The following is a 115,343-nucleotide window of genomic DNA, read 5'->3' on the forward strand; positions in this document are numbered from 1 at the left end:
GCGTGACCTTGTCGACGGCGGCGCGTGAGCTGGCGGCCGCGCAGGACGCCGGCGCGGCGCCGTCCGGCACCGATCCGGCCACGTCGATCACGAACTCGCTCGTGTACAAGCTGGGCTTCAGCCTGTCCGCCAAGGTCATCCAGGCCGCGGACGAACGCCTGGGCACGCTGATCGACATCAAGGCATGAAGGCATCGGCTACCCGGCGTCCGGTACGCCTGAGAAATAGAGGGCGATATGGCATCATCGCCTGTCTTCTTTACCGATTGCCAGCATGCCGATTACCCACCTGATTTCCGACTGCGACGGCGTCCTGATCGACAGCGAAGCCGTCGCCCTGCAAGCCCTTGCCGATTTTCTCGTGCCGCTCACCGGCGAGCGCAAGCGCCTGATCGAACTGATCCGCCCACGCCTGGGCCTGAAGCTGGAAGCCCTGGTGCTGGGCATCTGCGCCGAGTTGCGCCTGCCGGAACCCACCGTGCCGGACCTGGCCGTGATGCGCGGCGTGGTCGAGGGCGAATGCGATCGCAAGGCGCAGGCGGTGCCCGGCGTGCGCGCCGCGCTGGAGGCGATTCCCCTGCCCAAGGCGGTGGCCAGCAACAGCCGCCTGATGCGGGTGCAGGGCCTGCTGGAACGTACGGGACTGATTTCGCTGTTTGCCGGCGGCCTGTACACGGCCGACATCGCCGGCCGGCCGAAACCCGACCCGGCCGTCTATCTGACGGCTGCCGCCGGGATGGGGGCGGCGGCCGGCAACTGCGTCGTCATCGAAGACAGCGTGACGGGCGTGCACGCGGCCGTGGCGGCCGGTTGCGTCGTGCTGGGGTTTGCGGGTGGACCGCACAGCCCGGCCGGGCAGGCGGAGCGGCTGGTGCAAGCCGGGGCGAGGTTGACGTTCGGGGCAATGGCGGAATTACCGGGGTTGGTGGCAGGGTTGCGGGCCCGCGCCTGAAACCCGCAGTGACAGGTACCTGCGGAGCCTGTCACCCGCAGCGCCGCATGCATCAGCCCCGAATCAGCCCCCCATCCCCATCCGTTCCCCCGGCGACACCCCCTCCAGCAAGCCATCGATCGTGTGCTCCTGCACGATCGGGTCGAGCGTATCGACCACGCGGCAAGTGAGGTGCCGGCGCACCTGCTCCGGCAGGCTGTCGTAGTACGGCCGCGTCAGCTGCAGGTCGTGCTTGTCGGCGTTGCGGGCGTCCGGCGCGTCCACGCCCAGCACGAATACGGGGCGCGACTTGTTCGAGCGGTTGGCCGTGCCGCGGTGGATCGTCAGCGCCGAGCGGGCCGAGATGTCGCCCATCTGGGCCAGCTTGCGCTGCGCCAGCGCTTCGTAGCGGGGCCACAGCTCGCGCGCCGGGAACATGGGGTCGCCACCGGCCAGCGTGTCCCATTGGGTGCCGGGCGCGATCTCGAACGGGCCCATCTCCTCCGTCACGTCCACCGTCGTGATATTGAACGCCAGCGAGTTCAGGCGGCGGCCCGTCAGGGTCGCCTCCGGCGCCGGGAAATCGCGGTGCCAGGGCTGGTGCAGCGCGCCGGGCCCGGGCACGTCGAAGCCAGCCTCGACGATCCGATAGTCGGGCCCGAGAACGGCCTCGCAGACGGCCACCACCCAGGGGTGCGTGATGATATCGACGAAGCCGCGCAGCCGCTCCGGGTGGATCTCCACATAAAAGCGGTTCGGCCCGCGCGGCAGCGCCCCGCCCGGCTGGGCCAGTGCCTGGCGGAACAGCACGTCGATGTCCTCGCCCAGCTGCGTTACCCATTCGCGTGTAAAGGCGCCCTTGCAAGCGATGAAGCCATCGCCGTACAGGCCGCGCATGATCGCGGCCACGTCGTATTGCGCCGGCGCGCTAGAGTCGTTCATTTGCTCCTCCTGTCGATGCTGACCGCGGACCATTGTAGTCAATCCGCCGCGCGCGGGCGGCACGGCTGGAACGCGCGGCACTGTGTGCGGTCACGAACAGCGGCGCGCGCACGGTGCTCGTACGATGTCCTGAACAGCAAACAAGGCGATACAAGGACAGCGTTATGGCCACCGGCAAAGACATCAACGACGAAAACAGGACCACCGAACAGCAGGGCAACGGCCAGAGCATGGGCGTGCTGGCCGAGGGCCAGCTGGAAGGCAATTCCGTCACGCCGACGGGCAACCCCGGCATCCGCCACTGGCAGGCCAGCTTCATCGGCGACACGACCCTGGACGAACGCGGCAACGTCTTCTTCGCCGCCGTCGAGATGACGCGCATGCCGATGCTGGTGACGGACCCGAACCGGCCGGACAATCCCATCGTCTTCGCCAACAACGCCTTCTACGACCTGACCCTGTACCGCGAGCAGGACATCCTCGGCCGCAACTGCCGCCTGCTGCAGGGTCCCGACACGGACCCGCGCACGATCGACGAGGTGCGCAACGCCATTCGCGAGCACCGCGCCGTCGCCGTCGACCTGCTGAACTACAAGGCCGACGGCACGCCGTTCTGGAACGCCCTGTTCATCGGGCCCATCTTCGACAAGCAGGGCAAGCTGCTGTATTTCTTCGCTTCGCAGATGGACATCACCCAGCGCCGCGTCTACGAGCACTCCTACCTGCAGGCACAGAAGATGGAAGCCATCGGCCAGCTGACAGCGGGCCTGGCACACGACTTCAACAACCTGCTGCAGGTCATCAACGGCAACCTGGAACTGGCCCAGCGCCTGCTGGCCAATCCCCAGCAGGCGCGCGACGCCATCGGCCGCGCCCAGAAGGCGGCGATGAAGGGCGGCGCGCTGACGCAGCAGTTGCTGACCTTCGCCCGCAAGCAGCGGCTCGAGCCACGGCGCATCAACCTGAACGCGCTGGTGGTGGACTTCAGCGAGATGCTGGTGCGCACCCTGGGCGAACACGTGCAGCTGCACCTGGACCTGCGCCCCGGCCTGCCGCCCTGCCAGCTCGACCCGACCCACCTGGAGATGGCGCTGCTGAACGTGCTGATCAACGCGCGCGACGCCATGCCGCGCGGCGGTACCGTCACGGTCGGCACCTCCCTGCTGTCCGAACCGGAGCACCGCCAGCGTCTCGGCCTGCCGCCCGGACGCTATGTCGTGCTGTGCGTGATCGACGAGGGCGAAGGCATGCCGCCGGAGGTGCTGCGGCGCGCCACCGAGCCCTTCTTCACCACCAAGGGCCCGGGCACGGGCCTCGGCCTGGCGATGGTGCACGGCTTCGTGCAGCAGTCGCACGGCCGCCTGGAACTGTCCAGCGAAACCGGCCACGGCACCACCGTGCGCCTGGTCTTCCCCGTGGCCGACCAGCGCGAGGAACGCAACGGCGCCGGCGCGACGCCGACGCCCCAGATGGAGCAGCCGGGCAAGGGAACGGTGCTGGTGGTCGAGGACAACGACGACGTGCGCGAGCTGGGCCAAACGATGCTGGAAGCGAACGGCTATCGCGTGCGCGCCGTGGCCAGCGGCGAACAGGCCCTGCGCCTGCTGGAGGAAGAGAACGGCATCAGCCTGTTGTTTACGGACGTGATCATGCCGGGCGGGATGAATGGCCTGGAGCTGGCCGAGCAGGTGCGCAAGCGCTGGCCGAAGCTGCCGATCCTGCTGACGACGGGATATATGGAACAGCTGCCGGGCAAGGGCGGCGACGCCCTGCCCGTGCTGGCCAAGCCGTACAACATGACCGACCTGCTGGACAAGATTGCCGCGACGCTGAACGGCCAGGCCGCGCGGCCGCACCCGGCCACGGTGTAGCCGCTACCAGCCGATGGTCGGCTTGACGGCGAGGCCGTCGCCATCGAGCTTCCAGAGAGGCTTGCCGGTAAATGGCGGGCGCGGCGCGCGCAGGATGTAGTCGAAGCAGCGGTGGCGGTCCAGCAACCCCACGTCGCGCCCCAGCATCGCCAGGATGCGCATGCGCGCGCAGCCTGGAATCGTCCGCAACGCACGGGCCAGCTGGAACCCGTCCAGGTACTGCAGGTCCATGCCCAGCACGGCCACGGACGGGAAGAATGTCCGCGCCTTGTCCAGCGCGGACACGCCGTCGAACGCGAGCCGCACGGTGAAGCCGGACGTGACGAACACGCGCGCCAGCGCCTCCGCCGCCGCGCGGTCGCCGCAGGCAACCAGGATGCGGTCGCCTGGCCTGAAGGGGGTAATCAGCGTGGCAGTCATCATCGTCTCCAGCCTGTCGGACAGCCGGGTCGCCGCGTTGCTGTGGCGAAAATTTCGTCCCTCGCGCGTGCCGCCGACAGATTCATATGCGCTCCATTCTGCGCTATCCTGTAATTTCCACCAAGGGGGCCAAGATGCGCGACACTGTCAGCTTACCATTGCGCGACCGGGATCAGGCGGCTCATTTGCTGGCCGACAGGCTGGACGCGTGGCGCGGCCGCAACCCGCTGGTGCTGGCGATTCCGCGCGGCGCCGTACCGATGGGCCGCATCATCGCGGACCGCCTCGATGCTCAGCTCGACGTGGTGCTTGTTCGCAAGATCCCGTCCGCCATCGACCCGGAACTGGCCGTCGGCGCGGTGGACGAACACGGCAACCGCGAGCTCGCCCCATGGTTCCCCCGGGCCCGCACCAGCATGGACTGGGTCGAACAGCAGACGGCCGGGCAGCTCGCGTTGATGCGCCAGCGCCGCGCCGCCTACGGCCCGGCCGCGCCGGTCGCGGGCCGTTGCGTCATCGTCGTCGATGATGGCCTGGCGACCGGGTCCACGATGGCCTCGGCCCTGCGCGCGTTGCGCGCGCAGCGGCCGGAGCGGCTGGTCGCCGCGGTGCCGGTCGCCTCGCGCGAGGCGCTGGAGCTGATCGCGCCGCTGTGCGACGAAACCGTGTGCCTGGCGGTCCCGCCCGACTTCACGGCGGTAAGCCGCTGCTACGAGGCGTTCCCGCAAGTGGAGGACGCCGCCGCGATCGCGCTGCTGCGCCGGCCCTAGGCCAGCGCCGTGTCCAGCACCATCATCAGGATGAAGCCGAACACGACGGCGCACGAAGCACTGGTCGCATTGCCGTTGCGGTGCGATTCGGGCACCACGTCGTGCGCGATGACGAACAGCATGGCGCCGGCCGCCAGCGCCAGCCCCCATGGCAGCAGGCCGCGCGCGTATTCGATCAGCACGGCGCCGCTGACGGCGGCGACCGGCTCGATCAAGCCCGAGGCCACGCCCAGCGCGCATGAGAACAGCCGGCCATAGCCGACCGTGCGCAACGCCAGCGCCACTACCAGCCCTTCCGGCACGTCCTGGATCGAGATACCGGTGGCCAGGCTGTGCGCCTTGGCCGCGTCCACGCCGGCATACGCCACGCCGATGGCCAGGCCCTCCGGCAGGTTGTGGATCGCCACGGCGGCCACGAACAGCCAGGCGCGCTTGAGCGAATCGCTGCGCGCCGCGTCCACCCCTTCCAGCAGCGTTTCCTGGCGCGCCACCCGGTCCAGCAGCAGCACCAGGCCCATGCCGAGCAGGATGCCGCCCGCCACCGTCAGGCTGGCCTCGAACGGCCCCGCCCCGGCGCCCTTGCTGGCGGCGATCGCCGGCATGACGAGCGAAAAGGCCGTGGCCGCCAGCATCACGCCGGCGCCAAAGCCCAGGAAACCGTCATAGGTGCGCTGCGAGAATTTCTGCGACAACAACACGGGCAAGGTGCCCAAGGCGGTGGCCAGTGCCGCCATGGCGCCTCCCATCAGGGCGCCATGGACGCGGCCGTCGAAAGCCTGCACTTCGCCCACGATATCGTCCAGCAACGCCAGCGCGCCGGCCAGGCAGATCGCCGCGCCCAGGGCCAGGCGCAGGTTGTGCGGGAACGCGCGGGCACTCTGCATGGTCAACCTTTCGTATAGTCGCCGTCACCGCCCGGAGCGGTCTTCGGGCCGCCGCTGGCCGAGGCCGAATCGATCTGGCCCGGGTCGCTCATCATGCCGAGTTCCGCGCCCGTCAGCGGGTCGACGGTCGGATTCGACTGGGTACGCAGCCCCATCTGGTTGAGCACCTCGGCGTCCTTGGCCGGCAGCTCGACCGACGATTCGCCGCCGCCGCCATCCACGTCCATCTGCTGGTCGCGGTCGGACACCACGTTCCACTTGCTGCCGCTGTTCCACGAGCCGTTGATTTCCGGACCACCCTGGGACATGTTGAAGTATACGCTGGCGAACTCCGGCCGGCCAGCCAGCTTGCCCGGCGGGAAGTTCGGCTGGATCGAATACAGCGCCTTCTCGAACGATTTCTGGTGGGCGATCTCGCGCGTCATCAGGAAGCCCAGCGCTTCCTTGACGCCCGGGTCGTCGGTCAGGTTGATCAGCCGTTCGTAGACGATCTTGGCACGGGCCTCGGCCGCGATGTTCGAGCGCAGGTCGGCGGTCGGCTCGGAGATGCTGTCGATATAGGCGGCCGTCCACGGCACGCCGGCCGAGTTGGTCAGCGGCGCGCCGGCGCCGTACAGCACCTGGGTGATGTGGCTGTCGTTGCCCGCGCCCGTGATCTTGCGATACAGCTCGCCCTCCTCGTCCACGCCTTCGGCCAGCGCGCCCTTGGCGCCCTTGTTCAGCATCACGACGATGTTGCCGATCACTTCCAGGTGGGACAGCTCTTCGGTAGCGATATCAAAGAGCATGTCCTTGCGGCCCGGATCGTCCTCGGCGACGGCCTGGGTGAAGTAGCGCATGGCCGCGGCCAGCTCGCCCTGGGGGCCGCCGAACTGCTCCAGCATCAGGTTGGCGAGACCGGGGTTGGGGCCGCTGACCCGCACCGTGTATTGCAGTCGCTTGTTGTGTGCAAACATTCGTGATTCCTCCTGTCGATTGGCGTTGAAGAGGCGCAGTGCCGCACCGGCGGCGGGCCGGTGCGCGCTGGGCACGTGCAACGAATGATGGCCCGGACAGTCAAGCGCAGCTATAGGAATGCTCCGTAGGAGCCTGTAGGACATCTTCAGGCAGGATTGAAACAATTATCGGCGTCAACTCAAGACGCCGGGTGCTGGAGCCAATCTGCCATGGAGCGCGCCGCGGCGGCGCGCCATTGCGAGAGAAGGAAGACGGCAGGCCTTGACGGCCCGCCGGTTCACGGCCGCTTGGCCAGCAGCCGCACGATCTTGTCGGCCAGCAGATCCATGTCGACCGGCTTGGTGATGTGGTCGGAGAAGCCGGCGGCCAGCGCCGCCTGCACGTCCTTTTCTCGCCCCAATCCGCTGGCGGCGATCGCCGGCAACGTCGCCAGGGCCGGCATCGCCCGCACCGCGCGCAGGAATGCGAAGCCGTCCATGCCCGGCATGGACAGGTCGGAGATGACGAGGTCGAAGGTCTGCTCGCGCAACAGGGCCAGGCCGTCGACGGCGCGGATGGCGACATCGACCGTGGCGCCCTCCAGCTCCAGCAGGGTACGGAATACGTAGGCGGAGTCTTCCATGTCGTCCACCAGCAGGATGCGCCGCCCCGTGACGGCGGCGGCCAGCGAGGCGGCCTGTGGCCGCACCGGCAAGCCGGCCTGCTGCGCCAATGGCAGCCACAGCGAAAAACGGCTGCCCTGGCCGAGCCCGGGCGACGTCGCTTCCACGCGGCCGCCATGCAGCTCGACGATCTGCCGCACCAGCGCCAGCCCGATGCCCAGGCCGGCCTTGTTGCGCACGGCCTTGGCGCCGCCCTGGCGGAACATCTGGAACACCTGCGGCAGGAACTCGGCCGCAATGCCGGCGCCCGTATCGCTGACGTCGAGGCGGGCATGGCCATCGTCCTCGCCCAGCACGACCGTCACGATGCCGCCGGCCGGGGTGAACTTGAACGCGTTGCTGAGCAGGTTCAGCACGACCTGTTCGATGCGCACCGGATCGGCGCGCACGATCAGCGGATTGTCGTACGGCTGGAAGCGCACGTCCAGCGACTCGACCATCGGATCGGCGGCCACCACGTCCATCAGCTTGGCGGCGATGTCGCCCAGGTCCACGTCATGGCAGTTCAGCGACAGCTTGCCGGTCGACAGGCGCGACATGTCGAGCAGGTCGTCGATGATCTTGGCCTGGCTGGCCACCGCGTTGCGGATCACGGCCGTGGCGCGCACGGCCGCAGGCGCCTCGCGCACGGCCGGCAGGCGCGACATCAGCTCGGCGTTGATGTAGATGAGGTTGAGCGGATGGCGCAGCTCGTGCGACATCACGGCCAGGAATTCGTCCTTCAGCGCGCTGTCCATCTCGGCCTGCGAGCGGCCGGCCTGTTCGCTCGACAGTGCCGCCTCGCGCTGCGTATCGATCTGCACCCGGCTGGTCTGGTCGCGCGCGATCTTGGCGTAGCCATGCAGCTCGCCGTCGCGCAGCGGCGTCGTCACCCCCACGCAGAAGAAGCGGGTGCCGTCCTTGCGCATGTGCCAGCGCTCGTCCTCGGCGCGGCCTTCGGCGAGGGCGCGGGCGCGCTCCTCGGCGGGCACGCCGGCGGCGCGGTCTTCCGGCGTGAAGATGAAGTCCAGCTCGCGCCCCGTCACCTCTTCCTCGGTGTAGCCGAAATTGCGCTCGGCCCCCTTGTTCCAGCCCGTCACGCGGCCTTCCAGGTCGACCGTGATGATGGCGTAGTCGTAGGTGCTCTCGGCTACCAGGCGCATCCACTCCTCCCCCTTGCGCAGCTTGGCTTCGGCCTCGCGCCGGCCGCTGATGTCGAAGAACGTCATCACGGCGCCCTCGATCTTGTCCTCGGTGGTGCGGTAAGGCAGCAGGCGCACGATGTAGTAGCGGCCGTCGTTGCTGCGCACTTCGCGCTCGACCAGGCGCAGCGTGTCGAACGTCGTCGCCACGTCCTCGGCCAGCGCGTCGTAGTCGAGCCGGTGCGTGATGTCCAGCAGCGAACGGCCGATATCGGTCGGGATGATCGAGAACACGTCCGCCGCGCGCGGCGTGAAGCGCTTGATGCGCAGCGCCCGGTCGACGAAGATCGTGGCGATGTTGGTCGACGCGATCAGGTTGTTCAGGTCGTCGTTGGCCTTGCCCGTCTCCTCGACCTTGACCTTCAGCTCGTAGTTGACGGTGATCAGTTCCTCGTTGACGGACTGCAGCTCCTCCTTGCTGGTTTCCAGCTCCTCGGTGGCCGAGCGCAGCTCCTCGTTGATCGCCTGCAGTTCCTCGTTGGAGGCACGCAGTTCCTCGGTCGACACCTCGGCATGCTCGATGGTCTCCTGCAGCTTCTCCTTGCTGCGCTGCAGTTCCTGCTCCAGCTGGTGCAGCACCAGGTCCTTGTGGCCCGCCTGCACTTCCGGCGAGGCGCCGTTCATGGACTGCTCGGTTTCCTCGAACACCACCAGCGCGAAGTCCGCGTTGGCTGCCTCGTCGCTGAACGGGCGCACGATGATGTTGACGAACGAGGTGCCGTGCTCGCGCCGCGTCAGCACGCGCTGGCCCTCGACGCTGTTGCCCGACTGCAGGGCCTGGTACAAGGCACTGCGCAGTTCCAGCCGCAGGTCCGGCAGCACCAGGTGCAGGATGCTGCGCGACGGCTCGCCGCCCACGTGGCGCAGGAAGCGCCCGGCCGCCTCGGACATGTGCACGATGTTCGAATCGCGGTCGACCACCACGGAGGGCGGCGCGAACTTGGTCAGCGCGCGCTGGTGCACGTCGGCATACGAGAAGGGCCGGCGCACGGTGCCGCCGGCGTTGCCCAGCTCGGGTAGCCGGCCCGGCGGCGGCGACGCCAGCGCCGGCACGTAACGGGTCGCGCGCGACAGCGGGCGGGCGCGGTAGATGCGGTTCTTCTTGTCGAACGGGACGAAGAATTCGGCCGCCGCGTCGGCCGACTCGGACGAGCCCAGGAACAGGAAGCCCTCCGGTTTCAGCGCCGAATGGAACATCTCCATCACGCGCAGCTGGACGTCGCGGTTCAGGTAGATCAGCAGGTTGCGGCAGGAGATCAGGTCCAGCTTGGAGAACGGCGGGTCGCGCAGCAGGTTGTGCGCGGCGAACAGGATGCGGTCGCGCACACTCTTGCGGATGCGATAGCGCTCGTCTTCCTTGGAAAAGAACTGGCGCAGCCGCACGGCCGGCACGTCCATCATGATGGCCGACGGGTACACGCCGGCCCGCGCCACGGCGATGGCCTGCTCGTCGATATCGGAAGCGAATACCTGGATGTCGGGCGGCTTCGGCAGCCGCGAGGCTTCGTCGACCAGCAACATCGCCAGCGAATACGCCTCCTGGCCGGTGGCGCAGGCGGCGACCCAGGCCCGCACCTGCTCGCCGGGCACGCGGCCCTGGAACAGCGCCGGAATGACTTCGCGCTCCAGCGCCTCGAACGCATCGCGGTCGCGGAAGAAATTGGTCACGCCGATCAGCATGTCCTTCAGCAGCGCCTTGAACTCGGCCGGCTCGCGCTCCAGCACCTCGGCATAGGCCGGCAGCGACGGCACGCCCTTGACCTGCATGCGCCGCTCGATCCGGCGCAGCACGGTGGCGCGCTTATAATGGCGGAAGTCGTGGCCGGTGTTGGCACACAACATCTTGATGATGCGGCGCAGGGCCGTCTCGCTGGCGGCGCGCTCGCTGTCGCTGTCGCTGTCGGTATCGGCCGCCACGCCGCCGTCGCCATCCTCCGCCGGCGGCAGGTGGATCACGCGCGCGTTGTCCCACAGCTCGACCAGCTTTTGCGGGATGTCGGCGGCGGGCAGCACGAAGTCCACCGCGCCGCTGGCGATCGCCGCTTCCGGCATGCCGTCGTGTTCGGCGTCGTCCGGCGCCTGCGCGAACGTCAGGCCGCCCTGCTCCTTGATGCGGCCCAGGCCCACCGAGCCATCCGAACCGGTGCCCGACAGGACGACGGCCAGCGCCTTCTCGCGGTGCACGTCCGCCAGCGTGCGGAAGAAGATGTCGATGGCGACGTGCTGGCCGCGCGGCCGCGCCAGTTCCGACACGTCCAGGTGGCCGTCGTCCATCGACAGGTGCAGGTTCGGCGCGATCACGTAGACGTGGTCGGGCTCGATGGCCACCCGCTGCGTCACCTGGAGCACGGGCATGCGCGTCGCGCGCTGCAGCACCTGGTCGACGGTGCTCTCGTGGCGCGGCGACAGGTGCAGCACCACGACGAACGCCATGCCGCTGTGCGACGGCATGTGCTCGAACAGGCGCAGCAGGGCCGGCAGGCCACCGGCCGAAGCACCCAGGCCTACGACGGGGAACGCCAGCGTGCTGGGCACGGACTCCGGTTCGTTGGCCGGCCGTGCTTGTTCCATACTGCTGAGCGTCATGGTCGTCTTCTTATAATGGGTCGTAGCCGTGCAGTCTACCCGATGGCAGCTCACAAGTTAAGCGCGTTCTCCCTGCGCGCGCCCGGCCGCCCCGCTTGCAAGGCGCAAGCGGGGCGGGGTGCGGCTATTGACACCCCGGGCACGGCTCGGCACACTCTGCCGGCACGCCAGCCGGCGCCCCCCCACCCGACACAGGAGATCCGAATGGTTCGCGACGAACAGACGCTTGCCCTGCTGACCGAAAGCATCCGCCGTTTCGTGCGCGAAGTCCTGGTGCCGGCCGAGACGCAGGTGGCCGAGAGCGACGAAATCCCGCCCGCCATCGTTGCGCAGATGCGCGAGCTGGGGCTGTTTGGCCTGTCGATTCCCGAGGAGTACGGCGGCCTGGCGCTGACGATGGAAGAGGAAGTGCGGGTGGCGTTCGAGCTGGCCTGGACGTCGCCGGCGTTCCGCTCGCTGATCGGCACCAACAACGGCATCGGCGCGCAGGGCATCGTCATCGACGGCACCGAAGAGCAGAAGCAGCGCTGGCTGCCGCGGCTGGCGTCGGGCGACATCATCGGCGCGTTCGCGCTGACCGAGCCGGAAGCGGGTTCGGACGCCGCCTCGCTGCGCACCACGGCCGTGCGCGACGGCGATCACTACGTCATCAACGGTACCAAGCGCTACATCACCAACGCGCCGGAAGCGTCGATCTTTACCGTCATGGCGCGCACCGATGCCACGCGCACGGGCGCCGGCGCGATCTCCGCTTTTGTCGTCGAACGCGGCACCCATGGCCTGTCGCTCGGCAAGACCGACCGCAAGATGGGCCAGCGCGGCGCCCACACCTGTGACGTCATCTTCGAGAACTGCCGCGTACCGGCCGCCAACCTGATCGGCGGGGTCGAGGGGGTCGGCTTCAAGACGGCGATGAAGGTGCTCGACAAAGGCCGCCTGCACATCGCCGCCGTCTGCGTGGGCGCGGCCGAACGCATGCTGCACGACGCGCTCATCTACGCCATGGAACGGCGCCAGTTCTGCCAGCCGATCGCCGAATTCCAGCTGGTGCAGGCGATGCTGGCGGACAGCCGCACCGAACTCTATGCGGCCAAATGCATGGTGCTGGACGCGGCGCGCCGGCGCGACGCGGGCCTGGACGTCTCGACCGAAGCCTCGTGCTGCAAGCTGTTCGCCGCCGAGATGTGCGGCCGCGTGGCCGACCGCAGCGTGCAGATCCACGGCGGCGCCGGCTATATCGCCGATTACGCGGCCGAGCGCTTCTACCGCGACGTGCGCCTGTTCCGCATCTACGAGGGCACGTCGCAGATCCAGCAGCTCGTGATCGCCCGCAACATGATGCGGGAGCGCCGTGGCTGACCTCGACATTCCCGCCCTGCTGGCCGCGCTGCCGCCGCGCCTGGCCGGCATCGTCCAGGCCCATGCCGCCGCCAGGCCGGCCGCGCCGGCGCTGCGCGACCCGCATGCCGGCACCGTCGATTACGCCGCGCTGTGGCAGGGCATCCAGGACTGCGCCACGCAACTGCGTGCGCTGGGCGTGCGGCCGGGCGACCGCGTCATGGCCGTCGGCGAGAACTGCGCCAACCTCGTCACCCTGATCTTCGCCGCCGGCCTGCTGGATGCCTGGATCGTCAACGTCAACGCCCGCTTGTCGCCGCGCGAGGTCGACGCGCTGCAGGCCCACAGCGGCGCGCGCCTCGTGTTCTACACGGCCGAGGTTTCGCCGGACGCACGCGCGCATGGCAAACGGCATGGCGCCACCGATGCGGCCGGGCCGTTCGGCCCCTGGCTGGTCGGGCCGCTGAACCAGGACTGCGTGCCGGAGCCCGTGCACGCGGACGGCGCCGCGCAGCCGGCCGCGCTGGTCTACACGACCGGCACGACGGGCCAGCCGAAAGGCGTGCTGCTGTCGCACCGCGGCCTGGCGTACGTGGCCGCCGTGTCGAGCCGCCTGCGCGGATTGACGCCGGCCGACCGCGCCTATGGGGCGCTGCCCACCTCGCACGTGTATGGCCTGGCCTCTGTCATGCTCGGCACCCTGTACGCGGGCGCCTGCCTGGTGCTGGCGCCGCGCTTCACGGCGCCCGGGCTGCTGCAGGCGCTGGACGAGGAACGCCTGACCATCCTGCAGGGCGTGCCGGCCATGTTCGCGCGGCTGCTGGAACTGACCGGCGACGCGGCGCCGTTGCCGAATCGCCTGCGCTTCGCCTACGCGGGCGGTTCGCCGCTGACGCCGAGCCTGAAGGCGGCGGCCGAACGGCTGCTGGGCGTGGCGCTGCACAACGGCTACGGCATGACGGAAAGCGGGCCGACGATCAGCCAGACCGACCTGGCCGCGCCGCGCGCCGACACGTCGGTCGGCCGGCCGATTCCCGGGGTCGAGTTGCGCGTCGTGGAGGGCGCCGGCGCCGACGTGGCGCCGGGCCAGCCGGGCCAGCTGTGGGTGCGCGGTCCCGGCCTGATGCTGGGCTACTACCGCGACCCGGCCCAGACGGCGGCCGCGTTGCGCCCCGGCGGCTGGCTCGATACGGGCGACATGGGCCGGCAGGACGCGGATGGGTCGCTGTTCATCGTCGGCCGCAGCAAGGAGCTGATCATCCGTTCCGGCTTCAACGTCTATCCGCTGGAAGTGGAGACGGTGCTGAACGCGCACCCGGCCGTGGCGCAATCGGCCGTGGTGGGGCGCGCCTGCGCCGACGGCAACGAGGAAGTGATCGCCTATGTGGAACCGGACGCCCGGGCCGAAGGTGCGGACCTGGCGCGGGTGCTGGCGGCGTATGCGGCGCAGGCGCTGGCGCCGTACAAGTGCCCGTCCCGCATCATCGTGATGGAAGCCTTGCCGGCAGCGGCGACCGGGAAGATACTGAAGGGGCGCCTGGCGCAGATGGCGGCGCAGTTGGGGTCTGTCCCCATAGGGGAGCGCAGCAGGGGTTTCGAGGGAGCATAGCTCCTTCGCCTGCGCAGCGGTGTCGGCCTGCAAGCCGGCATCATGACCCCGAAGTTCGACGCGCTGGTACGCAAGCAAACTTCGGGGACAGTCCCCAGCCTCGCCAGCCAACACTATAAAAAGGAGACGACATGCACACGTTGAAACGAACCGCCCTGCTGGCCACGCTGCTGCTGGCGACCCTGGCCGCCCGCGCCGCCGAATTCACGGTGGGCGCCGAGCTGCCCCTGACCGGCTCCCTGGCGCGCGTCGGCGCCGGCATGCACGAGGGCGTGATGGTGGCGGCCGAAGTGTTCAATCGAACGAACGGCAAGCACAAGATCAAGATCGTCACGGTCGACGACGAATCCGCGCCGGCCAAGGCGATCGCCGCCGTCGAGAAGCTGGCCGGCCTGGGCGCCGTCGCCATCACGGGCGGCTACGGCTCGAACAATATCGCGCCTGCTTCCGGCACGGCCGACAAGCTGGGGCTCGTCTACATCACCTCGGGCGGCGTGGACGACAGCCTGGTCGCGGCCGGGCACCGCAATTTCTTTCGCATCAATAACACGGCCGGCTACGAGAAGGCCGCGCTGGGCCTGTTCGCCGACATGAAGGTGAAAGCCGTGTCGATCGTGTATTCGACCAAGGACGCCACCTCCGACCTGGCCACCTCGGTGCAGAAGGCGCTGGCCGCGCGGGGCGTCAAGGTCACGGCCCACCCGTTCGACCCCGCCATCACCGACTTCAAGCCGATCGTCAACAAGATCCGCCTGCAGGACCGGCCCGATGCCGTGTTCATGGTCGGCTACGAGAACGACTATGTGGGCATCCTGCGCGCGGCGCGGGTATTGAAACCGCAGGTCAAGGCTATGGTGGGCGTGTGGTCGCTGGCCACGCCGAAGATGGCCGGCGAGTTCCCCGACCTGATGCCGAACGTGTATGGCACCGCGCTGCTGCCCTACCCCGCCACGTTCGCCAGCGCCGATGGCAAGGCGTTCGCCGAGACCTACCGCCAGCTGTACAAGAAGGAGCCCGACTACCTGGGCCAGTTCGGCTACGTGCAGTCGATGCTGCTGTTCGAGGCGATCGCGCGCGCGGCCGACAAGGGCACTGTCGCCAAGGGCGGCATCGCGGAGGAACTGCGCCGCACCGACAGGGAGACCCTGATCGGTCGCGTGCAGTTCGGCGCCAACGGCGACAACATCCACTTCAGCCACCGCATGGGCCAGCACCAGGGCAAGCATATCGTCATCGTCTGGCCGCCGCAGCACGCCACCGGCAAGATGGCCTATCCGGCCGTGCCGTGGTGACGGGCCGGCGATGACGGAACTGGTCCTGCAGGCGCTGTACTCCGGCGTGCTGGCCGGCGGCGCCTATGCGCTGGTGGCGCTCGGTCTGGCGCTGGTGTTCGGCACGATGCGCATCATCAACCTGGCGCACGGCGAACTGGTACTGCTGGCCGCCTACATCGCCTACACGGTGGAAAGCCGCCTGGGCGCCTCGCCGCTGGCGGCCATACCCGTCGCGCTGCTGGTCGTGTGCGTGGCCGCCGCCGCCGTCCACTTCGTCGTGGCGCGCATTCGCGCGGACCGCGAGATCAATTCGCTGATCGCCACGTTCGGCATCGGCGTCATCCTGACCAATGCGATCCTCTTGATCTGGTCGGCCGACGTGCGCTCGACATCGTCGCCATGGCTGCAGGAAGCGGTCGTGGCGGGGCCCCTGTTCGCCATGCGCGGCGAGCTGCTGTCGTTCGGCGCCAGCCTGCTGCTGATGGGCGGCTTGTGGTGGTGGCTGGCGAAGAGCTGGCACGGCCGCGCCGTGCGCGCCGTCGCCGGCAACCGCGACGCGGCACAGCTGATGGGGGTGGCCCCAGGCCGCGCGGAACTGGTCGCGTTCCTGGTCGCCGGCATGCTGGCCGCCTGCGCCGGGGTGGCACTGTACAGCGTCGGCGTGATCCAGCCCGCGCTGGGCGCGGCACTGACGGTAAAAGCCTTCGTCATCACCGTGCTGGCCGGCGTCGGCTCGGTCCCGGGCGTGCTGCTGGGCGCCATGCTGCTGGGCGTGGCCGAGGCGCTGACGGTGACCCTGGCCAGCTCGGCGCTGCAGGAGCTGGCCGGCATGGGCTTGTTCCTGCTGGTGCTGTTCGTGCTGCCGAACGGCCTGCTGGGCGCCCGGGCGAGGCGCGGATGAGGCGCGCCATCCTGTTGCCCGTGCTGGCCGCGGCCTGGGTCGGCGTGCCGCTGCTGCTGGGGCACAGCAACTACGTCATGAGCCTGGTGGACGCGGCGCTCGTCATCGGCGGCATCGCGCTGGCCTGGGCGCTGCTGGGCAACCTGGGCGGCATGGTCAGCTTCGGCCATTCGGCCTTCGTCGGCGTGGGCGGCTATGTCTCCGCCCTGGTCACGGCGCGCGCCGGCCTGCCGGTGCCGGCCGGGCTGCTGCTGGGCGGCCTGGGCGCCATGCTGGCGGCCGTCGTCATGCTGCCGGTGCTGCGGCTGCGCGGCCCTTACTTCGCGCTGGCGATCCTGGCCTTCGCCCACATCTTCCGCATCCTTGCCACCGAATGGTCGTCCGTCACCGGTGGCGCCGCCGGCATCGCCGGCATCCCGCCGCTGCCGGTCGTGGCGGGCATCGATTTCGGCACGCGCACGGGCGCCTACTTCGTCATCCTGGCCATCGTCTGCCTGTTCGCCTGGGTGTACGCGCGCGTCGCGGCCAGCCATTACGGCCTGGCGCTGCGGGCGATGCACGACAGCGAGGACGCCACCCGCGTGCTGGGCGTGGACAGCACCCTGCTGAAAGCGGCGATGCTGCTGCTGTCGGCCTTCATGACGGGCGTGGTGGGCGCCTTCAACGCCCACTACATCGGCTTTCTGGAGCCGGACTACGCGTTCGCCGGGCTGTGGGTGACCTTGCCCATCGTCGCGGCGATCTTCGGTGGCTACCGCACCGTGGCCGGCCCGCTGCTCGGCGCCGTCGTGGTCTACCTGCTGGACCAGCTGCTGTTCAAGGAGCTGCTGCCCAGCGGCCACCAGCTGATCCTGGGTGCTCTGCTGGTGGCGATGATCCTGTTCAGCCCACGCGGCCTGCTGCCGCTGCTGGCACGGCGGCGCCATGCTTGAACTGGACCGCGTGAGCGTGCGCTTCGGCGCGCTGGCGGCCGTCGATGGCGTCAGCCTGCGCGTGGCGGCGGACGACGTGCTGGGCCTGGTCGGCCCGAATGGCGCCGGCAAGACCACGCTGTTCAACGCCATCTCCGGCCTGGTGCGCCCGGCCGCGGGCGCCATCCGGCTGGACGGCGCCGACATCGGCCGCACCCCGCTGTTCCGGCGTGCGCGTCTCGGACTGGGCCGCACTTTCCAGATCCCGCAGCCACTGCACCAGCTGACGGTGCGCGAGAACCTGGTGGTGGCGCAGCGCTTCGGCACCGGCCAGGTGGACGAGCGCCGCATCGCCGAAGTGCTCGACTTCACGGGCCTGGCCGGCAAGGCCGGGCGCGACGCGGCCACGGGCCTGGCGCTGACGGAGCTGAAAGCACTGGAGGTGGCGAAGGCGCTCGCGACGAACCCACGCCTGCTGCTGCTGGACGAAGTGCTGGCCGGCCTGGAGACGACGGCCAAGCGCCGCTTCATGGGCATGCTGCGCGACCTGCACGTCCGCTTCGGCGTGGCCATCGTCATCATCGAGCACGACATCGCGACCATCGCCAGCCTGTGCCGCCGGGTGGCCGTGCTGGACGCGGGCCGGCTGATCGCCGACGGCACGCCGGACGAGGTGTTCAACGACCCGGCCGTGCGCCGCAGCTACCTGGGCCCCGGAGGCGGCCATGCTTGAACTGCGCGACGTGCGCGCCGGCTATGGCGCCATCAACGTGTTGTGGGACGTGTCGCTGCGCTGCGCGGCCGGGCGCCTGACGACGATCGTCGGCCCGAACGGCGCCGGCAAGACCACGCTGCTGCGCGCCCTGCTGGGCCTCGTGCCCGTCAGCCAGGGCGAAATCCGGCTGGATGGCCAGCGTATCGACGGCACGCCGACCTGGCGCATGGCCGATGCCGGCGTGGCGATGGTGCCGGAGGGCCGCATGATCTTCCAGGCCATGACGGTGGAGGAAAACCTCGTCATGGGCGCCTACGCCAAGCCCCACCGCCCGCACGTGCGGGAGCGGCTGGCCGCCGCCTACGCCATGTTCCCGCGCCTGGCCGAGCGGCGCCGCCAGGCGGCCGGCTCGCTATCCGGCGGCGAGGCGCAAATGGTGGCGCTGGCGCGCGCGCTGATGGCCAACCCGCGCATCCTCGTCATCGACGAGCCTTCGCTGGGGCTGGCCCCGATCGTCGTCGCCGAGCTGTTCGAGGTGCTGGCGCGGCTCAAGGCCGAGGGACGCACCATCGTGCTGGTCGAGCAGAATACCGCGCAGGCGGTGGCGATCGCCGATCATGTGTGCCTGCTGCAGGGTGGACGCGTGGTGTTGTCGCAGCCGGCTGGGGAGGTGCGGTTGGAGGAGCTGCATGCTTTGTATTTCGGGCGGTAGGACAGGTACAGCACCAGCGCCGTCAGGATGGCCTTCACCAGCAGGATTTCGCCTTTCGCGAACGTGTCCATCGCCTGGCGCATCAGCCGGACGCGCTTCTTATGCGTGTCCTCCGGCAGCTCGCCGGCGCTCCAGGCGCAGGCGAAGCCCTGCGCGAACAGCTTGCAGAGGTCCGGCACCGTGCGGATCATGTCCATCACCATCATGCCTAGGCCTATCCAAGTGAGAATCTCGGCGCCGAGCATGCCGCTGGCCGTGGCACCCAGCACGGAGCCGCCGTTCACGTAGATGGCACATCCGTCATTGTCTCGTGAAGCAGGGGCAACACTATCGGGAGATCGATGGCGGCGACGCGCTGTCTGAGCAGCTCGGCGCAGTACCGCTGCAAGGCGTCTAGTCTGCCGATCAGACCCGAGGTTGAGTCGAAGTAAGATAAGCTTTTTCCTGTTCAATCCAGAACACATGCTCATCAATTACGTGGCGGTAATTGCTGTCCGAATGGTATTCGCTCTGGCTTGGTACAGTGTCGCTCTTCATCGATGTAGGGGCATCGTCCGGCCACCCCCACTGCGACCAAAATTCCGTCAAATCTAACAACCCGTAGACAGGATCCGAATCCAGCGATTGCAAATGTGTTTCCAACAACCAGCACCGCCAGACGCGCCTCGAATGCTCACGATTAATGTTTTCAGCGTCGCATAACCCTGAGAGAGCGGCTGAGAGCTCGCTCTTGTTGTGTATCGTCCCCTCCGCGAGCGTTACTACAACATCCAGTGCAGGATGTGTTATCGGAATTACTTCAAGCTCACCTTTGGAAAATAATGCCACGTCTATTGAATCGAGCCTCTCATCTGTACCAGGAACACCGACTACCCCCAACAGTAGCACTCCCCAGTCACACATATGAGCTGTAAGAATTTGCGAAAAAGCTTCACGTATCATGGCCTGCTGACTAGATAACGACAGCTCCGCTTATCGGTTCGCTCGGCGGATGCTTTTCATACACTTCCTCGGCGACAATTTTAACTATTTCTTGATCCTCCCACGCTTCCGTGAATGAATATTCATTAAACCTATCAAACTCGTCTTCCCCTGCCGCCTTGCAAGATTCTTGTACATAAGCTCCACCTTTCTGAGTACGGCCATGACTCAGGGCTCTTCCGTGTGGACTTGCAAAAAAGCAGCTAATCGCATTTTTAAATACGAGAGTACGCGAAAATCCTTGCCAATCTAAATAGTCAATTTCGACGGTTAGCCGCGTGACACGTAGATCTGTCACATTCGCGTCACTAAGTTGTAATTTATTAAAATCCAGCATCATAGTAGCAATCATTTGTAGTCAGGAAATTCCTCTCCGGCCAGGAATCCTTTTCCTGAGCCCAGCCTATAACCTGGTGGTTCCGGTTTGGTAATCAAACCGTTCTTGCTAGCATTGTTCCACGAGACGCCGTCTGGTTTAATTTCAACGTGAAAATGCTCACCATGATGCCGAGGATTATAGCCAGCGGAACCAGGGCTCAGCCCCTCAGGATGGCTCTCAAACCGGATTCTGGTGTTAGCATTTGGCTCCCACACTACCCTCTTCGTGCCATCCGGCGTGACACCAATTTTCTTCGGCTGCACCCCAAGCATCTCGGTAAGTTCTTCTGGCGTCGCAGGGAATGACAGCCTACCGGACTTTGCCGCGCCGCTTGCTGCCCCATCTCCATTACATGGGGCCAGCCCTAATGGGTCAACCCATCCAATCGGGTTCTGCGCGAACCGATAGGTATTCGCGCCGCCGCGAAGACCTATTGGATCGATGGAGACGAAGCGGCCTGTGTCCGGATCATAATACCGAAAGCGATTATAATGCAGTCCGGTTTCCGCATCGCAGTACTGCCCTTGGGAGCGTACTGGCTGTGCTAATGCATGATCATCGGACTGCTCAGCCGCCGCCAGCGAGCTGACTTCATCAGAGACTGCGACAACATTCCCCCATGTTCGATAGGACGCAGCCCAAATAATAGAACCAGCCGAATTCGTTAGCTCACGTGGTGTGCCATGGTGATCCAAGTGCAGATGGCGCACTTCGGCTGGTATGACGATATGTTCCGTAAGCAGAGAATCTATTCGAGCCAAGGGCACAAACTCATGCTCGCCATAGACATAAGTCCGAGCATGACTCCCCCGCTGTTCACAAAGCAACCGGTTCCCATCCCAAACAAATCGCGTAACCCCAAACGCATCCTTCTTCGCAATCCGCCGCCCGAACGGATCATAGGCATACCGCACCGTCCGCGCAGTATCGGACGAGTTCCGCGCCACGATGCTCTTGACCATCTGATGCGCGGCATTCCACTCGAAGCGCATCCGCGTATGCTTGCCGATCAGCTTCTCGACGACATTGCCATGCTCGTCGTAGTCGTAACGCTTGTCCTCGTAGACCCGGATCCGGTTGCCCTCGACGCGCCCCACGGAAGCGACAGTGGTATCGAGCAGGTTATGCGCCGGGTCGAACGCGAAGCGCTCGGTGAGGTTCGGCTGCACCGCCGACAGGATGCGCCCGATCGGATCGTAGCTGTAGCGCGTGACGCCATTGCGCTGGTCGTCGATCGACACCAGGTTGCCGACTTCGTCGTACTCGTACTTGCGCGCGATAACGGGAGCAGCGCCTTCGCCGGCAGTCGGCACGACGGCGCTCTGCGACAACAGCCGTCCCACCGGGTCGTACTGGAACTGGCTGATCAGCGCCCCCTGCGTGCGGCTGATCATCCGGTGCGCCCGATCCCGTTCGATATCGGTGATCAGTTCTCCGTCCAGGTTGATCTGGTGCAGGTGCCCCGAGCCGTAATAGAGATTGTTGAGGACGCGCCCATCGGGCAGGGTGGTCTGCACACGGTTGCCCAGCTCGTCGTAGGCGTGGCGCAGCGATGACGTCGTGCCGGAAGCTTCGGTCTGCTCCCAGGTCAGCTGGCCCAGCGCGTCGTACGCCATCGTGACGGTCGCGTCGGCATTGATCGCCTGGGTCATGCGGCCCAGCGCATCGTAGGCAAAGCGCAGCCGCAGTTGCTGGGCCTGGGCGATGCCGGTCACGCGCGAGATTTCCTTCTCGACCAGCTGGCCCAGGCCGTCGCGCACATACGTCGTGGCGATCGGCGTGTATTCGGTGCGCGGCGCGCAGCCCAGTTCTTCCTTGCCGACCAGCAGGCCGCTGCCGTCGTAGCGGTAGCGTGTCAGGCGCGCGTCGAAGCTGGTTTCCTCGGCCAGGCGATCGAACTCGTCGTAGACGAAGCGGTGGACGTCGCCGTTCTCGTTGATCAGCTGGGCGATGCGGCGCGCCGTGTCGTAGCGGTATTCCAGCACGCCGCCGCGCGCGTCGATCCGTTTTAATGGCTTGCCGTCGCGATCGAGTTCGTAGGCCGTGCGGTGGCCGGCCGGGTCGATGTGAGCGACGAGGCGGCCCAGCCGGTCGTATTCGTAACGCTCCGTGCTGCCGTCCGCGTGCGTCACTGCCTGCAGTCGGCCGAGGGCGTCGTAGGTATATGTGCTGGCGTTGCCGAGCGGGTCGAGCGCGCGCACCAGCCGGTCTTCGGCATCGTAGCTGAAATGGCTGGTGCTGCCCGAGCAGTCCGTGTACGAAATCAGCTGGCCGGCGCGGTTGTAGTCCAGCAGCTTGACGCCGCCGCGCGCGTCGGTCACCTTGACCGGCAGGCCGCGGTCGTCGTACTGGTACGCGGTGCGCTGGCCCAGCGCGTTCGTCACGCTGGTCAGGTTGCCCAGCGCGTCATAGCGCAAGGTGGTCGTGTTGCCCAGGGCATCCGTGATCAATGCCGGCTTGTCGAAACGGCCGTCGTAGACGATGCCGGTGCCCCGGTCGCCGCGTTCGACACGGATCACGCGGCTGCGCTCGTCGTAGCGGTAGCGCACCGTGCGGCCGGCCGGGTCCTTCAGCTGCAGCAGGTTGCCGTTGGCATCGAGCTTGTAGCTGGTGCCGCCGCCGGCCGCATCCAGCTTTGCGATCAGGCGCCCGCGCAGGTCGAAGCGGTATTTTTCGATGCGGCCCAGCTGGTCGGTGACCACCGTCTCGTGCGGCAGGTACTCGAACTGCCACCACTGGCCCAGGTTGGTCCAGTTGCGCAGCACCTTGCCGCTGGGGTCCTCGATGTCGTACTCATAGCGCGAAACAATGCCGTCCGGCTGGCCGTGTTCGACCAGGATGTGGTGGCGATAAGCGAACTGGCGCATCACGTCGCCGGCGCGGTTGCGCACGCGGCGCAGGTCGCCCTGTTCGTCGTATTCGTAGCGCACCAGCGTTTGCGCCGCCTGCTCCGGCGACGCGGGCAGCAGGGTGACGGACAGCAGCCGCACGTCGCCGCGCACCTGGCCGAATTCCAGCGCCAGGCTGTGGCCCGCGCTGTCCTCAATGCGGGCCGGCAGCTGGCGGGCGTCGTACTCGACGCGGATATGGTTGCTGTTGGCGTCCTGCCAGCCCGTCAGGCGGGCGATGCCGCCGCCGTGCAGGATGGCGAACTGGGTGCGCAAGCCGTCGTGGTCGGCCAGCTCGAACACCGATTCCTCGGTGCGGATCAGCGTGATCTGCTCGGACGGCGAATGGATAGCCTCGCCCACCCGCGGCAGCGAGAACGTGATCTCCCGCTCGAACGCATCCATGACGATGACTTCGTCGGCGCTGACCTGCAGCGTGTCGCCGACCGGCAGCGACCAGCCCTGGCCCAGCCAGCCGACCTTGCGCAGCGCGGAACTGTAGCTGCGCTGCCAGACGATCGGCAGCGGCGCCGGCAAGGTGAAATCGAGCTCCAGCTCACCGAGCAGCACCTTGCTGCCCGTGTTCGGATTGACGGGCTGGCGACCAGCAGGCAGGGTGGCTCGCGCTTGGCTTCACCGCGCTTGACCGGCGCAGTCTCGGCCGGTTTCGGCGCTTCCGGTTTCGCGGCCACGGTTTTCGGCGCGCCGCCCTCGGCGGCGCCCTGCGCGCTGGCGACCTTGGGCTGCAGGTTCGGGTGGTGCAGCAGCCTGTCGCGGTTCTGGCCCACCCATTCGGCGAAGCGCGGCCCGAGCCGGCTTTTCGACAGGTTCTGCACCAGCATCGAGTTCGACACCTGGCCGCGCGAGAGGTACAGCACCAGCGCCGTCAGGATCGCCTTGACCAGCAGCAGCTCGCCGCGCGCGAAGCAATCGGTGGCGCGGTACATCAGCTCGACGTGCTTGCCGTGCGCATCCTCCGGCAGTTCGCCGGCGCTCCAGGCAGTGGCAAAGCCCTCGGCGAACAGCTTGCACAGGTCCGGCACGGTACGGCTCATGTCCATCACCAGCATGCCCAGGCCCATCCAGACCAGGATCTCGGTGCCGATGGCCAGGCCTGCCTGCGCGCCCACGGCGGCACCGGGAATGGCACCGACACCGCCGGCCAACGCGCCGATGGCGCCACCGGCCGCCGCGCCCAATACCGCGCCGCCGCCCAGGTACACGGCCATCTGCTTCATCGTCTCGTGCAGCAGGTGGGTCACCATGGTGAAGTCGATGCCCTCGAACTGCTGCTTGAGCAGCGCGGCAAAGCGGGGGCGGGACCGGTCCAGCGCTTCCTGCACCGCCCGCACCGAGCGTACGCCGTCCAGCTGCAGCGCCGCATGGCCGACCGCCGCCAGCGAGGCGCCGGCCTGGTTCGACCAGCGCTCCAGGCGTTCGGCGATATCGGCGCGGGTCTGGGCGCCCAGCTCGGCATACTGGCGCTGGATCGTGTAGAGCGAGCGGGTGAACTCGAAGAAGCTGTTGCGGGAATCTGGCATGGTGTCTCTAGAGGAACTGACCAGCGGATGGCTGCAAGGCGACAGTATAGGCAATATTATCAAGAATCCATGGCCGCGCCGCCGGCGTCAGCGCGCCTGCTGGCTTTTCCAGTACTCCAGCGGCGAGCGCCCCACCAGCGCCGTGAAGCCGCGCGTCAGGTGGGCCTGGTCGAAGAAGCCCAGCTCCTGGGCCAGCAGCGCCAGGTCGACCGGCCCGGGGCGCGCCAGCCGCGCCGCCGCCTCTTGCAAGCGAAAGCGCTGGATCACCCACTTCGGCGGCACGCCGACATAGGTGCGGAACAGGCGCTGCAGCGCGCGCTCGTCCAGGCCCACCGCTTGCGCCAGCGCCGCCACGCTGACAGGACCGCGTTCGGCCTGGGCCGCCAGCACGGCACGTTCGGCCAGGGCTGCGCGCGGGTCGAGCGCCAGCGTGTGCACATGCGGCGCCAGCAGCGCCTGTGCGGCGGCGACCAGCGCGGCATCGCCGCGTATGTCCGCCACCGCGCCCTCCAGCGCGGCCGCCGTCTCGCCCATCAGCTCGCACGCGGGCAGCACCCGCCCCGTGAGCGCGGCACTGTCGCCCGCCACGAACGCCCGCGCGCCGCCCGGGCGCAGGCGCACACCCAGCACGCGGCCCTGCCCTGCCACCGTCTTGTCGAACGGTCCCAGTACCACGCCGTGCAATGCCGACTGGCCGGCCTCGAAAGCCAGGTGCACGTTCGGGTACGGCAGCACGCGCTGCGTCTGCGCCGGCTGGCCGCGCAGGTCCCATGTGACGATCCAGAAGTATTCGATGCAGTGCGCCAGCGCCGGCGTGGGCGCATGCTGGCGCAGGCTGATACGGCGGGCAGCGCCCGCGGGGTCCACCACGCCCTTCGGCGTGCTGTGCGGCTTGTCGTTTTTTTCCAATCCCTGCATCCTGGTGCTGACTAGACTGGCGCAATTATCAACGATGGAGACCGACCGATGACATCTTCCAGCGCGACAGGGACCTTCGCTATCGCCTATATCCCGGCCGGCGTGTGGGCCGGCATGGACGAAACGTGCGCCCGCATGACCTTCAGGAAGACTTACGCCGGTGCGCTCGCGGGAACGAGCGACGGCACCATGCTGACGGCCGGCGACCCGGCCACGGGCAATGCAGGCTACGTGGCCATGGAGCGCTTTACGGGGACGCTGGCGGGACGCTCCGGCAGCTTCGTGCTGCAGCACGCCGGCATGATGCGGGACCGGCACGATGCGTTGCACGTGCTCGTCACGCCGGGCTCCGGCACGGGAGAACTGGCCGGCATCGCCGGCACCATGGCGATCGCGGCGGACAGCGGCGGCAGCCGTTACACGTTCGACTTTACGCTGACGGCCTACAGCGCGTAGCCGACCACCACATAGAAATGCGGGGCGACCGGGTAGACCTGGTCGGCTTCCGCCAGCTTGCCCTGGTGCGGCTTGACGCGTCGCGCCAGGGCATCGCTTTCGTCATAGACCAAGGTGGTGCTGGCGACCGGCTGGGTCTCCCAGCGCCATTCGCGGTAGCGCCGCCCCGTCTCCGCGTCGATGGGCGCGCGCGCCGCCTCGGCCCGATAGGCTGGCGCCTTCGCCAGGAAGCGCGCCGTGTGCACGGCCTGGATCTGCGTCGCCCGCAGCGGCGTCAGGTAGACCGCCGCCAGGGCCGCCCCGGCGAGCAGGCAGCATGCCGCGGCAAGCAGCCTGCGTCCCCAGAAGTTCTTCAAGGTCAGCAAGATCAGCAGCGCCAGCGTGATACCGACCGGCACCGCCGTCGGCACCCGGTCGGCCCGGTAGAACAGCAGGCCGTCGACGACCAGCGCGGCCACGGCCAGCAGGAACGGGAACAGCAGCGGCAGCACGCGCGGCCGCCCGCCTGGGGCGCGCAGGTTGCCGGTGGCAGGGGTCGCACGGCGTTCGGTCGGCGTCGCGGCGGTCATCGGAACCTCGTCGTTGGGGGGGATGACCTATTCTAGCGGACATTGCCGCCGCGCCGCGACCGGAGCGCCAGCGCCCCTCAGCCGTGCACCAGCCGGGTGATCTCGATCAGCTGCTGGCGGTAGATTTCGGCCAGCCGGGTGACGGTTTCGTGCAGCGCCGGGTCGGCGGGACTGTAGGCCAGCTGGCCATCGCTGGTGCTCACGCAGAAGCCGCGCGCGGCCAGTTCGGCAACGATCTGCTGCGCCTGCGCGACGCCCTGCAGGTACAGCCGGCGCGCGATGGCCTCGGCGCTCCAGATCTGGTCGGGCGCCGCGTGGACGAGCAATAGTGCTTCAAGGAAGGGGACAGAGGGCAGCGTCAGGATGAAGCTGCGCAGTTCGGGGCTTAACTCCTGCATTCTTTCTTCGCTTCCGATGCCGGCGATGCACGCGAGCACGCGCGACCGGCCTGTTGTGAGGCACGGACCTGCCTCGGGTAAGGGAGCCGCGCATCGAATTTGCCCGGCCCGGTAAACCTTTATGCCGCCCGGCGCGTTGATGGGACGGCTTTCATAGCCGCAAATTATATTCCTAAAAATCTATTTGTGCCAGACGACAAGGAGCGCACTGCAACATGAGCGGCAAGGCAGGCAGGAACGGTAGGACAAGCGCGACTTGCGCGGCGGACGACGACGTGCGCGCGGGCAGCCTGGAAGTGCTGCAAAAATTGCGCGTGGTGATCCGCGCGGCACAGCGCCATTCGCTGTGGATCGAAAAGCAGTGTGGCGTCAACGGCGCCCAGTTATGGATCATGCAGGAGCTGGCCGAGGCGCCCGGACTGCGCGTGGGCCAGGTCACGGCGCTGCTGGCGATCCGGCAGGCCACCACCAGCAACCTGCTGGAAGGGCTGGTGCGCAAGGGCTTCGTCGTCAAAGCGCGCGACCCTGCTGATCAGCGTGTGGTAAAACTGTTCCTTTCCGCCGAGGGACTGGCATTGCTGGAAGCGGCGCCGAAGCCGGCGCGCGGCCTGCTGCCCGAGGCGCTGGCCAAGCTGGAGCCGGCCTACCTGACCCGGCTCAACGCGGGCCTGGGCGGGCTGTTGTCCAGTATCGAGGTCCTCGACGAAGGCTTTGGCCTGCAGCCCCTGCCCTTCAACCTGTAGCACGCAATATGGAGCAAGCATGAACGACGGCGAGCAAGACCAGCGCCGCAAGGACGGACCGGCCACCGAGCGCGAATTCAGCCGCCGCAAGGACGACACGCCGCGCTACATCGACCCGGGCGACTCGGTATTCTCCCTGTGGGGCCGCGTCATCAAGGCGCGCTACCAGCGCATCGCCGCGACGGTGACCCGGCGCGTGATGCAGCGGCCGCTGCGCATCGGCATCTCGGCCCGCATCTTCCATCCGGAGCCCGGCGCCACGGGCCTGCGCAGCAAGAACCTGCAGTACCTGGAGGAGTCGATCGCGCAGTGGGTGATGTCGCGCGACGTATTGGTGTTCATGATCCCGACCGTGAACACCGACGGCTTGCTGCACCCATCGAACATCCGCCTGCGCGACTACGCCAAGCATCTTGACGGCCTGGTGCTGCAGGGCGGCGCGGACGTGTCGCCGCAAAGCTATGCGGAGGCGCCCACGCGGCCGGAATGGAGCGGCGACCGCGCGCGCGACATGTACGAGCTGGAGTTGCTGCACGAATTCGTCGAGGCGGGCAAGCCCGTGCTGGGCATCTGCCGCGGCTGCCAGTTGATCAACGTGGCATTCGGCGGCACGCTGTACCAGGACATCGCCACCGACGTGCCGACGGCGCTGCCGCACGTGCACGACGACTACGACCGCCACCGCCACGAGATCGTGTTTCCGCCCGAGTCGTCGCTGGCCAAGCTGTTCGGCCAGCGCCTGGGCGGCGTGGTCAACTCGATCCACCACCAGGCCGTGAAGACGCTGGGCCGGGACATGCAGGTGGAGGCGCTGTCGGTGCCGGATGGCGTGGTGGAAGCGATCCGCTACCGCAAGGCGCCGTTCGTCATGGGCCTGCAGTGGCACCCGGAGTTCCACCGGGCCGGCGGCGAGGAACTGCTCGATTGCACCGGCATCCTGGACAACTTCCTGCGGGTGGCGCGCGAGACGCGCTTCTGAAATATTGCCAAAAAACGGGGACTGTCCCCGTTTTTCGGCAACTATTTACATCCGCCCGCGGAAGCGCCGCACCGCCGCGTCCACGATCCCCTCGACACTGCCGCTGGCCGCGAACTGGTCGCGCAGGTACTGGGCGTCGCTGCCCATGTGCGTTACCTGCATCAGGTGGTTCAGCGCCGCCGTGCCGCCCAGCTTTTCCGCATACGGGTCCATCTTGCGCAAGGTGGTCAGGATGTCCTCGCGCAGCGACAGGCTTTCGTAGGTCTTCGGGTGCACGACCGTGCCATCGAGGCCGAAGCGGCAGGCCTGGAAGCGGTTGTAGTTGTACACCAGGTAGTCGTCTTCCGCCGGCGGCTCCTCCTTGCGCTCGAGCAGATAGGCGCACAGCGCCTGCAGGTAGCAGGCCAGCGCGGCAGCGCGCTCCACCGTCAGCGGTGTGTCGCACACGCGCAGCTCGATGGTGCCGTATTCGGGCTTCGGCCGGATGTCCCAGTAGAAGTCCTTCATGCTCTTGATGACGCCGGTGTGCTCCATCTTGGCGAAGTAGCTGTGCTCGAACTCGTCCCACGACAACAGGAACGGCGCCCGGCCGCTCATCGGGAAGGCGAACACGGAATTGAGCCGCGCCGAATTGAACAGCGTGTCGCCGCCCTGCACGAACGGCGACGATGCCGACAGCGCGATGAAGTGCGGCAGGTAGCGCGACAGCGAGTGCAGCAGGAACAGCGCATCGTCGCCGTTGGCGCAGCCGATGTGCACGTGCTGGCCGAACACGGTGAACTGCTTGGCCAGGTAGCCGTACAGCTGCGACACCTGTTTGAAGCGGGGCTTCTCGAAGATGCGCCGCTCGACCCATTTCTGGAACGGGTGGGTGCCGCCGCCGGCGATGCCGATATTGAGCTGCTCGCCCGCGGTCACCAGCGTGTCGCGCACCTGGTGCAGCTGCGCCAGCAGCTCGCTGTGCTTGGTGTGCACATCGCTGTTAATCTCGATCATCGATTCCGTGATCTCCGGCGTCACATTGCCGGGGAACGGCTTGCGCGCCAACAGGTGCAGCAGGTCCGGGCTGGACGCCGTCAGGTCGTAGTCGGAGAAGCTGACCAGCTGCAGCTCCAGTTCCACGCCCATCGTCAGGGGCGTGCCGCCGTTGAAGGTTTCTAATGGCATGCTTTACTCCTGTGCCGTTTCGCGCGCCAGGATCAGGGCGCGCTGGGTGAAGATCGGGCCGATCACTTCCATGAACAGCGTCATCGCGGCCACCGCCGCCAGTTCGTCGACCAGCACGATGCCGGCATACTTGGTCTGCTCCAGCAGCAGCACGACGAACACGGACATCGGCGACAGCGCCACGCCCGTCAGGATGCCCTTGCGCCAGGGGATGCCGCCGACGTGGGCGAAGGCCGCCACGCTGACCGTCTTGACGAGGAAGCGCGCCAGCAGCAGCACCAGGGCCAGGCCGCCGCCGAACAGCACGTTGTTCCAGCTGAGGGTCGAGACGGCGAACACGAACAGCAGCACCGTCATCAGTTCGCCGATGGCGCCGAAGTTGCGCACCGTGCGCGTGAACGCCACGCGACGGTGGCGCGCCGTCAGGCCGAAGGCCAAGGTGGCCAGCACGGGCGACAGGTCGGCCGCGTGCGTGATGGCGACCAGGATGACCACGACCAGCGCGAAGGCGACGGTGCCGTCGCGCGCCAGGGTGCCGAGGTGGCGCAGTACGGCCGGCACCAGCATGCCGAAGATCGCGCCCAGCAGCGCGGACGCCACCAGTTCGATCAGGCTGTGCGAGATGGCCTGGGTCAGGCTGCCCGAGGTCTGGAACACCCAGAAGCCGACGATGACCTTGAACACCAGTACCGCCAGCACGCAGTTCATGGCGACCAGGTGCAGCACACGCTCGGTCACCTGGCCGGAGCTGCGCGACTCGTTGACGACCCGCAGCACGCCGGCCGGCGACGTCGACATCGCCAGGGAAGCGAGCAGCAGCGACGTCATCGGCGGCAGGCCCCACAGCTGGGCGATCAGGTAGACGACGGCAAACGTGGCGAACGTCTCGACCAGGCCGCTGACGGGCACCCAAGGGTTGATGCGCAGCCAGTGCAAGTTGACGCGATAGCCCAGTTCGAACAGGATCAGACCGAATGCGACGTTGGCCAGCAAGGTGACGGGGCTGGATCCTTCGGTGGCGAACAGGTCGGGAAACGCCTGCGCGCATAGGAAGCCGACCAGACCATACACGCTGATGCGTGGCAGTCGTGTCCAGCGGTGAATGAATTCGCCGGCCAGCCAGGCCAGCAGTACAGCGAGCGGCCAAGCTAGTTCGGCCGAGATAACCAGGAAATCTGGCATAGAGGGCTCCTCCTATTGTCGAGAAAATGCCGGGCAGGATCGGCAGGGATACATTTGCACAAATGCAAACGCCGGCAATTGTAACACCAGGCCGGATAACTCATCCGTAGTGACTTATGGTGACTTTATAGCAAGAAACGCAACGGTGTCGCACGACACCCGAAAACCCGGGACAGCCCCCCGTTTCCAGGCAATTGTCGGTTTGGTTATACAATCCGGCGGACCAATCTATAAGGACCCATCATGCTGGAACTGATCAGCGAACACGCCTGCTTCGGCGGCACGCAGCGCTTCTTCCGCCATCAATCGGCGGCCATCGGCCTGCCGATGCGCTTTTCCGTCTTCATCCCGGCGCACGCGGAAGGCGCGCGCCTGCCCGCCCTCTTCTATCTTGCGGGCCTGACCTGCACGGAAGAGACGTTCATGACCAAGGCCGGCGCGCAGCGCCACGCGGCCGAACACGGCATCGTGCTGGTCGCGCCGGACACCAGCCCGCGCGGCGCCAACGTGCCGGGCGAGGCGGACGCGTGGGACTTCGGCGTGGGCGCCGGCTTCTACCTGGATGCGACCGAGCAGCCCTGGGCCACCCACTACCGCATGGAGAGCTACCTGCACGAGCTGCGCGCCCTGGTACTGGACCACTCGCCCGTGGACGGCGCACGCATCGGCATCTTCGGCCACTCGATGGGGGGCCACGGCGCGCTGACCTTGGCACTGCGCCGGCCGGACCTGTTCCGCACCGTCTCCGCATTCGCGCCGATCGCGGCGCCGATGCGCTGCCCGTGGGGCCGCAAGGCGTTCACCGGCTACCTGGGAGCGGACGAGAGCAAATGGGCGGCGCACGACGCCAGCGCGCTGATGGCGGCAGCGCGCACGCCCTTCCCCGACGGCATCCTGATCGACCAGGGCCTGGCCGACAAGTTCCTGGCCGAGCAGTTGTATCCGGAAGCGTTCGAGGAAGCCTGCGCGCAAGCCGCGCAGCCGCTGACGTTGCGGCGGCATGCCGGGTACGACCATGGCTACTATTTCATTGCCACGTTCGTGGCGGATCACCTGGCGTGGCACGCGGCGCGGTTGTAGCCGTGGTGAGGGGCCGCGGCGTGCGGGTTTGGGGTCTGTCCCTTCGGGACCGACCCCGGTTTTAATCGCGGAACACGCATATCGAAGGATGCTTCCCGCATCGCTCCGATGCATCGCCGCCGCAGAGTAAAACCGGGGACAGTCCCCTGTGGGGACAGTCCCCAAGCCTGACGACTACAGCCGGATCTCGGTCCCAAGCACCTTCAGGAACTGGGCGATCCACTGCGGATGCGCGGGCCACGCCGGCGCCGTGACGAACTGGCCGTCCGTGACGGCAGCATCGACGGCGATGTCGGCATAGTCGGCGCCGGCCAGCTTGACTTCGGGCGAGCAGGCCGGATAGCAGGAGATATTGCGGCCGCGAATCACGTCGGCGGCGGCCAGCAGCTGGGCGCCGTGGCAGACGGCGGCAATCGGCTTGCCGGCTTGCGCGAATTCGCGCACCACTTCCAGCACGCGCGGGTTCAGGCGCAGGTATTCCGGGGCACGGCCGCCGGCGATCATCAGCGCGTCATAACGGGCCACGTCGACCTCGTCGAACGCGGCGTTCAGCGCGAAGAGGTGGCCCGGTTTTTCCGTATAGGTTTGGTCGCCTTCGAAATCGTGGATCGCCGTCTTGATCTTGTCGCCCGCCGCCTTGCCGGGGCAGACGGCGTGCACGGTATGCCCGACCGCCTGCAGCGCCTGGAACGGCACCATCGTTTCGTAGTCCTCGGCGAAGTCGCCCGTCAGGAAGAGGATGGTTTTCGCGGCCATGATCGATGCTCCTAGATTGAGGAAAAAACATCATAGCGCAAACAAAAAAGGCAGGCTTGCGCCTGCCTTCTTTCTTTTGGGAGATGCGCCCCCTTACGCCGCCGGCTTGTGCAGCACGCGACGGATCGTCTCGGCCAGGTCTTCGGCGACGAACTTGGCCACGTAGGCATCCGCGCCCACGCCCTTGACGTGGTCTTCGTTGGTCTTGCCCGACAGCGAAGAGTGGATCACGACCGGGATCTTCGAGAAGCGCGGGTCCTGCTTGACCTTGCGGGTCAGCGTGAAACCATCCATCTCCGGCATTTCCAGGTCGGTCAGGATCAGCGCGACGCGGTCTTCGATCGCGATCTTCTCGGCCTTGCAGCCCTCGGCGATGCTGTTCAGCTTGTCCCACGCTTCCTTGCCGGACTTCGTCATCACGAACGGCGCATTCATCGCCTGCAGGCCCTGCTCGATCAGGTTGCGTGCCACCACCGAATCGTCCGCCGCCAGGATGAAGCTGCCCTGCTTGAGCATCAGTTTCGGGCCGATCGATTCCGGATCGACGTCCTTGCCTTCGGCCGGCACCATGCGGCGCAGGATCGTCTCCACGTCCAGCACCTGCGCCAGGCGGGTGCCGCTGGTGTCGCCGTCCAGGCGCGCGATCGACGTCACCATGCCGGTCGCGTTGCTGCCTTCGGCCGTCAGCACCTGGCTCCAGTCCAGGCGCACGATCTCGTCCACCGACTCCACCGCGAACGCTTGCGTCGTGCGGGCGAATTCCGTCACCAGCATGATGTTCAGGCCCGTCTTCGGCGTGACGCCGACGATCGCCGGCAGGTCCATCACGGGGATGATCTGGCCACGCAGGTTGACCACGCCCAGCATGTGCGGCTGCGAGCCGGCCACCGCGGTCACGGGCGGCATCGCCACGATCTCGCGGATCTTGAAGACGTTGATGCCGTACAGTTCCGAGTGCTCGCCATTGGCGTCGGCACCCAGGCGGAACAGCAGGAGCTCGAATTTATTGGTGTTGGTAAGGTTGGTACGTTCGTCGATTTCCTGTTGTACGCTTTTCATTGCTCATCCCCGATCTCAAATCTCTGCCGCCTCATGCGGAACATTGGCCCAGTATAGGCGAGAAAAATGACGACACCGCCGTTCCTGAACTTAATGGCAAGGCTCGGCAGTGGCGGAAAACAACACCGGTAGCAAATATAAAACGATGGCGGCGAACATGACGCGCGAAAGGTGACGCGCGAATGAAAAAGACGCCCGCAGGCGTCTTTTGAATTCTGGAGCGGGAGAAGAGTCTCGAACTCTCGACCTCAACCTTGGCAAGGTTGCGCTCTACCAACTGAGCTACTCCCGCAGAAGAGGCATGATTATGACAGAACCATTTCAAAAACACCAGAGCCCGTGCGTCGGTTTTCTTGGCAACTTTCGCCCGGCAGGCGTACTGCGCCATGGAAGTGCCTGATTCCGCTCGGAATTATCGACTGGCACGGTATCTGCTCATCCGTACCGAAGGCGCGCGGGCCGGCGCGGCACCTACCTGGGAGAGCAGAACATGATCCAACATATCCTCGTCGCCGCCACGGCGGCCGCCATCCTTGCCGGCGCCAGCATGCGCCCGGCGGCGGCCAGCACGTTCGCGACCGCCGTCCTCGATATCAGCAACTTCCGCCTGCTGCACAACAACGGCGATGTCTACCGCAATACCGATTTCTCGCGCCTGACCAGCGTCAACGACGCCCAGGCTACCGCTTCGCTCAACTCCCTGTTCGCCAACTCGTCCAGTTCCGGCCCGCGGCCGGACGTGATGCGCCAGTGTGTCGGCTCCTGCCTGACGTTCGCCGAGAACAGCTTCGGCCACGGCGGCACCAACGCATTGTTCGCCCTGTCCGGCAGCTTCGGTTTCGCCGACCAGCGCTTCCAGGGTTCCGGCATCTCGATCAACGGCGCGCCGGCCGGGGCACATGCGCAGACCCGGGCGGACGTGGCCACGTTGCGGAACAACCAGTCCGCCACCGGCAATTCCTCCGTGGGCAGCTCCAACACCATGGTGTTCACGCTGAACGGCAGCGACACGATGACGGTCGCGTTCGACGCCACGCCCTACGCGATGGCCTACCTGACCCCGGGCTCGCGCCCGGTCACCAGCGCGGCCGCGCGCATGTCCTGGAACATCAACATCGTCGACCTGAGGACCAGCCTCTCGGTGTTCTCGTTCGCGCCGGCTCAGATCAACGGCCTGGCCAGCGTCAGCCGCACCGACGGCATGGCGGGCCTGTCGTCGTTCAACGAAATCGGCAAGGTCTACTCCTACAGCATGACGACGCCGCAGTTGCTGGCCGGCCGCAGTTACCAGATCACCGTGCAGCAAAGCGCGCTCGCCATGGCGCTGCAGCAGGAGGAGGTGCCGGAGCCGGGGTCGCTGTCGATCGTCGCCGCCGGCCTGGTTGGGCTCGGTCTGCTGCGGCGCCACCGGTGCGGCTGACGGAGCGTTCACAGGCCAGGCGGCGCACCGCCTATAATCCCCCTGCTCTCAACACAAAACAGCAAGGCAGGATGGATTCGATCGAAATCGTATTGGCAATGCTGCTGGCCGTCGTGGCCAGCGCCTATCTCGTGCGCGTGCTGCCGCTGGCGGTGCCGCTGCCGCTGGTGCAGATCGGCCTCGGTGCCGTCATCGCCGGCTTCACCGGCCACGGCGTGCAGATGGATCCGGCCCTGTTCTTCCTGCTGTTCCTGCCGCCGCTCTTGTTCCTGGACGGCTGGCGTATCCCGAAAGGCGGCCTGTTTCGCGACAAGGCCGTGATCCTCGAGCTGGCGCTGGGTCTCGTCATCTTCACCGTGGTCGGCGCCGGCTTCCTGATCCACTGGCTGATCCCGGCCATGCCCTTGCCGGTCGCCTTTGCGCTGGCCGCCATTGTCTCGCCCACCGACCCCGTCGCGGTATCGTCGATCGCCTCGCGCGCGCCGATCCCGAAGCGGCTGATGCACATCCTGGAAGGCGAGTCGCTGCTGAACGACGCCAGTGGCCTGGTGTGCTTCCGCTTCGCCGTGGCCGCCGCGATGACGGGCGCCTTCTCGCTGACCCAGGCGTCGCTGACGTTCGTCTGGCTGGTGGCCGGCGGCATCGGCGCCGGCGTGCTGACGGTGCTGGCCATCACGTGGCTGCAGCGCCTGCTGTTCCGCCGCTTCGGCGAGCCGGCCGGTTCGCCCATCCTCGTCAACCTCTTGATGCCGTTCGGCGCCTACCTGGCCGCGGAACACCTGCACGCTTCCGGCATCCTGGCCGCGGTGGCGGCGGGCATCACGATGAGCTACGTGGAGCTGTCCGGCCAGGTCATGGCCAATACCCGCATCCAGCGCTCGGCCGTGTGGGACACGGTGCAGTTCGCGCTGAACGGCGTCATGTTCGTGCTGCTGGGCGAACAGCTGCCGGACATCATGGAAGGCGCCCGCGTCTCGCTCGACCAGAGCGGCCACGTCAACGCCTGGTGGCTGGTGCTGTATGCGTTCGCCATCTCGTTCGGCCTGATGACGTTGCGCTTCGTCTGGGTCTGGACCGCGCTGCGCATCACCCTGTACCGCAAAACGCGGCGCGGCGAACCGGTACGCCAGCCGCCGCTGCGGCTGCTGCTGGCGATGTCGCTGGCGGGCGTGCGCGGCGCCATCACGCTGGCCGGCGTGATGACCCTGCCCCTGACCCTGTCCAACGGCGCGCCCTTCCCGGCGCGCGACCTGACGATCTTCCTGGCCAGCACCGTCATCCTGATCTCGCTGGTCGCGGCCAGCATCGGCCTGCCGCGCCTGCTGGGCGGCCTGCACTTCCCGGAGGAGCCGGCCGAGCAGCAGGAAGAGGACCTGGCCCGGCGCGAGGCCGCCAGCGCGGCCATCGCCGCCGTCGAGCGCGCCCAGATGGAGCTGATGCACAAGGGCGACGAGTGCGACATGTATCCGGAAGCGGCAGGCCGCGTCATCGCGCTGTACCAGCACCGGCTCGACACCAGCGGTGCCGGCGACGACGAGGCGGCGGCGCGCTACCGCCAGCTGGACAGGGCGGAGCGGGCGCTGCGCCTGGCGGCCCTGCAGGCTGAGCGCCGCACCATCTTCAACCTGGCGCGCCACGAGCACATCTCCGACGAGATCTCGCGCAAGCTGGTGCGCGAGATCGACCTGGTCGAAGCCCGCCACAAGAACTGATGGACCAGGCCAGCAGCCCGCCCCGCCGTCTGCGCGCCCTGCTGGCCGCCGCGTGGGTGCTGTTCTGGCTCATGATGACGACGACCGCCGTGCAGGACTACCTGCGCGACGGCGGCCACGAATTGTGGAAACCGGTGCTGTGGGAGGGCTCGTCGCTGCTGGTCGCGACCGTGCTGCTGCTGGCGCAGCGCCGCCACACGCGCCGGCACGATGCGCTGGTCGCCCAGCCGCGGCGCTGGTTCCTGGTGCAGCTGCCCTGGCTGTTCGTGTTCTGGCTGGCCTTCGTGCCGCTGGCCTTCGGCATCCGCCACGGCATCTACGCGCTGGCGGGCCAGACATACACGCACGATCCCTGGCCGCAGACCTTCTTCTACGAGGACGTGCGCATCACGGTGTTCTTCTCGCTGTTCGTGCTGGTCACGTTCGGCCTGTTGTCCTGGCAGGCCATGATCGACGCCAGGCTGCGCGCCGAACGCACCGCCAATCTGCTGCGCGAAGCCCAGCTGCGCCAGCTGACGCAGCAGATGCAGCCGCACTTCCTGTTCAACGCCCTCAACACCGTATCTGCGCTGATGCACGAGGACGTGCAGCGCGCCGACGCGCTCCTGGTACGCCTGGCCGACATGCTGCGCGCCACGCTGGAGGGCGGCCAGCGCCAGCAGGTAGCGCTGGCCGACGAACTGCGCCTGCTGCACGGCTATTGCGAGCTGATGACGGCACGGCACGAGGAGCGCGTCACGCTGGCCTGGGACGTCGCGCCCGGCCTGGACGCCTGCCCGGTGCCGTTCATGTGCCTGCAGCCGCTGCTGGAAAACGTGTTCCGCCACACGGTGGAGCGGCGCCGCGGCACGGTCCATATCACGGTGTCGGTGCGGCGCGAAGGCGCCGGGCTGGTGCTGGCCGTGGCGGACGACACCGGCCGCCTGGACGACGGTGCGAGCGAGGGCGCCGGCATCGCGTTGGCCAACCTGCGCGAACGGCTGGCCGCCCTGCATGGCGCGGCAGCCGCGCTGACCTTGACCCAGCTGGCACCGGCCGGCGTGTGCGCCAGGATCGAACTGCCATGCGCGTCCTGATCGTCGACGACGAACGGCCGGCGCGCGCCCGCTTGCGCCAGCTGCTCGCGGCGCAAGCGGGCATCGCGGCGGTCGAGGAAGCGCGCGACGGCGTCGAGGCGCTGGCCGTGGCGGCGGTGTTCCGGCCGGACGTGGTGTTCCTGGACATCCAGATGCCCGAGGTGGACGGCCTGGAGGCGGCCGCCGCGCTGGCCGCGACCTTGCCGGGGCCGGCGCCGCTGATCGTCTTCGTCACGGCCTACGACAGCTACGCGCTGGCCGCGTTCGAGGCCAGCGCCGTCGATTACCTGCTCAAGCCGTGCGACGGCGCGCGCCTGGGCCGCACGCTGGCGCGCCTGCGCCAGCGCCTGCGCGAGCGCGCGGCGGCGGCGCCCGCCGGACTGGAACAATTGCTGGTCAGCGAACGGGGCACGACCCGGATCGTGCGCGCCGCCGACATCCTGTGGCTGGAGACGGCCGACAACTACGTCGTGCTGCACACGGCCCAGGGTGCCCCGCTGCTGCGTCATACGCTGGCCGCCCTGCTCGACGAGCTGGGCCCGGCCTTCAAACGCTGCCACCGGCGCGCGGCGGTGCGGCTGGACCGCGTCGAGCGCGTGGCGGCCAACGACAAGGGCGACGGCAGCGTGCTGCTGCAGGGTGGCGCGCAGGCTCCGCTGAGCCGGCAGTACCGGGCCGGCCTGCTGGCCGCGCTCGCGCCGGCGCGTACAATGCCGCCATGAGCACCGTCATCGACCCGGCCGACATCGAATTCACCGCCATCCGCGCCCAGGGGCCGGGCGGCCAGAACGTCAACAAGGTGTCGTGCGCCGTGCACGCCCGCTTCGACATCGTCGCTTCCAGCCTGCCGGAACCGGTCAAGACGCGCCTGCTGGCCCTGCGCGACAGCCGCATCACCGATGCCGGCGTGCTGGTCATCAAGGCGCAGGCCTCGCGCAGCCTGGAACAGAACAAGGAGGACGCGCTGCGGCGGCTGCAGGCGCTGGTCGACGCCGCCGCCGACGTGCCGCCGCCGCGCCGGCCGACCCGGCCGACGCGCGCCTCGCAGCGGCGCCGGCTCGACGCCAAGGCCCGCAGCGGCCAGGTCAAGGCGCTGCGCGGCAAGGTGCTCGACTAGCCGGGCCGCCCCGCCCGGCCCCCGGCCAGCCCCAACGCGCTGGCGGCGCATGACGCGGCTGCCTATGCTGGCGCCATCGACCACCACTTTCGGGCCCTGCCGTGCCGACCACTTCCGCCTCCCGCCTGTACTTCCTCGACTGGCTGCGCATCGCCGCATTCTTCCTGCTGATCCTGTACCACACGGGCATGTACTACGTGACGTGGGACTGGCATGTGAAAAGTCCCGCTGCGAGCGACGCCATCGAGCCGCTGATGCTGCTGTCGTCGCCCTGGCGCATGTCGCTGCTGTTCCTGATCAGCGGCGCAGCCTCCGGCTTCCTGCTGGCGAAGCTGGCCAACGGCCGCTTCCTGCGCGAGCGCAGCCGGCGCCTGCTGCTGCCGCTGCTGTTCGGCATGCTGGTGATCGTGCCGCCGCAGCCCTTCTGCGAAGTCATCGAGAAACTGGGCTATGCCGGCAGCTACCCCGATTTCATGCGCCTGTACGTGACGGGCTACCACGGCTTCTGCCGCGGCGACGACTGCCTCGACCTGCCCACCTGGAACCACCTGTGGTTCGTCGCCTACCTGTGGGCCTACACGGTCTTGCTGGCACTGCTCGCGACCGTGGCGGGCGCTGCGCGCCTGGCGCGCGCCGGCGAACGCCTGGCCGCGGCGCTGACGGGCTGGCGCGCGCTCGTGCTGCCGGCCGCCTATCTGGCGCTGGCCCGGGTCGCGTTGAAACCGTATTTCGAGGAGACCCATGCGCTGGTGGACGACTGGTACAACCATGCGGTCTACCTGCCGCTGTTCCTGGCCGGTGTGCTGCTGGCGCGGCAGGCACGCTTCTGGGCCGCGCTGGAGCGGCTGCGCTGGCCCGCGCTGGCCGTCGCGGCGGCCGGCTGGGCGCTGCTGATCTGCCTGTATTCGCTACCCAATGCGGGCCAGCCCGACCTGGCGCTGCGCATCGTGGCGGCCTGTGTTCGCAGCCCGTTCCAGTGGTGCGCCATCGTGGCCCTGTGCGGCTTCGCGCGGCGCCACCTGAATGCCGACGGCGCGGCGCGGCGCTACCTGACCGAGGCGGTGTTCCCCGTGTATATCGTGCACCAGACCCTGATCGTGGGCATGGCGATGCTGCTCAAGCCGCTGCGCATCGCACCCGCGACCGAGGGCGCGATCCTGGTGGTGCTGACGTGTGCGTTCAGCTTCGCGATTTTCGAGGTGGCGCGGCGGGTGTCGGGGGTGCGGGCATTGTTTGGTGTCGGAATGCGCGAGGCTACGGGGTCTGTCCCCGCACGGGGACTGACCCCGAAGTTTGGCGAAAGCCGCCACAGCGCTTGACCACTTCGGGGTCAGTCCCGAAGGGACAGACCCCAAGCCCGCAGCGCCGCAGCCACGCCTCTTTAATTGAGCACCTTGCGGCTGCGCTTGGCCCGGTACATCTCCGCATCGGCCATCGCGAAGGCTTCCTCCAGGTCGTAGCCGGCCTTGCGCATCGCCATGCCCAGCGAGGCGCGCACGTCGGCGCCTGCCAGCGCTTCCTGCACCCGCAGCAGCATGGCCTGGGCGTCGAAGTAGTCGCATTCGACCATCAGCATGCCGAATTCGTCTTCGCCCAGGCGCGCCACCACGTCCGAGCCGCGCGTGACGCCTTCCAGCGCGCGCGCCGTGCGCATCAGCAGCGCGTCGCCCGAGGCGCTGCCCTGGGCGTCGTTGATGAACTTGAGGTCGTCCAGGTCGATCGACACCACGCAGGCCGAGTGGCCGTAGCGGCTGCAGCGCTCTTCCTCGCGCTGCAGCAGCATGTCCCAGCCACGGCGGTTGTACAGGCCGGTCAGGCCGTCGCGGGTGGCATCGGCGCCCACGCGCTCGGCCTGGCGCACGGCGTCGCCGGCGTTCAGTTCCGCGTTCAGCACGGCCCCCAGCAGGTCCGCCAGCAGGGTCACGGTATCGAGCTCCTCGCGGATCTCCTTGTCGCGCGGTTGCGGGTCCAGCCCCACCAGGGTGCCGAACAGCGAACCGTCGGTGCGGTGCAGCGGTACGCCTACGTAGGCGCCGATGCCCAGCTGGCGCGCCAGCGGCGCGTCCGCATAGGCCGCCACCTCCGCGGTGGCGGGCGCGATATTGGGGCCATGGCCCAGCACCATGCGCGAGCAGATGGTATCGGTCCAGCGGAACGCCTGGCCGGCCTTGATGCCGTAGCCGGCGTCGTCCGCGAACAGGACGATCCAGTCGTCGCCCTCCGTGCGCGTCACCATCCAGAGCTTGAAGCCCAACCGGTGGCGCAGATAGGACATCGTGGCCTGGGCCGCCGTGGCGAAATCGTTGATCATGCCTGCCTCTCCCGTCGTTACGACTATGCCTGGCAATTATGCACCCATTTGGGCGACGGACGGGGCACGGATCACGGCATGAAAGCCAGCGTGTGCTCGACAGGGCCGGGCAACAGGGGCGTGGGCGTGCCGTTGACCCAGTCCGCATGGCCGGCCAGGAAGAACGGCGACAGCGGATGACCGCTCTGGCCACCCGGCATATTGAACACGCCGCGCTCTTCCTTGCCCGGCGAGACCGTCAGGCGTTCGGACTGGCCATAGGTGCGGCCGGCCACGCGCGGCATGTGGTTGTCCCCGGGCAGCGCATCGGCCGGAGTACTCAGCCATTGGCGCAGCGCCGGCACGGCCCCGGCGATCGGATGGGCGATGGCGGCCCGGTTGCGCGCGCCCCAGGTGGCATCGCGCAGCGCCGTGCCGTCCGCCTCCAGCGCGGCCACGGTACGGTCCAGCGCCGCCAGCTGCAGCGCGCGCCAGCTCGCATACTGGCGCGGCAGCCAGCCGGCCGGCTGCTCGTCCAGCAGACGCGCCACCACCTCCGGCCAGCGCCGTTCGGCGGCCGACGCGCCGGCGCCGCCGGCCAGTTCCTGCATGCGCACATTGGCGCCGCCATACAGCAGCTCGTACAGCGACCACATGAAGCCACGCGCGAGGCGGTAGCCGGCCGAGTCGGGACTGGCGCGGCCGCTCCAGTTCTCGCGCAGCAGGCGTGCCGCCTCCGCCCGTTTCGGCTGGCCCGCCAGCGCGGCCTGGTCCAGCACGGCGAGCGCACGCTCGCGCCAGCCGGCCATGAACAGCGCGCGGTCGTCCAGCATGACGCCATAGACGGCCCGTTCGTCCGTGCGCGGCCCCAGCGCCGCCAGTGCGTCGCGCGCCTGGCGCGTGCGCGCGCCCAGGTCGAAGCCGCCGTCGCCGATCAGCGCGGCGCCCGGCCCCGCCAACTGGCGGCTGTTGGCCGTGACCAGCTGGCCGCCGGGCGGATTGATCACGCGCGGATACTCGGGTGGCGTCAGCCAGCCGCGCCAGGATGCGGCGCCGTCGGCCAGCGGGACCGTGGCGTCGCCCGCGTCGGCGCGGCGCGGCAGCGGCCCGGCGATGGTCCAGCCGATATTGCCGGCGGCATCGCCGGCCACGAAGTTCTGCGCCGGGATGCCGGCGGTGGCGGCAATCGCCAGCGCTTCGTCCAGCGTATTGGCCCCTTCCAGGCGGCGCAAATTGACGTTGACCAGCGCCGTCTCGTGGGCGATCCAGTGCACCGCGTAGGTGCGCCCGCCCGCCTCCATCAACGGTCCCAGCGAGGTGTCGCGCACCTTCAGCGTCTCGGCCGGCGCATCCTTGACCAGGATGGTTTCGGCGTGTTCGGTGATCTTCTCCCACTGGCCGTCCAGGCGGACCTGGCCGGGATGGGCGGCGTCCAGCTGCGCCGCCACCAGGTCCTGGTAGTCGCCATAGCTGTTGGTGAACGACCAGGCCACGTGGCCGTTGCTGCCGACGATGATGAACGGTGCGCCCGGCAGGCTGACACCCACGAGGCGACGGGTGCTGCCGTTGCCGTCCGGGACCTGCAACTGCGCGCGGTACCAGGTGTTGGGCAGCTTGATCCCCAGGTGCATGTCGTCCGAGACGATGGCGCCGCCGCCCTGGCTGCGGCCACCGGCCACGGCCCAGTTGTTGCTGCCGATCGAAGACATCATGTCGTCCAGCGCCAGCAGCGCCGGATCGGCCGGCGCGGCCTGCCCCCACCAGGCCGGCGCCCGTTCCGGCAGCGGCGCCTTGGCCACGGCGATGTCGGCGGCATCGAGCGGCGCATCCCAGCGGCTCGCCGTCGGCAGCAGGAACGCCAGTTGCGCCGCATCGGTGTTCTCGCGCAGCCAACCGCGCGACAGCTCGCGCGCGGTCGCATTGCCCTGCAGGTCCAGGTACATGGCGAAGATCGCCAGCAGCGTGTCATGGGCCGACCAGGCGCGCGGCTGCATGCGCAGCAGGCCGTATTCGAAAGGCCGCGTGCCCAGCGCATTCAGGCCGTCGTTGACACCGGCCGTGTAGCGCTCCAGCAGCTGGCGCTCCGGCGCCGGCAGGTTCAGGAAGGCGCTGGCGGCACGGGCGCGGAAGCGGTGCAGCCGGTTTGCGCGGTCCAGCGGCAGCGCCTTGGGGCCGAACAGTTCCGCCAGTTCGCCGGCCGCCACCCGGCGCAGCAGGTCCATCTGGAAGAAGCGGTCCTGCGCGTGCACGAAGCCGGTGGCATAGGCCACGTCCTCGCGGTGGTTGCCGGCGATCGAGGGCACGCCGCGCGCGTCGCGCGTGACGCTGACGGCGCCGTGCAGGCCAGGGACAGTGCGGCGGCCGTCCAGCAGCGGCAGGCTGCCGCGCAGGAAGTACCATGCCGTCAGGAAGACCAGCGCCAGCAGCAGCGCCAAGCCGATCACGATCCGCTTGGCCCAGCGGCGCGCGTTACCCCCGGCGTTCCCCATCCCCCATCTCCGCATTGTTGACATGCGGCGCATCTTGCCAGAAATCCAACGGGAGCGGAGCAAAAAAAGTGTAAGCTGGCGCGCCCGAGATGCCTGGAGTAAAGTACCATCATCCACGATCAACCGCGGCCGGCGCGCCGCCCGTGACTTTCATGCTGACACCCTCGCTCCCGGACAACGAAGGCGCCCGCCTGGCCGCGCTGCACACCCTGCTGTTGCTGGACACCCCGCCGGAACAGCGCTTCAACCAGATCGTCGAATTCGCCGCGCGCGAGTACCGCGTTCCGATCGCCCTGATCACCCTGCTCGATGCCGACCGCCAGTGGTTCAAGGCCAGCGTGGGCATGGGGGGCACCTGCCAGACCAGCCGCGACATCTCGTTCTGCGGCCACACGATCCTGCGCAGCGAGATCATGGTGGTACCGGATGCGAAGGCGGACCCGCGCTTCCACGACAACCCGCTGGTGGACGGTCCGCCGCACATCCGCTTCTACGCCGGCGCGCCCCTGATCCTGTCGTCCGGCTACGCGCTGGGCAGCCTGTGCATCATCGACACCCGGCCGCGCGATCCCGCCACGCTGGACTTGTCGATGCTGGCCATGCTGCGCCACCTGGTGATGCGCCAGCTCGAACCGCTGGCCGCCGCCGGCGACGTCGAGGCGGCGCTGGCCAGGCGCGTTTACACCGGCTCCGCGCCCGACCAGTCCCGCGACAGCTGAGGCCGTGTCTCACGGCGGGGTCAGTCACCAAAACGGGACACGGCCTCAGCGGGTCACCCAGCGCAGCGGCAGCGCCCCGCCGCGCCAGACGATGCGCCGCGGCGTGAAGCGCCACAGCCGCTCGGCGCCCGGCAGCGCGGCATCGTCCAGGATCACTTGCGCGTCGCCGCTCAGCTGCAGCAGGTCGCCGCGCGCGAAGTCGACGAAGACCAGTCCCGCGCGGCCGTTCAGCAGCAGGTTGCCCAGGGTGTTGAAGAAGCGGTTGCCCGGATAGTCCGGCACCGTCAGCGTGCCGTCCGCCGCCACCTGTACGAAGCCGGGCGCGCCGCCCCGGTGCGACACGTCCACGCGCCGGCCCGCCGCGGTGTCGGCATAGCTGGCCACGAACAGCGTGGCCGCCGCCCCGATCAGGTCCCGTTCGCGCGCGCCCAGCCCGCCCAGCTCCCGCGCCGGTGCCGGGTCGGCGGGTGTCGCCACCCAATCGCGCACCGTTATATATTGGGGACAGTTGCCGAACGATTCCGCCACGTCCAGCTCGAAGCCGCCTGCCACCGCGCGCAGCGTGCCGTTGACGCGGTTGCGCCGGCGCGTGTGCAGCTCGATGCCCAGCAGGCCGACGGCGGCGCCGTCGCGGATGCCGGCCTGCGCCGGATCGTCCGCCTCGGCCGCCAGCGCGATCCGCAGGATGCGCGGCTCGGGCGACACCAGGAAGCCGGGCGCGCCGGCGCGCAACGTGGCCCAGGCGTCGCCGGCCGCGTCCACGCTGCCCGCCACCACGAACGGCAGCTGGGCGAAGAAGTCGCGGTGCTGGTCCGGCATGTAGGGTCGCACGACCTTGCGCCCCACTTCGTCCATGCGCTGTTCCAGCCCGACGCTGCGCTGCAGCGCGCGCTCGCCGTCGTGCCACGGCGATGGCAGGGTGCCGTCCATGGCTAGGCCGCCAGCCCGACGGGCGTACTGGCGAACGGCGCGAAGCCCGGCAGCGCTTCCACCCGCGCCAGCCAGGCGCGCACGTTCGGGTACGGCGCCAGGTCGACATTGCCTTCGGGCGCGCGGGCCGCATAGCTGTACAGCGAGATGTCGGCGATCGTCGGCGTCTCCAGCGCCAGCCACGCGCGCCCCTCCAGCTGCGCCTCCATCAGCGCCAGGATGCGGTGGGCGCGCGCCACCAGCGGCGCCATGTCGTCGCCACGGCCGAACAGCTGGACGATGCGCGCGGCGGCCATGCCGAACGCCACCTCGCCCGCGGCCACGGACAGCCAGCGCTGCACCGCCGCTTCCTGCAACGGCGTGGCCGGCAACCACTGCGGCGCATAGCGGCGGGCGAGATATACCAGGATCGCGTTCGAGTCGGCGATCACGTGGCCGCCGTCCTGCAGGACCGGGATCTGGCCGAACGGGTTGAGCGCCAGGAACGGCGCCCCTTTCTGCTCGGCACGCGTCAGGTCCACGTGCACCAGCTCGTGCGGCAGGTTCAGGATGGACAGGAAGTTGTGCACGCGATGCGCGTGGCCTGAGATCGGATGGTAGTGCAGTTTCATGGCAGCTCCTCGTTGGTGGACGGTGCAGCCATTGTCGGCAAATCGCACAGCGAACGGAATCTACACCGTCGGCAATTCATTCTTCCGATGGACGCAATAATGGCCGGATATCATGACGGTAATGTTGGCACTATCTAGAGGAGTTGCACTAGCGCAATACAACACTGTCCAGGACGAACGTACGCTACCATCGGCTCCTGTCACCACCTACCCATGACGGCACCATGGCCCTGCCCCAACCATCCCGAGACGATCGCCAGGCCGAGCGGCGCATCGTGCGCGTACGAGCGGCTGTCACGGTCGCCGGTTCCGATGTCGTGTACGCCGTTCGCACCGAGAACGCCAGTTGCGAAGGCCTGGCGATCCGCATGCCGCACGCGCTGCCCGTGCGGACGAAACTCGACGTCCACTTCGCCGTCTTTGCCGACCACCGCCAGGTCGCCATCACGGCCAGCGGCGTGGTCGTGCACACGCTGCTGAGCGGCGATTCATGGCTGACGGGCCTGTCGATCACGGCGATTCCGGATGACCAGCGCAGGTTCCTGGCGGAGTATTGCGCCGGGCGGCGCTAGGAAAAACGCCGGGGCTTACTTCACGTCGAGCAGCTCGACCTCGAAAATCAGGTTGGCGTTGGGCGGAATCGGTCCGGCGCCGCTGGCGCCGTAACCCATCGCCGCCGGCACGATCAGCGTGCGCTTGCCGCCCACCTTCATGCCCTGCACGCCTTCGTCCCAACCCTGGATGACCTGGCCGGCGCCCAGCCGGAAGCTGAACGGGTCGCGCCCGCGCGACGAATCGAACTGCGCGCCGTGCTGCAGGTCGGCGTTGGGCGCGTACAGCCAGCCCGTGTAATGGACCACGGCCGTGCTGCCGGCGAGCGCTTCCTTGCCGGTGCCCGGCACGGTATCGATTTTCTGCAGCGCGACCGGGGTCGCGTCGGCCGGCTTCGGCGCCTCGGCGCGATTGCAGCCGGCCAGCGCCAGGGTCAGGCCCAGGCCGAGCAGACAGCTGGAGATCAGTTTTTTCATCTGGTTCCTTTAGTGAGTTCAATGCCGCCGCAGCATACAGGGCGCGCGGCCACCTGCCAATGGCGCTATGCCGAGGGCGCTCGCAGCGGCACGCGCAGCGTGAAGACGCTGCCCTCCCCGACCGCGCTGCGCACGCTGATGCCACCGCCGATCAGTGCCGCCAGCCGTTCGCTCAGGTGCAAGCCCAGGCCCGTGCCTTCGAACTGGCGGGTGGTGCCCTGGTCGAGCTGGGTGAAGGGGCGGAACAGCAGCGCCAGCTGGTCCGGCGCGATGCCGATGCCGGTATCGACGACGTCGATGACGATGGCTTCGTCCGGCACGCGCTCGACGTGTGCCTCCAGCCGCACGCTGCCCCGCTCCGTGAACTTGATGGCGTTGTTCAGCAGGTTGATGACGATCTGCTGCACGGCGCGCCGGTCCGTGCTGACGGCGATCGGCCGCGCCGGCAAGCGCACCTCCAGCGCCAACCCCTTCTGCCGGGCCAGCGGCGCGAACATCGCGGCCACGCTGTCGAGCAGGGCGCGGCAGTCGAACGACTCGTGGTTCAGGTCCACCTTGCCGGAGGCGATCTTGGTGATGTCGAGGATATCGTTGATCAGCGACAGCAGGTGGCGCGCGCTGGACTGGATCGTGCGCAGCTGGTGCGCCTGCTCGTCGTTGACGGGGCCGGGCAGCTGCATCAGCAAGGTGCCGGTAAAACCGATGATGGCGTTCAGCGGCGTGCGCAGCTCGTGCGACATGCTGGACAGGAACTGGTCCTTGGCCAGGCTGGCGGCCGCCAGCTCGGCGTTCTTCTCCTGCAGCGCCAGCTCGATGCGCTTGCGCTCGCCGATGTCGCGGATCGCGCTCATCACCAGTACCTCGTCCTCGACCGGCACCGGCGACAGGCTGATCTCGACCGGAAACTCGGCGCCGTTCGCGCGCAGGCCATACAGTTCGCGGCCGAAGCCCATCGGCCGCACCTTCGGTTCCAGGGCATAGGCCACGCGCTGCGCGACGTTGCGGGCCGCGGTAGCGCTCCGGCATCAACAGTTCCAGCGGTTGCCCGCGCAGCGCGCCGTGCGGATAGCCGAACAAGTCCTCGGCCTGGCGGTTGGCCAGCACGATGCGCCCGGCCGCATTGGCCATCACGATCGCGTCGGGCAGCAGCTCGACCAAGGCGCCGAAGCGTGCGGCCGCCATCGCGCCGTCGCGCGCCACCTTCAGTCCCGTCACGTCCTTCTTGCTCCACAGGACGTAACGCACGACGCCATCGGCATCGGCAATGGCCTTGCTGGAGCTGTCGATGTACAGCAGCGCGCCGTTCTTGGCGCGGCGCATCGATTCGTAGTTGGCCGCGCCCTGCTCCAGGGTCGCGCGCAGGATGGCCAGCTCCGCCTCCAGCATCCCGGGCGGTACGATCAGCTGCGCCAGCGTGGCGCCCAGCGCCTCCGCCGCCGTATAGCCGAACACCGCCTCGGCGCCGCGCGTCCAGTGCAGCACGACCCCGTCCGGCGCCGTGACGATCAGCGCGTCCGGCGTTTCATCGAGGATCAGTTGGCTGAAATCGGTAGTGCTCATCGGGTGCCACCTCGCTAGCAGACCCGGACAGCTTACCGCGCCAGGCGCGGCGCTGGCGCCCTGCTTAGCGGGGCAGCACCTCGAACAGCAGCAGCTGCGTGACCTGGGTGGCGCTGAAATTGTCGTCCGAGACCAGCACCAGCGACGCGTGGCCGTTGGCCAGACGCGGCCCCCAGGACAGGCCTTCGATATTGTCGACGCGGGGCAACACCAGCGTATCGAGATCCAGCACCAGGCGCTTGCGCGCCGGCCGCAGCACGGCGCCGGCCAGCGCCGGCAGCGCGGCCACGTCGGTGGCGCCCGTGACAATGGTCTCGTAGAGCCGGATATGGTTGCGGAAAACGCCATCCGCGCCCTGCACCGCGGCGCGTTCCAGCACCAGGAGCGTGTCGGCGCCGGCGGCCAGCACCTCGGCGATGCCGGTCTCCGCCGCCTTGCCCGGCCCCGGCGCGGCCGGAATCGGATCGGCCGGATAAGCGATCTGGCGCAGCACCTTGCCGCTGCGGTCCAGTTGCGTGATGCGGCACAGCGCGCCCGCGCCCACCGTCGGCACCGGCCCGTCCTGGTGCAGCGGCGCTTCCAGCGCGATCCACAGGCTGTCGCCATCGGGCGTGAACGACAGGCTTTCCAGGTTCAGGTTATTGCGTGCGCCGGTCTTGCCGTCGCGCGAGATACGCAGCAACGGCGGCAGCGGCAGCTCGCCCAGCAGGCTGCCGTCGGCGCGCGCGTGGCGCACCAGCGGATCGAGGCCGAAGCGGCCGTCGCCTTCGCTGGTATACCAGATGGTGCCGTCACGCGGGTCGACGCGAATCGATTCCAGGTCCAGCACGATGCCGCCATCGGTGGCGAAATGGCCGACGTCCGGATGCGGGCTGCCGTCGGCCTGGCGCAGCACGCGCACGCCGGTCAGCTGCACCGGGCCCAGTGTGCTGGCGTTCACCGCCAGGCGCGCCGTGTAGAAGCGCGCCGGCTGCAGGTTCGAGCGGTCGTCGCTGACGATGAACCACTGGTCGCGCACGGGATCGTAATCGATGCCGGACAGGCCACCCACGCTGGTGCCTTCGAACGGCAGCTTGTAGGCGATGCGCTGTTCGCCGATAAAGCGCAGCGTGCCGACCGCCTGGTCACTCCCGCCGCCATTGGGCGTGGCGCAGCCGCACAACAGGCCGGCCAGGCCGAGGGCGGCCGCCAGCATGCTCAAACTCTTCATCTTGACCCGTTTATATTCCGCAGACGCGGCATTATGCACGATGCCAGGCACGCCGCCTGATTCACCCGTGCGCACGGTGCAGGCGGCGGTGCATACTGCGCAGCGCGAGCCAGACCGCCGCGGCCACCAGCGGCACCGCGGCGCCGATCACGGCGTCCGGATTGACCGGCCAGCCCAGGCCCTTGGCGCCCTTCACGGTATAGCCCAGGAGCCCCACCACGTAGTACGAGATCGCCGCCACCGACAGGCCTTCCACCGCCTGCTGCAGACGCAGCTGCTGCGCCGCACGAGCATTCAGGGACTGCAGGATCTGGCGGTTCTGGGTCTCCTGCACGATGCCCACGCGCGTGCGCAGCAGGTCGTTGCTGTTGGCGATGCGGCGCGCCAGCGCATCCTGCCGCGCCGCCACCGCCTCGCAAGTGCTCATCGCCGGTGCCAGGCGCCGCTCCATGAACTCGGCCACCGTCGGCACTCCTTCGATGCGGTGCTCGCGCAGCTCGTCGATGCGCGCATTGACCAGGCGGAAGTAAGCCTTCGACGCGGCGAAGCGGTAGCTGTTCTGCAGCGACAGGTTTTCGATGCGCGCGGCCAGGTGCGTGATGCGCTGCAGCAGCGCCTGCTCCGTGGTGCCGTCCGAACGCACCAGCGCGGCCGTCGCCTCGGCCAGCTCCTTCTCGACGGCGTTCAGTTCGGGCACGGCGCGCTGCGCCGCTGGCAGGCCGTACAAGGCCATCATGCGGTAGGTCTCGATCTCCAGCACCCGCTGCACCAGCCGGCCGGCCTGCTGCTCGCGCATGTCGACGTCGTTGACGACGAAGCGCGAGAAGCCGTCGGCCTGGATCGCGAAATCGGAGCACAGCTCGGCGCCCTGCATCACGCGGCTGGCGGCCAGCGAAGCGCCCTCGAACAGCTCGTGCACCGGCGCATGCTCGGCCACGCCGCCCTTGCGCAGGACGACATGGGCGGCCACCAGCACGCGCCCCTGCAGGGCCAGCAGCCACTCCTGCGGCACGTGGCCGATCGGCATGCGCTCGAAGTCCGCCGCCTCGGCGCGCTCGGCGAACGTGTAGGTGGCGAATTCCGAATGCAGCTCCCATTTCAGCCGGAAGCGGCCGAAGTCGTGCTGGAAGTGGCTGGCCGCGCCCGCCGGCCCGGTCACCCCGAAATGGCGGCACAGCGCCGCCAGCAGTTCGTGCTGGGCCTCGGCATTATGGTTGCGGCCATGGCCGAACACGGCGATGTGGGAAATGCGCTCCGGCGCGCGCAGCTTCAGGAACGGACGCGAATGCAGTTCGGCGGCCAGCGCCACGCGCTGCGGATGGTTCAGGCTGGAGAACACGATCGGCATCGGGGCCCTTTCCTTGAGCGTCGGTCGGTAGACTTCAGTAGACTTCCTTGGCGGCGGCGCGCACCGCGCCCAGCAGCAGATTGGCGCCCGGCGACAGCAAATGGTCATGCTGGCGGATGATGCCGAAGGCGTCCATCTTGAACGGCAGCTCGATCGGCAGGATCGCCAGCACGTTGAGCGATTCGTAGTAGCGCGCCACGTCGATCGGCATCACGTGCAGCATGTCGGTCTGCTGCAGCAGCGCCGTGATCAGGAGCAGCGCCGTGGTGTCGACCACGTTGGCGGGCGGCTCCAGGCCGGCCCGGCGGAACATCATGTCGCAACGGTGGCGCAGGATGCTGCCCTGTGGCGGCAGGATCCAGCCGTGCCTGGCCAGGTCCTTCAGCTGCGGCGCCTCGACCGACAGCAGCGGGTGGCCCGGCCGCGCCACCGCGCACGCGGGCTCCTCGGTCAGCTCCTCGTAGATCAGGTGCGAGCTGTTGTCGCGCTCCAGGATGCGGCCGATCATGAAGTCCAGGGAGCCGCGCTCCAGCATGTCCAGCAGCGTGTTGGACGACTCCTGGTGCACGCCGATGCGCAGCAGCGGCGCCTGCTGCTTGATGCGGGCGATCGCCTTCGGCAGCAGCGACATGGCCGGTGTCATGATGACGCCCACCTCGACCTGGCCGACCAGGCCCGACTTCAGTGCCAGCACGTCGTCATGCGCCAGCGACAGGCTGGTCAGCGCCATGCGCGCATGCCGGATCATCGTCTCGCCATACAGGGTCGGCTCCATGCCGCGCGGCAGGCGCTCGAACAGCTTCACGTCCAGCATCTCTTCCAGGTCCTTGATCTGCTTCGACGCGGCCGGTTGCGTCATGTGCAGCACCTCGGCGGCGCGGTGGATGTTGCGCTGTTCGTCCAGCGCGATCAGGAGCAGCAGTTGGCGTGTCTTGAGGCGCGCGCGCAGGAACCAGTTCGGGTTGAGTGTATCCATCGGCAAATCATATCATTGCCGTGTTGCGCCGGCAGGAGGCCCGCCGTTGCGGGCTTCCCGCCGGCCGGCAGGGTGAAACGGGCCGGGTCAGCGGCAGTTCGGGCTGGGGTTGGCGGCGGGTCCCGCCGCCGTTTGCGGCACGAAGGCGATGGTGCCGTCGGCGTTGTAGCGCAGCTCCTCCACCGCCGCGGAGCGGCGCCACTCGCCGCCGCCTGGCAGCTTGTCGTTGTGGTAGAAGATGTAGGACTTGCCGTTGAAGTCGACGATGGCGTGGTGGATCGTCTTCACAACCGCGTTCTTCTCCATGATGACGCCACGATAGGTCCACGGTCCGGTGGCGCTGGGACCGGTGGCGTAGGCGGTGTGCTCCGGGAACTCGCGCGAGTAGCTCAGGTAGTAGGTGCCCTTGTGCTTGTGCAGGTAGGCCGCTTCCGTGAAGTTGTCGATGCCCTGGGTGTGGATCGGGCCATCGAGCTCGATCATGTTCGGCTTCAGCTTGGCCCACTTCAGCACGCGGTTGCCCCAGTACAGGTAGGCCTGGCCGTCGTCGTCGATGAAGACGGTCGGGTCGATGTCGTCCCAGGGAATATCCGATTCCTTCGTCATGTCGTTGGTCACGAGTGCCGTGCCGCGCGCGTCCTTGAATGGGCCGGTCGGGCTGTCCGCCACCGCCACGCCGATGGCCTTGCCGGGGTTGGTGGCGTGATCGACGGTGGCATAGAAGTAGTATTTGCCGTTGCGCTTGGCGATGTCGGACGCCCACGCATCCGCGCGCGCCCAGCCGAAGGTCTTGACGGACAACGGCGCGCCGTGTTCCTGCCAGTTCCTCATGTCGCACGTCGAATACACGCGCCACTCCTTCATCAGGTAGTCCTTGCCGTCCGCCGGTGCGTCGTCCTTGCCGACGTACAGGTAGACGCGGCCGTTGTCGACCAGCGCGGCCGGGTCGGCCGTGTAGATGTTCGGGAACAGCGGATTGGCTGCTTGTACGACGGCGTGCGCCGTCAGCGCCGCGGCCGCCAGCGCGGCCGCGACGAGAGTCTTGCGAAACATGAAATCTCCTAGCTTGGAACGCGCGCCGACAGCAGGCGCTGTACGACGCAGAACAGGAACAGCAGCGCGCCGATGACGATCTTGGTCCACCAGGACGACAAGGTGCCGTCGAACGCGATCAGGGTCTGGATGGTGCCCAGCACCAGCACGCCGGACAGGGCGCCGGCCACGTAGCCGTAGCCGCCGGACAGCAGGGTACCGCCGATCACGACCGCCGCGATCGCATCGAGCTCGGTGCCCTGCGCATGCTGGCCATAGCCGGACAGCATGTAGAACGCGAACAGCACGCCGCCCAGCGACGCGCACAAGCCGCTGAACGAATACACCAGCATGCGGGTGCGGCCGACTGCCAGGCCCATCATCAGTGCCGACTGCTCGTTGCCGCCGATGGCGTAGACCGCGCGGCCGAAGGCGGTGCGGCGTGACACCCAGATGGTGGCGGCCAGCAGCGCCAGCGCCACCAGCGCGCCGACCGACAGGAAGCCGCCCAGCACGGGCACCTGCACCTGTGACACGGCCACGAACAGCGGGTCGTCGATGGTGATCGACTCGATGCTGATCAGGTAGCACAGGCCGCGCGCCAGGAACATGCCGGCCAGGGTGACGATGAAGGGCTGCAGCTGGAAGTAGTGGATGATCGCACCCTGGGCGGCACCGAACAGCGCGCCCATGGCCAGCACGGCGACGATGACGACGGCCGGCGGCCAGTGCGCCGTGTTGAGCAGCCAGGCCGCCACCATCGTGGTCAGCGCCAGCACGGAACCGACCGACAGGTCGATCCCGCCGGACAGGATGACGAGGCCCATCCCGATCGCCAGCACCAGCAGGAAGGCGTTGTCGATCAACAGGTTCAGCATGACCTGCCAGGACAGGAAACCGGGATAGGCGGCGCCGCCCGCCAGCAGCAGCACGGCCAGCAGCACGACGGTGACGACGGAGGTGAAGTACGGCGCGCCGGCCACGCCGCGCGCACTGTTCAAAACGGCGCTCATGCGCGGCCCTTCCACAGATTCTTGAAGCCGGCCGACTGCGACAGGCAGACGGCGAAGACGACGATCGACTTGACGACCATGTTCACTTCCGGCGGCACACCCAGCGAATAGATCGTGTAGGTCAGGGTCTGGATGATCAGCGCGCCGATCATGCTGCCGGCCAGGCTGAACTTGCCGCCCGCCAGCGAGGTGCCGCCGAGGGTGACGGCGAGGATGGCGTCCAGTTCCAGCAGCAGGCCGGCGTTGTTGGCGTCCGCGCTCTTGATGTTGGACGCGATCATCAGGCCGGCCAGGCCGGCGCAGGCGGAGCAGAACACGTAGACGGCAAAAATCAGCGTGGCCGTGCGCAGGCCGGCCAGGCGCGCGGCCACGGGATTGATGCCGACCGCCTGGATGAACAGGCCAAGCGCCGTCTTCTTCAACAGCAGGCCGACCACCAGCAAGACGGCCGCGACCAGCCAGAGCGCGAATGGAATCCCCAGCAGGTAGCCGCTGCCCAGGAAGAAGAACGGCTTGTAGTAGACGGTGACGATCTGGCCGTCCGTCAGCAGCTGCGCCAGGCCGCGGCCTGCCACCATCAGGATCAAGGTGGCGACGATGGGCTGCAGCTTCAGGCCGGCCACCAGCAGGCCGTTCCAGGCGCCGCACAGGATGGCCGCGCCCAGGGCCGCGGCCAGGGCCAGCGCCATCGGCGTATTGGCCACGTACTCGGGCACGCCATCATTGACGACCATCGTGCCGCCGATCAGCATCGCGGCGACCGTGCCGGACAGCGCAACGACCGCGCCCACCGAGATGTCGATGCCGCGCGTGGCGATCACCAGGGTCATGCCCAACGCGGCCAGCATCAGCGGCGCCGCGCGGTTGACGATGTCGATCAGGGGCCCGTACAGGTGGCCGTCGCGGATCTGCAGGTGGAAGAAGCCGGGGATGAAGATCAGGTCCAGCACCAGCAGCGCGGCGAGGGCCAGCAGCGGCTTGGCCAGCGGATGCGCGAGCAGCCCCGGGCCGCGCGCGGGTGGCGTGCCGGCCGCCGGTTGCGGAGCCGGTGCTTGCAGTGGGGCGGCGCTCATGCCTGCTCTCCCGCGATCACCGTCAGTACGGACTGTTCATCGAGCTCGCCGCGGCGGTACTCGCCGCAGGCCTTGCGGTCGCGCATGACGACCATGCGGTCGCTGCAGCGCAGCACCTCGGGCAGCTCCGACGAGATGAACAGGATCGACAGGCCCTTGCGGCACAGCTTCGTTACGTAATCCATGATTTCCTGCTTGGCGCGCACGTCGATGCCGCGCGTCGGTTCGTCCAGGATCAGCAGGCGCGGGTCGGTGGCCAGCCAGCGCGCCAGCAGCACCTTCTGCTGGTTGCCGCCGGACAGCGTGCCGATCGGGGTTTCGATGCTGGCCGTCTTGATGCCCAGCCATTTGACGTAGTCGGTGGCCAGCTGCTGCTGGCGTTTCAGGGGGATGGCGCGCAGCATGCCGGCCTTGGCCTGCAGCGCCAGGATCAGGTTCTCGCGCACGGACAGCGCCAGGATCGCGCCCTCGTGCTTGCGGTCTTCCGAACAGAAGCCGATGCCGGCCGCGATGGCGTCGCGCGGGGTGGTGAACGTGCGTTCGCGCCCGCCGATGGCGATCGTGCCGCCGTCGGCCTTGTCGGCGCCGAACAGCAGGCGCGCCAGCTCGGTGCGGCCGGAGCCCAGCAGGCCGGCCAGACCGAGGACCTCGCCCTGGTGGATCGTCACGTCCACCGGGGCCAGCACGCCCTTGCGCGCCAGGTCGCGCGTGGCCAGCAGCACCTCGCCATGCGCCACGGCCTCGGCGTGCTGCATGGCCTCCGCCGGCTCCGGCGCGGCCGGTGCCCCCACCATCTTGTTGACGAGCGCCAGGCGGCTCAATTCGCTGCAGGGGTACTCGCCTTCGCGTTCGCCGTTGCGCATCACGGTGATGCGGTCCGAGATCGCGTAGGTCTGGTCGAGGAAATGGGTGACGAACAGGATTGCCATGCCCTGCTCGCGCAGGCGGCGCAGCACGCGGAACAGCAGCTGCACTTCCGGCTCGTCCAGGCTGGACGTGGGCTCGTCCAGGATCAGCACCTTGGCCGAGATGTCGAGCGCGCGCGAGATCGCCACCATCTGCTGGATCGCCAGCGGATAGCGCGACAGCGGCGCCGTCACGTCGATGTCGACCTCCAGCTGGCGCAACAGCGCCTGCGCATTGCGCCGCATGGCGGCCCAGTCGATGCCGAACAGCGTTTTCGGATAGCGGCCGATGAAGATGTTTTCCGCGACCGACAGGTTCGGGCACAGATTGACTTCCTGGTAGACCGTGCTGATGCCCAGCTGCTGCGCCTCCAGGGTGGAACGGGGACTGACAGGGCGCCCGTCCAGCAGGATGGTGCCGGCGTCCGGCGTATAGACGCCCGTCAGCACCTTGATCAGGGTGGACTTGCCGGCGCCGTTCTGGCCCATCAGCGTGTGTACCTCGCCCGGATACAGGCGCAGGCCGGCGTCGGACAGCGCCTTCACGCCGGGAAAGGCCTTGTGGATGCCGGCCAGTTCCAGCACCGGCCGCGCCGGGCCGGCCTTTGCTTCGATGGCCATCAGTATTTACGGTTCGGGAATTCCTTGGCCGCCACTTCGGCCGGGAACACGCTCTCCTGGGTCACGATGCGCTTCGGTACCGGCTTGCCGGCGACGACATCCTTCGCCACCTGCATCAGCTGAGGCCCCAGCAGCGGGCTGCATTCGACGGTCACGTTCAGCTTACCCTGCATCATGGCCTCGAAGGCGCCCTTGACGCCGTCGATCGAGACGATGACGATGTCCTTGCCAGGCTTCATGCCGGCTTCCTCGATGGCCTGGATGGCGCCGATGGCCATGTCGTCGTTGTGCGCATACAGCACGTTGATGTTCTTGCCGTCCGCCTTGAGGAAGGCTTCCATCACCTCCTTGCCTTTGGCACGGGTGAATTCGCCCGTCTGGGTGCGGATGATCTTCAGCTGCGGATTGCCCTTGATGATCTCCTCGAAGCCGGCCTTGCGGTCGATGGCGGGCGCGGAACCCACGGTACCCTGCAGCTCGACGATGTTGAGGTTCTTGCCGGGGTTCTTCTTGGCGTAGTCCACCAGCCAGCGGGCGGCGCGGCGGCCTTCCTCGACGAAGTCGGAGCCGATCATCGTCACCACCAGCGAGCGGTCCGTTACGTTGACGTCGCGGTCGGTCAGGATCACGGGGATCTTGGCGGCTTTCGCCTCGCGCAGCACCGTGTCCCAGCCCGATTCGACGACCGGCGAAAACGCGATCACGTCCACGCGCTGGGCGATGAACGAGCGGATCGCCTTGACCTGGTTTTCCTGGCGCTGCTGGGCGTCGGCGAACTTCAGGTTGACGCCGGCCTTCTTCGCCGCATCCTTGATGGAGACGGTGTTGGCGGTGCGCCACTCGCTTTCTGCGCCGACCTGGGAGAAGCCCATGACCAGCGGTTTCGCGGCGAGCGCGTTGAAGGCGGCGGAGCTGCCGGCCAGGGCGATGGCGGCGGCGATGAGGTTCCTGCGGAAGGTATTCATGAGGGTCTCCTGGATTGTCTTTTTATGAATCTATAGTAGGAGAAACGTTCATGTCGATCCAATACATTTTTTGTCTCCCGCGATATCTTTTTTGTTATCACTCGCCGCGCAGCAGCTTGAGGCCGTACAGGCCCCCGGCCAGCGAACCCGGATGGGCGGCAAACTTGACGCTCAGCGATCCGTCGTGAGTCGTGCGGGCTGGCAAGTCGATCTCGACGTCGTAGAACTCGCGCTCGTTCGGGCCCAGCGTGATGGTGCGGAGCAGCTGGTCGTCGACCAGGACGTCGAAGCGGCGGCCGGCATCCGCGGCGGCAAACGTCAGCCGCAGCACCCTGCCCTCGCCGGCCTTGTCGTTCAGGCGGTAGCTGAACCATCCGCTGGCATGGCGCCAGTGCCGGCCGCCGTTGATGCCCGCGTCCGCGCCTTCGCCCTGGAAGCCATGGTCCGATTCCGGCTGCTGTTCGCCCGGTGCCACCTGGTCGATCGTGCGCCGGGCCAGCGCGATGCGCTCGGCCTCGCCCTGCGCCGTGCGCGCGCGCAGCTCGGCCGCGCCGGCCGGGGTGCTGTGCTGCCAATACAACATATAGCGCGCGTCGTGCAGGCGGAAGAACGGGATCAGGCGCAGGCCGGCCGCGTTGGGGCCCTGGATCAGGCCCGGCGCCGTGAAGGTCAACGGCTGCCCTGGCACGGGCTTGAAGCGGTGCAGGAAGTCCCTGGTGTCGCTGACGAACAACGGCGCAGCCTCCTGCGGACAGGTCGGCCCCTGGGCGATATGGCCCATGCGCGAGCCGTCCGCGAACACGTTCAGCGTTTCGTGCGCGAACGGTGCCGTCTTCGCCGCCAGCACGATGGGGCCATGCAGCACGGCGTAGTGGTTCGAACGGTCTGGCAGCTGTTCCAGGCGCGTCGTCATCGGCAAGGCCACGTCTACCGTGTCGCCGTCGCGCCAGGCGCGCGCGATGCGCACGTAGCCGTCTTCGCCGGCCACGGCCTTGACTGGCTTGCCGTTGACCTTGAGGCGCAGCGCGCCCGGCTTGACCCAGCCGGGGTAACGCAGCTTCAAATTCAGTGTGGCGTTGCCGCGCACCGTCAGGCGGCTGCTGGCCCGGTCGGGGAATTGCGTGCTTTGCTCGATGCGCACGCCCTTGGCGCGCCAGTCCAGCGTGGACGGGATGTACAGGTTGACGTACAGGTCGTCGCCGTCGTGGGCGTAGATGAATTCACCGTGCCTGGCGTGGCTCTCGATGCCGGAGCCCACGCAGCACCACATGCCTTCGTCCACCTGCGAATACACGCGGTAGTGATTCGGCCGCATCGGCGTGAAGTACACGAAACCGCCCGACCCGGGCCGCTGCGAGGCCAGGATATGGTTGTACAGCGCGCGTTCATAATAGTCGCCGTAGCGCCGCGACGGCCGCCGTTCGAACAGCAGGGCCGTCAGCTTCAGCATATTGTAGGTATTGCAGGTCTCGGGCCCTTCCACCTCGTCGACCATCGGCGCGAAGCTGGCGCTGTCGTGGAAGTGCTCCTTGACGCTGTTGCCGCCGATGGCGACGGAGCGCTTCTCCACCACCGTTTGCCAGAATGTGCGCGCGGCCGCATCCCACTGCGGCTCGCCGGTGGCCTGGCCGATGCGCTCGAAGCCGATCACCTTCGGGATCTGGGTATTGGCATGCAAGCCGGTCAGGCGGTCCTCGCCGGCTGCCAGCGGTTGCAGGATGGCCTGGTGCGAGAAGCGGCGCGCCAGGTGCAGGTACTTGATGTCGCCGGTGAGCCTGGCCACGTCCGCCAGCACCTCGTTCATGCCGCCATGCTCGCTTCTGAGCATCGCTTGCATCTGCTCGTCGGACAGGCGCGCCGTCAGCGCCAGTGCCCAGTCGGACAGCTTGACCAGCATGGCGCGCGCGTCCTCGTTGCCGGCGTATTGCCACGCATCGCGCAGGCCGGCAAAGGTCTTGTGCAGGTTATACCATGGCACCCACTTGCCGTTGACGCTGAAGTTGTCCGCATGGAGCTTGCCTTGCGCGATCTCGCCCCAGGCGGCGCGCCCGCCGGGAATGCCGCCCAGGTAGCCGTCGGCCGCCTGGCATTTCTTCAGCTCCGCAACGAAGTAGTCGAGTCGTTCGCGCACGCGCGCGTCGCCGGTGGATGCGGCCATCAGCGCCAGCGCGGACAGGTAATGCCCGCCCATGTGCCCGTCCAGCCCGGACGACTCCCAGTTGCCGTAGCTGGGCTTGACCAGCGCCAGCCCCGCCTCGCGGCGAAACGGCGCCAGCAGGCGCTCGGCGTCCAGCGCCAGCAGGTAGCGCAGGTCGGTCTGCTGCGCCTGCAGGAACGGACCGTCAGTGAGGCGCACGTCGCGCAGCGGGAACAGTTCGGCGGCGGAGGCGGACAGCGCCAGCGAGAGCGCGACACCGGCGCCAAGACAGGAAAACAGCTTCATGGATCATCCTGGATAACTGCCGGGCCCGTGTCCCACCTCGGTGTCAGTCACCGAAACGGGACACGAGCCCGGCCGTTGCATTGGTTTAGTTCGTGCCCCACCTTGGGGCCCCACTCGGGGCCAGTCCCAAGCGAGACACGACCTCGACCATCTGTATGGCTCAGCCCGTGTCCCAGTCTGGTGACTGACCCCGTGGTGGGACACAAGCTCGGCACTAGCGCGCCGGCAGCAGCCGGCTCTGGTAGCTGTCCAGCTGCGCCGGGTCCACCGTCGGCCAGCCGGCGCTGTCCCATCCGATATCGAGGACTTTCAGCTTCTGCTGGTAGCGGTCGGCCGTTTCGTAGGCGTGCAGCACCAGCACGTCACGGCCGTCGAACGTGTAGGCACTGTTGTGGCCCACGCCGATCCAGTTGCGGTTGCCCTTCACGACCAGCGTGCCGCCACCCTTCGCCATGTCCTTGCCATCCTTGTCCAGGTACGGCCCGGTGACGTCGCGCGCTCGGCCCACGACGACGTGGTAGGTGCTCTTCTCCTTCTGGCAGCACAGGCCCCAGGAGGCGAACAGGTAGTACCAGTCGCCCTTCTTGAAGATGAACGGCGCCTCGACCTCCTGCGGTGCCGCCTCGCCGGCCGGCGTGAGCGTCGGCGCGCGCGTGGCGATCGTGTGCCACTGCTGCGGTTCGGCCGGCCGGGTCCAGCTGGCATCGAGCCTGACCAGCTTCAGCCCGCCCCAGAACGAGCCGAACGCCATCCAGCCGTTGCCCGCCTTGTCGGCGATGACGGCCGGGTCGATCGCGTTCCATTCGTCCCGGTTCGGCAGCGACCGCAGCACCATCCCCTGGTCCTCCCACCTGTAGTCGGGCGAACGGGGATCGAGCGTCTTGTTGACCGTGACGCCGATACCGGAGGTGTTCTTGCCGAAGCTCGATACCGAGTAGTACAGCAAGAACTTGCCGTCATGGCGCACCACGTCCGGCGCCCACACGTGGCCGTCGAACTGCGGCGCCACGCGTTTCGCCCACGCGGGCTCGCCCGCGAACACACGCCCTTCCGGCACCCAGTCCTTCATGTCGGCCGAGCTGTAGAACGTGATGCCCGGCCCCGTGCTGAAGACGTAATAGCGGGCGCCGTCCTGCGCCATCACGGGGTCATGCACCTCCACCTGGGCCGCCTGCGCGGCGCAGGTGAATGTAATCCCGCCCGCCAGGCAGGCGGCAAGAAGGGCCATTGCCTTGGTACTGTTCATTCTCATCCTTCTTCAATTGCCGGTACGGACGCCCCACAGCGAGACGCCTTCGGCATTCTGCACCGAGAACGTCACCGTGAACGCATTCGCGTTGCTGTTCCACTGGCGCGACAGCACGCCGCGATACTGCCTGGTCGAGCCGTCCAGGGTCAGCGCGACGTTGTTCTCGCCCCGGTGCGCCCACGTGCCCTTGACGGCACCCGTCACCTTGCCGTCCTTGCCCAGCCTGACGACCTGCGACGGCACCACATGGGCCGTGATCTCCTTGTTGTGGTTGACGAACTTGTAGGTGCCCGCCGCCGCCGTCGCGCTGACCGAGACCGGCACCTCCTTGCCCTTGCTGAGCGGGACGTAGCGCAGCGGCGCCACCACCGGCCAGCCATCCTCGTTGATGAACATCTGGTGTACGCGCAGCTCGTGCATCTCGCCCATGTTCGGGAAGCGCGTGTGGAACACGAGGAAGTGCTGCTTGGTCGCGGCGTCGTAGAACGCGCTGTTGTGGCCCGCCGACACGTAGCCCAGCGGCGTGCCGGTCTCGCCGGAAGCCAGCGCGAACTGGTGGTTGCCGAACAGCTTCTGTCCATGCGGCGCGATGCTGGCGTCGTCGAACAGCGGCTTGCTCGGGTCGGACTTGACGGTCGCCATGTCGGTGCCCTTGCCGTCCAAGTACGGACCGTCCGGATTGCGCGAGCGCGCCACGCGCATATTGTAGGCGCCGAAGGAATCGAGACCGCCGAACGACGTGAACATGTAGTAGTACTTCGACTGCGGGCTGTACAGCACGTAGGCGCCTTCGATGCGCGAGTGGTTGCCGCCCAGGAGGTGCTTGCCGTAGCCCTGGCCCGGCAGCGGCATGCCGTTGGCCGGGTCCAGCTGCAGGATGAAGATGCCGCCCGAATAGGAGCCGTAGATCATCCACAGCTTGCCCTTCTGGTCGCGGAACACGTTCGGATCGACCGTGTTCGGGTGCTTCGTCGCGTCGTAGATCGTGCCGTCATGGCTGGCCTGGCCCCACATGCCGGACTTCAGGATGATGCCCTTGTCGACGTACGGACCCTCGATATGGTCGGCCACCGCGATCCCCAGCGCCGAACGGGGCGAGTCGCCCTTGCAGGCGTTGTAGTACATATAGTATTTGCCGTCGTCCAGGCGGATCACGTCCGGCGCCCACAGCGTGGACGTTTGCGCCCAGGCGAACGTCTCGGCCAGCTGGCCCGCCACGTTCGGGATCAGCGGATTGGCCGCGTTGACACCGTCGGCGATCTTGGTCCAGTTCATCAGGTCCGGTGTCTTCGCCGCCGCCAGGTGCGAGCCGAACACGTAATACTGGTTATTGGCGCGTATCACCGAAGGATCGTGCACGCCCGCTTCGGTGAACCCCACCGACAGGCGCTGCGCGGTGGTGGACAAGCCACCGCTCTTGGTGCCGGAAGTCGTGACCGACGCCGCGGTCGTCGCGCCGGCCGGTTCGTCACCGCCGCCGCCGCATGCCGCCAGCGAAACCGCGCCTGCCACTGCCAGGGCCTTGAAGAGGATAGAGGTCTGCATGGCTTACTCCACGGACGTGACGACGACGGATTTCGCCGGCAGCTGGACGGTCAGCTTGCCCCCGCTGGCCTGGGCCGCGAACGGCGCCGGTTTTACCGCATCGGGCGTGGCGAACGTGTTGTGCGCATCCATCGCGGCCGCCGTCAGCACCTGGCCGACGGCCTTGCCCGCGCCGGCACCCGCGACGTTGACGGTGACATCCACCGCCTTGTTCGGGTTGGTGTTGACGAGCGCCAGGTAGACCTTGCCGTCCTTGCCGCGCGCGGCCGAGGCGCTGACCTGCGGCACCGCCACGTTGCCCACGCTGTACTTGCCGTTGTTCTTGATCGCCACCGGCAGCGCGGTCGCGTCCTGGAACGGCACGTACATGCGGAACGCGTGATAGGTCGGCGTCAGCACCATGCGGTTCTTGTCGGTCAGGATCATCGCCTGCAGCACGTTGACCATCTGCGCGATGTTCGTCATCCGCACGCGATCGGCATGGGCATGGAAGATGTTGAAGTTCAGCGCGGCGACGACGGCGTCGCGCAGGCTGTTCTGCTGGTACAGGAAGCCGGCGTTGGTGCCCGGCTCCACGTCGTACCAGGTGCCCCATTCGTCGACGTACAGGCCGATCTTCTTCTGCGGGTCGTTCTTGTCCATCAGGGCCGTGTTCTGGCGTATCAGCTTGTCCATCGCCAGCGTGTTCTTCATCGTGCTGGCCCACTGGTCTTCCTTGAAGCCGGTGGCGGCGCCTTTCACTTCCCACTTGCCGGTCGGGATCGTGTAGTAGTGGAAGCTGATGCCGTCGATATTGTGCTTGATCTGCTTGGACAGCACGTCGGTCCAGCGCATGTCGTTGTCATGGCCGCCGCTGGCGACGAACTTCGGTTTGGCGTTCGGTGGCGTGCGCACGAAGGCGGCCGCGTTCTTGTACAGGTTGGCGTAGTGTTCCGGCGTCATGTTGCCGCCGCAGCCCCAGGCCTCGTTACCGATCGCGAAGTAGTCCAGCTTCCAGGGCTTGTCGCGGCCATTCTTGCGACGCAGCTCCGCCAGGGTGGACTTCGAATCGGAGGTCATGTACTCGACCCATTCCGACATCTCCTGGTTGCTGCCCGTGCCCAGGTTGCCGTTGACGTAGACCTCGGCGCCCAGCAACTCGGCCAGGTCGAAGAACTCGTGCGTGCCGACGGCGTTGTTCTCTTCCACGCCGCCCCAGTTGGTATTGACCTTGACGGGGCGCTTGTCGCGCGGGCCGATGCCGTCCTTCCAGTGGTACTCGTCGGCGAAGCAGCCGCCGGGCCAGCGCACCAGCGGCACGTGCAGCTCCTTCAGCGCGCCGACCACGTCGTTGCGCCAGCCCTTGGTATTCGGGATGCTCGATTCCGGACCGACCCACATGCCCTCGTAGATGCCGGTGCCCAGGTGTTCGGCGAACTGGCCGTAGATGTTCTTGTTGATGACGGGACCCGGCTTGGCCGTGTCGATCGTCACCGCTACCTGCGCGAACGCGCTGCCGCAGGCGGCGAGGCTCAGGGCCAGGATGGTACGCTTGATCATGTCTTCTTGTCTCCGTGGTTGTAGGTCTTGTGCTTATTTGAAGATGGCGACGAAGCCGCCTTTGGGCTTGATGCTGGTGCGCCGGCCGGCGCGCAGGTCGGCCTGCCTGAACTCGCGCTCGCCGGCACCGTCGCTGACGATGCGGCCCGTGCCTTTGGCGAACGACAGGTCCAGGGCGAGCGCCAGCTCCTTGTCGCCGGCATTGATGCCGGCGACGTACCATGCGTCACCCGCCCGGCGGGCGATGACGACGTACTTGCCCGGTTCGCCGGCCACGAAGCGGCTGTCGTCCCAGCCGCGCGGCAGCTCGCGCAGCAGCGCCTTGACGTACTCCGGCGCGGTTGCCATGCCCTGCGGGATCTCGGCGAAGTGCTGGATGCCGGACGTGAACAGCACCGCTTCGGCCAGCTCGAAGCCGTTGCGGGTGCTGCGCCGGATCTTCGGGATGTCGCCGAAGGCCAGCGGCGTGAAGTCCATCGGGTCGAACAGGTTGCGCGTGAACGGCAGCATGGCCGCGTGCGGTGCAACGGCGTCCTGGTCTTCCTGCGTGAAGGTGGTGAACTCGAAGCCGCGCACCGCCTCGGCCGTCAGCAGGTTGGGCCAGGTGCGCGACCAGCCGCGCGGCAAGGTCGCGCCGTGGAAGTTGACCAGCAGGCCAGCGTCGTACGCGTCCTTCAGGATCTCGGTGTAGTAACGGATCATCGACTGGCCGTCGCCACCGAAGAAGTCGACCTTGACGCCTTTTACGCCCAGCGCGCGCAGCCGGGCGAATTCGGCGACGCGGCTTTCATGCGTCAGCATGCGCTCGCGCGGCGTCATGTCGGTGTCGTTCCAGGCGCCCGCCGAGTTGTACCAGGCCAACAGGCCAATGCCCTTGCCGTTGGCGTAGGCCGCCAGTTCGGCCAGCTTGTCGTAGCCGATCTTCTGGTCCCAGAACGCGTCCACCAGGGTGTAGTCCCAGCGCATGTCGGCCGCATAGTCGATGAACTGCTTCTGCGTGTCGAAGTTGGTGTAGTCGTCCTTCAGGATGGCCCAGCTCCACGAAGCGTGGCCGGGCTTGACCCAGTCCGGGATCGGGCCGGGCGCCGGGGCCGCCAGGTCCGTGCCGAGCGTGGACTCCACGACCGTGGCCAGCGAACCGATCGCCAGCACGCGCCACGGCGTCGTCAGCGAGCCTTGCGCGGTCGGCAGCAGCGCGCCGCCCGTAAAGGTCTCTTCCTTGGCGGGGCCGCCGATGCGGTACACGCCGCCAGTCGAATCGGTCTGCAGGCGCGAAGCGTGGAAACTGCCGTCCATGCCCGCCTCGGTGATGGCGATCCAGGTTCCACCGGCGCGGAACAGCGCCGGGAACACCCAGCCGGCGCCCAGCGGCGCGGGCGTGCCCACCGGGATGTCCATGCGGTAGTGCTCTTCGTACGAGGGATTGGTGCGCTGGTAGCCGGTCTTCGCCACCGACATCGGCTGCAGCCAGGCGCGTGCCGACGGCGGCAGCGCGAAGCTGGTCGTCTCGGAGCGGAACGCCAGCTGGTCGCCGCTGGCCTGGTAGCGGAACGCCACGCCGTCGTTCGACACGCGGAACGTGATGGCCAGCGCCTGCTGGCGCGGATTGGTATAGCGCCAGGTGCGCTCGTTGGCCGCGTAGCTGGCGTGGCGGCGCTTGCCGGCGGCCAGCTCGTAGCGGTCGGTGATGCGTTGCGGTACGGTCGCGCCGGCTGGCTTCAGCCCGGAAGCCAGGTCGGCATCGTCGAACTCCAGGCCCAAAGGTGAAGCCAGCAGCACCGGCTTGCCGGCGCGGCTGACGCGGTAGGTGACGGTGCCGTTGGCGCCCGTCGCCAGCGTGACAAGCAGCTTGCCGTCCGGGCTGGCGACGGTGTCCAAGGACTGGGCACAGGCGAAGGGGGCGCAGGCGCAAGCGGCCACGCCGATCAGACGAGTCAGGGTCATAGTCGTAACGGTGAAAGCGCAGCCCATGGCGGGCCGCGTGCAGCGAACGGAAACTACTGGGGTCGAACCCGGCGGGTCCGACCCCGGCCCTCCAGCGACCTCAGACCCAGCCGGCGTCCACGATGAATTCCTGGCCCGTGCACATGGCGCTGTCGTCCGCGCCCAGGAACAGGATCATCGAGGCCACGTGCTCCGGCATCAGCTTGCCCGGCAGGCATTGCGCCTTCTTGATCTCGATTTCCGCCGCGTCGTCCACCCACAGGTCGATCTGGCGCTGCGTCATGACCCAGCCCGGCGTCACGGTGTTGACACGGATGCCGTACGGGCCGAAATCGCGCGCCAGGCAGCGCGTCAGGCCGATCACGGCCGCCTTGGTGGTGCCGTAGACGGGATAGCCGCCGTTCTTGGCATGCCACGACATCGAGCTGATATTGATGATCGAACCGCCGCCCTTCTTCTTCATGCCCGCCAGGACGGACTGGCAGGTGAAAAACATGGGACGCTGGTTGATCGCGATGCGGTCGTTCCAGTATTCCAGCGTGACCTCCTCCGGCTTGTGGCGCTGGTCGTTGGCGGCGTTGTTGACGAGGATGTCGAAGTCGCCCATCTCCGCCGCCAGGTCGGCGATGGTCTTTTGCAGCGCCGGGATGTCGGTGATGTCGCAGTAGCGGTAGCGCGGCGCCGGATGGCCGGCCGCCTTGATGCGCTCGACCAGACCCAGGCTGGCTTCCTGCGCAATGTCGACGAACGCGACGTGCGCGCCCTGCTGCGCATAGCTTTCCACGATGGACTCACCGATGCCGGTGCCGCCGCCCGTGACGAATACGCGCTTGCCGCGCAGGCTGCCGAACTTGGCCAACTCTGTCATAACTGTCTCCCTATCGTTGTTATTGTACCGTTCAATCCTTGCCCAGCACGCCGTCGCGGCGGCGCCAGATGCCCTGCGGATTGCCGTCGCGCAGTGCCTCCGGCAGCAGGCGCTGCGGCAGGTTCTGGTAGCACACCGGGCGCAGGAAGCGGTGGATCGCCGCCGTGCCGACCGAGGTGCTGCGTCCGTCCGCCGTGGCCGGGAACGGGCCGCCGTGCACCATCGCCGTCGAGACTTCCACGCCGGTCGGGAAGCCGTTGGCCAGGATGCGGCCGACCTTGCGCTCCAGCGCCGGCAGCAGTTGCTGGGCCGCTTCGATGTCGCTGTCCTCCAGCTGCAGGGTGGCGGTCAACTGGCCTTCCAGGTGCTCGATCACGGCGCGCATTTCCGCCACGTCCTGGCAGGCCACCAGCAGCGAGGCCGGGCCGAACACTTCACCGTGCAGCGCGCGCTCGGTCAGGAAGGACTGCGCCGTGGTGACGAACAGCGCCGGGGCGCCGCGGCCTTCCTCCTGCGCGGCCAGGGTCAGCGTCTTGACGCAGCCTTGCGCGGCCAGCGTCTGCACGCCGTCCTGGTAGCTGCCAGCGATGTCAAGCGTCAGCATCGGCGCGGCCGGCACGCTTTCCAGCGCGGCGGCGGCTGTCTTGGCAAACGCATCGAAGTCGGGACCGGCGATGCCCAGCACCAGGCCGGGGTTGGTGCAGAACTGGCCCACGCCCATCGTCAGCGACTGGGCGAAGCCTTGCGCGATCTGCTCGCCGCGCGCGGCCAGCGCGCCCGGCAGCAGGAACACGGGATTGATGCTGCTCATTTCGGCGTACACGGGAATCGGCTGCGGGCGGTTGGCCGCGACGGCCATCAGCGCCGTGCCGCCGCCGCGCGAACCGGTGAAACCGACGGCCTGGATGGCCGGATGGGCGACCAGGCCCTGGCCGATGTGGCGGCCGGTGCCCGTCAGCAGCGCGAACACGCCGGCCGGCCGGCCGCACAGCTCGACCGCCTTGACGACGGCGCGTGCCACCAGTTCCGAGGTGCCCGGATGGGCCGAATGCGCCTTCAGCACGACCGGGCAGCCGGCCGCGAAGGCCGATGCCGTGTCGCCGCCGGCGACGGAGAATGCCAGCGGGAAGTTCGATGCCGCGAACACGGCGACCGGCCCCAGGCCGATCATGCGCAGCCGCAGGTCCGGCCGCGGCGGCGTGCGCTCGGGCAGCGCGCTGTCGATGCGGGCGTCGGCCCACGAGCCTTCGCGCAGCAGTTCCGCGAACAGGCGCAGCTGGTTGACGGTGCGAGCGCGCTCGCCTTCCAGGCGCACGCGCGGCAGGCCCGATTCGGCCATCGCGCGATTGACCAGGTCGTCGCCCAGCGCCATGATCTGCTCGCCCACGGTTTCCAGGAAGCGCGCGCGCTCCTCGTTCGAGGTGGCGCGGAAGGTGTCGAAGGCGGCAGCGGCCAGCTGGCAGGCTGCGTCGATCTGTTCTTCGTCGACGGCATGGAACGCCGGTTCCATCTGCTCGCGCTTGGTCGGATCGAACGCCTTGAAGTGGTTGCCCGTGCCTTTGACGGCGACGCCGCCGATCAGTGCTTCACCGGTAAGGATGGTCATAATGCGGTCACCTTTGCGACTTGGGTTTCAATGACGGCCAGCTGGTTGCGCAGCGCCGGGCCGAACGCAGGCGCTTCGATCTCGAAGGTCTCGCCCGGCGCCACCTGCACGTTGTCGGCGAAGCTCAGGGTGGCGGTGCCGAAGAAGTGCACGTGCACGTCGCCGGGGCGCTTGAACAGCTGGTATTTAAAATGGTGGTGTTCCAGGTTGGCGATGGTGTGCGACATGTTCTTCTCGCCGCTGACGAATGCCTTCTCCCAGCGCACCTGGCCATCGATGCCGCGGATGCGCGAGACGCCGTCGATATGCTCGGGCAGTTCGCCCACCAGCAGGGCCGGGCCGACGCCGCAGGCGCGCAGCTTCGAGTGCGCCAGGTACAGGTAGTTCTGGCGCTCCGTCACGTGGTCGGAAAACTCGTTGCCGATGGCGTAGCCGACACGATACGGCTGGCCGTCGTCGCCGATCAGGTACAGGCCGGCGATCTCCGGTTCCTCGCCGCCGTCCAGCGCGAAGTCGGGCATGGCCAGCGCTTCGCCGCTGGCGGCCACGATCGAGCCGTCGCCCTTGTAGAACCATTCGGGCTGGGCACCGGCGGTGCCCGCGGCCGGCTTGCCGCCCTCGACGCCGAGGCGGAACATCTTCATGGAGTCGGACAGCGTCTCGACGTCACCGCCGATCTTCTTGTGCATCGCGTCGCGCGCATCGGCGCTGCCCAGGTGGGTCAGTCCGGTGCCCGTGACGTAGCAGTGGGCCGGGTCTTCATGGTCCAATGGCGGCAGCACGGTGACGTCGGCGAAGGCCACGGTCTTGTCGCCGGCGGCGCTCTGCGCCAGCTCGGCCAGCTTGTGTTTGCCGCGAATGGCGGCCTGCGCCAGCGCGTAGGTGCTGGTGTAGCCGTCGATGATGCGGATGGTGTCCTGCTCCAGGATGCCGACGTGGCGGCCGTCACCGGACTTGAATTGTACGAGCAGCATGAGGTCTCCTTGTGCGCGGCGGCACGGCCGGGAACGCGTCCCGGCCGTGCCGCCTGCTTTTTGATTAGTGGGAATGCTTCGGCACGGCGGAACCGCGCATGCCGACCAGGAAATCGAAGTCGCAGCCTTCGTCGGCCTGCAGCACGTGATCGATGTAGAGCTGCTGGTAGCCCGACTTGGCGCCCTTGACCTGCGTCTCGGCGCGGTCGGCCAGGCGCTGGCGCATCTCTTCGTCCGAGATCTCGACGTCGAGGCGGCCGCCTGCGCAGTCCAGCGCAATGATGTCGCCATCCTTGACGATGCCCAACGGGCCGCCGGCCATCGCTTCCGGCGCCACGTGCAGCACGACGGTGCCGTAGGCGGTGCCGCTCATGCGCGCGTCCGAGATGCGCACCATGTCCTTGATGCCCTTGGCCAGCAGCTTGGGCGGCAGGCCCATATTGCCCACTTCGGCCATGCCCGGGTAGCCTTTCGGGCCGCAGTTCTTCATTACCAGCACGCAGTTCTCGTCGACGTCCAGGTCCGGATCGAGGATGCGGGTCTTATAGTGGTCGAAGTCCTCGAACACGATGGCGCGGCCGCGGTGCTGCATCAGGTGCGGCGAGGCGGCCGACGGCTTCAGCACGGCGCCGCGCGGCGCCAGGTTGCCGCGCAGGATGCAGATGCCGCCATCCTTGATCAGCGGGTTGTCCAGTGGGCGGATCACTTCCTCGTCGTAGATCGGCGCGTCCTGGTTGTTTTCCCAGATCGTCTTGCCGTTGACGGTGAGCGCGTCCTTGTTCGGCAGCAGGCCGTTCTCGCCCAGGCGGCGCAGCACGCCCGGCAGGCCACCGGCATAGTAGAACTCCTCCATCAGGAAGCGGCCCGATGGCAGCAGGTCGACGACGGTCGGCGTGCCGCGGCCGATGCGGGTCCAGTCTTCCAGTTCCAGGTCCACGCCGATGCGGCCGGCGATGGCCTTCAGGTGGATCACGGCGTTGGTGGAACCGCCGATGGCGGCGTTGACGCGGATCGCGTTCTCGAACGCCTCGCGCGTCAGGATTTTCGACAGGCGCAGGTCTTCCCACACCATGTCGACGATGCGCATGCCGGACATATGGGCCAGCACGTAGCGGCGCGCGTCGACGGCGGGGATGGCGGCATTGTGCGGCAGCGACGTGCCCAGCGCCTCGGCCATGCAGGCCATCGTGGAGGCGGTACCCATCGTGTTGCAGGTGCCGGCGGAGCGCGAGTGGCCCGCTTCGGCGGCAAGGAAATCGTGCATCGTGATCTCGCCGGCTTTTACTTGCTCGTGCAGCTGCCACACGGCCGTGCCGGAGCCGATGCTCTTGCCGTTCAGCTTACCGTTCAACATCGGGCCGCCGGTGACGACGATGGCCGGGATGTCGCACGATGCGGCGCCCATCAGCAGCGCCGGGGTGGTCTTGTCGCAGCCGACCAGCAGCACGACGGCGTCCATCGGATTGCCGCGGATCGATTCCTCGACATCCATCGACGCCAGGTTACGGGTCAGCATGGCGGTCGGGCGCAGGTTCGATTCGCCGTTGGAGAACACGGGGAATTCGACGGGCCAGCCGCCCGCCTCGATGATGCCTTTCTTGACGTGCTCGGCCAGCTTGCGGAAGTGGGCGTTGCAGGGGGTCAGTTCCGACCAGGTGTTGCAGATGCCGATGATGGGCTTGCCCTGGAACTCATGGTCCGGAATGCCCTGGTTCTTCATCCAGCTGCGGTACATGAAACCGTTCTTGTCCTGCGTGCCGAACCATTCGGCCGAGCGCAGCTTTACGTTCTTCTTTGTCTCTGACATGCATTCCTCCGTGTTGTTCCAGGCCCGGCGCCATGGCTGTCCACGACGGGCTGCGATGGAAAGCATGTTAGTTAAAGCAACGATATCTTTCCAATGAATAAAAAATTGGTTGTGATATAAAAAAGGATATCGGAGCTGGCAAGCTGCCGGGAATTGGCGACTCTCCCCGAGGTCAGGCAACGATCGGTAGGAAATTTCCGGGACAGTCCCCGGAAATTGGGAAAGGACGACGGGACGAAACAGTCTGGCTCAGCCGGCTATGGCCTCAGAGTTGCCTAGCCGGGGCGTCGGAATAGTCCGGGACAGTCCCGGAATTCAGTCGGGGCTCGTGACGAAGTCAGGCGTGCCATCGGCGCGCCAGCCGATCGATCTGGCCCGGGTATGCCGGTTGGGATCATTCAGCTCATTGCCTGGGATGTCACGGTAATCGCGCGCGTGATAGACGATGATGTCCTGCTTTCCATCGGGCGTGGTGGTGAAGCAATTATGTCCCGGGCCATACAAGCCGCCGCCGCTGGCCAGCACGGGCATTGGCGACTTGGTCCAGGCCGCCTTGTCCAGCAAATTGGCCCCCTCCCCGGCCGTCAGCATGCCCAGCGCGTAGTTGGCGTCCGTCGCGCTGGCGGAGTACGTCAGGAATACCTTGCCGTTGCGTACCAGCACGGCTGGCGCCTCATTGACGTCGAACTTCACTTTTTCCCAGGCATACTCGGGCAAGGTGAGCAAGGTAGCGGGACCGTCCAGCGCCAGCGGCGAGCGCATCTTCGCCAGATAGATACCGGTGACGTGTTTGTCGGCGGCCGGCGGGCGCTGGGTCCAGGCCAGGTAGCGTTGGCCGCGCACGGCGAACGTCGTCGCGTCCAGCGAGAACGATTCCCAGCCGGTGTCGATGCGACCCCGTTCCGTCCACGTCCCTTCCAGCGGATTGGCGGACGGGTTCTCCAGCACGTACAGGCGGATGTCCAGCGGCGCGTCGGCGCGGCCCGCCGTGAAGTACAGGTACCATTTTCCGTCGATGCGGTGCAGTTCCGGCGCCCAGATATTGGCGCTCATCGGCCCCGATGCATGCCGGCGCCAGACTACCTTGGTGGACGCCGCGCCCAACCCGTCCAGCGTCTTCGCGCGACGCAGCTCGATGCGGTCGTACTCCGGCACCGTGGCCGTGAAATAGTACCAGCCGTCGGTGTGCAGGGTGACGTGCGGGTCGGCGCGCTGCCGCACCAGGGGATCGTGCGGGGAGAACGCGCCGGCGTCGGCGCACAGCAAGGCGAGGGCTGCCAGCACGGCGCCCGTGGTCAGGGAAGTCGTCATTGTGCGGGGAAATTGCCTGGAAAATGGGGTCTGTCCCCGTTTTCCAGGAAAGATTGCTTCAAAACAGGGGTCTGTCCCGGGTTTTTCAGGCTTGCGTCGTGAAGCGGTACAGCGAACGCGTCGAATAGGTTTCGCCCGGGCGCAGGATCGTGCTGGGGAACTCGGGCCGGTTCGGCGAGTCCGGGAAATGCTGCGGTTCCAGGCAGATGGCCGAGCGGTGCTCATAGGTCCAGCCCTTGCCCGCCAGGCTGCCGTCGAGGAAATTGCCACTGTAGAACTGCAGCCCCGGCTCCTGCGTGTACAGCTCCAGCACGCGGCCCGAGCCGGGGTCGCGCAGCACGGCGGCCAGGCCCAGCACGTTCGATTCGCCCTTGTTCAGCACGAAGTTGTGGTCGTAACCCAGACCGTTCTTCAGCTGCGCGTCGTCGGCCTCGATGGCCTGGCCGATGCGGCGCGGCTTGCGGAAGTCGAACGGGGTGTACTCGACCGGCGCCAGTGGGCCCAGCGGGATCGAGTTCTCGTCGATCGGCGTGTAGCGGTCGGCGTTGATCTGCAGCTCGTGGTCCAGCACCGTACCCTTGCCTGCCAAATTGAAGTAGGCGTGCTGTGTCAGGTTGACCGGCGTGGCCTGGTCGGTGGTGGCGTGGTATTTGACCAGCAGCTCGTTGGCGTCGTTCAGCTCATACGTGACCGTTACCTCCAGGTTGCCCGGGTAGCCCTGTTCGCCGTCCGGACTGGTGTAGGTCAGTTTCAGGCCGATCGACAGGTCCGCCACCATCGGCACCGCGTGCCAGACCACCTTGTCGAAGCCCTTGCTGCCGCCATGCAGGTGGTTCGGGCCGTTGTTGACGTCCAGTTGCACCGTGCGGCCATCGAGCTGGAAGCGGCCGCCGGCGATGCGGTTGCCGTAGCGGCCGATCAGCGCGCCGAAGTAAGGCGAATCGCCGAAGTACGGCTCCGGCGTGTCGAAGCCGAACGTGACGTCGGCCAGGTTGCCCTGGCGGTCCGGCACGTGCAGTTCCGTGATGATGCCGCCCAGGTTGGTGATCTTGACGATCATGCCGCTGCGGTTGCGCAGCGTGTAGAGGCTCAGCGGGGTGCCGTCCGGCGCCTGGCCGAACGGTTCCTGTTCTATCGAGAGTTCCATGCGTTGTTCGCTTCTTGTTATCAGCGCCGGGACAGGCCGATGACCCGGCCGATGACCCGGCCGATGACCCGGGCCGGCGCCGCCGGCTCAGGCAATCGAAGGCCGGCCGAAATCCGGCATGCCGTCGGCATCCCAGCGCAAGGGTTTGACGAAGGTATGGCGGTCCGGATTCCACAGCGGATCGCCGACGATTTCAGTATAAGTCCTCGCATGATAGACCAGGAGCACGGTTGAACCGTCTTCCGCCACCGTGAAGCTGTTGTGGCCCGGGCCGTAGATCTTGTGCTCGAAGCAAGTCTGCAGCACGGGCTGGTCGGCCTTGTGCCAGGACGCCGGGTCGAGCAGATCGGCATTCTCGTCCGCCCACAACAGGCCCATGGCGTAGTTGTGGTCCGTCGCGCTGGCCGAGTAGCTGATGAAGATCTTGCCGTTCTTCTTCAGTACCGACGGGCCCTCGTTGACGAGGAAGCCGCGGCATTCCCACTCGTGTTCCGGTTTGCTCAGCATGACCGGCGCGCCCGCGATCTGCCATGGCGTTTTCATCGGCGCAATGTACAGGTTGGAGTTGCCCTCGATGTCCTCATGCTTCTGCGCCCACAGGTAGTACAGCTGGCCCTGGTGGGTGAACGTGGTGGCATCCAGGCAGAAGCTGTCGATGCCCGTGTCGACCTGGCCCATGAACTCCCACTGCCCTTCCAGCGGATTGGCGTTCTCGTTGCGGATCGCGTACATGCGGTGCTGGAACAGCTTGTTCTTGATCTCGCGGCTCGGCGCGGCCGCGAAGTAGACATACCAGGCGCCCTGGTTGAAGTGGATCTCCGGCGCCCAGATCAGTTCCGAGTATGGACCCGTGTCCGGCTTCCTCCAGACGTCGCGCGTTTGCGCGCTGGCCAGGCCTTCGATGGTCTTGGCGCGGCGAAGTTCGATGCGGTCGTACTGGGGCACCGACGCCGTAAAATAATAATAGCCATCCGTGTGACGATAGATGTAGGGATCGGCGCGTTGCTCGATCAGGGGTTTCAGCAATTGAGTCAAGTTCATTCTCCGTAGGGTCGGTCAGGCGGCGTAGCCGTGCGTGAGCATCTTGGCTTTCACGGTGCCGTAGTATTCGTCGCTGATGCGGTAGCGGAACATCAACAGCCCCATCACCAGGTGGAAGAAGCCCGGGATCACCGTCAGCATCAGCGCGATGCCGGTCAGCGCCAGCGGCGACTGCGCCACGTTGGGCTGGTACTGGAAGTGCGTCAGCAGCAGGCCGACCAGCGCGCCGGCGATGCCCATGCCGGCCTTCTGGCACACCGAGATGCCGCCGAAGGCGAAGCCGGAAACGCGCGTGCCGGTCTTCACCTGGCCGTAGTCGATCGTCTCGGCGATGGCCGACCAGAACACGGGCGCATGCAGGTCGACGATGAACGACAGCAGGAAGTACAGGACAAAGGCCAGCACCATGTCGCCCGGCTTGACGAACAGGTAGATGGCAAGGCTGATCAGCGCGACGACGACCTGCGAGTTGCGGAACAGCTTGACCTTGCAGTAGCTCTTGGTGATCCAGGTCGAGGCGACCATCGACAGGATGGCGGCTGCCACGCCGGTGGACAGGAAGGCCGACACGATGGCCTCGTCGCCGCCCAGGTAGTACTTGGCGTAGTACATGGCGACCGAGCCGCGCACCACATAGCCGATGGTGCCGGTGACGCAGGCGCCGCACAGGATCAGCCACTGGTCGTTCTTCAGCAGCACCTTCAACTGGTCCAGCAGCGGCTGGCGCTCGACCACGTGGTGCACGCGCTCCTCGGTTGAAAAGAAGCAGAACAGGAACAGCACGACGCCCATCAGCGACATGAGCGCCATCGCGGCCTGGTAGCCGGCGGCCGGATTGCCGCCGCCCCACTCCTTGGCCAGCAGCGGTACGATGATCGTCACCATGAAGGCGCCGATCTTGGCGAAGAACAGCCGGTAGCCATTGGCCGACAGGCGGTCCTGCGGGTCGCTCGTCAGGCCGCTGATCAGCGAGATGTAGGGGATGCCCACGCCGGCCGTCATCAACGTCATCAGGATGTAGGTCGAATAGGCCCAGACCATCTTGGCGTCATAGCCCCAGTCGGGCGTGGAGAACACGAAGAACACCGAGACGCCATACGGCACCGCCAGGAACAGCAGCCATGGCCGGTAACGGCCGAAGCGGTTGGTGAACCGGTCCGTGATCTGGCCCATCACCAGGTCGGCAACGGCGCCGATCACCTTCACGGCCAGGAACAGCAGCGCGAGGTCCTCCGTGTGCAGGCCGTAGATGTCGGTATAGAAGAACGTGATGATCAGCATCATCGATGAGATCACCACGTTCAGGGCCATGTCGCCCGCGCCGAACCCTACTTTTTCCACCGTCGATAATTTTTGCATCTTCATTCCCATCAGAAGGACCGCGGGGCCCTGGCCGTTTGCCGGTCAGCGCCCCATTCCATGACTGCCCGCGTTAGCCGCTCAGTTCTTCCAGCGCAGCGCCACGCCGATGGTGCGGTCGTAGCGGCGGATGTCGCGCGCCAGTTCCGGCACCGAGTGGTAATCCTTGTACTTGAAGTCGGTCAGGTTGGTGCCGTCCACCGTCAGGCTGAGGTTCTTCGTCAGCTTGTAGGTGATGGACGCGTCCAGCGCCTTCATCGGATCGACCACCAGGTCGTACTGGGTGGCGCGGTAGGCGTACTCCGAGACGAAGCGCGAACGCCAGCTGTACGCCACGCGGGCCGACCAGTCGCCCCGCTCGTACAGGCCGATCAGGTTGTAGGCCCACTTCGACATGCCGGCGAAGCTGTTCACCTTGCCGTCCGGTTCCGTCAGGCCGCCGTGCATGTAGGTGCCGTTCGCCTCCAGGCCGAAGCCGCCCAGCCAGCCAGGCAACCAGTCGTAGAACTGCTTGTACGCGATTTCCACGCCCTCCAGCTTGCCGTCGCTGGTGTTGTACGGGCGGCTGACGTCATAGGTGATGCCGTCGTACGTCTCGGGCGCGGACTTGCGGCGGATGTAGTTCTTGAACTCGTGCGAAAACACGGTGCCGGTGACGGAGCCGGTCGGTGCAAAATACCACTCCAGCGCCGCGTCCAGGTTCTTGCTCTCGATCGGCTTCAGGTTCGGATTGCCCGAGGTGCCGGTCGCCAGCGTCGTGTTGCCGGCCGCGTGCAGCACCAGACCCGGATTGAAGTCGGCGAAGGCCGGCCGCTGCGTCGCCTTGACCCAGTTGAAGCGCGCCTGCAGGTCCTCGCGCAGCTTGGCGCGCAGCGCCACGTTCGGCAGGTAGTCCGTGTCGGTCGTCTTGGTGCTGGCGCCGACGACGACGTTGTTGATCAGCGAGTTGCCGCGCAGGTCCTGCTCGGTGCGCACGGCACGCACGCCGAGCGTGCCTTCCACCGGTACCGACCAGGCGTCGAACGCGATGTCGGCCTTGCCGTACAGGGCCTGGGTCTTCTCGATGTCGGCGTAGAACGACAGCGGGTCCTCCGGGTTCGGGGTGGTCGTCCCGGTGAACATCTGGCGCAGGTCAGCGGTGTTGTTCAGCAGGTAGCTGGCGCACGGCATCGGGAATTGCGAGATGCCGTAGTTGCCCGCCGTCGGCCGCGACACGCAGGTGAAGCCGGGGATCGAGTTGATCATGACCTGCCTGGCCGAATAGGCGCCCGGGTGATTGACGGAGCCTTCGATGCCGTGGATCGACGCGGCGCGGCGCTTGGCGATGCGCACTCCGCCTGCGAATTCGCGGAAGAAGCCCTTGGCGGCCGGCTCGTAGATGGCGTCGGCGCGCCAGTCGGTGGAGCTGCCTTCGTCGTGGCTGTGCTGGTCGAAGAATTTCTCGAGGAAGAAGTTGGAGCCCGTCGTGATGTCCGAACCCGGGTAGGTGATCGAGCCGATGCCGTTGTCGATGCGGCCGGACACGTTCGGCATGTAGCCGACGATGTCGACGATCGGATTCTGGTTGCGGAACTTGCTGACGGTGCGGGCCAGTTCCGTCTTCAGGCGCAGCTGGTCGTTGACGTCCCAGGTAGCGCCGGTGGCGGCCTGCGTGGTGCGCGAGTAGTGGCGGCGGCCCTGGGTGGACGTCAGGGTCCACTGGTCGGCGCCTTCCTTGCTGATCGACTGCAGGTAGTTCGTGCCGGGCACCGTGGTGATGGTGGCGCCCTTGTTCAGGGGCAGCTGGCCCAGGAAGAAATTGGTCTGGGCATCGTGCTCGATGCGGGTATTGATCACTTCCGCAAACACTTCGACGTCCTTGTTCGGGCGCCACTGCAGCACGCCGTTGCCGGCCCAGCGCTTGCGGTCGCCGCCCGTCATCACGCGGCCGATCGTATCCGGGCCCGTCAGGCCGTTCTCGATCGACAGCGGCACGCCGACCCAGGCGCCTTCGTCCTGGTAGCGCCCGCGCTGGTAGGAATAACCCAGCAGCGCGCCGAACTCGCCGTACGCCGTCTTCCAGCGGTTCGACACCATGCCGGACAGCTGCGGATCGGTGGCTTTTGCCTTGTCGCGATTCTCGGCGCGGGCCACCGCGCTGGCGGTGGCGCCCTTGAAGTCGAACGGCCGGTTGGTGCGCACGTCGATGACGCCGGCCGTGCCGCCTTCGACCATGTCGACGCCCTGCGACTTGTAGACGTCCAGGCGCGACAGCATCGTGGTCGGGATATCGGCCAGGAACAGGCTGCGGCTGACGGCCGAGAACATCTCGCGGCCGTTCAGCAGGGTGACGGCACCCGGCAGGCCGCGGATGACGACGTTGCTGGCCTCGCCGGCCTCGCGGATGATCTGCACACCGGTGATGCGGCCCAGGATCTCGGCCACGTTCTTGTCCGGAAACTTGCCGATGTCGTCGGCGACGATGGAGTCCACCACCTGCTCGTTGTTCTGCTTGAAGGCCTGGGCGCTGCGCGCGGCGTTGCGGATGCCCGTGACCGTGACGACATTGGCGGAGCTGTCCGTGGTGCCGGCCGCGCTGGCGCCGGCGCTGTCGGCCACGCTGTCGGCACCTTGCTGCGCCCACACGGAAGCGCTGCTCAGCGCTCCGGCGGCAGCCAGTGCCGCCACTGTGACTTTCAAGGTGAAAGGATTGCGAGCGGGCGCGACACGGCCCGAAGGGACAGTCTTCATAGGTCTCCAATGTCTTGTAATTATTTAGTGCAGTTTTGAAACTGCTTGCCTGCGGAGCATCTTAAGGGGGACAAATGAATTCGATCCAATCAATTTTTCCGCTCTTGCAATATCTTTTTTGATATCGCTCCCAGCCTAATCCATTAGGTTTGCACGTATATTGTAGCTGCTTGGCAATTTGCTCAGCAATATAGCAATACTCCAGGCCAGGCTGTAGCGCGCGGGGACCTCGGCGGTATCGGCCAGCAGCAGCGAGTGTGCCGCCAGCGTGGACAGCGTCTCGACGGCGTCCGCGCTGCCTGAATCGTCCAGCCGGGCGGCGGCCTGCGCCAGCGTGAACCCGGCAGGGAGTTGCGCCAGCGCGGCAAGCGCCTGCCTGGCGGACGGGGGCAGCAGTGCCTCGCCCCAGGCAGCGGCCGCACGCAGGTCGCGGTGCCGGGCGACCTGGCTGGCTGGATCGGCCAGCGTGGCCCCATCGAGCCGTGCCAGCGCGGCCAGGCGTTGGCCTGCCGGGACGCGCCGCAGCGAGGCCCCGGCCAGCGCCAGTGCCAGCGGTACGCCGCCCAGCCGGCAGCATGCGTCCCGCGCAGCCGCGAGCACGGCGGGGGCCAGCGGCCAGGTGCCGCCATACGCCCGGGCCAACAGGAGCCGGACGGCGTCGTCGGAGGCCAAGGGTGGTATGCGCACGACCGCCTCGCCGTCGGCGCGCAGGGCCTGCCGGCTGGTGGCCAGGATGCGCAGCGCGGGCCGGCGCCGGGTCAGCGCCTCGGCCAGGCGGCTGACCGCGTCCAGCTGGTAGTCGCAGTTGTCCAGTACCAGCAGCAGGGGCGCATGCGGCAGCAAGGCCGCCAGGCCGGGCAAAGACGCCGCTCCCGGCAAGCCCAGCGCCCTGGCGAGCGCCGCGACCAGTGTGGCCTCGTCGGCGGCATGCAATTCGTCCACCGCGACGCGGCGGTTGTGTGCGAGGCCCTGGGCCAGCGCCGACTTGCCGACCCCGGCAGGGCCGGTCAAGGTAACGATGGGCGCGACGGCGAGCCGGGCGGCGACGACATCCAGCAAGGCGGCGCGGCCGACCAGCGCCGGCGGCGCGGCGCATGCCAGGCTGCCCTTGAAGACGTAGCCGCCGCCGTTGACGGTACCGATCAGGTCGCGGTCGCCCGCCAGCGCGCGCCGCAGCGCGGCGATCTGCACACGCACATTGCTGGCATGGATGGCACGGCCGGGCCAGGCGCGTTCGGTCAGCTGGGCCGCCGTCAGCACCTGGCCGGCGGCGCCGATCAGCGCCTGCAGCACGCGCGCGGCACAGGCGCCCAGCGCCACCGGACGGGCGCCGGCCGTGCGCAGCTCGCCGCGCCAGGGGTCGAAAGCATGCCGGCCGAATGCGATCGGGCCGGCAGCGGAAGGGGAAAAGTCCATCCGCACAGGCTACCGGCCAGCAAAGCGGCGGCACAGACCACATCGGGTCCGCGCGCGCCGCCCCGATGCGTGCACGCGGGCCTCCCCCGAAAGGGGCAAGCGGCCCGCCGGCGGCTGCCGTCCAGGAGAGCCGGGTGTAAGATGCCGCCATTACGAACCTTGTGCCGCCTGCGCGGTCCCGACATGAACGAACTGGTCAATATGGAACCCGCGCGCGTGCGCGTCATGGTGGTCGACGACCATCCCCTGATGCGCGAGGGGATCGCGGCGGTACTGGGCATCGGCGGGCGCCACGAGCTGGTGGCCGAGGCGGCGGACGGGCGCGAGGCGGTCGAGCAGTTCGTGCGGCACCAGCCGGACGTCACGCTGATGGACCTGCAGATGCCCGTGATGGGCGGGCTGGACGCGATCGCCGCGATCCGTGCGCTGGCGCCGCAAGCCCGCATCATCGTGCTGACCACTTACAAAGGCGACGTGCAGGTGCTGCGCGCCCTGAAGTCCGGCGCGATGGGCTACCTGCTGAAAAGCGTACTGCGCACGGAACTGGGCGACGCCATCGACAAAGTCTACGCCGGCCAGCGCCACATCCCTCCCGAGATCGCCGTGGAACTGGCGGCGCACATCGACGCGGACACGCTGTCGGCGCGCGAATCGGAAGTGCTGCGCTTCGTCGCCCACGGCAACTCGAACAAGCGGGTGGCGCTGGCGCTCGGCATCGCCGAGGAGACGGTCAAGGCGCACATGAGTACCGTGCTGGCCAAGCTGGGGGCACGCGACCGCACCCATGCGGTGACGATCGCGATCCGGCGCGGCATACTGGAGCCGTGACACCTGGGGTCTGTCCCTGCCAAGGGACTCACCCTAATGCCGCTAAGTTAAGGAAATTTATCAGCCAGCCGCAGACGTCTTTCCACCCAAAAGCGGAGAGCTGGGGTCAGCCCCGGCGGGTCTGACCCTGGTTTTGGGCCTGGGGTTGAGGGATACGCCTGCGGCCCAGTGAGTCTTACATCCTTAACTTAGCGGCATTAGGGACTGACCCCGAAGTGGGCTGCGTCGCGCCGGCATCGTTGAACTTCAGGGTCAGTCCCCGTGCGGGGACAGACCCCAGGCTTGCTCCAGCATTACTGGAACGCCACCTCGGCAAAGCTGCGCAGCTTGCGGCTGTGCAGCCGGTCCGTGCCCAGCGCGCGCAGCATTTCCATCGCGCGGATGCCGATGCGCAGGTGCTGGTCGACGCGGTCGCGGTAGAACTGGTTGGCCATGCCCGGCAGCTTGATCTCGCCGTGCAGCGGCTTGTCGGACACGCACAGCAGGGTCCCGTACGGCACCCGGAAACGGAAGCCATTCGCCGCGATCGTCGCACTTTCCATGTCCAGCGCCACCGCCCGGCTCTGCGAGAAGCGCCGCTCCGGCGTGCGCTGCGGCAGCAGCTCCCAGTTGCGGTTGTCCGTGCTGGCCACCGTGCCGGTGCGCAGCACGCGCTTCAGGTCGTGGCCCGTCAGCTGCGTCACCTCGGCCACGGCGGCCTCGATCGCCACCTGCACCTCCGCCAGCGCGGGGATCGGCACCCACAGCGGCAGGTCCTCGTCCAGCACATGGTCCTCGCGCACGTAGCCGTGCGCCAGCACGTAGTCGCCCAGCTGCTGCGTGTTGCGCAGGCCGGCGCAGTGGCCCAGCATCAGCCATGCGTGCGGGCGCAGTACCGCGATGTGATCCGTGATGGTTTTCGCGTTGGCGGGGCCGACGCCGATATTGACCATGCTGATGCCGGCGCCGTCGGCCCGGATCAGGTGGTAGCCCGGCATCTGCGGCAGCCGTGGCAGCGGCGCGCCCATGCCGTCGCCCGGCTGTTCCTCCTGGCCGGCGCGGCGCGTGACGATATTGCCCGGTTCGACGAAAGCGATGTAGCCGTCGTCGTCGCTGGACGGCTCGCGGCTCATGATGGCATGGCCCAGGCGCACGAATTCGTCGATATAGAACTGGTAGTTCGTGAACAGCACGAATTTCTGGAAGTGCTCGGGCGACGTGCCCGTGTAGTGGCGCAGGCGTTGCAAGGAATAGTCGACGCGCGGCGCCGTGAACAGCGACAGCGGCTGGGCCTCGCCCGGCGGCGGATCGAACGTGCCGTTGGCGATGCCGTCGTCCATCGCCGCCAGGTTGGGCAGGTCGAACACGTCGCGCATCAGCTGGCGCCGCTCGTGGCTCATGCTGCCCTCGATGTGATCGTGTTCCGCGAACGAGAAGTGCACAGGGATCGGCTGGGCCGACAGCCCCACCTCCAGCTGCATGCGCTGGCCGGCGTGATTCTTCAGCAGCAGACGGAACTGCTCCTGGTAGTAACGGGCGAACAGGTCCGGCCGCGTCAAGGTCGTCTCGAAGGTGCCGGGACCGGCAACGAAGCCGTAGGCCAGGCGCGAGTCGGCCCGCGCGAACGTCTCGCTCTGCACCCGCACGAACGGATAGCAGGCGCGCACGTGCTGGGTCGGCGTTTCGCCTTCGACAAAGCGCTGCAGCGACTCGCGCAGGTGGGCGATGCTGCCGTCGTAGATGGCCTGGACCTGGGCCAGCGCGGCGGCGGGGTCGTCGAAACGTTCGGGCTGGACGAATGGGCGGGTGGACACGGTCAACTCCTCTGGTTTTTGTTGGTCTTGGTTGGCACCATCGTACCACCGCCCCGCCGGGCCTGCAGGACGTCAGCGGCGCAGCTTGCGCCGGGCCGCCCGCGCATGCGGCACCCAGGCGTGCACCGACCAGCGCCGCCACATGATCAGGCCGCGGATCCACTCGTCCGCCGCGAACGCGATGTACAGCCCTTTCAGGCCCAGGCCGAAGTGGATGGCCAGCAGCCAGCTGCCGCCGGCCAGCACCAGCAGCATCGAGGCGGCGCCCGCCACCACGGGAAAACGCACGTCGCCGGTGGCGCGCAGCGCATTGATGACGACCAGGTTGAAGGTGCGGCCCAGCTCCACCAGCACGCCCAGCCACAGCAGCAGGGCCCCCTCCGCCACGATGGAGGCGTCGCTGGTAAACAGGCGCAACAGCAGCGGCCCGGCCAGCGCGACAACGCCGGACACGATGCCGCTGATGACGAGGCCCCGGTACAGCGAAGTACGCACCAACCGGTGCGCCGCGCCCAGCTCCCCTGCCCCGACCATGTGGCCGACCATGATCTCGACGGCAAACGCGGTCGCCAGGCTGAACACGATGATCATGCTGCCGATCTGCTGCACGTACGCATGGGTCGCCAGCGCATGCGCGCCCAGCGTGCCGGCGGCCGCCATCGCGGCCATGAACGACAGGCGCCAGGCGATGTTCTCGGCCGCCGCCGGCACGCCGATGTGCAGCACCTCGGCCAGTTCGCGGCGCGGCAGGTGCCACCAGTCGGCCCGGCGCGGCGCCAGGTCGAGATGGCGGCGCCACAGCAGCAGGTGCAGCGCCAGTCCGAGGGCGCGGCTCAGGGCCAGCGCCAGCGCGTAACCGGGCAGGCCCAGCGCCGGCAGCGGTCCCCAGCCGTGCATCAGCGGCAGCGCCAGCAGCAGGTGCGACAGGTGCATCGCCACCAGCACCAGCAGGGTGTCGCGGGTGCGCAGGTGTGCGCGCATGACGGCCGCCATCGACGCATTCCATGCGTCGAACAGCATCGCGGGCGCCAGCGCCATCAGGAACGGCGCGGCCAGCGGCAGCACGTCGGCCGGCGTCTGCAACAGCGCCAGGAGGCCATCCGCGCCGGCCAGCGCCACCAGCGCGGTGACGGCGCCGATCCAGCTACTGGCCCCCACCGACGCCAGGGCGACCCGGTTGGCACGCTCGCGCTGGCCGCCGCCCAGGCTTTGCGTGATCACCACGCCGACACCGGAGCCGACGATGCGAAACAGCAGGAACAGGGTGACGGAAATCTGGTTGGCGATGGCGAAGGCGGCGCCGGCGATGTCGGAGATGTGCGCGGCCAGGGTGGTACCCACCACGCCGATGGCGACGGACAGCACCAGTTCGACCAGCAGGGGCCAGGCCAGGGTGAACAGACGGGGACGGGACGACGGCGTGGCGGGCATGAGGCGGTTCGGATACTGGGCGGACCGCCATTGTAACGAGTAGCGGGCAAGACCCCAGGTGACGGGCACCTGGGGTTGCCGCCGTGGCCGATTACAACTTGCCGGACAACGTGAAGAACACCTGCCGCGGCGCCCCCGACATCAAGGTCATCGACGTGCCCTGCGGGTCCGTGGCCGAGAAGCCGTTCGAGCCGATCGTGCCGAAGTAGCTCCTGTCAAACAGGTTCGTCACGTTGACCTGCGCCGTCAGCTCCTTGAGCATCGCCACGTTGCCCAGCTTGTAGCCGGCCGACAGATTGGCCACCGTGAAGGACGGCACCGAACGGTCGTTGGTGTAGGTGTAGTAGCGCTTGTCGGTGTACTTCGCGCCCAGGCGGGCGAACAGGCCGTTGACCTCGTAGGCCAGCTCAGTGTTGAACATCTTCTTCGGCGCGTCCGCCACCTGCTTGCCGCTGACGGCGACCAGCTTGCCGTTGTCCGCATAGTCGGACTTGTATTGCGAGTCGTTGTAGGTGAACGTATTGAACCAGCTGAAGCCGCGGTCGATCTTCCACACGGCCAGCGCCTCCAGGCCGCGCGTCTCGACCTTGCCGACGTTGACGATGGTGCCGGCGCAGCCGACGATGCCGGCGCAGGTGGCGATGCCCAGCTGGCGGTCCTTGAAGTCGGTGTAGTAGACCGCGATCGAGCCCTGGATGGCGTCGCGCTTGAAACGCATGCCGAGGTCGAAGGTATTGGACGTCTCCGGCTTCAGGCTGGCGATCGACAGCGCATAGCCGGCGCGGGTCTGCGAGAACGGGCCGTTGACGCCCGGCTGGTACGAGCGCATGTTCTTCGCGGCGGAGGCGAACAGCTCGTCATTGCGCGACAGCTGGTACGTCATACCGGCTTGCGGCAGGAAGGTCTTCTTCGCCGTGATCGAGCCGTCGGCGCGGTCGCCGCTGAACGTGCGTGCGTCGATCTCCACCTTGGGGCTCTTGAAGCCGGCATTGATCTTCAGGCGGCCGTCCAGCAGCGCCACCGTGTCCTGCAGGTAGAACTGGCGGGTGTCCGTCACGAAGGCCTGGCGGAAGCCCGTGCTCATGGGGTCGCGCAGGAAGTCGTCGATGTAGCGGCCATCGGTCACGGCGTAGAAGTTGCGGGTCAGGACGTGCTTGTTGCGCTCGGCCCAGAAGCCCGCGTTCAGCGTGTGCATGCCCGTTTCCCACGTCACGTCGGCCAGCATGCCGTTGCGGCTGATCGTGTATTCGGTGGTGCGGATCGAGATCGGCACGGCGGCCGATGTCGGCGTATACGGCGTGTACCAGTGGCCCTGGCCTTCGTTGCCATGGTGGTAGCCGGTGACCTTGGCCGTCAGGTTCGGCGCCAGGTTCAGCTCCAGCGCCACGCCGGCCAGCTTGTCCTTGCGCAGGCCCTGGCCCAGGTAGTAGGCGTCGTCCAGGTTGTTCACGGCGCCGCTGTAGACGCCCTTCGCCGCGTTCACGGCGCGCTGCCAGTCGGGATAATAATTGTCCCAGTCCATGCCCAGGCGCGCCGCGCTTTCCAGCGACAGGTCCTGGTAATCGACCTCGCGCCGGTCCGAGTAATTGAAGAAGGCCGACAGCGTGTGCTCGCCCAGCTGCTGTTCGACCCGGCTGTTGAACTGGTCCTGGTCCTGCGGGCCGGCGCCCTTCCACTTCTCGGCGCGCATGCGCGTGCCGGACAGGTAGAACTTGGTGCCGCTGTCCAAAAGGCCGCTGTCGACGCGCACGAAGGTGCGCGCCGTGTCGTCGCTGCCTAGGGTCTGCGCCGCCGTCACGCCGCGTTCGTTGGCCGGGCCCAGCGTAACGAACTGCACGGTGCCGCCCAGGTTGCTGGTGGACGCGGTGCCCAGCGCGCCGGCGCCCTGCGAGACGACGACGCGACCGATGTTCTCGGACGAGATGGCGCGCGAGATGTGCAGGCCGTTGTTGTTCCCGTAGCTCATGTCGCCCAGCGGGATGTCGTCCAGGGTGAAACCCAGCTGGTTCTGGTTGAAGCCGCGGATCGAGAAGCGCGTCGACCATTCGTAGCTGCCGAACGGGTCGGCCGACTGGAAGCTCACGCCGGGCAGCTTCTCCAGCGTCTTCAGCGGGCTAGTGCCTGGCGTGGCCTGCTGCAGGTCGGCGCGCGACACGTTCTGCACCTGGCGCGACTGGCCGCTGCCCGTCACCTCCACCACCGCGATCGGCGCGCCGGCCGGGTCCAGCGGCGCGGCGGCACTGTCGGCGGGCGCCGCGTTGGCGGCGCAGGCCAGCGCCTGCAGCACGCACAGGCACAAGGGTTTCAAACTGATATGGACAGGGTGGCGGTTCACGAACATCGAAGTCTTTCTGAGAAAAGATGAAAATCGGGCATATCGAAAACTCAACTGCGGCGCATGGTAAAGACCAGTTGTGACGCGCCAATGACATCGCCGCGCGCCGCGACAGTGGCCTGCGCACGACAAACCCCTGGTGGATTTGACAAAAGTGACGTACGGATACTGTCTACCGGTTACACGAACTGTTAGACTGCCAGCCTGCATCGATGCCGCCGCAACAATTCCAATAACCTCGATACGGCCTGGCGGCTGCCCGACCGGGTGCTGCCGTATTTGCTCAGAGAAAGTCCATATGATCGATCGTCGGGTTCGGCCGAACCGCCACCTGCTCGCCGCGTGCATCGCGGCCCTCTGTTCCGACCTGGCCATGGCCCAGGCCAACGCCGAGCTGCCGGAAGTCGTCGTCACGGCGCAGCGCACCAGCTCGGTGGAATCGAAGACGCCTGTCGCCATGTCCGTCGTCTCCGGCGAACGGCTCACCACGACGGGCCTGGACAGCCCCGCCCTGCTGGGCGAACGGCTGCCGAACGTGAGGCTCGACAACAGCTACGACGGCCTGCGCATCACGATGCGCGGCGTGACCAGCGCCGACACCACCGACAAGGGCGATCCGTCGGCCGCCTTCATGATGGACGGGATCTACATCGCCCGGCCGCAGAACCAGAACCTGGCGTTTTACGACATCGACCGCGTCGAAGTGCTGCGCGGCCCGCAAGGCACCCTGTACGGCCGCAACACGACGGCCGGCGCCGTCAACGTCATCACCAACGCGCCCACGCAGCAGCTGGAAGGCATGGTGGCGCTCGAAGGCGGCAATCACCACACCCGCAAGGGCAGCGCGATGGTCAACGTGCCCGTCAGCCCGGCGCTGGCGATCCGCGCGGCGGCGGCGTTCAACCGCCACGACAGCTTCCTGACCAATGCCCAGGGCACGCCGCACACGCTGGGCCAGGACCGCGACGACTGGTCGGCGCGGCTGTCGGCGCGCCTCGCCTTCAGCAACACGGCTGCGCTGCTGCTGCGGCTGGACCACAGCACGGTGCGCGACAATGTCGACGTGTTCGTCCCCGATACCAATTTCTATCGCGGCATCGAGACCGGCACGCCGGTCTGGCGCGGCGCCGGCCGCAACAGGCAGCTGACCAATGCCTTCGTGCCGCCCAACACGGTGCCGGAGCAGGGCCATGGCCGCAAGCGCACGTCGGGCGTCGGTGCCGAGCTGACCTGGGACCTGGGCCCGGTCAGCCTGCACTGGCTGGGATCGCACCGGCAGTTCGCCAACGACTTCCTGACCAATTACTACTACCGCGCCGTGCCCACCTTCGCGATCGGCGTGCACCAGGGCTTCGACGGCGACTACCGCCAGGACTCGCACGAGCTGCGCGTCGCTACCAAAGCCGGCGGTCCGCTGACCGCGCAGGCCGGCCTGTACTGGTTCCGCGAGCGTTCCAACACGCTGTACACCTTCCGCGACCTGGAGCCGCTGGGACTGCCGCCCTACTACGTGTTCCCGACCGGCCCGACCGAGGCGCACAGCAAGGCCGTGTTCGGCCAGGCCACGTATGCCGTGCTGCCGTGGCTGCGCGCGACCCTGGGCGCACGCTGGACGGAAGACGACAAGACCCGCGTCGGCTCGACCAACTTCCAGCAGGGCCCCGTGTTCAACCCGGCCACGGACCTGAAGCTGCTGAACGCGGCCGCGCTGACCACGCACAAGACCACCTGGCGCGCCGGCATCGACGCCGACGTGGCGCCGAACACGATGGCCTACCTGACCGTCTCGACCGGCTACAAGGCGGGCGGCTTCAACGACGGCTGCCTGGCCGGCAGCCGCCAACTCGGCATCGAATGCCCGGCGCCGGTCGCCGTGTCGGCGCAGACGCTGTTCTACCAGCCGGAGACGCTGAAATCCGTCGAGGCAGGCGTCAAGACACGCTTCTGGGACAAGCGCGCCAGCCTGAACCTGGCCGTGTTCGACTACGACTACAAGAACCTGCAGCTGTCCGGCGTGGCGATGGTGATGGGCGCGCCGCGCTACGTGACGCGCAACGCCGGCAAGGCCAGCGTGCGCGGCCTGGAGGCCGACGGCGCCGTCAACGTGGTGCCGGGCGGCCGCCTGACGTATGCGCTGACGCTGCTGGACGCGCACTACGACGAGTACGTGCCGGACGGCGTGCACTCGTGGGCCGGCCGCAAGCTGGACCGTGCGCCGTCGCACACGGTCACGCTGGGCTACGAGCACCGCTTCGGGCTGGGCCAGGCCGAGCTGACGGCAGGCGCCAACGTGCGCCGCAGCGCCAGCTACGTGATCGGCGTGCCGACCCAGCAGCTGGAATACCGGGTGCCGTCGTACACGACCAGCGACGCGCACGTGCGCTACCAGCGCGACGGCGCGCCGTGGAGCGTGCTGGCGCGCGTGCGCAACATCGAGAACAAGGTGCGCCCGCTGACGGTGGACAGCTTCGGCATGAGCGTGCCGAGCGAGCCGCGCGTGTTCGAGGTGCGGGGCGAGTACCGGTTCTGATCGTTGGGGTCTGTCCCGCATGGGGACAGACCCTACCCTCAGCATCAAAATGTAGCAAAGCCGTACAAAGTCATACAAAAAGCCGCCACGATCTGGCCGACAATGTGGGCCGCGGCGCAATACTATCGATACAGGGATCCGGGATGAACCGACTGCTGACCAAACTGCCACTTCTCAACTACGCGCTGGCGCTCGTGCTGGCCGCCGTGCTGCTCACGCGCGGCCAGTCCGATACCACCGCGCTCTTGATCGTCAGCTCGATCGTCATGTTCGCCGTCTGCTGGAGCAGCGCGATCCACCTCTTGGGCGGGCGCGCCGCGCTGCACTTCGTGCTGATCGCCGTCGTCATCGGCTGGGGCGCCGAGCAGCTGGGCTCCTCGTACGGCTGGTTCTTCGGCAGCTACACCTATACCGACGTGCTGGGCCCGACCGTCGGCGACGTCCCCGTCGTCATCCCGCTGATGTGGTTCGCGCTGACCTACATCGCCTATGTGATCTCCAACCTGATCGTCTGGCAGGCGCCCAGCGACGGCATCGCGCCGCTGGCGCAGGACATCACGATGTCGCTGCTGGCGGCGATGATCGTCACCGCCTACGACCTGGGCGCCGACCCGTACATGGTGTTCGTGCTGGAGGCCTGGATCATGGAGATGAAGGACGGCTGGTGGTTCGGCGAGACGGTGCAGGGCTTCGTCGGCTGGATGCTGGTCTCGTTCGTCATCGTGTTCCTGTTCCGCCTGTCGCTGCGCCGGCACCCGCCGGCCGCCGCGCTGCCGGTCAGCCGCCGCCACGTGCTGGTGCCGCTGTTCATCTACGGCGCCAACATGGCGTTCCAGATGGCCGCCGGCCATCCGGTCGAGACCCGCACCATCGCCTTCTTCGCGATGGGCATCCCGCTGCTGTCCGCGCTGTGCGGCTACGCGCGCTGGCAGCGCCCGCTGACCGCGCGGGGAGAGCTGTGATGGGTGCGGCACCGCTGCAGGCACTGGCCACGTCGCCCGAGCTGCGTGCCGACCCGCTGGCCGACGATACCGTCGCCCGTGTCATCGACGCCTGCGACTCGCCGTCCGGCCCCTGGACCGCGATCGGCATCGTCAACCGCGAACTGGCGCGCTGGCAGACCAACGCCGACCTGGTGGACTGGCGCGCCAGTCCGGGCACGCCAGCCGCCATCGCCGCCGCGCTGGAAGCCTACGTGCGCGCCGGCAGCGCCCTGCCCGACTGGGCCGACATCGGCAAGATCGGCCGCGCCGAAGAGCTGTTCATGGAAATGAGCATGGTCTCGTGCGCGCTGCTGTTCTGCGCCAGCCTGCCCGAATGCTACGTATTGCCGGACCTGGCCGGCGTGCTGCACACGGCGGGCCAGCTGGAACAGCATACCGACTACCGCGTGCGCAGCACGGCCGCGATGATCTTCCCCGTGATGATGCGCGGCGGCCTGACGACGCCGGAAGGCGCCGGTGTCGCCCAGGTGCTGAAGGTGCGCCTGATCCATGCCACCATCCGCCACCTGATCCTGCGCACCAACCCGGCGCGCGTCGTGGCCGGCAACGAGCGCCCCGTGATCGCGGCCCGGCGCATGCACGGCCAGGGCCTGTACGACACGCTGTACGCCAACGGCTGGGACACGGCCCGGCACGGCCTGCCCTGCAACCAGCAGGAGCTGGCCTACACGCTGCTGACCTTCCACTACGTGTTCCTGCGCGGCCTGCACGGCCTGGGCATCCCGTTCCGCCCCGAGGACGAGGAGGCCTACCTGCACGCCTGGAACGTGATGGGCCACGTGCTGGGCATCGAGCGGGCCCTGATGCCCGCCTCGATGGCCGAAGCCAAGCAGCTGTTCCACCAGCTGCAGCAGCGCGGCCGCACGCAGTCCTGGCTGCCCGACCCGCGCCCCGGCCTGGGTGGCGCGCTGATGAACATGATGGCCAACGAGATCCCGCTGCCCTCCTTCAAGGCCTTCCCCGTGCTGCTGACGCGCCACCTGTGCGGCGGCGCCACCTCGAAAGACCTGGGACTGAACCGCTGCGTGGGCCTGCCCACCTGGGTGGCCTTCCTGGTGACGATGGGGGTCACGCGCGCCGTCGACTGGACCGTGCGCCGCTTCGTGCCGCAGTTCTCGCTGTGCCGCATGGTGACGCGCGCCGTCGGTTACCGCTTCACGGTCCGCATGCTGATGAGCGAGACCCGGCCGCTGAAGCTGCCGTCGACCCTGCTCAACCAGGTCAACACGGCCGTGCACTCGTGGGAACGCGATCCCAAGGCACCGCGCTGGGTCAACCGGCTGGAGGCGAAGCTGGCGGGCCGGCGTCAGGAAGCCGCATGACGCGGAGCGCGGCATACCGACCGCTCGCCACGCTCGCCACCGTCTTGTGCGCCCTGTGCTGCTGGCTGGGCGGCCAGCTGCTGGCGCAAGCCGCCGTGGCGGCGCCGGCGCCGCTGGTGGTCGATCCGAACGTGGGCGTCATCGACGCCTGGCCTGCCCTGACCGTGCTGGACGACCCGCGCGGCGAGCTGACACCGGCACAGGCGCTGGCCGCCGCCGACCGCTTCACGGCGCCGCGCACGGCCAACGCCACGCTGGGCGTCGAGCCGCACCTGGTGTGGCTGCGCATCCCCATCAGCGTGCCGCCCGGCGGCGACACGCACCGTGTACTGGCGATCGACTACGCGTTGCTGAACCGGGTCGACGTCTACCTGGCCACCGGCAACCGCATCCTGCCGCACCCGCCGACCGGCAACCTGCTGCCGGCCGGCCAGCGCGGCCTGTCCGGCCGCGTGCCGGCCGTCTCGCTGCACCTGACGCCCGGCGCCAACCACACGATCCTGGTGCGGGCGCAGACGTCCGCCCCGATCCTGCTGCCGATCCAGCTGTACACGCCGGAAGCGTTCCACGCCGCCGCGCTGGACGAGCACATGCTGCAGGGCCTGATGCTGGGCCTGGCCGTGTGCCTGCTGCTGTACAGCCTGGCGCAGTGGGCCAACCTGCGCGAGCCGCTGTTCGGCAAGTACGCCCTGCTGGTCGGCGGCGTGACGCTGTATTCCGCCGACTTCTTCGGCATCGGCGCGCAATACCTGTGGCCCGGCAATGCGTGGATGACGCAGCATGCCGGCGGCCTGCTGTCGCTGGCCGCCTCCTGCGGCGCCTACCTGTTCGTGCAGCAGGCGCTGGCGCGGCCCGGCATGGATCGCGTCTACAGCCGCCTGATGCGCATCGGCGCCGGCCTGTGCGTGCTGACGGCCATCGGCTTCGCGTTCGACCTGATCGACGTCGAGACGCTGGTGCTGTTCATCAGCACCCTGGGCATCATGCCGATGTTGCTCGGCCTGCCGAAGGCGTTTGCCCGGGCCCGCCGCGGCGATACCGTCGGCAGCTATTTCCTGGTCGGCTGGTCGATCAGTTTCGTCTCGTCGGTGATCCTGACCCTCGTCTTCAAGGGCCTGTTGGGCGCGAATTTCTGGACCATGCACGCGCTGCAGTTCGGCAGCACCATCGACATGCTGCTGTTCATGCGCATCCTGGGCCTGCGCACCAAGGCGATGCAGAATGCCATGCTGCGCGCCGAAGAAGCCACGCGCATGAAGTCCGATTTCCTGGCCAATATGAGCCACGAGATCCGCACGCCGATGAACGCGATCATCGGCATGAGCCGGCTGGCCCTGATGGCCAACCCCAGCCCGAAGCAGCGCAATTACCTGGACAAGATCCTGGGCGCGGGCGAGCACCTGCTGGGCATCATCAACGACATCCTCGACTTCTCCAAGATCGAGGCGGGCAAGCTGGTGCTGGAAGCCGTGCCGTTCGACCTGAACGAGCTGTTCGATCACCTGTCCAACCTGACCGCCATCAAGACCGACGCACGCCGGGTCGAGCTGGTGTTCCGCGTCGGCCGCGGCATTCCGGGCCGGCTGGTGGGCGACCCGCTGCGCCTGGGCCAGGTGCTGATCAACCTGACCAACAATGCCGTCAAGTTCACCGAGGAAGGCGAGATCGTCGTCGCGGTCAGCGTGGCGCAGCGCGCGCCCGGCACGGTCGTGCTGCGTTTCTCCGTCACCGACACGGGCATCGGCATGAACGAGGAACAGCTGGCGCGCCTGTTCCAGTCGTTCAGCCAGGCCGACACCTCGATTACCCGCAAGTACGGCGGCACGGGGCTGGGGCTGTCGATCTCGCAGCAGCTGGTGGAACTGATGGGCGGCCGGATCAAGGTCACCAGCACACCCGGCACCGGCAGCCAGTTCTCGTTCACGGTGCCGCTGGGCGTGGCCGATCCCGGCCAGCAGCCGGTCGCGCCGACGGCGCCGCTGCACAATGCCCGCGTGATGGTCGTGGACGACAGCGCGACCGCGCGCGAGGCGCTGGTGGAAATGCTGGGTTCCCTGGGCGTGCACGCCACCGGCATCGATTCCGGCGAGGGCGCGCTGGCGGAACTGGCGGCCGCGATGCTGGCCGGGAACCCGTATCAGGTCGTGCTGATGGATTACATGATGCCGGGCTGGGATGGCGTCGAGACGATCCGCCGCATCCGCTCCGACCGCCGCTTCACGGCGCCGCCGGCGATCCTGATGATCAGCGCCGCCAGCCGCGACGCGGTGCTGCAGCAGGAAGGGCTGGTGCCGATGAACGGTTTCCTGCACAAGCCGGTCGGCCCGGCCCTGCTGTACCACACGCTGCTGCAGGTGCTGCGGCCCGACCTGGCCGAGCCGGGCGACGACGGACGGCAGGCGCCGCAGCCGGTGCGCGCCGACCTGACGCGCCTGGACGGCGCGCGCATCCTGCTGGTCGAGGACAATGCCAACAACCGCGAGGTGGCGCTGGACTTCCTGGCCGCCGCGCGCATGCAGGTGGACGTGGCCGTGCACGGCGCCGACGCGGTACGCATGGTGGCCGAGGGCGACTACGACCTGGTGCTGATGGACATCCAGATGCACGTGATGGACGGCCTGACGGCCACCCGCGAGATCCGCGCCAGCATCGGCGCGCGCGAACTGCCGATCGTGGCGATGACGGCGCACGCGATGGCGGGCGATCGCGAACGCAGCCTGGCCGCCGGCATGAATGACCATATCACCAAGCCGATCGATCCCGACCAGCTGTTCCGCACCCTGCTGAAGTGGATACCGCCGGGCCGGCTGGCCGGACGCAGCCTGGCGGCGTTGCCGCCGGCGGACCTGCCCGATGCTGGCGCGACGGCGAGCCTGCCCGCCATCGACGGTGTCGACTGGACCCGCGCCGGCACCGGCGGCGAACACTGGCAGGCGCGCCTGTTCAAGCGCATCCGCAGCTTCCGCGGCGAGTACGACGGCGCCGCGCAGCAGGTGCGCGATGCGGTCGCCGCCCGCACGCCGGCGTCCCTGCAGGGGCTGGCGCACACCCTGAAGGCCAGCGCCGCCTACATCGGCGCTTGGCGCGTGGCCGGGCTGGCGGACCAGCTGGAGCAGGAACTGCGCGGCCCGGCGCGCACCGAACGCGCGCTGGCCCTGGCCGGCGAGCTGGCGGACGCGCTGGAGCCTTTGCTGGCCGGGCTGGCACAGGCCGAGCCGCCCGCCCCGGCCGCGCCGGCGCAGGCGGACGCCGGTGAGCTGATCCGGCTGCTGGCGGGCTACCTGCGCAGCGACGACGCACGCGCGGAGGACGTCGCGCAGGCCCTGCAGGCGCTGCTGGCCGACAGCCCGCACGGCGGCCTGGTCGCCACCGTTGCGCGCGCCATCGACGACATCGAATATGATGCAGCCCTGGCGCCACTGGCCACGCTGGCGCAGGCCCTGGACGTGAACATGGAAGAAAACGCATGAATGGTGTGGAAACACAGAAGGTGCTGATCGCGGACGACGATCCGATCAACCGGCAGGTGCTGGCGGAGCTGCTGAAACCGGAATACACGGTCCTGCTGGCGAAGAACGGCGAGCAGGCGCTGGAGCGCGCGGCGCGCCACACGCCCGACCTGATCCTGCTGGACGTGATGATGCCGGACCTGGACGGCTTCGAAGTGCTGCGCCGGCTGCGTGCCGATCCCGTCACGGCGGCCATCGCGATCATCTTCATTTCCGGCCTGGATCGCCCCGAGGACGAGGCCAACGGCCTCAAGATGGGCGCGGCCGACTACATCGCCAAGCCGTTCAACGCCACCGTCGTGATGGCGCGCGTGGCACTGCACCTGCAGGTGGTACGCCAGCAGCGCCTGCTGGAACACCTGGCCCACGTGGACGCGCTGACCGGCCTGGCCAACCGCCGTCGCTTCGACGAGGCCCTGGCGGCCGAGTGGCAGCGCGCGCGCGACAGCGGCTCGCCGCTGTCGCTGGCACTGGTCGACGTCGACAGTTTCAAACAATACAACGACCACTACGGCCACCCGGCCGGCGACCGCGCGCTGCGCGCCGTGGCGCGCGTGGCCGCCGCCGCCGCCCATCGCCCCGGCCACCTGGCGGCCCGCTACGGTGGCGAGGAGCTGGTGCTCCTGATGCCGGACACGGACGCGGCGCTGGCCCGGCAGGTGGTGCGCGAACTGGCGGACGCCCTGGCCGAGCTGGCGATCCCGCACGCCGCCGCAGCGGCCGCACCCGTGCTGACGATCAGCGCGGGCGGCGCCACCCTGCTGCCCGGCGAAACGGCCGGCGACCTGTTCGCCGCAGCCGACGCGCATCTGTATCGCGCCAAGCAGACGGGGCGCAACCGGACGGCGTGGCGCGAGATTTGACCCCTGGTGACAGGCACCGATCCTCGAGTCGAAGACTGGCAGATCGGTGCCTGTCACCAATGTCTTACACTACGGGGTTTTGAGACCCCGAGAGCAGCGCTTGACCACCCCACCCCAGGGCTTTCTCCTGACGCGCCACTGGCGCGACACCGAGGCCGGCACGGAAGTCGACTTCTGGCTGGCCACCGATGACGGCCCGCGCCACCTCCGGCTGCCGCCGCAGCCGTCGGTCGCCTTCGTGCCCGCCGAGCAGGAAGCGATGGCGCAGGCAGTGCTGCGCGGCCAGCCGGGTTGGGAACTGCGCCCGCTGGCGCTGCGCGATTTCCGCCACCGTCCGGTGCTGGGCCTGTACTGCCAGCAGTACCGCCACCTGCTGAAGCTGGAGAAACGCCTGCGCGAGCATGGCGTGGACGTGTACGAGGCCGACGTGCGCCCGCACGAGCGTTACCTGATGGAGCGCTTCATCACCGCTCCTGTCACGTTTGCCGGCACGCCGCAAGGCGAGCTGCTGGTGGACGCGCACCTGAAACCGGCCAGCGGCTACCGGCCGCGCCTGCGCCTGTGCTCCCTCGACATCGAAACGACGGCGCACGGCGAGCTGTATTCGATCGCGCTGCAAGGCTGCGGCCGGCGTGACGTCTACATGCTGGGCGAGCCGCCCGCCAATGCGCCGGCAGTCGACTTCACGCTGGAATACTGTGCCACCCGGCCGCTGCTGCTGGAACGCCTGAACGAGTGGATCGCGCGCCACGACCCGGACGCGATCATCGGCTGGAACGTGGTGCAGTTCGACCTGCGCGTGCTGCGCCAGCACGCCGAACAATACGGCATCCCGCTGCGCCTGGGGCGCGACGGCAGCGCGCTGGAATGGCGCGAACACCCGCGCCAGCAGCACTATTTCGCGGCCGCCGCCGGCCGCCTGATCGTCGACGGCATCGAGGCGCTGCGCTCGGCCACCTGGAGCTTCCCCTCGTTCAGCCTGGAGCACGTGGCGCAAGCGCTGCTGGGCGAAGGCAAGGCGATCGACAACCCGTACGACCGGATGGCCGAGATCGACCGCATGTTCGCCGAGGACAAGCCGGCGCTGGCGCGCTACAACCTGCAGGACTGCGAGCTGGTCACCCGCATCTTCGCGCACACGCAACTGCTCGAATTCCTGCTCGAGCGCGCCAGCGTGACGGGCCTGCCTGCCGACCGCAGCGGCGGCTCGGTCGCCGCGTTCGAGCACCTGTACATGCCGCTGATGCACCGGCGCGGCTTCGTGGCGCCCAACCTGGGCGACGTGCCGAACGAAGACAGCCCGGGCGGCTTCGTGATGGACTCGCGCTCCGGCCTGTACGACTCCGTGCTGGTGCTGGACTATAAAAGCCTGTACCCGTCCATCATCCGCACCTTCCTGATCGACCCGGTTGGACTCATCGAGGGCCTGCGCGCGCCCGAGCAGGAGACGGTGCCGGGGTTTCGCGGTGCCCGCTTCGCCCGCGCGGGCCACTGCCTGCCCGCCATCGTCGGCCAGATCTGGCAGGGCCGCGAGGCCGCCAAGCGCGAACGCAACGCGCCGCTGTCGCAGGCGCTGAAGATCATCATGAATGCCTTCTACGGCGTGCTGGGATCGTCCGGCTGCCGCTTCTTCGACCCGCGCCTGGCGTCGTCGATCACGATGCGCGGCCACGAGATCATGCACCGCACGCGCGAGCTGATCGAGGCGCAAGGCTATCCCGTCATCTATGGCGATACCGACTCCACCTTCGTCTGGCTCAAGCGCGGCCACGGCGCGGACGAGGCGGACGCCATCGGCCGCGCCCTGGTCGCCCACGTCAACGAGTTCTGGCGCACGCACCTGCAGGCCACGTTCGGGCTGGCCAGCGCGCTCGAGCTGCAGTACGAAACCCACTACCGCCGCTTCCTGATGCCCACCGTGCGCGACTCCGAAGAGGGCAGCAAGAAGCGCTACGCCGGCCTGGTGCTGCGCCCGGACGGCAGCGAGCACGTGGTTTACAAGGGCCTGGAGACGGTGCGTACCGACTGGACGCCGCTGGCACAGCAGTTCCAGCAGGCCCTCTACCTGCGCATCTTCAAGGGGGAGCCATACCGCGATTACGTGCGCGATTATGCCGAGCGCATGCTGCGCGGGGAGCTGGACGAGCTGCTGGTCTACCGCAAGCGGCTGCGCCGCCCGCTCGACGAGTACGAGCGCAACGTGCCGCCACACGTGCGCGCCGCTCGCGTGGCTGACGACTACAACGCCGCGCAGGGCCGCCCGCTGCAGTACCAGAACCGCGGCTGGATCCGCTACGTGATGACGACGGCCGGCCCGGAACCGCTGGAGACGCGGCGATCGGCGATCGACTACGCGCATTACCTGGAGCGCCAGTTGCAACCGGTGGCCGATGCCATCCTGCCCTTCCTGGGCGACAGTTTTACCTTGCTGACGAGCCGGCAGCGCACCTTGTTCTAGGTCCAGGCGGATCAGCCAAGACCCACGGTGACAGGCACCCATCTCAGGGTCGCAGACCCTGAGATGGGTGCCTGTCACCAGGGGTTTCGTGGGTTTAACGCCAACTTGCCTGCAACGCCCGCCACGCATCCTCGTCGGCCGGATCGAAGCCCTGCCCGGCCAGCGCATGCAGGGCCGGATCGGCACTGAGCGCAATGACGGCCATGCCGGCGGCGCGCGCCGCGCGGATGCCATTGGCACTGTCCTCGAAAGCGACGCAGGCGGCCGGTGCGCGGCCGTGCAGCGCCGCCGCGCGCAGGTAGACGTCCGGCGCCGGCTTCGGGTGCGCCACCTCGTCGCCGCTGCACAGGTGCGTGAAACGGTGGCGCAGGTCGAGCTGCTCCAGGGCGGCGGCGATGATGCGCGGGTGCGAGTTCGAGACCAGCGTCTGCGCCACGCCCCGGCTGCCCAGCCAGCGGCAGAAGCGCACGGCCGATGCCGCAGGCTGCGCACTCGCCAGATGTGCCAGCACGTAATCGACGGTCGCATCGTACCAGGCGGCATACCGCGCCGGCAGGCCATCGTCGCCGGCGCCACCGAACAGGGCGCGGTACACTTCCGGACCGCTGGCACCGGCGGGCAGCGGCGGCAATGCCGCCAGCGCCAGCCCTTGCGACGCGCAGGCGTGCAGGATCGACGCGTCGTGCACGGGATCGCTGTGGATCAGCGTTCCATCCAGATCCCAGAATACCGGCGCCGCCCCGGGCAGCCTGCCGCCATCGACCATCTTCGTCCCCCTCATGTTCGGCGATGCAAAACGCCACATTAAAAGCCAGGAGGGCGCGCTGTCAACCTGCATCGAAGTGGTATCAACGGAACTTGTAGAGCCGGACCTTCTGTACGGTAAACGCATCACCCGGCAGCCGGATATGCCGTCCCTGGTGCGTCTCGTCGCCGTTCAGCCAGCGCCCCGGTTGCCAGCGCCCGGCGACGAAGCCGCCTTCCGTGGCCTGCAGGATGCCGACGCCCTCGGCCGGTGTGGCCGGGCTCCTGAACGTGACGGTGATGCCGCGCCCCGCCACCAGGAACTCGTCGGCCGAGGTCTGGATGACCAGGCCGCCGCGCGTGTCGTAGTCCGCGCTTTCGGTCTTGCCCCACTGATTGGCGAAGCTGACGTCCAGCAGGTAGCCGCCCAGCGCCGCCTGCGCATTGCCGGTGTCGACCACGCCGTCGTACGATACGTCGGGACGAAAGCCGCGCATGCGCCCCTGCCCTTGCGCCGCCAGGATGTGCGGCGCCAGTTGCCGCAGCAGTGCGTAGGCGCCCGGCAGCACGTCCGCCCCGGCGTCGCGGATGTTCTCGATGGCGAACGGGGAAAAGCCGATCGCATCGAGCTCGCCGATGGCCCAGAACGCGTTGGCACCCAGGTCGGCGCGGCCGGCGCGGTTGGCCTCCGGCACGAACAGCGGATTGTCCGGCCGCTTGAACTGGCGCGCCCAATGCGTGAAGTTGGCGAAGTAGGTGTCGATGGCGAGAATGTCGATGGCCGGCCCGGCCGCCTTCCACACGTCGAACAGGTGCGGCAGCGGTCCCGCGCTGGGATACTCGCCAGGCTTCTTGCCGGGCCGGTTCAGCGCCACGTTGACGAACATCGGCAGCGGATACTCGGCCTTGCCGGCGGCCGCCAGCGCATTGGCGAAGCTGGCGTAGTGCCAGGCCTGGAATACCTCCTCGGCCTCGATGGAGGTGCCGAACACCTCGCGCCAGGTGCCGCCCTGGCGCGCGCCCTGCCCTTCCCACAGGCCGCGCACGTGGGGATGGAGCGTGGCGCGATGGGCCTGCAGGTAGCGCAGCAACGCCGTCGGCACCGCTGCGCGCAGCGCGGCATCGGCCAGCACGCCATGGTCGCGCGCGTCCGGCAGCATGCCGATCTCGTTCTCGACCTGTACCATCAGCACGGTGCGCTGCGTATCGACCTGGCGCAGGTGGCGCAGCAGCGCGGCGAATGCCGCCCGGTCGGCCGCCAGGGTGGCGGTGCCGAACGGTGTCAGGATGTCTTGCGGTGCGCCGGTCTTGCTGCGTGCGCGGGGAAAGCGCGCGTTGTCCTGCTTGACCCAGGGCGGCACATAGGTGGACATCGAGTTCTTCCAGGCGCCGAACCACAGCAACACCACGCGGATGTCGTGGGCGCGCGCTTGCTTGAGCATGCCGTCCAGCACCGTGAAGTCGAACGTTCCCTCGACCGGCTCGATCTGGTCCCACTCGACTGGCGCCAGCAGCGTGTTCAGGCCGACGGCTTTCAGCTGGGGCCAAAGCTTCTGCAGGTAGGGCAGGCTGCTGGCGGACGAGTTGTACAGCTCGCCGCCCAGGATGAGGTAAGGCTGGCCCTCCACGATCAGTTGCTGCGTGGGGCGCTCGGTTCCCGTTGTCCGCAGCGCGGGAATCGGCGTCTCGGCCGCTGCGGCGATCGCGCACGCCAGCAGCAGCGCGGTGGCGAGGCAGCGCCGCATCAGAACTTCATCCGCAAGCCCAGCGCAAAGGTGCGGCCCGGGTCGTACTGCGACATCGTCGCGTTGGCGAACTGGAAGTAGCCACGCCGCTTGGCCCGGTTCAGGTTGACGATGTCGAACGTCAGCACGGGCAGGCCGTCGCGGTCGAAGATCTGGTCCAGTTCGAAGCTGGACGAGAAGTCGAGCTGCTTGTAGTCGTCGCCGTACAACGCGGCGGCCGTGATGCCGCTCTGGTTTGCGCTCGCCACCTGACTGCCCTGCGAATAGGTGTGCATGAAACGCAGCATGTAACCGTGATTTTCGTAGTAGATGCCGAAGTTGTTGGTCTTCTTCGGCACGCCCAGCGCGATGAAGCCGCTGCTGCCCTCGCCGCTGGCGCGCTGGTTGATCAGGGTGAGCGTCTCGTTGAAGCCGAAGCCGCGCCACGGCAGCCATTTATCGAGCGGCTGTACCCAGCCCAGCTCCAGGCCGCGGATGCGCAGGATACCGTCCGCGTTGCGCGGCCGCGTCATGACGACAGTGGCGTTGTCCGGGCCGCCGCGTGAGTCGATCGCCAGCTGCTGCGTGGGAATCAGGGTGTTGTAGTTGATGCCGTACGGCGCCAAGGCGGAGAACGGCATCGTGATGTTCTCGTTGACCGTGAAGCCGTTGATGCGCTTCTGGAACAAGGTCAGCGAGACGTAGCCTTCCCGTCCCGTGTACCAGTCCAGGCCCAGGTCGATATTGTCGGACAGGTAGGGCTGCAGCTCGGGGTTGCCCATCGTGCCGACGTCGGCCGACACGGACGAGAAATTGATGCCGGGGCGCAGCGCGTTCGGATCCACCCGCGTCATGCTGCGCGAGGCGGCGGCGCGCAGCACCACGTCCTTGCGCAGGTCCGCGGCCAGCGTCGCCGAGGGCAGCGTGTTGCTGTAGTCGGATGCGCGGTACACCCATTGGTTGATGTTCGGGTACTTGCTGCCGTTGAGGGGCAGGTTGGCGTTGCGCGGGTCGGGCTGCGAGTTCAGCGACCCCACCTGCTGGTTGGTGCGGATGTAGCGCACGCCGGCGTCCCAGCGCAGCGCGTAGCCCGCCAGCGTGGACTCGCCGCTGGCTTCCAGGTAGAGCGCTTTCGACTTCTCGCGGATGTAGCCGGCGCTGGCCCCGGTGGACGAGGCGCCCGCGTCGGGCGCGCTGCCGTTGTAGTAGTCGAAGTTCGAATCCTGGCGGAAGCGGCCCCAGTCCAGCGCCAGCCGGCCGTACGGACCCGGCACCAGGTAGCCCGGCAGCGCCGCCGTGGGGATCAGCGAGCCCTGATAACTGAGCGGCGCATTCTGGCCGGCCGTGTAGCCGGTGCCGTAGCCGGGATACAGCGCGGCTGCGCTGGCGCCCGGGGTGCTGGCGCCGTTGCACGGCGGCGCCCCGTTCGGGCCCTGCAGGAACACGCTGGGGTTGTTGCCGCAGACGGCGGCCTGCCAGGCGGCCGAGTTGTCCTGCGCGCGGATGGTGCGGTCGATGTCGTCCCAGGCGAAGCCGCCCTTGATCGTCAGCGCCTTGTCGCCCCAGGCCAGGTTGGCGCGGATGCCCTTGGTCTGGGTTTCGCGCAGCTCGTTCTGGATGTTGACCCGCCCGCCCGTCCATTGGTAGCTGGCCGGATCGTTCAGGTCGAGGCTGGAGACGATGGCCGGCACGCCGCCGTCGTTGGTGTAGCTGATCGTGTTGCCGCTGTTCGGCGCCGTGATCGGCATCACGGTGGGCGCCATGTGCGTGAAGCGGCTGCGGTTCCAGTTGGCCTGCGCATCCAGCGCCAGCTTCGGCGCGATCTGCCATTCCATGCCGGGATTGATGCCGAGCAGGTCCACCTTGTCGCGGCGCGGGCCGAATTCGATGAAGTTGAGCGCATTGGCGTACGTGCCGGACGTGACCACGCAGCCGTTGGCGCAGTCGCCGCGGTCCACCTGCATTTCGAGCGGGATCGAGGCGTTGTTGCGCACGGCCCAGGTGTAGGCATTGCGCTGCATGTCGTCGTCCTTCTTGCTGTACATGGTGTCCAGGTAGAAGCGCAGGTTCTCGCCAGGGCGGTACTCGGCCGCGAACACCGTCGAGATCTTGTCGCGCGTGCCGTAGTACTCCATCGCGCGACCCAGGCGCGGCACGATGGCGTGGTCGATCTGGTCGATCGTCAGGCCAGGGTTATGCGACAGCAGGAAGGCCTGGTCGATCACGCTGCCTGCGACCAGGCCATTGCCGGCGTTGACCGGCACGGTGGCGGGGATCGTCCAGTTGCCGCCGCCCGTGGCGTTGCGGGCCGGCGAATTGCTTTGCGCCGCCGTCAGGTTCGGGTTGGTCCAGCCCACGGTCTCGAAGCCACGCGTGCGCGCCTGCTGGCGCGAGAACGACACGCCGCCCAGGATGCCGAATTTGCCGTCCCACGTCTGGCTGGCCAGCAGCGAGCCGCGCAGGCCGGCCTTGTCGGCGATCTGCTGCTTGGTGCCGGTCAGGCTGGCCGAGAGCTGGCGTCCTTCCTTGTCGAACGGGCGCGCGCTGCGCAGGTTGACGACGCCGGCCGCGCCGCCCTCGATCATGCCGGCCGTCGGGCTCTTGCTGACGGTGAGCTTGGTGAACAGGTCGGTCGGCAGCAGGTCCAGGTCCACTTCGCGGTTGGTGTTGGCCCCGTCGATGGGGCCGGACGAGGCGACGGCCACCGGCGCATTGTTCAACAGGATCTTGGTAAAGCTGGAACCGAGGCCGCGGATCTGGATCGTCATGCCCTCGCCCGTCACGTCCCGGCCGACCTGCACGCCCGGCACGCGGCTGAGCGATTCGGCGATGTTCTTGTCGGGGAACTTGCCGAAGTCCTCGGCATTGATGGAGTCCTGGAAGCCGACGGCCTCCTTCTTGTCCTTGGCCGACGACAGCAGGCTGTTGCGGTAGCCGGTGACCTGGACCGTCTGCAGCGCATTGGTAGCGTTATCTTCAGCCCCCGCGGAAGAGCCGGAGGTGGTCGTTTCCTGGCCATGGGCCTGGGTGATCAGGCCGGCCATCACGGTCAGGCCGAATACGACGCGCGCGCGCCGGCGGCGGGCGCGCGGGCCGCCCTCTCGATGGTTCTGCAACATGGTTTGTCTCCTGTTTTTTTATCGATGGCGGCGCTCCTCCCGTGTCGGCCGGCGGTAACGCAGCGATTCGAGTGTAGGAGCGCAAAAATGCAAAGTCAACATCTTTTACCATCAAATGTTATACGCAACCATTACCAAGCGGCAGAGGCTGGGATGGGGACATGGCACGGCAGAGGGGGAAGAGAAAGTGCCCGGAGGCGGTGGGAGACACCACGGCGACGGGCGCCGCCGTGGCAAAAAACTTACAGCGGATCAGTGGCCGTGCTGCGCTTCGTACTCGTCCGCCTCGGCCTTGGTCAGGTGGATCGCGCCGTCCGGATGCTCGGGCGGCGTGTACAGGGTGTACAGGTGCAGCAGCTCGTCCTGCGAGGTGTTGATGACGTTGTGGGTGGTGCCGGCCGGGATGACGACGGCGACGCCGTCCTCCAGCTTGTGCTCCTCGCCATCCAGGATCGCCACCCCGTGGCCGGATTCCACGCGGATGAACTGGTCGTGGCCTTCGTGCCGCTCCTCGCCGATTTCGTCGCCCGGCTGCAGCGCCATGACGACCAGCTGGCTGCGCTCGGTGGTGTAGAGGACGTTGCGGAACGCCGTATTGGCCAAGGTTTTTTGTTCGAGATTGATGCTGAAACCGGACATGGGATCTCCCTGCTGAAAAAAACGATACCGCCTTTGTACCACACCGGCGCCTTCGGCGTCGCGTACCCACCCATCCGGGGGAGGCGCGCGCCGGCCTTCGGTGCCGTAGACGGCGGGCGGGCCGGTTGCCGACAATGGCAAGGTCACTCCCCCTGTCACCGAAAGGACATCCCATGACGACCACCCGCACCATCAATACCGTCACCGCGCGCGACGGCACGCTGATCCGCTACACCGACTGGGGCGACGGCCCCGCCGTCGTCTTCAGCCACGGCTGGCCGCTGCAGGGCGACGCCTGGGAAGACCAGATGATGTTCCTGGCCGAGCACGGCTACCGCGTGATCGCGCACGACCGCCGCGGCCACGGCCTGTCGAGCAAACCCTGGCACGGCAACGACATGAACACCTACGCCGACGACCTGGCCACCCTGCTGGACGCGCTGGACATCAGGAGCGCGATGCTGGTGGGTCACTCCACGGGCGGCGGCGAGGTCGCGCGCTACATCGGCCGCCACGGCACCGGGCGCGTCACGCGTGCCGTGCTGGTGGGCGCCGTCACGCCGCGCATGCTGAAGGGCCCGGACAATCCGGAAGGCGTGCCGATGGAAGTCTTCGACGCCATCCGCGCCGGCGTGCAGGCCGACCGCGCCCAGTACTTCAAGGACCTGACGGTACCGTTCTACGGTTATAACCGCGCCGGCGCCAAGGAATCGGCCGGCGTGCGCGAGACCTTCTGGCTGCAGGGCATGCAATGCAGCATCCGCAGCGCCTACGCCTGCATCAAGCAGTTCTCGGAAACGGATTTTTCTGAAGACCTGCAGAAGATGACGATCCCGACCCTGGTCGTGCACGGCGACGACGACCAGATCGTGCCGCTGGCCGCCACCGGCCGCCGCGCGGTCGAGCTGCTGCCGCAGGGCCGCCTGGTCGTCTACGAAGGCGCCCCGCACGGCCTGCCGACCACCCACAAGGACAAACTGAACGCCGAGCTGCTGGCCTTCCTGAAGTCCTGACCCGCCCTACTGCCGAGCCCGTGTCCCACCCCGGGGTCAGTCACCCAAGCGGGACACGGACTCGGCAATATCGCCGCGGCGCCACAGCCGTGCTCGTGTCCCGGTCCGGTGACTGACCCCGCGGTGGGACACGAGCTTATCCGTTTCTCACCTCCTGGAGTTTCCCATGATCGCTCGGCCCAGCGACCTCTTCCTCGCCATCAGCCTGGCCACCCTGGCCGGCTACGTGGACACCGCCGGCTTTGTCGGCCTGTTCGGCCTGTTTACCGCCCACGTCACGGGCAACTTCGTCCTGATCGGCACGGAGCTGGGCCATCCCGGCGAAGGCGTGCTGCTGCTCAAATTCCTCGCGTTTCCAGCATTCGCGGCGGGCGTGATCGGCGCCCGGCTGCTGGCCAACGCCTGCGAACGGCGCGGCGTCAGCGCGATCCGGCCGCTCCTCGCGTCCCAGCTGCTGCTGCTGGCCGCGTTCACGGCGGCCGCCATCGTCGGCAGCCCGCCCCTCGACCCCGGCGCGCCCGTCGTGCTGGCCGCCGGCATGCTGGGCGCCGCCGCGATGGGCATCCACAACGCGGCCGGCAAGCTGGTGTTCGGCCGCATCGCACCGACCACGGTCATGACGGGCAACGTGACGGAGCTGTTGATCAACCTGACCGACTGCCTGACGGGCCACGGCACCGCGGCCGTGCGCGACAAGCTGGCGCGCTTCGGCTGGCCCATGCTGGCGTTCGCGCTGGGCTGCATCCTGGGGGGCTACGGCTTCCGCCTGGCCGGCTTCTGGTGCCTCTTACTGCCGCTTGCGACGCTGGCGGTGCTGATGGTGCTGTCCTGGCCGGCCCCCGCGGCCGCCGTGCCGGCGACGCCGACGCGCGCCGGCTGATCGGGCTCAGGCCAGGCGCTTCTCGATGCGCCGGTCCGGAATGAACCACAGCAGCGCGACGCCGATGTACACCGCGAAGCCCAGCCACGGATGCACGAAGGCCAGCGCGATGCCGGCCGCGTACAGCACGGTGGACAGCCGACCCTTGCCGTCCGAGCCGATCGCCTCGGCCAAGGCACGGTTCTCGCGCTGGTGACGCGTCAGGAAGCGCACCAGCAGCATGTAGGCGATGGAGCACATGAACAGGATCAAGCCGTAGGCCGCGACCGGCAAGGTGGCGAAGTGGTTCTCGCCCATCCAGCCCGTGACGAAGGGGATCAGCGACAGCCAGAACAGCAGGTGCAGGTTGGCCCACAGCACGCCGCCGCCGACGCCCTGCACCGCGTGCAGCAGATGGTGATGGTTGTTCCAGTAGATGCCGACGTAGACGAAGCTCAGCACATAGCTGAGCAGCACGGGCCCCAGCGGCAGCAGCGCATCCACAGTGACGCCGTGCGGCACCTTCAGCTCCAATACCATGATCGTGATGATGATGGCGATGACGCCGTCGCTGAATGCTTCCAGTCTGCTTTTGCCCACGGGGTTCCTCTTGCATGGTGCGGCGCCCCGCCCCGGCGGCGGGACGATCCGGTGGCGCCGATGTTAGCGCCGCCGTGGCGGCCGCGCCATACCCCTTTCGTGGCGGTTCAGTTGTACTGCCGCGTATCGTGCGCGCGCCGCACCCGGTGCGCCAGCGCGCACGCCAGCGCCGCGCTGGCGCCGTAGCAGTGGCGGATATCCACCTCGGTCTCGCGGTCCAGCACCGCATGGAACGACGCCATCTCGGGCCGCGGCCCCACCGGCAGCAGCACGCGCAGGTCCGCCAGCGTGGCCGGGATCGTGCAGGCGCAAGCGTCGAAGCGGGATGTGGCGATGAACAGCACCGTGACCCCATGGCGGTGCAGCGCCACCGCCAGCCCCTGGTCGTCCACCCCCTCGGGCAGGATCGCAAGGCTGCCACCCGCCAGCAGCGGCCCCCACAGCTCCAGTCCCGCCACGTCCGCCGGGCTGCCGCCGGCAAAGGCGACGCAGTCGGCCGCGCCGAAATCGGCATAGCCGTTGCGTGCTGCCAACCGCGCCAGGGTGGCATGCGGCAGGCCGTGACCCAGCAACTTGCCGCTGTTCGCAGCCGGATACAGCAGGCATGCCGGCGTGCCGACGGGTGCCTCGACCCGCAGGTTGCCATCGGCATCGGTGCGGCGCGCGCCATTGATCGCCAGCGCGACCGGACCGGCCGCCAGGCCGGGCAGCCGGATGGCGTCGGCCAGCACGGCGCTGGCGCCGCTGTCGGCCAGCACGTGCGCCTGCCAGGACAGCGGTGCGGCCGGGTCGAGCGGCACGTGGGTGGCGCCGCACTTCACGATGGCCAGCGCGGCGGCCACCAGCCGCGCCGAGCGCTCCAGCACCGTCGCCACCGTATCGCCGGGGCGCACGCCATGCCGGCGCAGCCGCCGCGCCAGCGCGTTGGCCGCCGCGTTCAGCCGGCCATAGGTCCAGTTGCCGTCGTCGGTGCGGATCGCGATCGCGGCCGGATTGTGCGCCGCATGCGCCTCGAACAGCCGGTGCACGCCGCATGGCGGAACCGTCGCCGGCCCGTGAGCCCGAGCGGCGCGGCAGCCATTGCCCAGCAACGCCAGCGGCACGGGCCGGGCCCGTACCCAGCGCGTCGCGGCGGCGCGCGGGCGCGGCACCGTCGGGGCGATGGCGACAATGGCAATGGCGGGAAGGTGGGCGAGCTGGTTCATGGCGCTACTCCTATGCTGGCGGCGCAACCGGTGCGAATGCGGCCGGCGACAACTGCATTCTGCGCCAGCCCCGCATGAAAATCGCCAGCGGGGACAAAAAGGCCGTAACGAATTACACGGGTGGGCACACTCATTACACTTTGACGACATTCTGGCCGCCCGTTACAAAGTGTGTGTTTTTCATGAGTGCTTATCGGTTATCCTGGCGCAATGAAAAACATCCTCTTCCTGGCTGGCGCACTGCTGGCAACCTCGGCGGGCGCCACCGGCACGGACGCGGCCGGCCACGCCATGACGCGCGACCTGAACGTCTGCGGCCTGCCCGCCTGGCCCCCTGCCGCGCTGGCACGTGGCGCCGAAGGCAAGACGACGGTGGCAGTGCAGGTCGACAGCGGCGGGCGCGTCACCGCCAGCCGCGTCGACGTCTCCAGCGGCCACGAGGACCTGGACCAGGCCGCGCTGGCCGGCATCGCGCGCTGCCGCTTCCATGGACTCGCCGCCGCGGCCGCCACGCCGACGCAGTGGCGCCCCATGCAGTACGTGTGGTACCTGCCGGAGCGGCCGGCGGCACCGAACGCCGAGCTGATTGCCGCCGTGCGCGCGGCCGCCGAGACGGGCGCCGCCGCCGCGCAGATGGAACTGGGGTGGTGGTACCAGGCCGGCAAGCTGGGCAACGTGGACCTGGCGCAGGCGGAAGAATGGTATCGCCGCGCCGCCGAGACGGGGGATGCCGCGGCCCAGGTGCGCCTGGCCGGGTTCTACCTGCAAACGGTGCAGCCGCCCCGGCCGGACGATGCCCGCCACTGGCTGCGCCAGGCCGCGCAGGCCGGCAGCGCCGAGGCGCAGACGTGGCTGGCCTGGATGGCCGACACGGGTGTGGGCGGCACGCGCGACGACGAGGAAGCGCTGTACTGGATGACGCAGGCTGCCGCCAGCGGCAAGGCGGAGTTCCAGGCGCGGCTCGGCAACCGGCTGCTGCAGCGTGCCGACAACGACGCGGACCGCGTCCGCGCCATCGAATTGCTGGAACGGGCGGCGCAGCAGGACCATGCGATGGCCAGCTTCTTCCTGGCGCGCAGCCACGAACAGGGCATCGGCATGCCGCGCGACGAGGCGCGGGCCGCCACGCTGTACCGCGCGGCGCTGGGCCGCAGCAACGGCCGCGCCGAATACCAGCTTGCGGCGATGCTGGAGGAAGGCCGCGGCGGACCGGCCTATCCGGCTGCCGCCGCGCCCTTGTACCGGCAGGCGATGCAGGCATCCTTTCCGCCGGCGTTCGGGCGCTATGCGCGGCTGCTGGAGGCGGGCAGCGGCGTCGCTCGCGACGAGACCCGGGCCGTCGAGATCTACCTGCAGGCGGCCGACATGGGCGACTGCGAGGCGATGCGCGCGCTGGGCCGGCTGTACCAGCAGCGTGGTGCCAAGGATGCCTACGAATGGATCGGCCGCGCGCTCTTCTGCGCGAGCCGTGAAGGTGGCAGGTGAAGCACCGGGGACAGGCTGAGCTATCTCAGCGTCGGAGATCCTGGGATGTCATTCGCGCAGCGGCACCCGCTTGAAGCGCCGCTGCCACTTGCCGTTGACCAGCCGGCGCGTGCTCGTCTCGATCCACTTGCCATCGGCCGACAACGACTCGTTTAGTTCCTCGACCAAGGTCAGCTTGCCCTTGATGTAGCGATATTTGGCGCCGGAATGCTGGCAGCAGCCACCGCGCGCGGCGGATGTGATGGTGCCGTCGGGATCGACGGACGGTTGCGACAGCTCGGACAGCAGCGCGTCCAGCGCGAACTGGCCGCGGCGTGGATCGAACAGGTAGTACTGGTTGACGAAGTTCGGCCCGGCGCCGCCGTCGTTGTACGGCAGCGCGATGTCGGGCCGGCCATCGAAGTTGGCGTCCACCACCTGCACCAGTTCCGCCAGCGCGCGCCGGGTCGGCAACGCGTCGTTGACCTGGATCTCCTGCACGGTTGCGCCGGTCTTGCGGTCGACGATGCGGATACCGTGAATCGTCGACAGCTCTTCGTCTTCCAGCGTGGCGTAGGCGGCAAACGCGAAATCGGCCGTCAGCACGCGCTGCTCGACCCAGGCCGGCTGCGGCGGCGCTTCTTCGGCACGGGCAGCAGCGCCCGCGCCCAGGCACGCCAGCAGCGCGCCAACCGGAATCAATGTCTTCATATGGCCGCGACCTTAGCACAAGCCGGCCGGCGCGGCCAGGACCTCAGCGCGCCGGCTGCAGCGTCACCGGGATCGTCGCCGCGCCCAGCCGCACGCTGGCCTGCCCCACCGGCGCATCGGACGCCGTGGCCAAGGTGAACGTGTACTGGCCCGGCGCGACTTTCCATGCCCCCGCCTTGGTCGAATACACGGCCAGCATGCGCGCCGGCACCGTCACGCTGACCTGCCGGCGTTCGCCCGGCTGCAGCAGCAGCTTGTCCCAGCCGGCCAGGCGGCGCGGGGCCTCCCAGCCCGCTGCCTTGCCGGCCGCCGCGTACACCTGCGGTACCGCCCAGCCCGCGCGCGTACCCGTGTTCTTCACCGCGAAGTCCACCTTGACCTGGCCGCCGGCGGCCGGCCGCGCCACCAGGCCGTCGAACGCGAACGTGGTGTAGGACAAGCCGTGCCCGAACGCGAACAGCGGCTTGCGCCCGGTCTTCTCGAACCACTTGTACCCGACGGCCGCGCCCTCGATGTCGTAGTCGGTCTTGAAGCGGCCGGTCTTGCTGCTGGGGTCACCATCGACTTTCGGGCGCGGCAGCTGCGACTCGTCGCGGGCGAACGTGGCCGGCAGGCGGCCGGCGGCATCCACCTCGCCCGTCAGCACGCGCGCGATGGCCTCGCCGCCGGCCGTGCCGGGATACCAGGCCGCCAGCACGGCGGCCGCCTTGTCCACCCATGGCATCGTCACCGGGCCGCCCGTCTCGAGGACGACGACGGTGCGGCGGTTGGCGCTGGCCACCGCGTCCACCAGCGTGTCCTGGTTGTCCGGCAACGCCAGCGACGGCACGTCGAAGCTCTCCGCCGTCCACTGCGTGCCGAATACGATGGCCACGTCGCTCTGCGCGGCCAGCCGGGCCGCGGCCGCCACGTCCTTGCCGTCGTGGTAGGTCAGCTCGGCCCGCGTGCGTGCCGCCAGCGCCTTCAACGGCGAGGACGGATACCAGACGATCGGGCCGGGGAAGCTCTGCGGACCCTCGCCCTTGACGGCGCTGCCGCCGACCGGATGCACCTGCGCGGCGCCGCCGCCCGACAGCACGCCCACGTCGGCATGGCCGCCGATGACCGCGATCTTGCGGACCTGCGATGCCAGCGGCAACACGCCGCCGGCGTTCTTCAGCAGTACGATGCCCTCCTCCGCACCGCGCCGGGTGACCTGCGCGTGCGCGGCGAAGTCGATCTTGTCCGGCTCCACCACCGGTACCGGCTGGTCCATCAGGCCATTGGCGTACATCGCCCACAGGATGCGGGTGACCATATCGTCCAGTCGCGCCTGCGGCACGTGGCCGTTGTCCACCGCCTCGCGCAGCGCCGGGCCGAAATAGGGCGAGGCGTCGAACGGCCAGCCGGACTGCTGGTCCAGCCCCGCCAGCGCCGCCGGGATGGTCGAATGCACGGCGCCCCAGTCGGACATCACATACCCTCGATAGCCCCAGTCGCGCTTGAGCACCCGGTTCAGCAGGTAGTCGCTCTCGCAGGCGTAGACCCCGTTGACCAGGTTGTAGGAGCACATCACCGAGCCAGGATCGCCAACCTCGATGGCGATCTGCAGCGCCAGCAGGTCGGACATGCGGCCGGCCGCGTCGCCCACCTTGACGTCGATCGTCGTGCGGTTGGTTTCCTGGTCGTTGAAGGCGAAATGCTTCAAGGTCGAGACGATGCCGTTCGACTGGATGCCGCGAATCTGCTCGCCCGTCATGGTGCCGGCCAGCAGCGGGTCCTCGCCGCCGTACTCGAAATTGCGGCCATTGCGGGGTTCGCGCATCAGGTTGACGGAACCGGCCAGCAACACGTTGTGGCCGGACAGCCTGGCCTCCTTGCCGATCATCGCGCCGGCCTGGTAGGCCAGCTGGCGGTTCCACGTGGCGGCCGTGGCCAGGCCGGAAGGCAGCGCAGTGCGGCCGCGCGGCTCGGGCGACGGCTGGGTGGCCACGCCGATGCCGGCGTCGGTCTGGTGCTGCGGTGGAATCTTCAGTCGCTCCACGCCGTGAATGAAGCCGGCCGTGTAGTTGATGCCCTCCTTGGGCCGGGCCACGCCGTTGAAGTCCGTCGAAAAGTAGCCGAACACCAGTTTCAGCTTCTCCTCCTGGGTCATCTGCGCCACGGTCGCCCTGGCGCGTTGCGCCGGGTCGGCCGGCTGGGCCTCGACCTGACCTTGTGCGCCGGCGGCGCACAGCGCCGCCAGCACGCATACGATACGTTTCCTCATCCGTGCTGTCCTCACAGTTTCACACTGACGGCCTGGCCGTCGTAGTTGATTTCCTTGTCGGCCGCGTCCAGCGTGGCGCTGGACGACACGCCCGGCTTGACGAAGTGGACGCGGAACGTGCGCCGCGCCACCATGCCCGGGTACTGGCCCTCGCGCGCGCCGATCGACAGCGTGCGGCTGCGTTCATCCCAGCGCAGCGCGATGCGCGAGAACTCGCCGCGCCGGTAGCCTTCCGATACGCCATCGTCCTCGTACAGGCTGAATTGCCCGTCCGCGCCCGTGTAGACCTTCAGGGTCAGCGGCGCATCCGGTTTCTCGTCCACGTACTGGGTCACGGGCCCCATGGGCACGATGGCGCCGGCCCTGACCAGCAGCGGCATGCGCGTTTCCGGCGCGGCCACGGTGATGGTGCGGCCCCCCTCATGGCGCGCGCCGGTGAACCAGTCGTACCAGGCGGCGCCCTTGGGCAGGTAGACGCTGCGCTGGCGTGCGCCATAGGAATAGACGGGCGCCACCAGCATGGAACGGCCGAACAGGTACTGGTCGCGGATGTCCTTGACCTTGTCGTCGTGCGCGAAGTCCATCACCAGGCCGCGCATGATGGAGCCGTAGTTGAAGTGCGTGTCCGACGCCGTCGCGTAGATATACGGCATCAGCCGATAGCGCAGCTTCAGGTAGTCCACCATCGATTCGCGCGTGGCCGAGCCTTCCGGCGCCAGGTTGTAGATCTCGCGCTTGACCACTTCGCCGTGCGAGCGGAACAGCGGCGAGAACGCGCCGAACTGGAACCAGCGCAGGTTCATCTCCTGCCACTCGCGCACGTCCTCGGGCTTGGCCTGGCTGCCATCGATGCGGCGGTTTTCCTGGGCGGAGCCCAGCTCGCCCGTCTGGAAGCGGGTCTCCTGCGCATAGCCGCCGATATCGTGCGTCCACATCGGCAGGCCGGACAGCGAGGCTTGCACGCCGGCCGAGATCTGGTCGTACAGGTTGTTCCAGCGCCCCACCGTGTCGCCGCTCCAGATGGCGACAGCGTTGCGCTGCACACCGGCGAAACCGGAACGCGACAGGATGAACTGGCGCTTGTCCGGCTGATCGCGCTTCAGGTGTTCGTAAAAGCCCTGCGTGTGCGCCAGGCTGTACGTATTGAACGTGACCTCGCCGGGGCCGTACACGGTCGGGCCGATCAGCTGCTTGAAATCCTCCAGGCGCGAGTTCGACAGCACGTCCGGCTCGGTGTTGTCCATCCACCAGGCGTCGATGCCCAGTTCCACCAGCTTGGTTTTCATCTGGCGGTAGTAGATGTCGCGCGCCTTTTGCGTGTATGGATCGTAGTGGCTGTTCTTGTAGCCCGGGCCGACCCAATCGAGGTCGCCGTTCTCGACGTTTTTCGTCCACATGCCGCCGGCCGCCTGCAGCTCCTTGTAGTTGTCCGTATCGGCGTAGAACTTGCCCCAGATCGAGAACATGATGTGGGCATTCTGGCGGTGCACTTCGTCCACCATGCCTTTCGGGTCCGGGAAGCGCGCCTTGTCGAAGTCGTGCGAGCCCCAGCCGTTTTCCGGCCAGTAGAACCAGTCCTGCACGATGTTATCCAGCGGCCAGCCGCGCTGGCGGTACTGTTTCACCGTGTCCAGCAGCTGCTGCTGCGTTTCGTAGCGCTGGCGCGACTGCCAGAAGCCGAACGCCCATTTCGGCATCATCGGCTGCTCGCCCGTCAGCTGGCGGTAGCCGCCGATCACGCCGTCCATGCTGGTGGCGCGGATCACGTAGTAGTTGATGGCCTCGGCCACCTCGGAAGACAAGGTCAGCGAATGGCGCTCCGGCGCCGGCAGCGGATCGTTGTGCGTGACGGCGATCATGCCGTTCTCCGGCTTCCAGTCCAGGTGGAACTTGACCGGCTTGTCGGACGCGAAGTCCACCTCGAAGTTGTGATACCACGGGTTCCAGCCCTGGCGCCAGACGTCCAGCACCTGCTTGCCGTCGATGCTCAAGGTAGCGTAGTCGGACGAATACAGCTGCATCTTGTGGCGGCCGGGCTTGGACGAGGCCAGCGTGCCTTCCCATACCACGCGCACGTTCTTCAGCGACTTCAGCGGACCCAGCTCCTTCGG

The 115,343-nt window shown here is 67.9% G+C and carries 90 protein-coding genes, 1 tRNA gene and 1 pseudogene (2 of these 92 running past the window's edge); 33 read left to right on the top strand and 59 right to left on the bottom strand.

Translation table 11 applies throughout. The features are described from left to right. Both E7V67_016520 and E7V67_016525 read left to right on the top strand, forming a co-directional pair. Positions 1-188, top strand: the 3' portion of a protein-coding gene (locus E7V67_016520) for a hypothetical protein (protein ID WUR11315.1). Its footprint begins 151 nt before the window's first position; 188 of the gene's 339 nt are visible here — the last part of the coding sequence; its start codon lies beyond the left edge, outside the window; the stop codon is at positions 186-188. Between the two features lie 85 nt (positions 189-273). Then, on the top strand, positions 274-951 hold the full coding sequence (locus tag E7V67_016525; protein WUR11316.1) for an HAD-IA family hydrolase: 678 nt from the start codon (positions 274-276) through the stop codon (positions 949-951). A 63-nt stretch (positions 952-1,014) separates the two neighbouring features. Here the strand turns inward: E7V67_016525 and E7V67_016530 are convergent, their stop codons facing one another. After that, positions 1,015-1,872, bottom strand: a complete 858-nt coding sequence (locus tag E7V67_016530; GenBank protein WUR11317.1) for a phytanoyl-CoA dioxygenase family protein — start codon at positions 1,870-1,872, stop codon at positions 1,015-1,017. A gap of 164 nt (positions 1,873-2,036) precedes the next feature. On the opposite strand from E7V67_016530, the gene E7V67_016535 reads away from it, so the two are divergent. Beyond that, on the top strand, positions 2,037-3,743 hold the full coding sequence (locus E7V67_016535) for a histidine kinase famiy protein (protein ID WUR11318.1): 1,707 nt from the start codon (positions 2,037-2,039) through the stop codon (positions 3,741-3,743). Between the two features lie 3 nt (positions 3,744-3,746). Here the strand turns inward: E7V67_016535 and E7V67_016540 are convergent, their stop codons facing one another. Then, positions 3,747-4,166, bottom strand: a complete 420-nt coding sequence (locus E7V67_016540; protein ID WUR11319.1) for a response regulator — start codon at positions 4,164-4,166, stop codon at positions 3,747-3,749. Between the two features lie 182 nt (positions 4,167-4,348). On the opposite strand from E7V67_016540, the gene E7V67_016545 reads away from it, so the two are divergent. Beyond that, positions 4,349-4,933, top strand: coding sequence for a phosphoribosyltransferase family protein (locus E7V67_016545; GenBank protein ID WUR11320.1), 585 nt, complete (start codon positions 4,349-4,351; stop codon positions 4,931-4,933). On the opposite strand, the gene E7V67_016550 is transcribed toward E7V67_016545, so the two are convergent. From E7V67_016550 to E7V67_016560, 3 genes are all read right to left on the bottom strand, one after another. After that, positions 4,930-5,817 carry a ZIP family metal transporter gene (locus E7V67_016550; protein ID WUR11321.1) on the bottom strand — a complete coding sequence of 296 codons (888 nt, stop codon included), beginning with the start codon at positions 5,815-5,817 and terminating at the stop codon, positions 4,930-4,932. The two genes, E7V67_016545 and E7V67_016550, sit on opposite strands and share 4 nt — an antisense overlap. 2 nt (positions 5,818-5,819) lie before the next feature. Beyond that, the gene (locus E7V67_016555) at positions 5,820-6,773 is read right to left on the bottom strand and encodes a manganese catalase family protein (GenBank protein WUR11322.1); all 954 of its coding nucleotides are present in this window, start codon (positions 6,771-6,773) and stop codon (positions 5,820-5,822) included. Positions 6,774-7,051: 278 nt separating this feature from the next. Beyond that, positions 7,052-11,203, bottom strand: a complete 4,152-nt coding sequence (locus E7V67_016560; protein WUR11323.1) for a CheR family methyltransferase — start codon at positions 11,201-11,203, stop codon at positions 7,052-7,054. A 204-nt stretch (positions 11,204-11,407) separates the two neighbouring features. Here E7V67_016560 and E7V67_016565 point away from each other — a divergent pair, with 204 nt between their 5' ends. The 7 genes from E7V67_016565 (at position 11,408) to E7V67_016595 (ending at position 18,663) form a co-directional block, all read left to right on the top strand. Then, positions 11,408-12,562 (top strand): acyl-CoA dehydrogenase family protein, encoded by a 1,155-nt coding sequence (locus tag E7V67_016565; protein ID WUR11324.1) that lies wholly within the window; start codon positions 11,408-11,410, stop codon positions 12,560-12,562. Continuing rightward, positions 12,555-14,150, top strand: coding sequence for an AMP-binding protein (locus tag E7V67_016570; protein WUR11325.1), 1,596 nt, complete (start codon positions 12,555-12,557; stop codon positions 14,148-14,150). The genes E7V67_016565 and E7V67_016570 overlap by 8 nt, the downstream gene beginning before the upstream one ends. A gap of 131 nt (positions 14,151-14,281) precedes the next feature. Continuing rightward, complete coding sequence (locus E7V67_016575) at positions 14,282-15,442, top strand: ABC transporter substrate-binding protein (protein WUR11326.1); 1,161 nt, start codon at positions 14,282-14,284, stop codon at positions 15,440-15,442. A gap of 10 nt (positions 15,443-15,452) precedes the next feature. Next, positions 15,453-16,325, top strand: a complete 873-nt coding sequence (locus E7V67_016580) for a branched-chain amino acid ABC transporter permease (GenBank protein WUR11327.1) — start codon at positions 15,453-15,455, stop codon at positions 16,323-16,325. Next, positions 16,322-17,257 carry a branched-chain amino acid ABC transporter permease gene (locus tag E7V67_016585; GenBank protein ID WUR11328.1) on the top strand — a complete coding sequence of 312 codons (936 nt, stop codon included), beginning with the start codon at positions 16,322-16,324 and terminating at the stop codon, positions 17,255-17,257. Before E7V67_016580 ends, E7V67_016585 begins: the two co-directional genes overlap by 4 nt. Then, entirely contained in the window at positions 17,250-17,969 is a 720-nt protein-coding gene (locus E7V67_016590; GenBank protein WUR11329.1) for an ABC transporter ATP-binding protein, read from the top strand. The genes E7V67_016585 and E7V67_016590 overlap by 8 nt, the downstream gene beginning before the upstream one ends. Then, a complete protein-coding gene (locus E7V67_016595; protein ID WUR11330.1) occupies positions 17,962-18,663 on the top strand; it encodes an ABC transporter ATP-binding protein in 702 nt (233 codons plus the stop codon). The genes E7V67_016590 and E7V67_016595 overlap by 8 nt, the downstream gene beginning before the upstream one ends. Here the strand turns inward: E7V67_016595 and E7V67_016600 are convergent. The 5 genes from E7V67_016600 to E7V67_016620 all read right to left on the bottom strand — a co-directional run bounded on the left by E7V67_016600 (position 18,567) and on the right by E7V67_016620 (position 25,361). After that, positions 18,567-18,947 (bottom strand): hypothetical protein, encoded by a 381-nt coding sequence (locus tag E7V67_016600; protein ID WUR11331.1) that lies wholly within the window; start codon positions 18,945-18,947, stop codon positions 18,567-18,569. The two genes, E7V67_016595 and E7V67_016600, sit on opposite strands and share 97 nt — an antisense overlap. Before the next feature lie 121 nt (positions 18,948-19,068). Further along, the gene (locus E7V67_016605) at positions 19,069-19,605 is read right to left on the bottom strand and encodes a DUF2247 family protein (GenBank protein ID WUR11332.1); all 537 of its coding nucleotides are present in this window, start codon (positions 19,603-19,605) and stop codon (positions 19,069-19,071) included. 10 nt (positions 19,606-19,615) lie between these two features. Further along, a complete protein-coding gene (locus E7V67_016610; GenBank protein WUR11333.1) occupies positions 19,616-19,996 on the bottom strand; it encodes a hypothetical protein in 381 nt (126 codons plus the stop codon). Then, on the bottom strand, positions 19,993-23,481 hold the full coding sequence (locus tag E7V67_016615) for an RHS repeat-associated core domain-containing protein (protein WUR11334.1): 3,489 nt from the start codon (positions 23,479-23,481) through the stop codon (positions 19,993-19,995). The genes E7V67_016610 and E7V67_016615 overlap by 4 nt, the downstream gene beginning before the upstream one ends. A 1,058-nt stretch (positions 23,482-24,539) precedes the next feature. Continuing rightward, entirely contained in the window at positions 24,540-25,361 is an 822-nt protein-coding gene (locus E7V67_016620; GenBank protein WUR11335.1) for a helix-turn-helix domain-containing protein, read from the bottom strand. A 57-nt stretch (positions 25,362-25,418) separates the two neighbouring features. On the opposite strand from E7V67_016620, the gene E7V67_016625 reads away from it, so the two are divergent. Then, positions 25,419-25,826: a DUF3224 domain-containing protein gene (locus tag E7V67_016625; protein ID WUR11336.1), complete on the top strand. Its 408-nt coding sequence runs from the start codon at positions 25,419-25,421 to the stop codon at positions 25,824-25,826. On the opposite strand, the gene E7V67_016630 is transcribed toward E7V67_016625, so the two are convergent. Beyond that, positions 25,814-26,395, bottom strand: a complete 582-nt coding sequence (locus E7V67_016630; GenBank protein WUR11337.1) for a hypothetical protein — start codon at positions 26,393-26,395, stop codon at positions 25,814-25,816. The genes E7V67_016625 and E7V67_016630 overlap by 13 nt on opposite strands. A 77-nt stretch (positions 26,396-26,472) precedes the next feature. Further along, the gene (locus tag E7V67_016635) at positions 26,473-26,793 is read right to left on the bottom strand and encodes a hypothetical protein (GenBank protein ID WUR11338.1); all 321 of its coding nucleotides are present in this window, start codon (positions 26,791-26,793) and stop codon (positions 26,473-26,475) included. Between the two features lie 215 nt (positions 26,794-27,008). Here E7V67_016635 and E7V67_016640 point away from each other — a divergent pair, with 215 nt between their 5' ends. Both E7V67_016640 and E7V67_016645 read left to right on the top strand, forming a co-directional pair. Next, positions 27,009-27,536, top strand: coding sequence for a MarR family winged helix-turn-helix transcriptional regulator (locus E7V67_016640; GenBank protein WUR11339.1), 528 nt, complete (start codon positions 27,009-27,011; stop codon positions 27,534-27,536). A 19-nt stretch (positions 27,537-27,555) separates the two neighbouring features. Then, complete coding sequence (locus E7V67_016645; GenBank protein ID WUR11340.1) at positions 27,556-28,515, top strand: type 1 glutamine amidotransferase; 960 nt, start codon at positions 27,556-27,558, stop codon at positions 28,513-28,515. A gap of 45 nt (positions 28,516-28,560) precedes the next feature. On the opposite strand, the gene E7V67_016650 is transcribed toward E7V67_016645, so the two are convergent. Continuing rightward, a complete protein-coding gene (locus E7V67_016650; GenBank protein WUR11341.1) occupies positions 28,561-29,682 on the bottom strand; it encodes a YbdK family carboxylate-amine ligase in 1,122 nt (373 codons plus the stop codon). A gap of 3 nt (positions 29,683-29,685) precedes the next feature. Further along, positions 29,686-30,864 carry a cation:proton antiporter gene (locus E7V67_016655; protein ID WUR11342.1) on the bottom strand — a complete coding sequence of 393 codons (1,179 nt, stop codon included), beginning with the start codon at positions 30,862-30,864 and terminating at the stop codon, positions 29,686-29,688. 243 nt (positions 30,865-31,107) lie between these two features. Here E7V67_016655 and fghA point away from each other — a divergent pair, with 243 nt between their 5' ends. Continuing rightward, positions 31,108-31,944 (top strand): S-formylglutathione hydrolase, encoded by an 837-nt coding sequence (gene fghA, locus E7V67_016660; protein ID WUR11343.1) that lies wholly within the window; start codon positions 31,108-31,110, stop codon positions 31,942-31,944. A gap of 174 nt (positions 31,945-32,118) precedes the next feature. Here fghA and E7V67_016665 read toward each other — a convergent pair whose 3' ends face one another. From E7V67_016665 to E7V67_016675, 3 genes are all read right to left on the bottom strand, one after another. Then, the gene (locus tag E7V67_016665; GenBank protein WUR11344.1) at positions 32,119-32,700 is read right to left on the bottom strand and encodes a DJ-1/PfpI family protein; all 582 of its coding nucleotides are present in this window, start codon (positions 32,698-32,700) and stop codon (positions 32,119-32,121) included. Between the two features lie 93 nt (positions 32,701-32,793). Next, entirely contained in the window at positions 32,794-33,759 is a 966-nt protein-coding gene (locus tag E7V67_016670) for a chemotaxis protein (protein WUR11345.1), read from the bottom strand. A gap of 216 nt (positions 33,760-33,975) precedes the next feature. Continuing rightward, positions 33,976-34,051 (bottom strand) — tRNA-Gly (locus E7V67_016675). A gap of 198 nt (positions 34,052-34,249) precedes the next feature. On the opposite strand from E7V67_016675, the gene E7V67_016680 reads away from it, so the two are divergent. The 6 genes from E7V67_016680 to E7V67_016705 all read left to right on the top strand — a co-directional run bounded on the left by E7V67_016680 (position 34,250) and on the right by E7V67_016705 (position 40,403). Beyond that, a complete protein-coding gene (locus E7V67_016680) occupies positions 34,250-35,179 on the top strand; it encodes a PEP-CTERM sorting domain-containing protein (GenBank protein WUR11346.1) in 930 nt (309 codons plus the stop codon). Positions 35,180-35,250: 71 nt separating this feature from the next. Continuing rightward, complete coding sequence (locus E7V67_016685; protein ID WUR11347.1) at positions 35,251-36,891, top strand: Na+/H+ antiporter; 1,641 nt, start codon at positions 35,251-35,253, stop codon at positions 36,889-36,891. Next, positions 36,891-37,967 (top strand): histidine kinase, encoded by a 1,077-nt coding sequence (locus E7V67_016690; protein ID WUR11348.1) that lies wholly within the window; start codon positions 36,891-36,893, stop codon positions 37,965-37,967. Before E7V67_016685 ends, E7V67_016690 begins: the two co-directional genes overlap by 1 nt. Further along, the gene (locus E7V67_016695) at positions 37,955-38,689 is read left to right on the top strand and encodes a response regulator (GenBank protein ID WUR11349.1); all 735 of its coding nucleotides are present in this window, start codon (positions 37,955-37,957) and stop codon (positions 38,687-38,689) included. Before E7V67_016690 ends, E7V67_016695 begins: the two co-directional genes overlap by 13 nt. Continuing rightward, positions 38,686-39,084, top strand: a complete 399-nt coding sequence (gene arfB, locus E7V67_016700) for an alternative ribosome rescue aminoacyl-tRNA hydrolase ArfB (GenBank protein ID WUR11350.1) — start codon at positions 38,686-38,688, stop codon at positions 39,082-39,084. The genes E7V67_016695 and arfB overlap by 4 nt, the downstream gene beginning before the upstream one ends. Before the next feature lie 101 nt (positions 39,085-39,185). Next, entirely contained in the window at positions 39,186-40,403 is a 1,218-nt protein-coding gene (locus E7V67_016705; protein ID WUR11351.1) for an acyltransferase family protein, read from the top strand. 62 nt (positions 40,404-40,465) lie between these two features. On the opposite strand, the gene E7V67_016710 is transcribed toward E7V67_016705, so the two are convergent. Both E7V67_016710 and E7V67_016715 read right to left on the bottom strand, forming a co-directional pair. Continuing rightward, positions 40,466-41,395, bottom strand: a complete 930-nt coding sequence (locus E7V67_016710) for a sensor domain-containing diguanylate cyclase (GenBank protein ID WUR11352.1) — start codon at positions 41,393-41,395, stop codon at positions 40,466-40,468. A gap of 71 nt (positions 41,396-41,466) precedes the next feature. Continuing rightward, complete coding sequence (locus E7V67_016715; GenBank protein WUR11353.1) at positions 41,467-43,863, bottom strand: penicillin acylase family protein; 2,397 nt, start codon at positions 43,861-43,863, stop codon at positions 41,467-41,469. A 152-nt stretch (positions 43,864-44,015) separates the two neighbouring features. On the opposite strand from E7V67_016715, the gene E7V67_016720 reads away from it, so the two are divergent. Continuing rightward, positions 44,016-44,582, top strand: a complete 567-nt coding sequence (locus tag E7V67_016720; GenBank protein WUR11354.1) for a GAF domain-containing protein — start codon at positions 44,016-44,018, stop codon at positions 44,580-44,582. A gap of 45 nt (positions 44,583-44,627) precedes the next feature. Here E7V67_016720 and E7V67_016725 read toward each other — a convergent pair whose 3' ends face one another. Further along, the gene (locus tag E7V67_016725; protein WUR11355.1) at positions 44,628-45,512 is read right to left on the bottom strand and encodes a pyridoxamine 5'-phosphate oxidase family protein; all 885 of its coding nucleotides are present in this window, start codon (positions 45,510-45,512) and stop codon (positions 44,628-44,630) included. Between the two features lie 2 nt (positions 45,513-45,514). Beyond that, the gene (locus E7V67_016730) at positions 45,515-46,123 is read right to left on the bottom strand and encodes a glutathione S-transferase (protein ID WUR11356.1); all 609 of its coding nucleotides are present in this window, start codon (positions 46,121-46,123) and stop codon (positions 45,515-45,517) included. A 224-nt stretch (positions 46,124-46,347) separates the two neighbouring features. Between E7V67_016730 and E7V67_016735 the strand changes: the two genes are divergently transcribed. Beyond that, complete coding sequence (locus E7V67_016735) at positions 46,348-46,695, top strand: PilZ domain-containing protein (GenBank protein ID WUR11357.1); 348 nt, start codon at positions 46,348-46,350, stop codon at positions 46,693-46,695. A 15-nt stretch (positions 46,696-46,710) separates the two neighbouring features. Here the strand turns inward: E7V67_016735 and E7V67_016740 are convergent, their stop codons facing one another. The 26 genes and pseudogenes from E7V67_016740 to E7V67_016865 all read right to left on the bottom strand — a co-directional run bounded on the left by E7V67_016740 (position 46,711) and on the right by E7V67_016865 (position 80,833). Continuing rightward, a complete protein-coding gene (locus E7V67_016740; GenBank protein WUR11358.1) occupies positions 46,711-47,151 on the bottom strand; it encodes an FKBP-type peptidyl-prolyl cis-trans isomerase in 441 nt (146 codons plus the stop codon). Positions 47,152-47,216: 65 nt separating this feature from the next. Next, positions 47,217-48,137: an ATP-binding protein gene (locus E7V67_016745; GenBank protein WUR11359.1), complete on the bottom strand. Its 921-nt coding sequence runs from the start codon at positions 48,135-48,137 to the stop codon at positions 47,217-47,219. 46 nt (positions 48,138-48,183) lie between these two features. Beyond that, positions 48,184-48,711 (bottom strand): annotated as a pseudogene (locus tag E7V67_016750) (PAS domain-containing protein). 64 nt (positions 48,712-48,775) lie between these two features. Further along, positions 48,776-49,921 (bottom strand): esterase-like activity of phytase family protein, encoded by a 1,146-nt coding sequence (locus E7V67_016755; GenBank protein WUR11360.1) that lies wholly within the window; start codon positions 49,919-49,921, stop codon positions 48,776-48,778. 61 nt (positions 49,922-49,982) lie between these two features. Next, complete coding sequence (locus E7V67_016760) at positions 49,983-51,269, bottom strand: DUF3422 domain-containing protein (GenBank protein WUR11361.1); 1,287 nt, start codon at positions 51,267-51,269, stop codon at positions 49,983-49,985. 34 nt (positions 51,270-51,303) lie between these two features. After that, on the bottom strand, positions 51,304-52,245 hold the full coding sequence (locus E7V67_016765) for a LysR family transcriptional regulator (protein ID WUR11362.1): 942 nt from the start codon (positions 52,243-52,245) through the stop codon (positions 51,304-51,306). 87 nt (positions 52,246-52,332) lie between these two features. After that, complete coding sequence (locus E7V67_016770) at positions 52,333-53,298, bottom strand: glycoside hydrolase family 43 protein (GenBank protein ID WUR11363.1); 966 nt, start codon at positions 53,296-53,298, stop codon at positions 52,333-52,335. A gap of 8 nt (positions 53,299-53,306) precedes the next feature. Then, complete coding sequence (gene yjfF, locus E7V67_016775; GenBank protein WUR11364.1) at positions 53,307-54,290, bottom strand: galactofuranose ABC transporter, permease protein YjfF; 984 nt, start codon at positions 54,288-54,290, stop codon at positions 53,307-53,309. Continuing rightward, positions 54,287-55,363, bottom strand: a complete 1,077-nt coding sequence (locus E7V67_016780; GenBank protein ID WUR11365.1) for an ABC transporter permease — start codon at positions 55,361-55,363, stop codon at positions 54,287-54,289. The genes yjfF and E7V67_016780 overlap by 4 nt, the downstream gene beginning before the upstream one ends. Next, positions 55,360-56,889: a sugar ABC transporter ATP-binding protein gene (locus E7V67_016785; GenBank protein WUR11366.1), complete on the bottom strand. Its 1,530-nt coding sequence runs from the start codon at positions 56,887-56,889 to the stop codon at positions 55,360-55,362. The genes E7V67_016780 and E7V67_016785 overlap by 4 nt, the downstream gene beginning before the upstream one ends. Beyond that, positions 56,889-57,854 (bottom strand): ABC transporter substrate-binding protein, encoded by a 966-nt coding sequence (locus E7V67_016790; GenBank protein ID WUR11367.1) that lies wholly within the window; start codon positions 57,852-57,854, stop codon positions 56,889-56,891. Before E7V67_016790 ends, E7V67_016785 begins: the two co-directional genes overlap by 1 nt. A 97-nt stretch (positions 57,855-57,951) precedes the next feature. Next, a complete protein-coding gene (locus E7V67_016795; GenBank protein WUR11368.1) occupies positions 57,952-60,297 on the bottom strand; it encodes a glycoside hydrolase family 127 protein in 2,346 nt (781 codons plus the stop codon). A gap of 214 nt (positions 60,298-60,511) precedes the next feature. Further along, positions 60,512-61,543: an arabinan endo-1,5-alpha-L-arabinosidase gene (locus E7V67_016800; GenBank protein ID WUR11369.1), complete on the bottom strand. Its 1,032-nt coding sequence runs from the start codon at positions 61,541-61,543 to the stop codon at positions 60,512-60,514. 12 nt (positions 61,544-61,555) lie between these two features. Further along, the gene (locus E7V67_016805; protein WUR11370.1) at positions 61,556-63,091 is read right to left on the bottom strand and encodes a glycoside hydrolase family 43 protein; all 1,536 of its coding nucleotides are present in this window, start codon (positions 63,089-63,091) and stop codon (positions 61,556-61,558) included. 3 nt (positions 63,092-63,094) lie between these two features. Beyond that, entirely contained in the window at positions 63,095-64,630 is a 1,536-nt protein-coding gene (locus E7V67_016810; protein WUR11371.1) for an alpha-L-arabinofuranosidase C-terminal domain-containing protein, read from the bottom strand. A gap of 33 nt (positions 64,631-64,663) precedes the next feature. Then, positions 64,664-66,574 (bottom strand): glycoside hydrolase family 97 catalytic domain-containing protein, encoded by a 1,911-nt coding sequence (locus E7V67_016815; GenBank protein WUR11372.1) that lies wholly within the window; start codon positions 66,572-66,574, stop codon positions 64,664-64,666. Between the two features lie 100 nt (positions 66,575-66,674). Continuing rightward, positions 66,675-67,442 (bottom strand): SDR family oxidoreductase, encoded by a 768-nt coding sequence (locus E7V67_016820; protein ID WUR11373.1) that lies wholly within the window; start codon positions 67,440-67,442, stop codon positions 66,675-66,677. A gap of 31 nt (positions 67,443-67,473) precedes the next feature. Next, the gene (locus tag E7V67_016825) at positions 67,474-69,048 is read right to left on the bottom strand and encodes an aldehyde dehydrogenase (NADP(+)) (protein ID WUR11374.1); all 1,575 of its coding nucleotides are present in this window, start codon (positions 69,046-69,048) and stop codon (positions 67,474-67,476) included. Then, positions 69,045-70,022: an AraD1 family protein gene (araD1, locus tag E7V67_016830; GenBank protein ID WUR11375.1), complete on the bottom strand. Its 978-nt coding sequence runs from the start codon at positions 70,020-70,022 to the stop codon at positions 69,045-69,047. The genes E7V67_016825 and araD1 overlap by 4 nt, the downstream gene beginning before the upstream one ends. A gap of 64 nt (positions 70,023-70,086) precedes the next feature. Continuing rightward, entirely contained in the window at positions 70,087-71,829 is a 1,743-nt protein-coding gene (locus tag E7V67_016835) for an IlvD/Edd family dehydratase (GenBank protein WUR11376.1), read from the bottom strand. 315 nt (positions 71,830-72,144) lie between these two features. Next, entirely contained in the window at positions 72,145-73,140 is a 996-nt protein-coding gene (locus E7V67_016840) for a glycoside hydrolase family 43 protein (GenBank protein ID WUR11377.1), read from the bottom strand. A gap of 85 nt (positions 73,141-73,225) precedes the next feature. Continuing rightward, positions 73,226-74,287 carry an aldose epimerase family protein gene (locus E7V67_016845; protein ID WUR11378.1) on the bottom strand — a complete coding sequence of 354 codons (1,062 nt, stop codon included), beginning with the start codon at positions 74,285-74,287 and terminating at the stop codon, positions 73,226-73,228. Between the two features lie 87 nt (positions 74,288-74,374). After that, a complete protein-coding gene (locus E7V67_016850; protein ID WUR11379.1) occupies positions 74,375-75,328 on the bottom strand; it encodes a glycoside hydrolase family 43 protein in 954 nt (317 codons plus the stop codon). Positions 75,329-75,343: 15 nt separating this feature from the next. After that, positions 75,344-76,693 (bottom strand): MFS transporter, encoded by a 1,350-nt coding sequence (locus E7V67_016855; GenBank protein WUR11380.1) that lies wholly within the window; start codon positions 76,691-76,693, stop codon positions 75,344-75,346. 75 nt (positions 76,694-76,768) lie between these two features. Further along, complete coding sequence (locus E7V67_016860; GenBank protein ID WUR11381.1) at positions 76,769-79,417, bottom strand: TonB-dependent receptor; 2,649 nt, start codon at positions 79,415-79,417, stop codon at positions 76,769-76,771. A 135-nt stretch (positions 79,418-79,552) separates the two neighbouring features. Further along, complete coding sequence (locus E7V67_016865) at positions 79,553-80,833, bottom strand: winged helix-turn-helix domain-containing protein (protein ID WUR11382.1); 1,281 nt, start codon at positions 80,831-80,833, stop codon at positions 79,553-79,555. 141 nt (positions 80,834-80,974) lie between these two features. Here E7V67_016865 and E7V67_016870 point away from each other — a divergent pair, with 141 nt between their 5' ends. After that, a complete protein-coding gene (locus tag E7V67_016870) occupies positions 80,975-81,661 on the top strand; it encodes a response regulator transcription factor (GenBank protein WUR11383.1) in 687 nt (228 codons plus the stop codon). Between the two features lie 293 nt (positions 81,662-81,954). On the opposite strand, the gene E7V67_016875 is transcribed toward E7V67_016870, so the two are convergent. From E7V67_016875 to E7V67_016885, 3 genes are all read right to left on the bottom strand, one after another. Then, positions 81,955-83,454 carry an AMP nucleosidase gene (locus tag E7V67_016875; protein WUR11384.1) on the bottom strand — a complete coding sequence of 500 codons (1,500 nt, stop codon included), beginning with the start codon at positions 83,452-83,454 and terminating at the stop codon, positions 81,955-81,957. A 72-nt stretch (positions 83,455-83,526) separates the two neighbouring features. Further along, entirely contained in the window at positions 83,527-84,885 is a 1,359-nt protein-coding gene (locus E7V67_016880) for an MATE family efflux transporter (protein WUR11385.1), read from the bottom strand. Positions 84,886-84,976: 91 nt separating this feature from the next. Next, positions 84,977-87,226 (bottom strand): TonB-dependent receptor, encoded by a 2,250-nt coding sequence (locus E7V67_016885; protein WUR11386.1) that lies wholly within the window; start codon positions 87,224-87,226, stop codon positions 84,977-84,979. Between the two features lie 292 nt (positions 87,227-87,518). Here E7V67_016885 and E7V67_016890 point away from each other — a divergent pair, with 292 nt between their 5' ends. From E7V67_016890 to E7V67_016915, 6 genes are all read left to right on the top strand, one after another. Continuing rightward, a complete protein-coding gene (locus tag E7V67_016890; protein WUR11387.1) occupies positions 87,519-89,750 on the top strand; it encodes a TonB-dependent receptor in 2,232 nt (743 codons plus the stop codon). A 143-nt stretch (positions 89,751-89,893) separates the two neighbouring features. Continuing rightward, complete coding sequence (locus E7V67_016895) at positions 89,894-90,712, top strand: carotenoid biosynthesis protein (GenBank protein WUR11388.1); 819 nt, start codon at positions 89,894-89,896, stop codon at positions 90,710-90,712. Beyond that, positions 90,712-92,076 (top strand): oxygenase MpaB family protein, encoded by a 1,365-nt coding sequence (locus E7V67_016900; GenBank protein ID WUR11389.1) that lies wholly within the window; start codon positions 90,712-90,714, stop codon positions 92,074-92,076. Before E7V67_016895 ends, E7V67_016900 begins: the two co-directional genes overlap by 1 nt. Beyond that, entirely contained in the window at positions 92,073-95,546 is a 3,474-nt protein-coding gene (locus E7V67_016905; GenBank protein WUR11390.1) for a response regulator, read from the top strand. Before E7V67_016900 ends, E7V67_016905 begins: the two co-directional genes overlap by 4 nt. After that, complete coding sequence (locus E7V67_016910) at positions 95,543-96,448, top strand: diguanylate cyclase (GenBank protein WUR11391.1); 906 nt, start codon at positions 95,543-95,545, stop codon at positions 96,446-96,448. Before E7V67_016905 ends, E7V67_016910 begins: the two co-directional genes overlap by 4 nt. Before the next feature lie 100 nt (positions 96,449-96,548). Beyond that, entirely contained in the window at positions 96,549-98,906 is a 2,358-nt protein-coding gene (locus E7V67_016915; GenBank protein ID WUR11392.1) for a DNA polymerase II, read from the top strand. Positions 98,907-99,000: 94 nt separating this feature from the next. On the opposite strand, the gene E7V67_016920 is transcribed toward E7V67_016915, so the two are convergent. The 4 genes from E7V67_016920 to E7V67_016935 all read right to left on the bottom strand — a co-directional run bounded on the left by E7V67_016920 (position 99,001) and on the right by E7V67_016935 (position 105,132). Continuing rightward, positions 99,001-99,687: an HAD family phosphatase gene (locus tag E7V67_016920; GenBank protein WUR11393.1), complete on the bottom strand. Its 687-nt coding sequence runs from the start codon at positions 99,685-99,687 to the stop codon at positions 99,001-99,003. A 67-nt stretch (positions 99,688-99,754) separates the two neighbouring features. After that, on the bottom strand, positions 99,755-101,395 hold the full coding sequence (locus tag E7V67_016925) for a DUF5597 domain-containing protein (protein ID WUR11394.1): 1,641 nt from the start codon (positions 101,393-101,395) through the stop codon (positions 99,755-99,757). Continuing rightward, positions 101,395-104,493, bottom strand: coding sequence for a TonB-dependent receptor (locus tag E7V67_016930; GenBank protein WUR11395.1), 3,099 nt, complete (start codon positions 104,491-104,493; stop codon positions 101,395-101,397). Before E7V67_016930 ends, E7V67_016925 begins: the two co-directional genes overlap by 1 nt. Positions 104,494-104,745: 252 nt before the next feature. Beyond that, positions 104,746-105,132, bottom strand: a complete 387-nt coding sequence (locus E7V67_016935; protein WUR11396.1) for a cupin domain-containing protein — start codon at positions 105,130-105,132, stop codon at positions 104,746-104,748. A 173-nt stretch (positions 105,133-105,305) separates the two neighbouring features. Here E7V67_016935 and E7V67_016940 point away from each other — a divergent pair, with 173 nt between their 5' ends. After that, positions 105,306-106,145 carry an alpha/beta hydrolase gene (locus E7V67_016940; GenBank protein ID WUR11397.1) on the top strand — a complete coding sequence of 280 codons (840 nt, stop codon included), beginning with the start codon at positions 105,306-105,308 and terminating at the stop codon, positions 106,143-106,145. Between the two features lie 166 nt (positions 106,146-106,311). Then, a complete protein-coding gene (locus E7V67_016945; GenBank protein ID WUR11398.1) occupies positions 106,312-107,025 on the top strand; it encodes a YoaK family protein in 714 nt (237 codons plus the stop codon). Positions 107,026-107,031: 6 nt separating this feature from the next. On the opposite strand, the gene E7V67_016950 is transcribed toward E7V67_016945, so the two are convergent. Then, a complete protein-coding gene (locus E7V67_016950; GenBank protein WUR11399.1) occupies positions 107,032-107,604 on the bottom strand; it encodes a TMEM175 family protein in 573 nt (190 codons plus the stop codon). A gap of 107 nt (positions 107,605-107,711) precedes the next feature. Beyond that, a complete protein-coding gene (locus E7V67_016955) occupies positions 107,712-108,809 on the bottom strand; it encodes an AMP-binding protein (GenBank protein WUR11400.1) in 1,098 nt (365 codons plus the stop codon). 210 nt (positions 108,810-109,019) lie between these two features. On the opposite strand from E7V67_016955, the gene E7V67_016960 reads away from it, so the two are divergent. Continuing rightward, entirely contained in the window at positions 109,020-110,294 is a 1,275-nt protein-coding gene (locus E7V67_016960; GenBank protein WUR11401.1) for a TonB family protein, read from the top strand. 48 nt (positions 110,295-110,342) lie between these two features. On the opposite strand, the gene E7V67_016965 is transcribed toward E7V67_016960, so the two are convergent. The 3 genes in view from E7V67_016965 to E7V67_016975 are tightly spaced (at most 43 nt apart) and all read right to left on the bottom strand, a layout consistent with a single transcriptional unit that may run on beyond the window. Further along, a complete protein-coding gene (locus E7V67_016965) occupies positions 110,343-110,984 on the bottom strand; it encodes a hypothetical protein (GenBank protein WUR11402.1) in 642 nt (213 codons plus the stop codon). Between the two features lie 43 nt (positions 110,985-111,027). Then, a complete protein-coding gene (locus E7V67_016970) occupies positions 111,028-113,232 on the bottom strand; it encodes a beta-glucosidase (protein WUR11403.1) in 2,205 nt (734 codons plus the stop codon). A gap of 11 nt (positions 113,233-113,243) precedes the next feature. Next, on the bottom strand, positions 113,244-115,343 hold the 3' portion of the coding sequence (locus tag E7V67_016975) for a glycoside hydrolase family 31 protein (GenBank protein ID WUR11404.1). The gene runs 765 nt beyond the window's last position; the window shows 2,100 of its 2,865 coding nt (coding positions 766-2,865); the start codon falls outside the window, past its right edge — the gene reads right to left on this strand; the stop codon is at positions 113,244-113,246.

The sequence above is a fragment of the [Empedobacter] haloabium genome (genome assembly GCA_008011715.2).
GTDB lineage: Bacteria > Pseudomonadota > Gammaproteobacteria > Burkholderiales > Burkholderiaceae_D > Rugamonas > Rugamonas haloabia.

Coding starts and splice junctions, on each gene's coding strand:
- E7V67_016760 (WUR11361.1), bottom strand. CDS start 51,269: ATGCCGATCGTGTTCTCCAGCCTGAACCATCCGCAGCGCGTGGCGCTG.
- E7V67_016725 (WUR11355.1), bottom strand. CDS start 45,512: ATGGACGGCACCCTGCCATCGCCGTGGCACGACGGCGAGCGCGCGCTG.
- E7V67_016765 (WUR11362.1), bottom strand. CDS start 52,245: ATGGATACACTCAACCCGAACTGGTTCCTGCGCGCGCGCCTCAAGACA.
- E7V67_016525 (WUR11316.1), top strand. CDS start 274: ATGCCGATTACCCACCTGATTTCCGACTGCGACGGCGTCCTGATCGAC.
- E7V67_016535 (WUR11318.1), top strand. CDS start 2,037: ATGGCCACCGGCAAAGACATCAACGACGAAAACAGGACCACCGAACAG.
- E7V67_016720 (WUR11354.1), top strand. CDS start 44,016: ATGCTGACACCCTCGCTCCCGGACAACGAAGGCGCCCGCCTGGCCGCG.
- E7V67_016740 (WUR11358.1), bottom strand. CDS start 47,151: ATGAAAAAACTGATCTCCAGCTGTCTGCTCGGCCTGGGCCTGACCCTG.
- E7V67_016785 (WUR11366.1), bottom strand. CDS start 56,889: ATGGCCATCGAAGCAAAGGCCGGCCCGGCGCGGCCGGTGCTGGAACTG.
- E7V67_016580 (WUR11327.1), top strand. CDS start 15,453: ATGACGGAACTGGTCCTGCAGGCGCTGTACTCCGGCGTGCTGGCCGGC.
- E7V67_016840 (WUR11377.1), bottom strand. CDS start 73,140: ATGACGACTTCCCTGACCACGGGCGCCGTGCTGGCAGCCCTCGCCTTG.
- E7V67_016635 (WUR11338.1), bottom strand. CDS start 26,793: ATGCAGGAGTTAAGCCCCGAACTGCGCAGCTTCATCCTGACGCTGCCC.
- E7V67_016880 (WUR11385.1), bottom strand. CDS start 84,885: ATGCCCGCCACGCCGTCGTCCCGTCCCCGTCTGTTCACCCTGGCCTGG.
- E7V67_016945 (WUR11398.1), top strand. CDS start 106,312: ATGATCGCTCGGCCCAGCGACCTCTTCCTCGCCATCAGCCTGGCCACC.
- E7V67_016715 (WUR11353.1), bottom strand. CDS start 43,863: ATGGGGAACGCCGGGGGTAACGCGCGCCGCTGGGCCAAGCGGATCGTG.
- E7V67_016815 (WUR11372.1), bottom strand. CDS start 66,574: ATGACCCTGACTCGTCTGATCGGCGTGGCCGCTTGCGCCTGCGCCCCC.
- E7V67_016795 (WUR11368.1), bottom strand. CDS start 60,297: ATGAAGCTGTTTTCCTGTCTTGGCGCCGGTGTCGCGCTCTCGCTGGCG.
- E7V67_016870 (WUR11383.1), top strand. CDS start 80,975: ATGCCGCCATTACGAACCTTGTGCCGCCTGCGCGGTCCCGACATGAAC.
- E7V67_016530 (WUR11317.1), bottom strand. CDS start 1,872: ATGAACGACTCTAGCGCGCCGGCGCAATACGACGTGGCCGCGATCATG.
- fghA (WUR11343.1), top strand. CDS start 31,108: ATGCTGGAACTGATCAGCGAACACGCCTGCTTCGGCGGCACGCAGCGC.
- araD1 (WUR11375.1), bottom strand. CDS start 70,022: ATGCTGCTCGTACAATTCAAGTCCGGTGACGGCCGCCACGTCGGCATC.
- E7V67_016555 (WUR11322.1), bottom strand. CDS start 6,773: ATGTTTGCACACAACAAGCGACTGCAATACACGGTGCGGGTCAGCGGC.
- E7V67_016625 (WUR11336.1), top strand. CDS start 25,419: ATGACATCTTCCAGCGCGACAGGGACCTTCGCTATCGCCTATATCCCG.
- E7V67_016735 (WUR11357.1), top strand. CDS start 46,348: ATGGCCCTGCCCCAACCATCCCGAGACGATCGCCAGGCCGAGCGGCGC.
- E7V67_016825 (WUR11374.1), bottom strand. CDS start 69,048: ATGACCATCCTTACCGGTGAAGCACTGATCGGCGGCGTCGCCGTCAAA.
- E7V67_016630 (WUR11337.1), bottom strand. CDS start 26,395: ATGACCGCCGCGACGCCGACCGAACGCCGTGCGACCCCTGCCACCGGC.
- E7V67_016695 (WUR11349.1), top strand. CDS start 37,955: ATGCGCGTCCTGATCGTCGACGACGAACGGCCGGCGCGCGCCCGCTTG.
- E7V67_016810 (WUR11371.1), bottom strand. CDS start 64,630: ATGATCAAGCGTACCATCCTGGCCCTGAGCCTCGCCGCCTGCGGCAGC.
- E7V67_016585 (WUR11328.1), top strand. CDS start 16,322: ATGAGGCGCGCCATCCTGTTGCCCGTGCTGGCCGCGGCCTGGGTCGGC.
- E7V67_016780 (WUR11365.1), bottom strand. CDS start 55,363: ATGAGCGCCGCCCCACTGCAAGCACCGGCTCCGCAACCGGCGGCCGGC.
- E7V67_016590 (WUR11329.1), top strand. CDS start 17,250: ATGCTTGAACTGGACCGCGTGAGCGTGCGCTTCGGCGCGCTGGCGGCC.
- E7V67_016730 (WUR11356.1), bottom strand. CDS start 46,123: ATGAAACTGCACTACCATCCGATCTCAGGCCACGCGCATCGCGTGCAC.
- E7V67_016805 (WUR11370.1), bottom strand. CDS start 63,091: ATGCAGACCTCTATCCTCTTCAAGGCCCTGGCAGTGGCAGGCGCGGTT.
- E7V67_016855 (WUR11380.1), bottom strand. CDS start 76,693: ATGAAGATGCAAAAATTATCGACGGTGGAAAAAGTAGGGTTCGGCGCG.
- E7V67_016965 (WUR11402.1), bottom strand. CDS start 110,984: ATGAAGACATTGATTCCGGTTGGCGCGCTGCTGGCGTGCCTGGGCGCG.
- E7V67_016865 (WUR11382.1), bottom strand. CDS start 80,833: ATGGACTTTTCCCCTTCCGCTGCCGGCCCGATCGCATTCGGCCGGCAT.
- E7V67_016755 (WUR11360.1), bottom strand. CDS start 49,921: ATGAAGAGTTTGAGCATGCTGGCGGCCGCCCTCGGCCTGGCCGGCCTG.
- E7V67_016595 (WUR11330.1), top strand. CDS start 17,962: ATGCTTGAACTGCGCGACGTGCGCGCCGGCTATGGCGCCATCAACGTG.
- E7V67_016850 (WUR11379.1), bottom strand. CDS start 75,328: ATGAACTTGACTCAATTGCTGAAACCCCTGATCGAGCAACGCGCCGAT.
- E7V67_016885 (WUR11386.1), bottom strand. CDS start 87,226: ATGTTCGTGAACCGCCACCCTGTCCATATCAGTTTGAAACCCTTGTGC.
- E7V67_016890 (WUR11387.1), top strand. CDS start 87,519: ATGATCGATCGTCGGGTTCGGCCGAACCGCCACCTGCTCGCCGCGTGC.
- E7V67_016605 (WUR11332.1), bottom strand. CDS start 19,605: ATGATACGTGAAGCTTTTTCGCAAATTCTTACAGCTCATATGTGTGAC.
- E7V67_016905 (WUR11390.1), top strand. CDS start 92,073: ATGACGCGGAGCGCGGCATACCGACCGCTCGCCACGCTCGCCACCGTC.
- E7V67_016650 (WUR11341.1), bottom strand. CDS start 29,682: ATGCCATTAGAAACCTTCAACGGCGGCACGCCCCTGACGATGGGCGTG.
- E7V67_016960 (WUR11401.1), top strand. CDS start 109,020: ATGAAAAACATCCTCTTCCTGGCTGGCGCACTGCTGGCAACCTCGGCG.
- E7V67_016550 (WUR11321.1), bottom strand. CDS start 5,817: ATGCAGAGTGCCCGCGCGTTCCCGCACAACCTGCGCCTGGCCCTGGGC.
- E7V67_016710 (WUR11352.1), bottom strand. CDS start 41,395: ATGATCAACGATTTCGCCACGGCGGCCCAGGCCACGATGTCCTATCTG.
- E7V67_016790 (WUR11367.1), bottom strand. CDS start 57,854: ATGAATACCTTCCGCAGGAACCTCATCGCCGCCGCCATCGCCCTGGCC.
- E7V67_016560 (WUR11323.1), bottom strand. CDS start 11,203: ATGACGCTCAGCAGTATGGAACAAGCACGGCCGGCCAACGAACCGGAG.
- E7V67_016655 (WUR11342.1), bottom strand. CDS start 30,864: ATGCCAGATTTCCTGGTTATCTCGGCCGAACTAGCTTGGCCGCTCGCT.
- E7V67_016540 (WUR11319.1), bottom strand. CDS start 4,166: ATGATGACTGCCACGCTGATTACCCCCTTCAGGCCAGGCGACCGCATC.
- E7V67_016970 (WUR11403.1), bottom strand. CDS start 113,232: ATGAGGAAACGTATCGTATGCGTGCTGGCGGCGCTGTGCGCCGCCGGC.
- E7V67_016845 (WUR11378.1), bottom strand. CDS start 74,287: ATGGAACTCTCGATAGAACAGGAACCGTTCGGCCAGGCGCCGGACGGC.
- E7V67_016770 (WUR11363.1), bottom strand. CDS start 53,298: ATGTTTCGCAAGACTCTCGTCGCGGCCGCGCTGGCGGCCGCGGCGCTG.
- E7V67_016665 (WUR11344.1), bottom strand. CDS start 32,700: ATGGCCGCGAAAACCATCCTCTTCCTGACGGGCGACTTCGCCGAGGAC.
- E7V67_016930 (WUR11395.1), bottom strand. CDS start 104,493: ATGTTGCAGAACCATCGAGAGGGCGGCCCGCGCGCCCGCCGCCGGCGC.
- E7V67_016575 (WUR11326.1), top strand. CDS start 14,282: ATGCACACGTTGAAACGAACCGCCCTGCTGGCCACGCTGCTGCTGGCG.
- E7V67_016935 (WUR11396.1), bottom strand. CDS start 105,132: ATGTCCGGTTTCAGCATCAATCTCGAACAAAAAACCTTGGCCAATACG.
- E7V67_016820 (WUR11373.1), bottom strand. CDS start 67,442: ATGACAGAGTTGGCCAAGTTCGGCAGCCTGCGCGGCAAGCGCGTATTC.
- E7V67_016800 (WUR11369.1), bottom strand. CDS start 61,543: ATGAACAGTACCAAGGCAATGGCCCTTCTTGCCGCCTGCCTGGCGGGC.
- E7V67_016860 (WUR11381.1), bottom strand. CDS start 79,417: ATGAAGACTGTCCCTTCGGGCCGTGTCGCGCCCGCTCGCAATCCTTTC.
- E7V67_016910 (WUR11391.1), top strand. CDS start 95,543: ATGAATGGTGTGGAAACACAGAAGGTGCTGATCGCGGACGACGATCCG.
- E7V67_016940 (WUR11397.1), top strand. CDS start 105,306: ATGACGACCACCCGCACCATCAATACCGTCACCGCGCGCGACGGCACG.
- E7V67_016690 (WUR11348.1), top strand. CDS start 36,891: ATGGACCAGGCCAGCAGCCCGCCCCGCCGTCTGCGCGCCCTGCTGGCC.
- E7V67_016920 (WUR11393.1), bottom strand. CDS start 99,687: ATGAGGGGGACGAAGATGGTCGATGGCGGCAGGCTGCCCGGGGCGGCG.
- E7V67_016610 (WUR11333.1), bottom strand. CDS start 19,996: ATGATTGCTACTATGATGCTGGATTTTAATAAATTACAACTTAGTGAC.
- E7V67_016925 (WUR11394.1), bottom strand. CDS start 101,395: ATGCGGCGCTGCCTCGCCACCGCGCTGCTGCTGGCGTGCGCGATCGCC.
- yjfF (WUR11364.1), bottom strand. CDS start 54,290: ATGAGCGCCGTTTTGAACAGTGCGCGCGGCGTGGCCGGCGCGCCGTAC.
- E7V67_016835 (WUR11376.1), bottom strand. CDS start 71,829: ATGTCAGAGACAAAGAAGAACGTAAAGCTGCGCTCGGCCGAATGGTTC.
- E7V67_016900 (WUR11389.1), top strand. CDS start 90,712: ATGGGTGCGGCACCGCTGCAGGCACTGGCCACGTCGCCCGAGCTGCGT.
- E7V67_016685 (WUR11347.1), top strand. CDS start 35,251: ATGGATTCGATCGAAATCGTATTGGCAATGCTGCTGGCCGTCGTGGCC.
- E7V67_016895 (WUR11388.1), top strand. CDS start 89,894: ATGAACCGACTGCTGACCAAACTGCCACTTCTCAACTACGCGCTGGCG.
- E7V67_016645 (WUR11340.1), top strand. CDS start 27,556: ATGAACGACGGCGAGCAAGACCAGCGCCGCAAGGACGGACCGGCCACC.
- arfB (WUR11350.1), top strand. CDS start 38,686: ATGAGCACCGTCATCGACCCGGCCGACATCGAATTCACCGCCATCCGC.
- E7V67_016640 (WUR11339.1), top strand. CDS start 27,009: ATGAGCGGCAAGGCAGGCAGGAACGGTAGGACAAGCGCGACTTGCGCG.
- E7V67_016955 (WUR11400.1), bottom strand. CDS start 108,809: ATGAACCAGCTCGCCCACCTTCCCGCCATTGCCATTGTCGCCATCGCC.
- E7V67_016565 (WUR11324.1), top strand. CDS start 11,408: ATGGTTCGCGACGAACAGACGCTTGCCCTGCTGACCGAAAGCATCCGC.
- E7V67_016670 (WUR11345.1), bottom strand. CDS start 33,759: ATGAAAAGCGTACAACAGGAAATCGACGAACGTACCAACCTTACCAAC.
- E7V67_016680 (WUR11346.1), top strand. CDS start 34,250: ATGATCCAACATATCCTCGTCGCCGCCACGGCGGCCGCCATCCTTGCC.